Source organism: Parasediminibacterium paludis, assembly GCF_042651445.1.
In the GTDB taxonomy this organism is placed as follows: domain Bacteria; phylum Bacteroidota; class Bacteroidia; order Chitinophagales; family Chitinophagaceae; genus Parasediminibacterium; species Parasediminibacterium paludis.
Map to the genome: position 1 here is coordinate 115,343 of NZ_JBHSDC010000029.1, position 115,343 is coordinate 230,685.

91 protein-coding genes and 2 tRNA genes (2 of these 93 running past the window's edge) are annotated in these 115,343 nt (G+C 36.4%); 55 read left to right on the forward strand and 38 right to left on the reverse strand.

What is annotated here, in order from left to right:
- The 6 genes from rho to mgrA all read left to right on the forward strand — a co-directional run.
- On the forward strand, positions 1-407 hold the 3' end of the coding sequence (rho, locus tag ACFOW1_RS14400; protein WP_449302624.1) for a transcription termination factor Rho. Its footprint begins 1,324 nt before the window's first position; only the last 407 of its 1,731 coding nucleotides appear in the window; its start codon lies off the left edge, out of view; it ends in the stop codon at positions 405-407.
- 144 nt (positions 408-551) lie between these two features.
- Entirely contained in the window at positions 552-707 is a 156-nt protein-coding gene (gene rpmH / locus ACFOW1_RS14405; RefSeq protein ID WP_379015212.1) for a 50S ribosomal protein L34, read from the forward strand.
- Positions 708-820: 113 nt separating this feature from the next.
- Entirely contained in the window at positions 821-1,225 is a 405-nt protein-coding gene (locus ACFOW1_RS14410) for a ribonuclease P protein component (protein WP_379015214.1), read from the forward strand.
- The gene (yidD, locus tag ACFOW1_RS14415) at positions 1,200-1,430 is read left to right on the forward strand and encodes a membrane protein insertion efficiency factor YidD (protein ID WP_379015215.1); all 231 of its coding nucleotides are present in this window, start codon (positions 1,200-1,202) and stop codon (positions 1,428-1,430) included. The genes ACFOW1_RS14410 and yidD overlap by 26 nt, the downstream gene beginning before the upstream one ends.
- A gap of 130 nt (positions 1,431-1,560) precedes the next feature.
- Positions 1,561-2,607 carry a nucleoid-associated protein gene (locus ACFOW1_RS14420; protein WP_379015216.1) on the forward strand — a complete coding sequence of 349 codons (1,047 nt, stop codon included), beginning with the start codon at positions 1,561-1,563 and terminating at the stop codon, positions 2,605-2,607.
- An 87-nt stretch (positions 2,608-2,694) separates the two neighbouring features.
- Positions 2,695-3,687 carry an L-glyceraldehyde 3-phosphate reductase gene (mgrA, locus tag ACFOW1_RS14425; protein ID WP_379015218.1) on the forward strand — a complete coding sequence of 331 codons (993 nt, stop codon included), beginning with the start codon at positions 2,695-2,697 and terminating at the stop codon, positions 3,685-3,687.
- Positions 3,688-3,765: 78 nt separating this feature from the next.
- On the opposite strand, the gene ACFOW1_RS14430 is transcribed toward mgrA, so the two are convergent.
- The 5 genes from ACFOW1_RS14430 to tsaB all read right to left on the reverse strand — a co-directional run bounded on the left by ACFOW1_RS14430 (position 3,766) and on the right by tsaB (position 7,871).
- Positions 3,766-3,972 (reverse strand): hypothetical protein, encoded by a 207-nt coding sequence (locus ACFOW1_RS14430; protein WP_379015220.1) that lies wholly within the window; start codon positions 3,970-3,972, stop codon positions 3,766-3,768.
- A gap of 71 nt (positions 3,973-4,043) precedes the next feature.
- Positions 4,044-4,700 carry a phosphatidylserine decarboxylase family protein gene (locus ACFOW1_RS14435; RefSeq protein WP_379015222.1) on the reverse strand — a complete coding sequence of 219 codons (657 nt, stop codon included), beginning with the start codon at positions 4,698-4,700 and terminating at the stop codon, positions 4,044-4,046.
- Positions 4,701-5,173: 473 nt separating this feature from the next.
- Positions 5,174-6,613 carry an MBL fold metallo-hydrolase gene (locus ACFOW1_RS14440; protein WP_379015224.1) on the reverse strand — a complete coding sequence of 480 codons (1,440 nt, stop codon included), beginning with the start codon at positions 6,611-6,613 and terminating at the stop codon, positions 5,174-5,176.
- A 128-nt stretch (positions 6,614-6,741) separates the two neighbouring features.
- The gene (locus tag ACFOW1_RS14445; RefSeq protein WP_379015226.1) at positions 6,742-7,077 is read right to left on the reverse strand and encodes an ArsR/SmtB family transcription factor; all 336 of its coding nucleotides are present in this window, start codon (positions 7,075-7,077) and stop codon (positions 6,742-6,744) included.
- Between the two features lie 107 nt (positions 7,078-7,184).
- The gene (tsaB, locus tag ACFOW1_RS14450; RefSeq protein WP_379015227.1) at positions 7,185-7,871 is read right to left on the reverse strand and encodes a tRNA (adenosine(37)-N6)-threonylcarbamoyltransferase complex dimerization subunit type 1 TsaB; all 687 of its coding nucleotides are present in this window, start codon (positions 7,869-7,871) and stop codon (positions 7,185-7,187) included.
- Positions 7,872-7,963: 92 nt separating this feature from the next.
- Here tsaB and ACFOW1_RS14455 point away from each other — a divergent pair, with 92 nt between their 5' ends.
- Entirely contained in the window at positions 7,964-8,344 is a 381-nt protein-coding gene (locus tag ACFOW1_RS14455) for a RidA family protein (RefSeq protein ID WP_379015229.1), read from the forward strand.
- Between the two features lie 6 nt (positions 8,345-8,350).
- On the opposite strand, the gene galK is transcribed toward ACFOW1_RS14455, so the two are convergent.
- On the reverse strand, positions 8,351-9,511 hold the full coding sequence (gene galK / locus ACFOW1_RS14460; protein ID WP_379015230.1) for a galactokinase: 1,161 nt from the start codon (positions 9,509-9,511) through the stop codon (positions 8,351-8,353).
- A 2-nt stretch (positions 9,512-9,513) separates the two neighbouring features.
- Positions 9,514-10,458 carry an aldose 1-epimerase gene (locus ACFOW1_RS14465; RefSeq protein ID WP_379015232.1) on the reverse strand — a complete coding sequence of 315 codons (945 nt, stop codon included), beginning with the start codon at positions 10,456-10,458 and terminating at the stop codon, positions 9,514-9,516.
- Between the two features lie 101 nt (positions 10,459-10,559).
- Between ACFOW1_RS14465 and ACFOW1_RS14470 the strand changes: the two genes are divergently transcribed.
- Positions 10,560-13,907, forward strand: coding sequence for a methylmalonyl-CoA mutase family protein (locus ACFOW1_RS14470; protein WP_379015234.1), 3,348 nt, complete (start codon positions 10,560-10,562; stop codon positions 13,905-13,907).
- A gap of 122 nt (positions 13,908-14,029) precedes the next feature.
- On the opposite strand, the gene ACFOW1_RS14475 is transcribed toward ACFOW1_RS14470, so the two are convergent.
- Positions 14,030-14,662: a carbonic anhydrase gene (locus tag ACFOW1_RS14475; protein WP_379015235.1), complete on the reverse strand. Its 633-nt coding sequence runs from the start codon at positions 14,660-14,662 to the stop codon at positions 14,030-14,032.
- 62 nt (positions 14,663-14,724) lie between these two features.
- Entirely contained in the window at positions 14,725-15,906 is a 1,182-nt protein-coding gene (locus tag ACFOW1_RS14480; RefSeq protein ID WP_379015237.1) for an acyltransferase family protein, read from the reverse strand.
- A gap of 287 nt (positions 15,907-16,193) precedes the next feature.
- On the opposite strand from ACFOW1_RS14480, the gene ACFOW1_RS14485 reads away from it, so the two are divergent.
- The 16 genes from ACFOW1_RS14485 (at position 16,194) to ACFOW1_RS14560 (ending at position 33,679) form a co-directional block, all read left to right on the forward strand.
- Positions 16,194-18,644: an SLBB domain-containing protein gene (locus ACFOW1_RS14485; protein ID WP_379015239.1), complete on the forward strand. Its 2,451-nt coding sequence runs from the start codon at positions 16,194-16,196 to the stop codon at positions 18,642-18,644.
- A 66-nt stretch (positions 18,645-18,710) separates the two neighbouring features.
- Positions 18,711-20,051, forward strand: a complete 1,341-nt coding sequence (locus ACFOW1_RS14490; RefSeq protein WP_379015241.1) for a hypothetical protein — start codon at positions 18,711-18,713, stop codon at positions 20,049-20,051.
- Between the two features lie 61 nt (positions 20,052-20,112).
- A complete protein-coding gene (locus tag ACFOW1_RS14495; protein WP_379015242.1) occupies positions 20,113-20,856 on the forward strand; it encodes a class I SAM-dependent methyltransferase in 744 nt (247 codons plus the stop codon).
- A gap of 2 nt (positions 20,857-20,858) precedes the next feature.
- Complete coding sequence (locus ACFOW1_RS14500) at positions 20,859-21,965, forward strand: glycosyltransferase family 4 protein (RefSeq protein ID WP_379015243.1); 1,107 nt, start codon at positions 20,859-20,861, stop codon at positions 21,963-21,965.
- A 3-nt stretch (positions 21,966-21,968) separates the two neighbouring features.
- Positions 21,969-22,928 carry a GDP-mannose 4,6-dehydratase gene (locus tag ACFOW1_RS14505; RefSeq protein WP_379015245.1) on the forward strand — a complete coding sequence of 320 codons (960 nt, stop codon included), beginning with the start codon at positions 21,969-21,971 and terminating at the stop codon, positions 22,926-22,928.
- 168 nt (positions 22,929-23,096) lie between these two features.
- Positions 23,097-24,155 (forward strand): Wzz/FepE/Etk N-terminal domain-containing protein, encoded by a 1,059-nt coding sequence (locus tag ACFOW1_RS14510; protein ID WP_379015246.1) that lies wholly within the window; start codon positions 23,097-23,099, stop codon positions 24,153-24,155.
- Positions 24,156-24,322: 167 nt separating this feature from the next.
- Positions 24,323-25,033, forward strand: a complete 711-nt coding sequence (locus ACFOW1_RS14515; RefSeq protein WP_379015247.1) for a glycosyltransferase family 2 protein — start codon at positions 24,323-24,325, stop codon at positions 25,031-25,033.
- A 3-nt stretch (positions 25,034-25,036) separates the two neighbouring features.
- Positions 25,037-25,864, forward strand: a complete 828-nt coding sequence (locus ACFOW1_RS14520; RefSeq protein WP_379015248.1) for a hypothetical protein — start codon at positions 25,037-25,039, stop codon at positions 25,862-25,864.
- Positions 25,854-27,149 carry an O-antigen polymerase gene (locus tag ACFOW1_RS14525; protein ID WP_379015249.1) on the forward strand — a complete coding sequence of 432 codons (1,296 nt, stop codon included), beginning with the start codon at positions 25,854-25,856 and terminating at the stop codon, positions 27,147-27,149. The genes ACFOW1_RS14520 and ACFOW1_RS14525 overlap by 11 nt, the downstream gene beginning before the upstream one ends.
- Before the next feature lie 82 nt (positions 27,150-27,231).
- Positions 27,232-27,846 (forward strand): DapH/DapD/GlmU-related protein, encoded by a 615-nt coding sequence (locus tag ACFOW1_RS14530; protein WP_379015250.1) that lies wholly within the window; start codon positions 27,232-27,234, stop codon positions 27,844-27,846.
- Positions 27,831-28,934 carry a glycosyltransferase gene (locus ACFOW1_RS14535; protein ID WP_379015252.1) on the forward strand — a complete coding sequence of 368 codons (1,104 nt, stop codon included), beginning with the start codon at positions 27,831-27,833 and terminating at the stop codon, positions 28,932-28,934. Before ACFOW1_RS14530 ends, ACFOW1_RS14535 begins: the two co-directional genes overlap by 16 nt.
- Positions 28,935-28,944: 10 nt before the next feature.
- Positions 28,945-29,772 (forward strand): glycosyltransferase family 2 protein, encoded by an 828-nt coding sequence (locus tag ACFOW1_RS14540; protein ID WP_379015254.1) that lies wholly within the window; start codon positions 28,945-28,947, stop codon positions 29,770-29,772.
- Positions 29,773-29,778: 6 nt separating this feature from the next.
- Complete coding sequence (locus tag ACFOW1_RS14545) at positions 29,779-30,741, forward strand: NAD-dependent epimerase/dehydratase family protein (protein WP_379015255.1); 963 nt, start codon at positions 29,779-29,781, stop codon at positions 30,739-30,741.
- Entirely contained in the window at positions 30,741-31,451 is a 711-nt protein-coding gene (locus ACFOW1_RS14550) for a nucleotidyltransferase family protein (RefSeq protein ID WP_379015257.1), read from the forward strand. The genes ACFOW1_RS14545 and ACFOW1_RS14550 overlap by 1 nt, the downstream gene beginning before the upstream one ends.
- Positions 31,452-31,558: 107 nt before the next feature.
- Positions 31,559-32,671, forward strand: a complete 1,113-nt coding sequence (gene gmd, locus ACFOW1_RS14555) for a GDP-mannose 4,6-dehydratase (protein WP_379015259.1) — start codon at positions 31,559-31,561, stop codon at positions 32,669-32,671.
- Between the two features lie 75 nt (positions 32,672-32,746).
- Complete coding sequence (locus ACFOW1_RS14560) at positions 32,747-33,679, forward strand: GDP-L-fucose synthase family protein (protein WP_379015260.1); 933 nt, start codon at positions 32,747-32,749, stop codon at positions 33,677-33,679.
- Here the strand turns inward: ACFOW1_RS14560 and ACFOW1_RS14565 are convergent.
- Together ACFOW1_RS14565 and ACFOW1_RS14570 are read right to left on the reverse strand one after the other, a co-directional pair.
- On the reverse strand, positions 33,676-34,956 hold the full coding sequence (locus ACFOW1_RS14565; protein ID WP_379015262.1) for a hypothetical protein: 1,281 nt from the start codon (positions 34,954-34,956) through the stop codon (positions 33,676-33,678). The two genes, ACFOW1_RS14560 and ACFOW1_RS14565, sit on opposite strands and share 4 nt — an antisense overlap.
- Before the next feature lie 3 nt (positions 34,957-34,959).
- Positions 34,960-36,078 (reverse strand): glycosyltransferase, encoded by a 1,119-nt coding sequence (locus tag ACFOW1_RS14570; RefSeq protein ID WP_379015263.1) that lies wholly within the window; start codon positions 36,076-36,078, stop codon positions 34,960-34,962.
- A gap of 333 nt (positions 36,079-36,411) precedes the next feature.
- On the opposite strand from ACFOW1_RS14570, the gene rfbB reads away from it, so the two are divergent.
- The 3 genes from rfbB to rfbA all read left to right on the forward strand — a co-directional run bounded on the left by rfbB (position 36,412) and on the right by rfbA (position 38,972).
- The gene (rfbB, locus tag ACFOW1_RS14575; RefSeq protein ID WP_379015265.1) at positions 36,412-37,464 is read left to right on the forward strand and encodes a dTDP-glucose 4,6-dehydratase; all 1,053 of its coding nucleotides are present in this window, start codon (positions 36,412-36,414) and stop codon (positions 37,462-37,464) included.
- Positions 37,465-37,467: 3 nt separating this feature from the next.
- Positions 37,468-38,025: a dTDP-4-dehydrorhamnose 3,5-epimerase gene (rfbC, locus tag ACFOW1_RS14580; protein WP_379015266.1), complete on the forward strand. Its 558-nt coding sequence runs from the start codon at positions 37,468-37,470 to the stop codon at positions 38,023-38,025.
- 89 nt (positions 38,026-38,114) lie between these two features.
- Entirely contained in the window at positions 38,115-38,972 is an 858-nt protein-coding gene (gene rfbA, locus ACFOW1_RS14585) for a glucose-1-phosphate thymidylyltransferase RfbA (protein WP_379015267.1), read from the forward strand.
- A gap of 83 nt (positions 38,973-39,055) precedes the next feature.
- Here rfbA and ACFOW1_RS14590 read toward each other — a convergent pair whose 3' ends face one another.
- The 12 genes from ACFOW1_RS14590 to ACFOW1_RS14645 all read right to left on the reverse strand — a co-directional run bounded on the left by ACFOW1_RS14590 (position 39,056) and on the right by ACFOW1_RS14645 (position 54,916).
- The gene (locus tag ACFOW1_RS14590) at positions 39,056-40,516 is read right to left on the reverse strand and encodes an RtcB family protein (protein WP_379015268.1); all 1,461 of its coding nucleotides are present in this window, start codon (positions 40,514-40,516) and stop codon (positions 39,056-39,058) included.
- Between the two features lie 371 nt (positions 40,517-40,887).
- The gene (locus ACFOW1_RS14595) at positions 40,888-42,084 is read right to left on the reverse strand and encodes an acetate/propionate family kinase (protein WP_379015270.1); all 1,197 of its coding nucleotides are present in this window, start codon (positions 42,082-42,084) and stop codon (positions 40,888-40,890) included.
- Between the two features lie 17 nt (positions 42,085-42,101).
- A complete protein-coding gene (pta, locus tag ACFOW1_RS14600; RefSeq protein WP_379015271.1) occupies positions 42,102-44,189 on the reverse strand; it encodes a phosphate acetyltransferase in 2,088 nt (695 codons plus the stop codon).
- Positions 44,190-44,650: 461 nt separating this feature from the next.
- Positions 44,651-45,133 carry a ribonuclease H-like YkuK family protein gene (locus ACFOW1_RS14605; protein ID WP_379015273.1) on the reverse strand — a complete coding sequence of 161 codons (483 nt, stop codon included), beginning with the start codon at positions 45,131-45,133 and terminating at the stop codon, positions 44,651-44,653.
- Positions 45,134-45,175: 42 nt separating this feature from the next.
- Positions 45,176-46,342, reverse strand: a complete 1,167-nt coding sequence (locus ACFOW1_RS14610; RefSeq protein WP_379015275.1) for an AAA family ATPase — start codon at positions 46,340-46,342, stop codon at positions 45,176-45,178.
- A 113-nt stretch (positions 46,343-46,455) separates the two neighbouring features.
- A tRNA-Phe gene (locus ACFOW1_RS14615) sits at positions 46,456-46,527 on the reverse strand.
- 302 nt (positions 46,528-46,829) lie between these two features.
- Positions 46,830-47,009 carry a hypothetical protein gene (locus ACFOW1_RS14620; protein ID WP_379015276.1) on the reverse strand — a complete coding sequence of 60 codons (180 nt, stop codon included), beginning with the start codon at positions 47,007-47,009 and terminating at the stop codon, positions 46,830-46,832.
- Between the two features lie 368 nt (positions 47,010-47,377).
- A complete protein-coding gene (locus tag ACFOW1_RS14625) occupies positions 47,378-48,517 on the reverse strand; it encodes a vWA domain-containing protein (RefSeq protein WP_379015278.1) in 1,140 nt (379 codons plus the stop codon).
- A gap of 156 nt (positions 48,518-48,673) precedes the next feature.
- Positions 48,674-50,926: a DUF5682 family protein gene (locus ACFOW1_RS14630; protein ID WP_379015279.1), complete on the reverse strand. Its 2,253-nt coding sequence runs from the start codon at positions 50,924-50,926 to the stop codon at positions 48,674-48,676.
- Between the two features lie 104 nt (positions 50,927-51,030).
- Complete coding sequence (locus ACFOW1_RS14635) at positions 51,031-52,107, reverse strand: ATP-binding protein (protein WP_379015281.1); 1,077 nt, start codon at positions 52,105-52,107, stop codon at positions 51,031-51,033.
- Positions 52,108-52,122: 15 nt separating this feature from the next.
- Positions 52,123-53,604: a DUF5691 domain-containing protein gene (locus ACFOW1_RS14640; RefSeq protein WP_379015283.1), complete on the reverse strand. Its 1,482-nt coding sequence runs from the start codon at positions 53,602-53,604 to the stop codon at positions 52,123-52,125.
- Between the two features lie 10 nt (positions 53,605-53,614).
- Complete coding sequence (locus ACFOW1_RS14645; RefSeq protein ID WP_379015285.1) at positions 53,615-54,916, reverse strand: SWIM zinc finger family protein; 1,302 nt, start codon at positions 54,914-54,916, stop codon at positions 53,615-53,617.
- Between the two features lie 170 nt (positions 54,917-55,086).
- On the opposite strand from ACFOW1_RS14645, the gene ACFOW1_RS14650 reads away from it, so the two are divergent.
- Complete coding sequence (locus ACFOW1_RS14650; protein ID WP_379015287.1) at positions 55,087-55,803, forward strand: 3-ketoacyl-ACP reductase; 717 nt, start codon at positions 55,087-55,089, stop codon at positions 55,801-55,803.
- Positions 55,804-55,877: 74 nt separating this feature from the next.
- On the opposite strand, the gene ACFOW1_RS14655 is transcribed toward ACFOW1_RS14650, so the two are convergent.
- The 3 genes from ACFOW1_RS14655 to ACFOW1_RS14665 all read right to left on the reverse strand — a co-directional run bounded on the left by ACFOW1_RS14655 (position 55,878) and on the right by ACFOW1_RS14665 (position 60,580).
- Positions 55,878-56,594, reverse strand: a complete 717-nt coding sequence (locus ACFOW1_RS14655; protein ID WP_379015289.1) for a hypothetical protein — start codon at positions 56,592-56,594, stop codon at positions 55,878-55,880.
- A 186-nt stretch (positions 56,595-56,780) separates the two neighbouring features.
- A complete protein-coding gene (locus tag ACFOW1_RS14660) occupies positions 56,781-59,111 on the reverse strand; it encodes a DUF2309 domain-containing protein (protein ID WP_379015291.1) in 2,331 nt (776 codons plus the stop codon).
- Complete coding sequence (locus ACFOW1_RS14665; protein ID WP_379015293.1) at positions 59,108-60,580, reverse strand: proton-conducting transporter transmembrane domain-containing protein; 1,473 nt, start codon at positions 60,578-60,580, stop codon at positions 59,108-59,110. The genes ACFOW1_RS14660 and ACFOW1_RS14665 overlap by 4 nt, the downstream gene beginning before the upstream one ends.
- 448 nt (positions 60,581-61,028) lie before the next feature.
- Between ACFOW1_RS14665 and ACFOW1_RS14670 the strand changes: the two genes are divergently transcribed.
- Positions 61,029-63,500 (forward strand): TonB-dependent receptor, encoded by a 2,472-nt coding sequence (locus ACFOW1_RS14670; RefSeq protein WP_379015295.1) that lies wholly within the window; start codon positions 61,029-61,031, stop codon positions 63,498-63,500.
- 3 nt (positions 63,501-63,503) lie between these two features.
- Here the strand turns inward: ACFOW1_RS14670 and ACFOW1_RS14675 are convergent, their stop codons facing one another.
- Genes ACFOW1_RS14675 through ACFOW1_RS14685 form a run of 3 tightly spaced genes read right to left on the reverse strand, consistent with a single transcriptional unit; the run spans position 63,504 to position 70,321 of the window.
- Positions 63,504-64,100, reverse strand: coding sequence for a ferric reductase-like transmembrane domain-containing protein (locus tag ACFOW1_RS14675; RefSeq protein WP_379015297.1), 597 nt, complete (start codon positions 64,098-64,100; stop codon positions 63,504-63,506).
- An 8-nt stretch (positions 64,101-64,108) separates the two neighbouring features.
- Positions 64,109-67,255 carry a VPS10 domain-containing protein gene (locus tag ACFOW1_RS14680; protein WP_379015299.1) on the reverse strand — a complete coding sequence of 1,049 codons (3,147 nt, stop codon included), beginning with the start codon at positions 67,253-67,255 and terminating at the stop codon, positions 64,109-64,111.
- 48 nt (positions 67,256-67,303) lie between these two features.
- Positions 67,304-70,321, reverse strand: a complete 3,018-nt coding sequence (locus ACFOW1_RS14685) for a VPS10 domain-containing protein (RefSeq protein WP_379015301.1) — start codon at positions 70,319-70,321, stop codon at positions 67,304-67,306.
- 215 nt (positions 70,322-70,536) lie between these two features.
- On the opposite strand from ACFOW1_RS14685, the gene ACFOW1_RS14690 reads away from it, so the two are divergent.
- From ACFOW1_RS14690 to ACFOW1_RS14700, 3 genes are all read left to right on the forward strand, one after another.
- Positions 70,537-73,728, forward strand: a complete 3,192-nt coding sequence (locus ACFOW1_RS14690; protein WP_379015302.1) for a WD40/YVTN/BNR-like repeat-containing protein — start codon at positions 70,537-70,539, stop codon at positions 73,726-73,728.
- Between the two features lie 254 nt (positions 73,729-73,982).
- On the forward strand, positions 73,983-74,288 hold the full coding sequence (locus ACFOW1_RS14695) for a hypothetical protein (RefSeq protein WP_379015304.1): 306 nt from the start codon (positions 73,983-73,985) through the stop codon (positions 74,286-74,288).
- 274 nt (positions 74,289-74,562) lie between these two features.
- Positions 74,563-74,919, forward strand: coding sequence for a SnoaL-like domain-containing protein (locus tag ACFOW1_RS14700; protein WP_379015306.1), 357 nt, complete (start codon positions 74,563-74,565; stop codon positions 74,917-74,919).
- Between the two features lie 501 nt (positions 74,920-75,420).
- On the opposite strand, the gene ACFOW1_RS14705 is transcribed toward ACFOW1_RS14700, so the two are convergent.
- The 7 genes from ACFOW1_RS14705 to ACFOW1_RS14735 all read right to left on the reverse strand — a co-directional run bounded on the left by ACFOW1_RS14705 (position 75,421) and on the right by ACFOW1_RS14735 (position 82,604).
- A tRNA-Phe gene (locus tag ACFOW1_RS14705) sits at positions 75,421-75,493 on the reverse strand.
- A gap of 89 nt (positions 75,494-75,582) precedes the next feature.
- Positions 75,583-76,371: a DUF3050 domain-containing protein gene (locus ACFOW1_RS14710; RefSeq protein ID WP_379015308.1), complete on the reverse strand. Its 789-nt coding sequence runs from the start codon at positions 76,369-76,371 to the stop codon at positions 75,583-75,585.
- Positions 76,372-76,539: 168 nt separating this feature from the next.
- On the reverse strand, positions 76,540-77,991 hold the full coding sequence (gene asnS, locus ACFOW1_RS14715; RefSeq protein WP_379015310.1) for an asparagine--tRNA ligase: 1,452 nt from the start codon (positions 77,989-77,991) through the stop codon (positions 76,540-76,542).
- Positions 77,992-78,220: 229 nt separating this feature from the next.
- Positions 78,221-79,225: a tetratricopeptide repeat protein gene (locus tag ACFOW1_RS14720; protein ID WP_379015311.1), complete on the reverse strand. Its 1,005-nt coding sequence runs from the start codon at positions 79,223-79,225 to the stop codon at positions 78,221-78,223.
- A gap of 57 nt (positions 79,226-79,282) precedes the next feature.
- The gene (locus ACFOW1_RS14725) at positions 79,283-80,515 is read right to left on the reverse strand and encodes a DUF1015 domain-containing protein (RefSeq protein ID WP_379015313.1); all 1,233 of its coding nucleotides are present in this window, start codon (positions 80,513-80,515) and stop codon (positions 79,283-79,285) included.
- Between the two features lie 305 nt (positions 80,516-80,820).
- Positions 80,821-81,891 carry a 3-phosphoserine/phosphohydroxythreonine transaminase gene (gene serC, locus ACFOW1_RS14730; protein ID WP_379015314.1) on the reverse strand — a complete coding sequence of 357 codons (1,071 nt, stop codon included), beginning with the start codon at positions 81,889-81,891 and terminating at the stop codon, positions 80,821-80,823.
- 68 nt (positions 81,892-81,959) lie between these two features.
- A complete protein-coding gene (locus tag ACFOW1_RS14735; protein ID WP_379015315.1) occupies positions 81,960-82,604 on the reverse strand; it encodes a DUF502 domain-containing protein in 645 nt (214 codons plus the stop codon).
- A gap of 200 nt (positions 82,605-82,804) precedes the next feature.
- On the opposite strand from ACFOW1_RS14735, the gene ACFOW1_RS14740 reads away from it, so the two are divergent.
- The 5 genes from ACFOW1_RS14740 (at position 82,805) to ACFOW1_RS14760 (ending at position 90,201) form a co-directional block, all read left to right on the forward strand.
- On the forward strand, positions 82,805-83,413 hold the full coding sequence (locus ACFOW1_RS14740; protein WP_379015317.1) for a TetR/AcrR family transcriptional regulator: 609 nt from the start codon (positions 82,805-82,807) through the stop codon (positions 83,411-83,413).
- A 7-nt stretch (positions 83,414-83,420) separates the two neighbouring features.
- Entirely contained in the window at positions 83,421-84,836 is a 1,416-nt protein-coding gene (locus ACFOW1_RS14745) for a TolC family protein (protein WP_379015319.1), read from the forward strand.
- A gap of 30 nt (positions 84,837-84,866) precedes the next feature.
- Positions 84,867-86,051 (forward strand): efflux RND transporter periplasmic adaptor subunit, encoded by a 1,185-nt coding sequence (locus ACFOW1_RS14750; RefSeq protein ID WP_379015320.1) that lies wholly within the window; start codon positions 84,867-84,869, stop codon positions 86,049-86,051.
- A 37-nt stretch (positions 86,052-86,088) separates the two neighbouring features.
- The gene (locus ACFOW1_RS14755; protein ID WP_379015322.1) at positions 86,089-86,496 is read left to right on the forward strand and encodes a GxxExxY protein; all 408 of its coding nucleotides are present in this window, start codon (positions 86,089-86,091) and stop codon (positions 86,494-86,496) included.
- A gap of 63 nt (positions 86,497-86,559) precedes the next feature.
- Positions 86,560-90,201 carry an efflux RND transporter permease subunit gene (locus ACFOW1_RS14760; RefSeq protein ID WP_379015324.1) on the forward strand — a complete coding sequence of 1,214 codons (3,642 nt, stop codon included), beginning with the start codon at positions 86,560-86,562 and terminating at the stop codon, positions 90,199-90,201.
- A gap of 2,212 nt (positions 90,202-92,413) precedes the next feature.
- Here the strand turns inward: ACFOW1_RS14760 and ACFOW1_RS14765 are convergent.
- Both ACFOW1_RS14765 and ACFOW1_RS14770 read right to left on the reverse strand, forming a co-directional pair.
- Positions 92,414-92,707, reverse strand: a complete 294-nt coding sequence (locus tag ACFOW1_RS14765; RefSeq protein ID WP_379015326.1) for a helix-turn-helix domain-containing protein — start codon at positions 92,705-92,707, stop codon at positions 92,414-92,416.
- A gap of 1,119 nt (positions 92,708-93,826) precedes the next feature.
- Positions 93,827-95,521, reverse strand: coding sequence for a hypothetical protein (locus ACFOW1_RS14770; RefSeq protein WP_379015328.1), 1,695 nt, complete (start codon positions 95,519-95,521; stop codon positions 93,827-93,829).
- Between the two features lie 496 nt (positions 95,522-96,017).
- Here ACFOW1_RS14770 and ACFOW1_RS14775 point away from each other — a divergent pair, with 496 nt between their 5' ends.
- From ACFOW1_RS14775 to ACFOW1_RS14860, 18 genes are all read left to right on the forward strand, one after another.
- Positions 96,018-96,572 carry a hypothetical protein gene (locus ACFOW1_RS14775; RefSeq protein WP_379015329.1) on the forward strand — a complete coding sequence of 185 codons (555 nt, stop codon included), beginning with the start codon at positions 96,018-96,020 and terminating at the stop codon, positions 96,570-96,572.
- A gap of 888 nt (positions 96,573-97,460) precedes the next feature.
- On the forward strand, positions 97,461-98,177 hold the full coding sequence (locus tag ACFOW1_RS14780; protein WP_379015331.1) for a polysaccharide biosynthesis/export family protein: 717 nt from the start codon (positions 97,461-97,463) through the stop codon (positions 98,175-98,177).
- Between the two features lie 13 nt (positions 98,178-98,190).
- On the forward strand, positions 98,191-100,587 hold the full coding sequence (locus ACFOW1_RS14785) for an exopolysaccharide transport family protein (RefSeq protein WP_379015332.1): 2,397 nt from the start codon (positions 98,191-98,193) through the stop codon (positions 100,585-100,587).
- A gap of 125 nt (positions 100,588-100,712) precedes the next feature.
- A complete protein-coding gene (locus ACFOW1_RS14790; RefSeq protein WP_379015334.1) occupies positions 100,713-101,744 on the forward strand; it encodes a ferredoxin--NADP reductase in 1,032 nt (343 codons plus the stop codon).
- A 25-nt stretch (positions 101,745-101,769) separates the two neighbouring features.
- Positions 101,770-102,549, forward strand: coding sequence for a glucose-1-phosphate cytidylyltransferase (rfbF, locus tag ACFOW1_RS14795; RefSeq protein WP_379015336.1), 780 nt, complete (start codon positions 101,770-101,772; stop codon positions 102,547-102,549).
- Positions 102,550-102,583: 34 nt separating this feature from the next.
- Entirely contained in the window at positions 102,584-103,696 is a 1,113-nt protein-coding gene (gene rfbG, locus ACFOW1_RS14800; RefSeq protein WP_379015337.1) for a CDP-glucose 4,6-dehydratase, read from the forward strand.
- An 8-nt stretch (positions 103,697-103,704) separates the two neighbouring features.
- Positions 103,705-104,979, forward strand: coding sequence for a lipopolysaccharide biosynthesis protein RfbH (gene rfbH / locus ACFOW1_RS14805; protein ID WP_379015339.1), 1,275 nt, complete (start codon positions 103,705-103,707; stop codon positions 104,977-104,979).
- Between the two features lie 4 nt (positions 104,980-104,983).
- Positions 104,984-105,523: a dTDP-4-dehydrorhamnose 3,5-epimerase family protein gene (locus tag ACFOW1_RS14810; RefSeq protein WP_379015341.1), complete on the forward strand. Its 540-nt coding sequence runs from the start codon at positions 104,984-104,986 to the stop codon at positions 105,521-105,523.
- Positions 105,523-106,410, forward strand: coding sequence for an NAD-dependent epimerase/dehydratase family protein (locus ACFOW1_RS14815; protein WP_379015343.1), 888 nt, complete (start codon positions 105,523-105,525; stop codon positions 106,408-106,410). The genes ACFOW1_RS14810 and ACFOW1_RS14815 overlap by 1 nt, the downstream gene beginning before the upstream one ends.
- Before the next feature lies 1 nt (position 106,411).
- Positions 106,412-107,032 carry an acyltransferase gene (locus ACFOW1_RS14820; RefSeq protein ID WP_379015345.1) on the forward strand — a complete coding sequence of 207 codons (621 nt, stop codon included), beginning with the start codon at positions 106,412-106,414 and terminating at the stop codon, positions 107,030-107,032.
- Positions 107,033-107,041: 9 nt separating this feature from the next.
- Entirely contained in the window at positions 107,042-108,016 is a 975-nt protein-coding gene (locus tag ACFOW1_RS14825) for a glycosyltransferase family 2 protein (protein ID WP_379015346.1), read from the forward strand.
- A 10-nt stretch (positions 108,017-108,026) separates the two neighbouring features.
- The gene (locus ACFOW1_RS14830; protein WP_379015347.1) at positions 108,027-109,295 is read left to right on the forward strand and encodes a hypothetical protein; all 1,269 of its coding nucleotides are present in this window, start codon (positions 108,027-108,029) and stop codon (positions 109,293-109,295) included.
- Positions 109,285-110,169, forward strand: coding sequence for a glycosyltransferase family 2 protein (locus ACFOW1_RS14835; RefSeq protein ID WP_379015348.1), 885 nt, complete (start codon positions 109,285-109,287; stop codon positions 110,167-110,169). Before ACFOW1_RS14830 ends, ACFOW1_RS14835 begins: the two co-directional genes overlap by 11 nt.
- Before the next feature lie 2 nt (positions 110,170-110,171).
- On the forward strand, positions 110,172-111,329 hold the full coding sequence (locus ACFOW1_RS14840; protein WP_379015350.1) for a glycosyltransferase family 4 protein: 1,158 nt from the start codon (positions 110,172-110,174) through the stop codon (positions 111,327-111,329).
- Positions 111,274-112,491, forward strand: a complete 1,218-nt coding sequence (locus ACFOW1_RS14845) for an acyltransferase family protein (RefSeq protein WP_379015352.1) — start codon at positions 111,274-111,276, stop codon at positions 112,489-112,491. The genes ACFOW1_RS14840 and ACFOW1_RS14845 overlap by 56 nt, the downstream gene beginning before the upstream one ends.
- A complete protein-coding gene (locus tag ACFOW1_RS14850) occupies positions 112,488-113,621 on the forward strand; it encodes a glycosyltransferase (RefSeq protein ID WP_379015353.1) in 1,134 nt (377 codons plus the stop codon). The genes ACFOW1_RS14845 and ACFOW1_RS14850 overlap by 4 nt, the downstream gene beginning before the upstream one ends.
- A 9-nt stretch (positions 113,622-113,630) precedes the next feature.
- On the forward strand, positions 113,631-114,656 hold the full coding sequence (locus tag ACFOW1_RS14855; RefSeq protein WP_379015354.1) for a glycosyltransferase family protein: 1,026 nt from the start codon (positions 113,631-113,633) through the stop codon (positions 114,654-114,656).
- 6 nt (positions 114,657-114,662) lie between these two features.
- Positions 114,663-115,343, forward strand: the start of a protein-coding gene (locus ACFOW1_RS14860) for a hypothetical protein (protein ID WP_379015356.1). Its footprint extends 873 nt past the window's final position; 681 of the gene's 1,554 nt are visible here — the first part of the coding sequence; its start codon is at positions 114,663-114,665; its stop codon lies beyond the right edge, outside the window.

Below are 115,343 nucleotides of genomic sequence, written 5' to 3' on the forward strand. Positions count from 1 at the left end.
TGTTAAGTGGTGGTGTTGAGGCCAATGCCATGCAAAAGCCAAAACAATTTTTTGGTGCGGCACGCAAAATAGAGAATGGCGGTTCATTAACCATTTTAGCTACAGCCTTAATAGAAACAGGTAGCAAAATGGATGAGGTGATTTTTGAAGAATTTAAGGGTACTGGTAATATGGAATTATTGCTAGATAGAAGATTGGCTAATCGTAGAATTTTCCCGGCTATTGATTTGGTTGGTTCTAGTACCAGACGTGACGACTTATTGCTAGATAAAGATGTATTGTCTCGTATTAATATATTACGCTTGTTTTTAAATGATATGAATACAGAAGAAGCTATGAATGAATTGCTAAAACGTATGCGTGGCACAAAGAGCAATGAAGAGTTTTTAGCGAGTATGAATAGATAAGTTAAATGGGTAAGAAAAAAAATCTTATCCACAGTTTATTATTTAACCGTAAAACCCTACTTTTGCCGTCCTTTCACAAAATAGTGGTAATGGTCGCTACTATATCGTTGAAACAATATTGATGGTTTAGTAAAATTTAAAAGCATGAAACAAACATTTCAACCACATAAAAAACGCCGTAAAACTGTACATGGTTTTCGTAAGCGTATGCAATCTGCAAATGGTCGTAAAGTACTAGCTAGCCGCAGAGCAAAAGGCCGTAAGAAACTTACAGTTTCTAGCGAGAAAGGATTAAAGTAAACAATTACTGCTGCCAAAGAGGTTATTAAATAGATATTTAAGACGGTTACAAGCAATTGTAATCGTCTTTTTTATTGTTACAGTGTTCATCTTATTTTTATGATTTAATTGTTATGGCCACGTTTACTTTTAACAAACACGAAAAACTAAAAAGCAGAAAGCTTACCAAGCAATTATTTGCTGAGGGAAAGTCGTTTTTAGTGTTTCCAATAAAAGTGGTGTACCTGCCAGTAAGTGAGCCATTAGATTTTCCTATAAAAATTGGTGTTAGCGCTAGTAGCCGAACATTTAAACATGCAGTAGATAGAAATCGCATAAAACGTGTGATGCGAGAACAATATCGTTTAAATAAGTTGCCTTTACACGAATATGTTACAGCCAATAATCAGCAAGTTGCTGTTTTTTTCCTTTACATCAATAAAACATTACCCGAAACAGGATTGGTTGAAAAGAAAATGCCCATTATTGTACAAAAATTAATAGCTGCCTTACATGAAACTACTGCTACAACTGCTTAGTTTGCCATTAATAGGGCTTATTAAGTTTTACCAATACATCATTTCGCCAGTGCTAGGGCCAAAATGCCGCTACACACCTACCTGCTCACATTATGGGCTTGCGGCTATAAAAAAATACGGCCCATTTAAAGGTGGTTGGCTAGCTATTAAACGTATTGCTTCTTGCCATCCTTGGGGCGGCCATGGTTATGATCCTCTGCCGTAAATGTTTTCACGCAACGAAACAACGAAGGCAGAGGGCGCAACGAGTAATTTTAAGTGGCTAGCTAAAATTATCTCAGAAATATCATTGTCATCATTTCAATCATTAAAATCAGTGGTCTATCTTCGTTTTTATGACAGGTATAGACAGTGTAGAAATTAGCCAAGCTATTGTTCACAAAGTGGGCAATCCTTCACGTGGCGAAGATTTAAAATTATCAGCCAATACATTATCCTTGAATGATGGCATAGTACGAGGCATTTTGGCTAAGTATTTTTTAGCACCTTTTAATGTAAATGAGCAATACCATTTTACTCATATCAGCGATATTGGCCTTAATGAAGTGTATAGCTATGTGGGGCAAATATTTGACAACCCTAAAAAGTTTGCTTCACAATCGGCTTTACTAGCCACTTTTCTTTACAATAAAAGCACACATGTAAAAGTAAAAGAAGGCGAAATGTATGTGGTGCATTTTAAAAATGTACCCTTTGATACCGAATATGTAGAAGCAATTGGCATATTTAAGAGCGAATCGAAAGAAACCTTTTTAAAAGTATTTCCGCATGGGCAAGGCTGGGAAGTAGCAGCAGAAGATGGCATTAACATTAATAAACTAGATAAGGGTTGTTTAATTTTTAAGGTAAATAAATCAGAAGGTTATGTGGTGTGTGTAGTAGATGCCACCAACAAGCAAAACGACGCACAGTATTGGGTAAACGAATTTCTGCATGTAACACCTTATGCCGATAGCTACCACAGTACTAATAATGTTTTAAGCATGGCTAAGCTATTTATAAGTACTGAAATAGCTGAGCAATTTGACGTTAATAAAAGCGACCAAATAGACATGCTAAACCGTAGTATGGAATATTTTAAAACAAAGGAGAATTTTCAGTTTGAAGAATTTGCCGAAGAAGTGATTCATCACCCTGAAGTAATGGAAGCGTTTTCCAATTATAAGCAGGTGTACGAGCAAGCCAAGCAAGTAGCCATTGATGATGAATTTGCCATTCACGTATCAGCAGTAAAAAAGCAAGAGAAACTGTTTAAAAGCATTTTAAAATTAGATAAAAACTTCCACGTATATATTCATGGGCGCAAAGACCTAATAGAACGTGGTTACGATGAGGTAAAAAGCAAAAACTTTTACACGTTGTATTTTGATGAAGAGTCATAGAACTAGACTATAAACGAAATAAACCGATAGAATAGGATACTTCGTTTCTTGCAAGCATTTATATTTATACACTAAATACGTTTTGCCATGAATTATCAACCAGATAGCAATCGCTATCAAAAAAAAATGCAGTATCGCAAATGCGGTAATAGCGGTATTAAATTGTCTGCTTTGTCACTAGGTCTTTGGCATAATTTCGGGGATGTAGATGTAGTAGACAATTGCAAAGCCATTTTAAAAACAGCCTTCGATAACGGTATTACCCACTTTGACCTAGCCAATAATTATGGCCCGCCTCCTGGTAGTGCTGAAACTAATTTTGGTAAAATTTTAAAAGAAGAATTTAGTGGCTATAGAGATGAAATGATTATTTCATCTAAAGCAGGTTACTATATGTGGCCAGGTCCTTATGGTGAGTGGGGCAGCAAAAAATATTTAGTATCTAGTTTAGATCAAAGTTTAAAACGCATGCAGCTAGACTATGTTGATATTTTTTATCATCATAGGCCAGACCCAGATACACCGCTAGAAGAAACAATGGCAGCTCTAGACTTGTTTGTACGTCAAGGAAAAGCTTTGTATGTTGGCGTGTCTAATTATCCTGCAGACCAAGCTGCTAAAGCTTTTGAAATATTACAACAACTTGGTACGCCTTGTTTAATTCATCAACCAAAGTATTCAATGTTTGACCGCTGGGTGGAAGATGGCTTACTAGATGTATTAGCGCAATATGGCGTGGGCTGTATACCATTTTCGCCATTAGCGCAAGGCTTATTGACCAATAAGTATTTGCATGGCATACCAGAGGGCTCTAGGGCTACAAAAGGTGTGTTTTTAAAGCCCGAACAAATTACCAGTGATATATTAAGCACTATTAAACAACTAAACGAATTAGCTGTTTCCCGCAACCAAACGTTGGCGCAAATGGCATTGGCGTGGTTACTAAAAGATAAGCGAGTAACAAGTGTATTAATTGGCGCTAGTAAACCGGAGCAATTGATAGATTCAATGCAGTGTCTAGACAATTTAGATTTCAGCACAGAAGAGTTGGCCAAAATCGAAACTATTTTAAAGGGCTAATCAAGTATTCGAAAACACAAATAAAAGCGGGCTCAAAACGTACGTTTAGAGCCCGCTTTTATTATCAATTAGCAAAGCTTAGGCTTTTTTAACTGTTGGTTTTGTAGCATTAGCATCCGCAGTTTTACCGTCTTTTTTGTCCATTTTTTTACCACACTCTTTGCCATCCATTTTCTTGCAGCATTCTTTGTCTTTGCTACATTTTTTCTCTTTTTTTCCACCTTCATGTGCCCATACACTTCCCATTACTAAAGTAGCAGCCGCTAGTACAAATAGTTTTTTCATATCGCTTTATTTTTTTTGAATAACTAAAGTAAGCTTCTTTAGGCAATACTGGCAATACACTTTGTTAAAAATTACCAAGTAGCCAAAACTGTAACACCACCTTTTACTACCTCGTTTAGCTGCACATTTATTTTAGTGCCTACTGGCAATAAAATATCTACACGACTACCAAATTTTATAAAACCATATTCCTCTGTTTGTTTTACTTGCTGACCTACAGTGGTGTAATTACAAATTCTTTTAGCCAAAGCACCCGCAATTTGCTTGTACAAAATGGTGCCGTAATTGTTTTTTACCGCAACACTCCAGCGCTCATTTTCTGTAGAGCTTTTAGGGTGCCAAGCCACCAGATATTTGCCCTTATGGTATTGATTATAAATAACTTCACCACTCATCGGGTTGCGGTTTACGTGCACATTGGCTGGGCTCATAAACACACTTACTTGTATGCGTTTATCTTTAAAATATTCTTCATCTACAATTTCTTCAATCACCACTACTTTACCGTCGGCTGGGCAAATAATTTGGTTATCGGCAATGGTTAATGGCCTATTTGGTATTCTAAAAAACGATACCAAAAACAGAAACAAACCAAGTGTAAGCACAAAAATAATAAGTGTAATTGCGGGCCAAGTGCCACTTAAAAATGTAAAGGATAATACATTTAAGATGCCGAATATTAGCGCACCAATACCAATAGATTGGTAACCTTCTCTGTGAATTGTCATGCTGCAAATATGCGAGATTTTTTGCTAAACCGCAGTTATAAGCCGCTTTACAGCATCTTTTATTAGTGTAATTACAATAAAATTATTTTGGCTACCAGCTTTTGCAGTACTATTTAAAGTCCGTGAAGCCTGTGCTGAAATTGACGACGCATCTACACTTGTATACGTTCATCTCGCTCTGTAATCCTGCCAATAGCAAAAGCACACATTATATTAATAGAAGTATTTATGCAAATAGCAAAAGCCAACTGATATACGTATTTGGCAAAAGTCAACTTTACATTAGTATTTGTCTATAAGTAACTATCTAAAGTCTACAATACATTTGTATTTGGTAATATGCAAAAGACATCAGGTGACAATACATAAATTTCAGCTAATATGCGATAGGTAAAGCTTCTAAATATAGTCCTCCAACAAAAAAGCCCACGCAATAGTTACGTGGGCTTTCTAGATAGTATTTAAGCTAGTTTTTAATTTAGTACGGCTTCTGTTTTTTCTATGGTAAATTTATCTTTTAGTTCAAGAATATTCTTCCAGCCGCCGACTATATTTCTAATATTGTGTATGCCTTGGCGTTTTAACAGCGATGATGCAATAACGCTTCTATAACCACCAGCACAATGCACATAAATATTTTGATCATCCTCAAGATTTACCATGCTTGCAGGATCCATCATATCATCTAAAGGAATATTAATAGATTGTTTTAAATGACCATCACCATATTCGGCTTCTTTACGCACATCTACCACCAATAGTTTCTCATCAAAAGGAATGTCCATTGCTAGCTCATCTACTTCGACATCTATTAGCATGTCTATTTTTTCGCCAGCGGCTTGCCAAGCATCAAAACTACCATTAAGATAGCCCACCATTTTCTCAAAACCTACGCGTGCCAGTCTGGTAATGGTTTCCTTTTCTTTGCCTATTTCTGTTATTAAAACAATGCTTTTATCAAACGGTAATAAACTACCAGCCCATTCTGCAAAGCGCCCTTCAAGCCCTATAAATATTGAACCTGGTACAAAACCATTTGTGAAAACATCTGCACGTCTAGTATCTAAAATAATCGCATCATCACTTGCTGAAATAGCCTTAAAAGCCTCTATTGACAGTGGTTTCAGCGCTTTTTCAAATATGCTTGTAAGACTATCATAGCCTTCTTTATTTATTTTTGCGTTAATAGGAAAATATTGAGGTGGTGCAGTTAAGCCTTCTGTTACAGATTTCACAAATTCTTCTACAGTTTGTGGTTGCAAGGCATAGTTAGTGGCTTTTTGCTCGCCAATAGTACTATAGGTTTCAGGACCTAAATTTTTGCCACAACTACTGCCTGCCCCATGCGCTGGATACATAATAATGTCGTCGGCCAAAGGTATAATTTTTTCTTGCAAGCTTTTATAAAGCATTGCTGCTAGGTCTTGTGTAGTTAAAATTTCGCCTTTTTGTGCAAGGTCTGGGCGGCCTACATCACCTACAAACAAGGTATCACCTGTAAAAATAGCATGCGGCTTTTCGTGTGTATCGTATACTAAAAAGCAGCTACTTTCTAATGTATGACCTGGCGTATGCAATACTTTTACTGTAATATCGCCAAGTTTAAATCTTTCGCCATCTTTTGCAACATGTACAGGAAAACTAGTACGTGTATCTGGCCCATAAACAATGGTAGCGCCTGTGGCAGCGGCAAGGTCTAAGTGGCCGCTTACAAAATCGGCATGAAAATGCGTTTCAAAAATATATTTGATAGTTGCTTTGCGCTCGGTGGCAAGTTGTAAGTAATCGTCAATGTCTCTTAATGGATCTATTACAGCGGCTTCGCCATTGCTTTCTATGTAATAAGCTGCTTCGCTAATACAGCCAGTATATAATTGTTGTATAAACATAATTGTACCTGAATATTTCTGCAAAAATAAGCACCTGTTACCTGCAAATTGTCGTTACCAGTTCGTAATTGCTTATTATTGGTAGAATTAAATGGCAAAAAAATAGCTGCTTAATTAGTTAAGCAGCTATAATCTTTTCTGAATGACAAATTTTACTTTAAGAATTCATCCATAAATGCACCAAGCTCAACAATGCGAGCATAGTTTACAGAGTAAAATATAAATTTACCTTCACGTTTAGTCAATACAATATTTGCACGACGAAGGATAGCCAAATGTTGAGAAGCAACAGATTGTTCGATACGTAGTTTTACGTAGATTTCAGTTACAGTCATTTTTTGGTTTTCGTTCAACAATGATAAAATTGTTTGACGAAGTTTGTGATTTACAGCTCTTAAAATAGCTGCAGTTTTCTTAGTTTGTACTAGATCAATTTTAGCAAAAGTTTCGCCATTGCTAAGCACTAGAACTTGTGGTGTTGATGTCATTTTACTTTGATATTAGGGGGTTATGAAATGCAATAACAATTAAAAGTATATTTCATTGCGCACGTAACACAAAATTAAAGCATCTTTTTTTGAAATTTAAGCTTTTTTTAAGCTTTCTTGCCATCAAAGAAGGCTTTTATATAGAAAGGTTCTATATAAGTAAGGTTTGCAGTGGTATTTTGTTTAATACTTTCTAATGCTAATGATACCATGTTTTTAGCATTATGTTGTATATTATAATAATAGGCATTTGGATGTTGCAACATTGTTTGTAGTTTATGATGACCACTACCCGTAAAAACGATTTTATTGGTAACTAATACCTCTTGAAAACTTGTTTCATTAATAATACTTGCCATTGGTTGCAATACAATAGTTAATTGTGCATCGTAAATAGCAGTAAAGACCTCCATACGTCTCGCATCTATTAAAGGGCAGAACAAATAATTTGTATCAAATGCTGTTGCTTGCATATGTGTAACCGAAGCTTCTGCCATTATTTGTAATGTATTTAAGGTAATAAGTGGTTTGTTAAGCGCAAAGCAAAGGCCTTTTGCAGAAGCTAAGCCTACACGCAAGCCTGTATAACTACCTGGTCCGTTAGAAACACTAATCGCATCAATATCTGATAATTGATATGCCGTATTTTGAAATAGTTGTTGAATAGCTGGTTGCAAAAAGGAGCCGTGGTTTTTGGGGTCGGCATTTTCTGCATAGCTAATAATTTGACGATTGTTTGATAAACAAACACTAGCATGTTCGGTAGCGGTATCAATATGCAATAAAAGCGCCATTATAAGGTTTTAAGTACAAGAATAAAAGTCAAATTTACGTTGGTTGATTAATAGAAATTGCCTTACTTGCTGGCTCATTAAATACACAAAATATGCGTAAGCAAATTATTAATACACCTAACGCACCTGCACCCATTGGCCCTTACAACCAAGCTGTACAAGCTGGTAATTGGTTATTTATTAGTGGCCAAGTAGCTTTGGTACCTGCTACTGGCGAGCTTGTAACAACAGGCATTAAAGACGAAGCAAAGCAAGTGATGGAAAATTTAAAAGCCATATTAACCGAAGCCAATATCACTTTTGATAATATTGTTAAGACTACCATTTTTTTGAGCGACATGTCTTTTTTTGGTGATGTAAATGAAGTATATGGCAGCTATTTTACAAGCGATTTTCCAGCACGTGAAACTGTTGCTGTGAAAGGTTTACCAAGAAATGTAAATGTTGAAATTAGCATGATTGCAATCGTTTAATATTATTTATTGCAGATTTAGAAGTTCATGTACACCATCGCTGCTTTCTACCACATACACTTCTGGTATAATGCCAAATTTGTTTTGGTAGGAAGTAGTGATATCTGTTAAAACAGCCTCTCTACTTTCTTTTTCTATTAAATTGATGGTACAACCACCAAAACCACCGCCCATCAATCTTGCACCAATTACTGCCTGATGAAATTTGGCTTGCGTAACTAAGTAATCTAATTCTGGGCAGCTTACTTCGTAGAGATTACTTAGGCCATCATGCGTTTGAAACATTAATTTCCCAAACGCAACTAGGTTACCCTCTTCTAAATGTTTGCCTGCAGCCTGAACACGTTCTATTTCTTGTGTAATGTATAAACTGCGTTTAAATTCTTCCTCGTTGAGGGCATATTTAAATTGTGTTACTACAGATGGTAAAATGTTGCGATAAGAGGTGATTTTTTGGTTGATACTTTGAAACAAACTTAAAGCATCCAATGCCACTTCTCGGCGTTTGTTATAAGCACCATCGTTTAAGCTATGCTTTACTTTAGAGTTTATAAGTACCCAGTCGTATTGCTCCAAAACTATTGGAAAATAATTAAATGTAAGGCTTCTACAATCGAGTAAAATACAGTGGTCTTTTTTGCCGTGCAAGCTGGCAAACATATCCATAATACCGCATTTGGTGCCGGGATACACATGCTCTGCTTTTTGCGCTAAAAGCGCCATATCTAAATGTGAAATATGTAATTGAAATAATTCGTTAAGACAATACAATAAACCTGCTTCTAAGGCTGCTGACGAGGATAAGCCAGCACCTTGTGGTACATTGCCACCAAACACACAATTAAAGCCGTTTAAAGCAAAACCTTCTTTTTGTAAAATATGCAATACACCAAGAACATAGCTTTGCCAGCCTTCAATATTTTTAACTTCTGTTAAGCTTATAGATAATGTTTCGTTAATGTCTACTGCAACAAAATTGGCAGTATGGGTATTATTTGGCGCAATGGCAAACCATATGCCTTTATTAATGGCTGCTGGCAATACAAAGCCGTCATTATAATCAATATGTTCACCTATTAAATTTATACGACCAGGTGCAAAAAATATGCGACAATCGCCTGAAAAATGCTTTTTAAAACTATTAATTGCTTCAGAAGCTGACTGCATAATTAGAGGTTGGTTGCTGATACAAAATATGAAGTTGTAAATATACTAGATGTGTTTGGTTCAATTAATTTTAAGCCAATACCATTGTTAAAGCAATCAGGTGCACCACTTAAATTTTCTAATGCAATACTTTGGCGATGATCTGGTGTATACACTTGAAAATATGGGTAGCTACTATCTGGAACAATTGTCACACTAAGACCATTGTGACTTAATACACATTTTGGTGGGTTAATATGAGCATCTAATTCGAAGCAATTATCTAAAATGACGCCATTTAATGAAGCGTCCATTGCATAATCATTATTAACTATATTTTTGCCTGTTGGCAATAGACTACTATCAAATTCAAGCATGGTATGGCTATCAAGTTGTAGTGTATAATTATCTACATTGCCACCTAGGGTAAAGTATGGATGCCAACCTTGTGCATAAGGTATAGCCGTATTGTTGGTGTGGCGAACGGTAGTAGTAACACACAATTCGTTGTTTGGTTTTAATGCCCATATATGCTGAACAGTAAATGTAAATGGATAGCCTTTATCGGTTCCCCAATAGGTATGTTCTAAGGTTACAGATGCCTCGTTTTGATGACTATTGGTGTCAATAATATCATACACAGCATCAAACAATACGCCATGGATGGCATGTGGTTGTAAGAAAAATTTTTCAATTTTATAACCTGTGTTCGCATGTTTAAATGCACCATTATTCATTCTACAAGTAAAAGGACTTAAAAAGCTACTTTTAAAACCATTTGTTATATTGGTAATGGCGTCTTCAACACTATTAAAACCGTCAATAATGTTGTGCAAACCATTTCTTGTTGCAACAGTAAAAGCATTTACCAATCCGCCAAACGCATAGATCTCTGCGCTGGTACTTTTATTTTTCAATGTAATAATCGGATGTTGTTGCTGATTGTTAATAGTTACTTCGAAATGCATATTGCTCATTTTAGACTATAAAGAAACGCAAAACAAAAGCTAACATTTGTTAGTTTTTGTGGTTAGTTTTGCTTTTAATTGAAGAAAGAATAATGACAAGTATGAGTGGAAAAATAAGAATTGTTACAGCTGCGAGTTTATTTGATGGCCACGATGCCGCAATAAATATCATGCGTCGTATTATGCAAAGTATGGGTGCAGAAATTATTCATTTGGGGCATAATAGAAGTGTGTATGAAATAGTTGAAGCGGCTATTGAAGAAGATGCGCAAGGTATTGCTATTACTTCCTACCAAGGGGGTCATGTTGAGTTTTTCAAGTATATGAAAGACTTGCTAGAAGATAATAAAAGTGGGCATATCAAAATATTTGGCGGCGGTGGCGGTACTATTTTACCAAGCGAAATTGCTGAACTTGAAAGTTATGGCATTACAAAAATCTATAGTCCTGATGATGGCAGAACAATGGGTTTAGAGGGTATGATTAAGGATGTGATTGAGAAATCGACCCCAATGCCTACTACAGGGGAAATTTTACAGAATCCCAATATTGAAGCCGGAAATATTTTAGGTAAAGTGAAAGATATAAAAAAGATTGCAAAAGCAATAACGGCTGCAGAAAATGGTGAACCGTTTATATTTCCAAAACATACATCTTTCTCTAATGACACCTTTTTTGGGGGCAAAGTGGCAGTACTTGGTATAACAGGTACTGGTGGTGCAGGCAAAAGTTCTGTTACAGATGAGATAGTGAGGCGTTTTCTCAATAATTTCCAAGATAAAACGATAGCGGTTATCAGTGTTGATCCATCAAAGAAGAAAACAGGTGGTGCTTTGCTTGGCGATAGAATACGAATGAATGCTATTTCTAGTAAGCGTAGCTATATGCGTTCTCTCGCTACAAGAGATAGCGATGTTGCTTTAAGTGCTTTTGTAAAAGATGCCATAGCTATTTGCAAAGCAGAAGCATTTGATTTGATTATTGTAGAAACCGCAGGTGTTGGGCAAAGTGATGCGTCGATACTAGATTTTGTGGATGCTAGTTTGTATGTTATGACACCTGAATATGGCGCTGCTTCTCAGCTTGAGAAGATTAATATGCTTGATTATGCGGATGTAATTGCTATCAATAAATTTGATAAGGCTGGTGCATTAGACGCGTTAAACGATGTTTGTAAACAGTACAAACGCAACCATCAATTATTTACAACAAAAAACGAAGACTTACCTATAGTTGGTACCATTGCAGCGCAATTTAATGATGCTGGTATCAACCAATTATTTGCTTTATTAATGCAGGTTGTGGCACAAAAAACAGGTATTGTTTTTGGCAACATTACCAACTCTTTAGCTACTTATCAGTTACAAAGTCATATCATTCCGTCGGCAAGAACACGCTACTTATCTGAAATAGTAGCTAACAATAAGAGTTATGATAATTGGGTCAATGAACAAGCCGCTCTTGCTACGCAATTATATCAAATAAATGGGGTTGAAGCCTTTGTAAAAAATACAGAACTAACTGCTATTAAAGAAACTGTAGAAGCAAAGTTAGATGCAGATAACAAGCGTTTAATTGCGCAGTGGCCATCAGTTGTAACTAAGTACCATGCTGACTTTTTTGAGTATGAAGTCCGTGGTAAAATTATTAAGCAATCTCTTACAAGTGAAACGCTTAGTGGTACAAAAGTACCCAAAGTAGTATTGCCCAAATACAAAGATTGGGGCGATATTTTAAAATGGCAATTACAAGAAAATTTGCCCGGCGAATTTCCTTACACAGCAGGTGTGTTTGAACTTAAACGTCAAGGTGAGGATCCTACAAGAATGTTTGCTGGTGAAGGTGGTCCAGAAAGAACCAATAAACGCTTTCATTATTTAGCAGCTAATCAGCCTGCAACCCGCCTCAGTACTGCATTTGATAGTGTCACACTTTATGGTGAAGACCCTGCAATAAGGCCTGATATTTATGGTAAAATAGGTAATGCTGGTGTAAGTATTGCAACGGTAGATGATGCTAAAAAACTATATAGTGGTTTTGATTTGTGCGATCCCAAAACAAGTGTCAGCATGACTATTAATGGTCCTGCACCAATTTTGCTGGCTTTCTTCTTAAATGCTGCCATAGACCAACAGTGCGAAAAATGGATAGAAGCAAATGGTAAATGGGATGAAGTTGCAAAATTTGCTAACTCCAAATTTCAGGTAACAGGTCGTCCGATTTATAATAAAGATTTAGGAGTAGCTACTGATGAGGCATTGGGTCTTAATTTACTTGGCTTAAGTGGTGATGAAATAATACCGCAGCATATTTACCAACAAATAAAGCAACAAGCTCTTTCGCAGGTGCGCGGTACGGTACAAGCTGATATTTTAAAAGAAGATCAAGCACAAAATACTTGCATTTTCTCTACTGAATTTGCGCTGAAGTTAATGGGTGATGTACAGGAATATTTTATTAATAACAGCGTTAAAAATTTTTATAGCGTTAGTATTAGTGGTTATCATATTGCAGAGGCAGGTGCAAATCCAATTACTCAATTAGCATTTACATTGGCCAATGGTTTTACTTATGTAGAATACTATTTAAGTCGTGGTATGCATATAGATGATTTTGCACCCAATTTATCCTTCTTTTTTAGTAATGGCATGGATGCAGAATATAGTGTTATTGGCCGCGTGGCCAGGCGTATTTGGGCAAAAGCCATGAAGTATAAATACAAAGCAAATGATCGATCACAAAAACTAAAATATCATATTCAAACAAGCGGCAGAAGCTTGCATGCACAAGAAATAGATTTTAACGATATACGTACTACCTTACAAGCATTGTATGCTATTTATGATAACTGTAATAGCCTACATACAAACGCCTACGATGAAGCAATAACAACACCTACAGAAGAAAGTGTAAGACGGGCAATGGCCATACAATTAATTATTAATAGAGAACTTGGTAGTGCTAAAACAGAAAATTTTATGCAAGGTAGTTTTGCCATCGAAGCGCTTACCGATTTAGTAGAAGAAGCTGTTTTGAAAGAGTTTGAACGCATCTCTGAACGTGGTGGCGTTTTGGGTGCTATGGAACGCATGTACCAGCGCAATAAAATTCAAGAAGAAAGTATGCACTACGAAATGCAAAAGCATACGGGCGAATTGCCAATAGTAGGCGTAAATACTTTTTTAAACAAGCAAGGTAGTCCTACTATTTTGCCATCAGAAGTAATCCGTAGCACAGATGAAGAAAAACAATGGCAGATAAAAAATTTAGAAGCTTTTCATAAACGAAACGAAGCAAATGCCAACGCTATGCTAAAGCAATTGCAATCTGTAGCGATAGCAAATGGCAATTTATTTGAAGAACTTATGGAAACAGTAAAGTATTGTAGCCTTGGACAAATAACGAATGCATTGTATGCAGTAGGTGGCCAATACAGAAGAAATATGTAAGCCAGATTATTATTAAGCCAAAATTTCGGTTTCATTAAAAGTTAATAAACTTTGATTAAGCACGCCCCTTTTATTTGGATAGAGCGTGCTTTTTTTACACTCTTAAAAACAAAACTGCCTTCTTATAAATCGTATGTATAAAATGGATCAATTAGTGCATTAGCTTCAAGCTCAAATACCGGTTTGATAATGCCATCTTTTAAACCATATACCCAACCATGCAGTTGCGGTCTATTATCACTTTTCCAGGCTTTTTGTATAATAGATGTCTTTGCCAAATGCATTACTTGTTCTACCACGTTTAACTCTACCAGTCTATCAAATCGTTGCTCTTCGTTTTCTATGGCGTTTAACTCAGTTTTGTGCAAGTGGTACACATCTTTAATATTACGCAACCACATGTTTAGAACATAGTTAAAATCATGGTTGGTCATTGCTGCTTTTACGCCCCCGCAGCCGTAGTGGCCACATACAATGATGTGTTTTACCCTTAAATGGGTAACAGCATAGTCTACTACGCTAAGCAGATTAACATCGGTATTAATAACAAGGTTAGCAATATTACGATGTACAAATATTTCACCAGGTTGCGTACCTGTAATTTTATCGGCAGGTACTCGGCTATCGCTACAACCTATCCATAAAAATTCAGGCGTTTGAATATGAGCCAAACGCGAAAAAAATTCAGGGTCTACTTCTACTTGTTCTTTCGCCCAAGCTTTATTTTCTAACAGCAATTTGTTATAGATAGTCATTATTGTTGTAATTCAATTTGTTAGAACATCCTTTCTGTTTACAAATTTTGGGTATTTTACATTTAAACCCTTACATAAATCTTTTTCTTATCTAACATATATACAATCAGCCAGTAAAAAGCAATCATACAGAGCGCATATAATAAAGAACCGTAACGTAAATCAGCAGAAACAATATTCTTACAAATGTGATTGTAAAACCAAGGAAAAGGTGTTGTGTAAACTTTTTTGCCGTCTGGGCCAATGTTTTCAACCCATCTTACCAAGCCAAGCGCTCTCGGTAAAAACCCACTAATTACAAAAATAAACAAGGGATTTTTACCAAAAACATCAAAGAATTTGCTCCACTTACCAGCTGCATTTTTAAATTCAATACAAAAAATTAAAATAGCAATCGTGATAATAGCAAGCCCTGAGGTATAAAGTGTATAACTGCTGGTCCATATTTTTTTATTGATAGGAAAAACCATATCCCACCAATAACCGACTAATATTACAATAGCACCAGCGACAAACAAGTTAGCTAGCATTTCGTATGATTTGCCCTTTTTTTGTATATAGCTACCAACATAATAGCCAATAATTACTTCAACAATGGCCGCACATGTACTTGCCAAACCCTCTGGGTCAAACGGTACGCCTTCGCCTTTGTATACATGGGGGGTACCAAATAAATGAAGGTCTAGTGCTGTGCCAAAAAAGCCAGACAAACTATATGGATCGGCTTTACTTCCCAAGCCCAAGCATAACAACCAATAGCCAACCAATATTGTAATTGAAATTACCTTAGACCATACATTCTTACTGAAAAAAACAATAAACGCAGCGAGGCAGTAACATAGAGCAATACGCTGTAATACGCCCATGATTCTTATACCCGAAATGCCATTGTCATTGTTTAGCCAGGTCCAAGTTTTGGCTACCAATTGACCATTTTTATACATCACAAAAGGACTCCAATTTAAAAATAGCCCAATTAAAAAGATAAGCAATGTTCGTTTCAACACCTTTTTTAGAAAATACGCGGTACCTTCTTTTTGAAATTTTGGCATTATAAAAGACATGGCATTACCTACAGCGAAAAGAAAAAATGGAAACACCAAATCTGTAGGCGTGCAGCCGTGCCACTCAGCATGGTCAAGTGGTGCAAAAATATGTTCCCAACTACCTGGGTTATTTACCAATATCATTAAGGCAACTGTTGCACCCCTGAAAACATCTAGTGAGTAGTAGCGCTGGTTCATAGCAAATTTGTTTAGATGGATAAATATAGGCTTTGTAGCAATATTTCAAAAAGACGAGTCAGAATCATAGCTGTATTTTGGTATTTTACAATTTGTTAACAATAATATTTTGTAGAAACAAAGCATTACGTTGCTATATATTTGTAAGCCATAATTTTGAGTACGTTAATTGATTTGTTGATGCCTTTTTAATGATGCGTTTACTGTGATTGACGTTGCGAAGCTGTGTTTATATCAAAAATTTTGGTTTTGTTAAAGCCCTTTTTCTTTCAATAAAATTGTAAATAGTGGTAAATATTTTTCGATTAGATATTGTAAAAATTGTATTTCTTGTATGTGTGCTAATAGGCGGAGTACATACTGTAAAAGCACAGGATATCTTAAAATCAAAAGATTTAACGACTTTAAAAGTTGATGCGCTTAGCGATGATGACATTGCAAAAATAAAACAGCAATTGGCACAAAGCGGTCTTACAGAGACGCAAGCAGAAGAATTGGCGATACAAAAAGGGTTGCCGCCAATAGAAGCACAAAAGTTAAAAGCAAGGTTGTCGGCTGTTACTAATTCAGTATCAAGCGGCAAAACTATCGCTCCAAATAGTGCAAAAAATATCAGTAGAACGGTAGACACTTCAGCATTACGCTATGGTGGTGGTGAACCGTTTAAAAGCAATGTATTTGGTAGCGAATTATTTACTAATAATAGACTCATTTTTGAGCCAGACTTGCGCATTGCTACGCCAAAAAACTATGCCATTGGTCCGGATGATGAATTGGTAATAGATGTTTTTGGGTATCAAGAAGCCAATTATCGATTACAAGTATCTGCCGAAGGCACTATCAATATTCCATTAATTGGTGTCATTTCTGTCAATGGCTTAACGGTAGAACAGGCATCTAAACGAATTAAAGATAAAATGCAGCAAAATGGCTATGCCAATATTGCAACTGGAAAAACCCAAGTTCAAATAAGCATTGGTAAAATACGCACCATCAATGTTACGGTTATTGGGGAAGCAAGAAAGCCTGGCACTTACAGTATTTCATCATTGTCCACCGTATTTAATGCTTTGTATTTGGCAGCTGGCCCTACAGATAAAGGTTCGTTTAGGGAAATAGAAGTGGTGCGTAATAGTAAAGTATTGGTAAAACTTGATGCATATGATTTTTTACTAAAAGGCGACCAAAGTAAAAATGTGCGTTTAATGGATCAAGATGTAATACGCATACCTGTGGCCAAAGTGCAAGTAAGCTTGAGTGGTGAGGTAAAACGTGAAGGCGTATTTGAAGTATTGCCATCAAATAATTTACAGCAGTTAATAGATTTTGCTGGTGGTTTTACGAGTGAAGCATATACTGCCTCTATACAAATAAAACAAGTAACGGATAAAGAAAGACGCGTAAAAGATTTGCCGAAGGCAGAGTTTGCAAGTTACATACCAGAAAAAGGCGATTCAATATTTATAGGTAAAATATTAGATAGGTATACCAATAGTGTCAATATTAAAGGCGCTATTTATAGGCCAGGTACCTACGAGTTAAGTAGTGGATTGACGGTAACTAAACTGATAGCAAAAGCGGACGGATTAAAAGATGAGGCTTTTAGAAACAGAGGTTTAATTATTCGCACCAGTGAATTGGATTTAACAAAAAAAGTCATTCCATTTAGCGTTCAAAATATTATTAATAAAGCAGATGTAGATATTGCGTTGCAAAAAGATGACGAAGTAATCATTGGTGCTGCTGATGCATATAAGCAAAATTATACTTTAACCTTACAAGGCGAGGTGAAAAAACCTGGAACATTTAATTATGTAGAAGGGATTACTTTGAAAGACTTGTTATTTCTAGCCGAAGGCTTTACAGATGCTTCAGCAGTTGATAAAATTGAAATAGCTAGACGCTATGCAGGTGATTCTGCTACCAATGCCAACAATATCGCTATTATTGTAGATGCTGCCACAGAAAAAGATTTAGCAACAATTGGTGCAGATGTGCCACTAAATCCATGGGATATTGTAGTAGTAAGAAAGAAGCCAAATTATCAAGAGCAAATAACTGTTAAAATAGTAGGGGAAGTGAAATATCCAGGTAGCTACACGCTAACTACCAAAAGCGAGCGAGTAAGTAGTGTTATTGCTAGGTCTGGTGGATTAACCAGTTTTGCATTTACCGAAGCAGCTAGCCTTACAAGAATTAATAAGGTTGAAAATCGGAGCTTGAACGAGGAAAAGTTGAAAAAGTTACAAAGGGCAGTAGATGATTCAAGCGGAACACTCGCAACAGAGATATCTAAACCAACTATTAAAGTAGGTCTTGATTTAAAAGAAATATTGAACCATCCTGGCGGTATTGACGATGTTGTATTACAAGACGGTGATATTTTAAATATACCAATCCAACAACGCGAAGTAAAGGTTAACGGCGAAGTGATGGTGCCGTCAGACGTGGTGTTTAAACAGGGTGAAGGTTTAAATTATTATATTGATAAAGCTGGTGGATTTACTGATAATGCTAGAGAAAGAAAAGTATATGTTGTTTACCCTAATGGGAGTGCGGCAAGGATAAAGAAGTTTTTATTCTTTAAGTCAAACCCAAAAGTAACAGCCGGATCTGAAATATTAGTACCACAAATACCAGAGCGCAAGAAAGCTGGCTTAACTACCACAGAAATAATAGCATTGACAAGTGGTATAGCTAGCTTGGCTGGGGTAGTAATTGCGATATTGAAATTATAGAGTTATTTAAGCTGAGAAGATTCAAAATTTATATATTAGTAGGGATTCATTTTGAAATAAATTTTTGTGCATATTATAAGGTTGTGGTTTAATAAATATACTTCAAGTGTAGGTTTAAATATTCTTTTACCGCTTTTATTTAAAGCTGGTGCGGTATTGATAAATTTCTACATTTTTAGAATGAGCCTATTGATATTGGGAAATACTAACATGGGAGTTTGGCTCACGATCAGTTCTGTTGCGTCATGGATTAGTTTTTTTGATTTAGGAATTGCTAATGGACTTAAAAATAAGATTAGTGAAAATATACATACACAAAACTTTGTTGGAGTACGGAAATTAATTAGTTCTGGTTATTTTGTTATTTTAATAATAGCAATCGTATTGGCATTATTATTCCTAATTTCTAGTTTGTATCTTCCATGGAACGCCATTTTAAACACAAACTCTGTTAGTAAAAATAACCTAATAACTATAGTTATTATAACATTCGTTTCTTTTGCCCTAAGGTTATTTTCAGATATCATATTGACAATTTTGATATCTTTTCAGAAATCTTATTTAGCAGCATTTATTTTATTTACAGGAAATTTATTGACCTTATTATTGCTAATATTCTTTCAAAATTATTATAATGGTTTAATTATTTTCATTAGTATACTGGTTATTTGTCCCCTTCTTTGCAACTTATTAGCGACCGTTTTTTTCTTTACGACCAAATATAGAAATATAAGTCCTTCTTATAAATTAATTTCATTCCGATACGCACAGTCTTTTTTGAAATTAGGTAGTAGTTTTTTTATAATTCAGTTGATGTATTTACTAATTTTTACCACAGACAACTTAATTATAGCACAATTCTTTTTGCCCAATGAAGTTACAATATACAATACCGCATACAAATATTTCAGCATAATACCTTTTATTTATGCAATAGTATTGACTCCTTTTTGGCCAATAATTACCGAAGCGCATGTGACGAATAATATTGATAAAATAAAAAAAATAATCAGTACACTTATAAAATACTTGATAATTACCATGTTGATAATAATACTAATGTGTATATCAGCTAATTATGTGTACTCTATTTGGACAAAAGGTAAAGTAATTGTTCCATTGAGACTAACATTAGCTATGGGCATTTATGTTATTGTATCTGTTTGGAACAGTATTTATGCTACCTATTTAAATGCAGTGAGTAAAATAAGGCTTCAATTATATAGTAGTATTATTACAGGTCTTCTTAATATACCAATTTGCTATTTAATGATAAAGTATTTCCACATGAAGAGCGAGGGAGTAATGTTTGCAACGATTGTATGTCTGCTTGTAGGCTCTATTTGGGCACCTATTCAATATTATAAATTAATTAATCATAAAGCCAAAGGGATTTGGAATAGATAGTTGTATGAATCATTGTAAAATATGTAATTCACCCACAATTCATTTATTTAATACACGTGTATTGAATAAATATGATGTAAAATATTACCAATGTACTGAGTGTGACTTTATTCAAACGGAAAAAGTATTTTGGTTGAATGAGGCTTATAGTAATGCAATTACGTTTTTGGATATCGGTCTAATTTATAGAAATGAAGTTGTTAAGCCTATTATTAAGAGTTTAGCTTACTTTCTTTTTAAAAATAAAGGAAAGTATATTGATTATGGCGGTGGCTATGGTATGCTTGTGAGGATGATGAGAGATAGTGGTCTTGATTATTATAGACAAGATCTTTATTGTGAGAATTTATTTGCTAAATATTTTGATGTTAGTGCAATACAAGAAGATGAAAAACACCAGTTTAATATGCTAACTGCATTTGAAGTGTTTGAACATCTCGACAATCCTATTTTTGAAATTGAACAAATGTTTAAATACAGCGACACGCTCTTTTTTTCTACATTAATAATCCCCAAAATTCAAAAAATAGAGAAGCCTTCGGATTGGTGGTATTTTATACCAGAAACTGGCCAACACATTGCTTTATATTCAATTAAAAGTCTTGAGTATATTGCAAAGAAGTATGACTATAGTTTTTATACAAATGGTATTAACTACCACATGTTCACAAAAAAGCCAATGTCTAGAATTATTTTTAAAATGCTAACTAACTACAAAGTATCCAGAATATATAATACCTTCTTTCGAAAAAAAAGTAGTTTACTGATGAATGATTTCAACTTCATAAATAATTTAAATAAATAAATATGAAGGTCTTATACGACTACCAAATTTTTGGTATGCAAGATTATGGCGGAATATCTAGAATCTATACTGAATTGTTAAAAGCAAAATTACCTGAGAATAATTTCATACCAGAATTACCGCTTAGGTTTTCTAATAATTACTACTTAAATGAATTAAAAAATGTTCAATATTATCCCTTTTTTCCAAAGATGGCTTTGTTCAAAAAAGTTCAAATAATGAATAAATTCAATAAAAATTATAGCATCAATAAAATTAAGCTTTCTAAATTTGATATATTTCACCCAACATATTATGATCCTTATTTTTTACCCTACCTTGACAAAAAGCCCTTTGTAATAACATTTTTTGACATGATTCACGAAAAGTTCGGCAGTCAATACAAAGAATTCGCACAAGATAAAACAATATATGAAGGCAAACAGCAATTAGTTAAACATGCTGCTCGCATTATAAGTATTTCAGAATCTACAAGAAAAGATTTAATTGAATATTTTAATGTACCTGCAGAAAAAATTGATGTTATTCATCTAGCAACGTCACTTGGAAAGTCTAATAATGAGCCAATAATCAAAGGTGATTATCTTTTATTCGTAGGACGAAGAGAAAGATATAAAAATTTTAATATGTTGATTGTTTCTTTGCAACCATTGTTCCAAAATAATAAGAACTTGAAATTAATATGTGCTGGTGGTGGTATATTTTCTGACGATGAAGTTGCATTGATTAATAATCTTGGTATACAAGATCAAGTATTACAACTGCCATTTAATAAGGATAATATTTTGTCAAATCTTTATACTCATGCGCTAGCTTTTTTGTTTCCAAGTTTATACGAAGGTTTCGGCATACCCGTTTTAGAGGCTTTTGCTTGCGGTTGTCCTTTAATTCTAAGTAATACTAGTAGCTTGCCTGAAGTTGCAGGTGACGCAGCTGCTTATTTTAATCCTTATGAAGCTAATAGTATATTAAACAGCGTAAATAGTGTGTTGCACAATAATGCTTACAGACAACAGCTTAAAGAAAAGGGCATATTGAGGGCTAATAATTTCTCTTGGAAAAAAACTTTAATGGAAACAGAGAATACCTATAAAAAAATAGCCATTTGATTTATGATGAAAACAGCATTTATAACAGGCATTACAGGGCAAGATGGGGCTTACTTAAGTAAATTATTGTTGGAAAATGGCTATACTGTCATAGGAATTGTTAGAAATATTCAAAGTAAAAATATCAAAGGATGTAGGTACTTGGATGTAGCTGAAAATATTATATTCGAAGAAGCAGACTTGCTAGATCTCTCTAGAATTGTAAAATTGATACACCAATATCAACCTTCTGAGATTTATCATCTTGCAGCGCAAAGTTCTGTTGGCACGTCATTTAAGGAACCCAGAAGTACACTTTATTTTAATATAAACTCTACAATTAATTTTTTGGAAGCAATACGTTCGCAAAAACCTGATTGTCGGTTTTATAATGCATCTAGCAGCGAAATGTTTGGAAAAGTTGACGAATTACCGATTAAAATTAATACACCAATGCATCCTTTAAGTCCATATGCAGTAGCAAAAGCTTCTACTCATTGGAGTGTTGTTAATTATCGGGAAGCATATAAATTATTTGTCGTAAATGGTATTTTATTTAATCATGAATCTTACCTACGTCACGAGAATTTTTTTGTGAAAAAAGTAATAATGCAAGCTGTAATTAATAAAGATAACCCCAATTGGATACTAAAAGTAGGTAATATAGATGTTAAAAGGGATTTTGGATATTCACCAGAATATGTGAACGCTATGTGGCTCATGTTGCAACAATCTGTACCTAAAGATTATATGATTTGCACTGGAAAAAGTATAACGTTGAGATCCATTATTGAATACGTATTCAAAAAACTTCAAATTGATCTTTCTAAACTTCAAATTGAAGAAAGTTTATTTAGACCATCCGATATTATAGATATATACGGCGATAATAGTAATGCTGTTAAGGATTTGAAATGGAAATATACAGCCAATTTTTTTGAAGTCATAGATCAACTAATTGATGAAGAAATCGCTAATCTATGATGATAATGAGTTTTCTAGTTTATTTTAAAGAGCAAATAAAATGTTTGTAATTTTTCGCACTTAATGATAAAAGAATAAACTTTAATATTTTTTATCATAATAAAAAATAAATCAGTAGTGAGATTTCAAATATTTTTAAGTATAAAAATATAATATAAAGTTTACAAAATGAGTTCTAATCAATATTCGTTTAATGATTTTTTAAAGTCCTTAAAGTTTTGGTATAGTATTATACAAATAAAGAAACTATATATATATTCAGCTGTAATAATTGGATTTATAATAGGATTTTTTTATGCCTTTATGGCCAAACCTGAATATAAGGCAGAATTATTATTTGCGAATGAAACATCATCAGAAAATATTAGTAACTATTCTAGTATAGCAGCACAGTTTGGTTTAAGCTTAGGCGGTGGCGGCAACGCCTTTGAAGGTGATAACTTAATAGAGTTGTTCAAAAGTAGATTTTTAATAGAAAAAACGTTGCTTACTAAAACATCTTTTGATAATGGGAGAACTTCGGTTTTGTTTATTGATTATTATCTTCTCACTAAGGGTATGTATGAAAAATGGCGAAAGAGTAATATTTTGATGAGAAGTATTTTTCAAAACGGATGGGAAACTCCAAATCGAAATAGAGATAGTGTTCTAAAAATGATATCAGCTTCTTTTCTAAAAAATGGGTTGACCGTTGAGAAAATAAGTAAAAATTCTAGTATGATATCGGCTTCCTTTGTCGATGATAATGAGTTGTTTGCAAAAATGTTTTTAGAAACTTTAACACAAAATGCTGTAAATTATTATACCAATTATAAAGTTTCCAAAGCTCAGCAAAATTTATCCGTGTTAAAAAAACAAACAGATTCTTTGAAAATAATCCTTTCTGGTAATATTGAAAACCTTGCTGAACAAACAGATTTGAATTTGAACCTAACTAGGCAATTACCTAAGATAAACTCGCAAAGGAGGCAAATAGATTTGCAAGCTTCAAGTGCTATGTATATTGAAATATTAAAAAATATGGAATTGGCTGAAATTAATTTGAGAAAAGCAACGCCATTTATACAAATAATTGATACACCAAAATTCCCTCTTGAAAATAAAAAATTGGGTAAAATCAAAACAACTCTTCTTGGGGGTTTATTAGCCTTTCTTTTAGTTACATCATTTTTTATTGGTAAAGAGATAGTTAATAGATTATTTATTCAAGAACTTGATGAGAAGTAAATGTTTTCTATCATTTTTATTGATGAATTATAAACTTACCTACTAAGTTTAAATCAATGTAAACAAAGTCTATTTTTCTTAATGTTTATATAAAATTGATGTATTATAACTATTACATTAGCTTATATTAATAATTATAATTCATATACAAAATAAAAAGATAAAACATGAGCCAAAATATTAATAAGCTCATATCTATTATTACAGTAGTTTATAATGGCGAAAATGAAATTGAGAAAACTATACAGAGTGTTATAAAAAATACTAGCAGCGAGGTAGAATATATAATTATTGATGGATTATCAACTGATAACACTTGTAAAATTATTAGTTCATATAGTCATAAAATAGATTTTTTTATATCTGAAAGAGATAATGGAATTTATGATGCTATGAATAAGGGAATTGCTCACGCTAATGGGAAATGGGTTTTGTTTTTAAATGCAGGTGATATTTTATATCAAATTCCCTTTAAAGAGATTATTCATAAACAACATGCTGACTTAATCTGCTTCCCAGTACTAATTGACAATAAGTTCAAGAAAAAGCCTATGTTCAATTGGTTGATAAGATTAAATAATACCCTGCCACATCAGGGTTGTTTTTATAAGAAATGTCAATTTTTAACTTATAATCTTAAATATAAAATATTTAGTGATTATCATTTAAATATTCAGTTCTATAAACAAAATAAAAATGTTATCTGTTTCTTTGATCCAGTAGTCGCAATACATTTCACCAACGGGGTATCAAATAATAAAATAAATAAGAAGGAACTTCGCTTGTTGGTACTAAACGAGTTTGGTTTAATATACAGCCTGCTGTCAAGAATTTTTTTCAAAATGAGAGCCGTATATTATTTAACATCAAAAAAATAATATATGTTATTGGTAACAATAGTGCTTTATAAAAAGAAAATAGTGAATTCGAGTACACTTTTGGGTTTAATAGAGAGTAAATCTGTATTTAATGCAAATGGTTGCAAACTTTTACTTGTTGATAATAGTCCAGAAACCTTGAATGAAATTGATTTAAAGACTCTTCATACTACTTTTATAAATTTTGAATATAAACATTTTCCAGAAAATAAAAGCCTAGCGAGTATTTACAATGAATTTATAAAAGGATATTCAAATGCCACGTCATTTGAATATTTAGTTTTATTAGATGACGATTCGAAAGTTTCAGTTGATTTTATAAATACTATTATCTCAACTATTGAAACTAATTATGATGTGCCTTTACTTCTGCCCATTGTTTACAACAACAAGATAATAGTTAGTCCCGCGTTAGACTATGTTGCCTTCACTCGGCGGTTTAAACAAGTAAAACCAGGACGAATTAGTAGTAAATTTATTACTGCAATCAACAGTGGTATGGTTATATCTTTAAAGTATATAAAAAAAATAAAATTTCATTATGATGAATCATTAACTAACTATGGTACAGATGATTATTTCATGAAACACTATAGATATAATAATAAATCAGTTATTGTAATGCCGTATAAATTTACCCATAGCTTATCCTTTTTTGATAATGATGAGTTAGATGTTAAAATAAAAGTTTTTAAAGCATGCAGAAATAGTAAAATTATATTATATAAAGATAATTTTTTTCATTATTCCTTAGCACTTTTTTATGCAATCTGCAGTTCTCTAAAGCAAAGCGTAAAATATAGAACTATAAAATTTTTATATGTTAATTAGAGATTTTAGAGAACTATGGATAATAATTGGACAAAGTTTTTTATTATTTTTATTATTTTTCTTGTTGTATAAGAAATTCATTTTTTCAATTTTTGATCCTCTTTTTTTCTTTTTAATTACGCAAGCTTTTTCAGTTGAATTATCTATTCTTACCTTAAATTCACTTTATTTTCTCCATATCATTTTTTGCGAGCTATTTTTTTTCTTAGGATTTATCGTTTTAGCACCGTCAAAGAGAAAGTTTAAACATATAGAAATAGGGCACCTACTTAAAGTAACATCTAGTAGTCTTGAATATCTTAATGTTTTTTTGAATATTTCTCTAATTATAATTATAATATCAAATATCTACCTTTTTTCGCAGAGTGGTATTATCTTATTGGCTAAAGATCCATCAGAAAGTAAGGTGACAACATTTTCTGAAGGAGGAGGTTTAGGAGTCGTCCGTAGAATTAACTGGGGGGTTCTTTATTTTAGTGGTTTAATTTCTGTTTTTTTATATTTAAAAACTAATAAGACTAGTTATTTAATCAAATTTCTTATAATAATATTTGTAAGTTCTCTAAGCGGTTCAAAGGGTGCCTTACTATTTTATATACAAGCACTGCCTTTTTTTGCAATATTATATAAGGGGAAAAGCGTTTTCAATAAAATAAAAAAATTAATATATGTACTAATTCCAGTTTCTTGCGCTCTAGTATTGTATATACTTTTTACAATATCTAAAGATGTAGATGCTACTTTTTTTGCACTAGGATATCGGTTTTTATATTTTGGAGATGCTATTTTATTTTACTATGATCAATATTCGTTAAAGCATTTCACAAGTTACTCTATGCTCAATTTTTTGTGGGATGAACTAAGTTCACCCCTTGCTTTATTTAGACTCACCAATTATGAAATACCGCTAGGGTACAAACTTGTAATGTTTAGGGAGAATATTAATACAATTCCAGTTTTTGGTCCGAATGTTCCTTTTTATGTTAAAGGACATATTTACTTTGGATATTTTGGTGCTTTATTGTACTCGTTTTCTCTTGGAATAATAGTTGGATATTTAAGAAGATATTTCTATTTATTACTGATGAGGCTTAAGGAATCTGTAACTTCTATTTTTGCTTTTGTTTTTATAATATTCATAAATTTATTGTTATTCGGAATAGCACAAGACTCTACACTTTTTTTTGGCACTCTTTTCGACACGATTATCTTTTCTATACCTATTTTGGTACTAACGTATATTTTTCTTTATCCAAAAAGACTTTTAAGCGAATATTCGCACTAATTGCAAATTTTCTATAATTTGCTGACTGCCAAAATAAATTGTTAGGGTTTAATCTAAAATATTTGAGCCATTTGTATTAATAATGAATAAATTGATTATCCAAAGTTTAGAAAAGTATACTTTTTTTGGTATTGTAAAGCTTCTTTATAGTTTTATAAGAACAAAGTTATTATTTAAAAACGCAAGATTAATTAGATTTCCGATTGATTTGCGTGGGAAAAAATATATCACAATTAATGATGGTCTTACTACAGGTAATTATTGCCGTATTGAAGTTATAAAATTTAATACGGATATATTGCCATCTTTAAAAATAGGTAAAAACCTGCAAATAAATAATTCAGTACATATTGCATGTACACATCGAGTATTGATAGGTGATGATGTTTTAATCGCAAGTAATGTATTTATTACAGACCATAACCATGGTAATTATTCAGGAAATGAAGAACATGATAATCCGTTTTCTAAGCCTATTGAGAGAAAAATTAATGCTTCACCAGTAACCATAGGAAATCGAGTTTGGCTTGGTGAACATGTTTGTGTTTTACCAGGAGTTACTATAGGTGATGGTTCTATCATTGGCGCTTCGTCCGTAGTGAATAAGAATATTCCCCCGAATTGTATAGCTGCTGGTAACCCCGCTAAAATAATCAAGCAATTTAACTTCAATACACAAAAATGGGAGATTGTATAAAACCTAGGATTGTAATATCAGCTGTTAATTTGCACGAAGCAGGACCCTTAACTATTTTGAAAGATTGCTTGAGAGAATTATCTGATCATTTTACTGTTAATTATGATATAATAGCGTTAGTTGGTAATGTATCAATTTTGGGTGAAGAAAAATATAATATTAAATTTATTGAGCATATAAATGTAAGAAGTTCTTGGATAAATAGAATTTGGTTTGAATATTTTACCTGCAAGAAAATATCAAAAAAGTTAAACCCATATCTGTGGTTCTCCTTGCATGACATAACACCAAATGTGATAACACAAAGGCGAGCTGTATATTGTCATAACCCCTCTCCATTGTATAAGGCAAGTTTAAACGAGGTGAGTTTAGATTTCAAGTTTTATCTTTTTACTATTTTGTATAAATATTTATACCAAATAAACATAAAAAAAAATGACTTTGTTGTGGTGCAGCAAGAAACAATGCGAACATATTTTCAAAAAGGTTTCGGTTTAAAAAATATCGTAGTTGCATACCCTAAAATTTTAGCGCCAAATGTTCCGTTGAAAGCTATAAATAGTTCTGAAAGGTTTATATTTTTTTTTCCATCACAAGCACGTGTATTTAAAAATTTTGAAGTAATACTGCAGGCTGTAGAAATATTGAATAATAAGAGAAACGATTTTGAAGTACGGCTAACTATTGATGGAAATGAGAATCAATACTCGAAATATTTATTTAGAAAGTATAGTAAATTAAAAAATGTTTCGTGGGAGGGACGTAAAACACGTGATGAGGTATTTAATATTTATCAATCTTGTAATGCTGTAATTTTCCCGTCAAAACTAGAAACATGGGGTTTGCCAATAACAGAAGCTAAGTTTTTTAAAAAACAACTTATTGTGGCTGATTTGCCATATGCTCATGAAACAGTTGGTGAATATGATAGAGCTATTTTCTTCAATCCAGATAATGCATATGAATTATGTAAAAAAATGAGTGATCTAATCGATAATAAAGTGGAAAATCAACCTCACCTTTACACAAAGCCATTTATGCCATTTTGTGAAAATTGGAATGAGCTTTTTAATATTCTCTTATCTTAATTATATTATTTTGAAAAAAATAACAATATCTTGTTCTATTGTATTATATAAAAATGACAAAAGTATTCAGGCAACAATAAAATGTGTTTTATCTTCAAATATACCTGTATTTCTTTATTTAATTGATAATTCATCGAAAGACAATCTTAGAATTGATCTTGGGCAATTTATTAACTTACCTAATGTAAAATATATTTTTAATGGTAAGAATATAGGTTTTGGGGCTGCGCATAATATTGCCCTGAAAGAAGTAGTAAAATTCTCGGACTATCATATTGTTCTAAACCCCGATGTTTTATTTGATGAGAATGTATTTAAAGACATCTTTGAATATGCTAAAACTGATAGAAACATTGGCTTGATAATGCCAAAAGTATTAAACCCCGATAGAACAATTCAGTATTTATGTAAGCTATTACCCACACCTAGTGATTTATTGATACGTAGAATTCCTTTTTTTTCTAAATTTTTTAGACAAGACAATTTTGAACTTAGATTCACTTGTTACAATAAAATAATGGAAGTACCATTTTTATCTGGTTGTTTTATGTTTTTACAAACAGAATGTCTTCAAAAAGTCGGTTATTTTGACGAGAATTTTTTTATGTATGCTGAGGATATCGATTTCTGTAGAAGGATTCATAAAAAATATAAAACGATTTTTTATCCTGAAATATCTGTTGTACATGGTTATGCCAAAGGTTCGTATAAAAATATTAAATTATTTATAATACATTTTATAAGTATAATTAAATATTTTAATAAATGGGGTTGGTTTGTAGACAAAGAACGAGAAACTATTAATGCACGAACCCTTCAAAAATTATTAAATAACTAATAAATTATGAATATTTGCATAATCGGTGGTTCTGGCTTCATTGGTACCTATTTGATGGAACTTTTATCAAAAAATAATATTGTTTATAATTTAGATAAAGCAGCTGATAGTAATAATATCAACCATATAAAGGTTGATGTTACAAACCATGCAGCATTAGTTGCAGCTTTTCCTGAAGCAATCGATATCGTTATTTTATTGGCAGCAGAACATAAAGACAATGTATCTCCAAATTCATTATACTATGATGTTAATGTTGAAGGAACTAGAAATGTTCTTAGAGTAATGGATGAAAAGAGGGTATCTAAAATATTGTTTACTAGTAGTGTTGCAGTATATGGATTAAATAAAGTGAACCCAAACGAGGAATCTCCAACAAACCCATTTAATGATTATGGTAAAAGTAAGTTGATGGCTGAAGAAGTGCTGCGAAGTTGGTACAAAAGTGACGCCAATAATACCTTAATCATTATAAGACCTACGGTTGTTTTTGGACCTGGCAATAAAGGAAATGTTTATAATTTACTGACGCAAATTGTCCGTGGAAAATTTATAATGATTGGTAATGGAAATAATATAAAGTCAATGGCTTATGTTGAAAATATTGTCAGCTTTATTATTACATGCATATCGAGTTTAAATAATGGTTATTACTTGTTTAACTATGCTGATAAACCAGATATTTCTACTCGTCAGTTGGTTCAAAAAGTAGAAGAGTTAATGGATAAACAGATAATACCTATTAAAGTACCTTACTGGATAGGCTATGCAGGGGGGGTATTTTTAGATATTATTGGAAAGATTTCAGGTAAAAAATTTTCGATTAGTGCTGTTAGAATAAAAAAATTTTGTGCAACTACCCAGTTTTCATCAATCACTGCAAATACATTGAATTTTAATCCGAGTTTTACTCTGTTTGATGGACTTAGTAAAACCGTTAGTAGTATACAATCTGAATTAAACAACTAATGCAAGCAATTATCCTCGCAGGCGGTTTAGGAACAAGGCTAAGAACTGCTATCAACGAACAACCAAAAGCGCTAGCCCCTGTAGCTGGAAAGCCATTTTTGTACTGGTTAATCTCGTATTTACAAAAACAAGGGGTTACTAATTTTGTATTTTCATTAGGTTACTTGCACGAGCAAGTAGCACATTTTTTGAAGAATCAATTTTCTTACCTCAACTACCAAACTGTTGTAGAAAATGAACCATTGGGTACAGGCGGTGCTATCAAACTATGTTTAAATTTTTGTAGCGATAATGACATCTTACTTGTTAATGGCGATACCTTTTTTGATTTGGATATAGAGGCATTTTACAGAAATTTTATTGAAACAGCTGCTGATTGTTCAATTGCACTTACACCCATGCAACATTTTGATAGATATGGCTCGGTAACAATTACAAGTGATAATATTATTACTGAATTTAATGAAAAACAATACTGCGAAACTGGCTTAATTAATACTGGCTTAGTAGTATTTAAGAAGTCCGTATTTGAATTAGCTACGCATTCACTTGGTGAAAAATTTTCTTTTGAAAAAAACTTTATAGAACCTAACATAACATCTTTGAAAGTTACAGGCTATATTGCGAATGGTTATTTTATAGACATTGGCATACCAGAAGACTATCAAAAGGCTCAAACGGAGATACCACTGTTCTTTTCAAAGCAATAATTGATAATAGGTTGTCGAGGTTTACTATTTCAAATAACAGCACTAACGATTATTGTCCGTTTGAAAGCAGGTACCTTTTTTGAAATTAAATAATAAATCTTATATACATGAAAGTAGCATTAATAACAGGTATTACTGGTCAGGATGGCGCATATTTAGCAGAACTATTGCTAAAAAAGGGCTACCAAGTACACGGCATTAAACGTAGAAGTTCTTTGTTTAATACTGGCAGAATTGACCATTTTTACCAAGATCCACATATTCCAGACCGTAATTTAATATTACACCACGGAGATTTAACCGATAGTACCAATTTAATACGTATTATTCAAGAAGTGCAACCAGACGAAATTTACAATTTGGCTGCTATGAGCCATGTGCATGTAAGTTTTGAAGAGCCCGAATACACGGCCAATGCTGATGGCATTGGTACTTTGCGTATTTTAGAGGCAGTGCGTTTATTGGGGATGATTAAAAAGACCAAGATTTATCAAGCGTCTACTTCAGAATTATATGGCTTAGTACAAGCAGTTCCTCAAAGCGAAACTACACCTTTTTATCCGCGTTCGCCTTATGCTGTCGCTAAACTTTATGCTTATTGGATTACAGTAAACTATCGCGAAGCCTACGGTATGTATGCATGCAACGGTATTTTATTTAACCACGAAAGCCCATTGCGTGGTGAAACGTTCGTAACAAGAAAAATTACCCGTGCCACTGCTAAAATAGCTTTAGGCTTACAAGATACCGTATACTTAGGTAACCTGTCTGCGCGCAGAGACTGGGGGCATGCGAAAGATTATGTAGAAGGCATGTACTTGATTTTGCAACAAGAAACTCCAGAAGATTTTGTATTGGCAACTGGTGTTACGACTGAAATTAGAAACTTCGTTAAAATGTCTTTTGAACAAGTAGGTATACACATTGACTTTAGAGGCGAAGCTGAAAACGAAGAAGGTTTTGTAGAGGCTTGTAACGGTGACTACCAATTACCAATTGGTAAAGTAGTGGTAAAAGTAGATCCACGTTATTATCGACCAACCGAAGTTGAATTACTAATAGGCGACCCTACAAAGGCCAATGAAAAACTTGGCTGGAAACCTAAATACGATCTACAAGCATTGGTTACCGAAATGGTAGCAAGCGATGTAGACATTTTTAAAAAGGAAAAACACTTGCGTGAAAACGGTTTTGCACACAAGAACGAATTCGAAAATTAAACTCATAGCATATCAAAAGCAGCAGGAAACATTATCCTGCTGTTTTTGATTTAATCAACATCCAAATAATACAATATGGATAAGCAAGCGGCAATATATATAGCTGGCCACAGAGGAATGGTTGGTAGTGCCATTGAAAGACGATTAATAAAAGACGGTTATACTAATATCATTACTAAAACATCCTCGGAACTAGACTTGCGTAATCAAGAAGCGGTCAATACTTTTTTTGAAACTGAGCAACCACAATATGTGTTTTTAGCAGCAGCTAAAGTGGGCGGTATTGTGGCCAATAATACGTACAGAGCAGATTTTATTTACGAGAACTTAATGATTGAGGCAAATATCATTCATGCCGCTTATGTGAATAAAGTTGAGAAATTAATGTTTTTAGGTTCTTCTTGTATTTACCCTAAGATGGCGCCACAGCCTTTAAAAGAAGACTATTTATTAAGCGGTTATTTAGAACCCACCAACCAACCATATGCTGTTGCAAAAATTGCAGGTATTGAGCTGTGTGATGGTTATAGAGCGCAATATGGTTGTAATTTTATTTCTGCAATGCCTACCAATTTGTATGGGCCAAATGATAACTACGATTTACAAAAATCACACGTTTTGCCAGCCATGTTGCGTAAATTTATTACTGCAAAACGTAATAATTTTCCTAGCGTAGAATTGTGGGGAACAGGTAGCCCAATGAGAGAGTTTTTGTATGTTGATGAAGTTGCAGATGCTTGTTTGTTTTTGATGGCTAGCTATAACGATCAAGGATTGGTTAACATTGGCTGTGGTTACGATGTGTCAATTAAAGAATTGGCATTACTCATTAAAGCCATTGTGGGCTACGAAGGCGAGATTATTTTTGATACTACAAAGCCCGACGGCACGCCAAGGAAGTTGATGGATGTAAGCAAAATCAATCATCTAGGCTGGAAATCGAAGATTACACTTGAACAAGGTATAAAAATGGTCTATGAAGATATAAAGGAGACAGTTTGGGACTAATACGAGTATAAATGAAGTCGTTTGTTCAACCAATTTTCTAATGTATTATGGCTATCGCAAATAATAAACATTGGTAGCAATAACATCACTTCAAAAAATATACGGTACCGTACAATAGCACCAGCAAATGGCACGGTATATCCAATCATTAAATAATTAATAAGGGCTAAAAACAATAGGAGCATCAATAGAGGATGTTTTGTTATTGTTTTTAGCTTTTTTATTTGTACCAAAGCGGCTATAATAACAATTAATATAAATGCAGTTTCTACTGCTGCAAATAGTAATAATGGGCTTTTTCCTTCAGTGATATAAGGGCGAAAAAAAGTATGATTGATAGCGTAAGGTAATACATTTGTGTAGCTAGAAAATGTGCCTACCAGTTGCGGTACAAACATATAAGAGCCGCCTTCTAAATGTTGAAAGGCCTCTTGTCTTTCGGCCATTTTTTGCGGCAGATTAAACGCATTTGGACCTAAACTCGACAGGAAAAAAAGTGCGGCAAAACTTAAGGTATAAATGCTAAAAATGTATAAGGCTTGGGCTTTGAAATATTTGCAACTCCAAAAAGCAAGTAATACAGGTATTAAAGACAATGCCACAAAATTTCTTACCAGAACTAATAATGCAAAGTATAGTGCAGCTTTTACTAAGTGATCAATCCTTTTATGTTCACTGTATTCAACAAAATAGAATAAACAACCTGAAAGCCCAATAAAAGCAAGACCGTCTTTTCTGATGCCACTTTCCCAAAAGATAAACGGTAGAAAAAGAAAAATAATAACAAATGCGGTGGCTCTTTTTTGTGGGAAATAATTGATAAATAATTTGTAGAAAAAATAGTGCCCCCAAAAAGTCAACAAATTAAAAAATAGTACGTTGATATAGTAATTACCGCTGCTTAAAATATTAAAAACAGCCAGTAATTTTATTAAAATATTGTATTGCAAATCTTTCCAATAGTTATTGGTAGTATCGAAAAATGTAATTGCCTGGCTTTTATCATAGGAGTGACTAAATAAGGCTTTTATAAATTGCCAAGGATGATGCGATAAGGTTTGATATTCTTGCAAAGACTGTCGGTGGTATAGCCAAGTATCATCACCGTTATAAAACTTCAAAAATAAATAGCCATAAATACAGCCAAGTATCAACTTAATAGTAAATATTGCGGCGGCATGTTTAAAGCTAAGGTCTATTATTTTATTTTTTGTAAGAAAGTAGAATAGTGATAGTACAAGCAAAAAGTATACTGGCAGTAATAGTATCGATGTCATACCTTAATGTCTAAAAATTGAATTGGCAAGTGCCTGTTCAAGCACCTTATTCATAGTTATGCTTATCTTTTCATAACTATAACGCGTTTGGTAAAGATGACCACTATTTTGTCCGAAAGCAATTATTTTATTTTGTTGGTAATAGCTTATAATAAACTTGGCCAGCGCAATGGCATCACCTACTGCAATAGTGTTGCCATTTTTACCTTCTTCAATAATTTCTGCAATACCCCCCACCTTAGTACCTATAATAGGCTTATGTTTTTGTATCGCTTCAATTAATGCAATTGGTAAACCTTCGTAAAAAGTTGGTAAAATGACGAGATCACAATGATTATAGCAATGATTAATATCACTTACTTCACCAAGCAAACTGATATAGGGTGCTAACTGATATTGTTGAATTAATTGTTCAATATAGCTTCTCTGTGGACCATCACCCGCAAAAGTAAAATGAATATTGGATAAGCTTTTTTGATCGATAATATATTTAAGCGCTTTAATAGCCGTGCGATGGTCTTTCTGTTTTCTAAAACAAGCTACCATTAATACATTGTTAAACAATTTCACTTGTTCTTCATTGCCATTTGCAGCTTTATGCATATTGGGGCATACAAATACCTGCTTATCATCTAATCTCAGTACCTGTTTACCGAAGTTAGCCGTGTGGTGAGAAACACAAAAATAACTATCACTAAATGGCTTTAAACATCGTTCAATAAAGCGACCAAATATTTGTTGGTACCAAGGGGTTCCTTTTTCAAAAGACCAGCCATGAACGGTAAAAATATTCGGCACTTTGATAATATGACAAACGATTCTTGTAATAATACCTGCCTTACTTGAATGTGAAATAACTATATCTGGTTGATAGTTTTTTATAATTTGTTGTAGGCTTGTAGCTGCCAAAATATCACTAAAAATATTATATGTGTTTTTAAGTGTAGGTAAATGACGAACCTGTACCTTCATGGCTTCTATTTCGGCAGACGCAATGCCAACTTCGCCACTTACCACTAAGCATTCGTGTTGGCGAACTAAATGGTCTCTTACACTTTCTACAACATGACGCTGTGCACCATACATTTTATCAAGTTGAGTAATTACATGTAAAATCCGCATTCGCTATATAGAATTATTCTAGTCTATTTTGTATCGAAATTAAAGGGAAATGCTAATTAAATAGTTTTTGTCAAATAAAATAAACAATAGAGGAGGCGCTTATCAATTAATTATAGTAATCACTTTAACAATGGTCTTAGAAATTAGGTAGGCTGCCATTTTAATTCATTAGATATCTTCACACAAAGTCTACTATTTTTACACAAGTATAAGTGTATTTTAGGCCCCTGATTTATGGTATTTGTAATAAGATATTTTACATAAAATCTATAAATCGCTTATTTTGCGCGTAGATCCTTGATTGAAACACTACAAACCACATACACAAATAACATGAAAAACATTCTCATTACAGGCGGTGCGGGCTTTATTGGCAGCCATGTGGTGCGTTTATTTGTTACCAAATATCCCCACTATCATATTATCAATTTAGATGCGCTAACCTATGCGGGTAATTTAGAAAATCTAAAAGATATCGATCAATCGGCTAATTATTCGTTTGAGAAAGTAAACCTGTTAGATGTTGATGGTTTGGTAAAGGTATTTGACAAACATCAAATTTCAGATATTATTCATTTAGCTGCAGAAAGCCACGTAGATAGAAGTATTGAGAGTCCGCTTGACTTTGTGTATACCAATATTATTGGTACCGTAAACTTGCTAAATGTTGCTAAAGCCAAATGGGCGGCAGATTTTAGCAAGCATTTATTTTACCATATTTCTACCGATGAAGTATATGGTGCTTTAGGTGCTGAAGGCTTTTTTACCGAAACCACACCTTACCATCCTAATTCTCCCTACTCTGCAAGTAAAGCAGCATCAGACCATTTTGTGCGTGCTTATGCAGAAACCTATGATATTCAGACAGTGATTTCAAACTGTTCAAATAACTATGGGCCTTACCATTTTCCAGAAAAATTAATACCATTATTCATTAATAATATTATCCATAAAAAGCCTTTACCAGTGTATGGCGATGGCTTATACACACGTGATTGGCTGTTTGTAAAAGACCATGCTACGGCGATTGATACTATTTTTCACAATGGCAAGGTAAATGACACCTACAATATTGGTGGCTTCAATGAGTGGAAGAATATTGACTTGGTGAAATTGCTTTGCGCTTTAATGGACAAGAAACTGGGTAGAGCAGCAGGCGAAAGCGAGCAACTAATTACTTACGTAAAAGACCGCCCAGGCCACGATAGACGCTATGCAATAGATGCCACTAAACTCAATAAAGAACTAGGCTGGAAACCTTCGGTAACTTTTGAAGAAGGGCTAGCGCAAACCATCGATTGGTACTTAGAAAACACCGAATGGTTGAACAATGTTACTAGTGGTAACTATGCAAGGTATTACGAATCAATGTACGCAAATAGATAAGTAATGAAGGTTCAGGAAACAACATTGAAAGACTGTTTTATTATTTACGATACCGTTTTTAAAGACGATAGAGGCTACTTTTTTGAGAGCTTTAACTTGCAGCGCTTTGCAAGCTTAATAGGTATTACACCCAATTTTGTGCAAGACAATCAGTCAAAGTCTAGCCGAGGTGTGCTGCGCGGTATTCACTTTCAGCAAGGTGAACATGTACAGGCAAAACTAGTGCGTGTATTAGAAGGCAAAGTGCTAGATGTGGCGGTAGATTTACGTAAAAACTCGCCCACATTTGGTGAGCATGTTGCGGTGGAACTATCAGAAGATAACCACACACAATTGTTTGTACCAAGAGGTTTTGGTCATGCGTTTGTAGTACTTAGCCCTACGGCTACTTTCTTCTACAAATGCGATAATCTGTACAACAAAGCGAGCGAAGGCGGTATTATCTATAACGATCCAGCCATAGGTATTGACTGGCAAATAGATACGGCCGACTTATTATTATCAGAAAAAGACGCCGCATTACCAACCTTAAACGAGATCAAAGACAGTTTATATTTTTAGTGAGTTGTTAATAGTAAATAGTCAAATAAACGTTTTAACTATTAGCTTTTTACCATCCACTTTTCACCATTCACTAACTATTAATCATCATGAAAGGCATCATATTAGCAGGCGGTAGCGGTACAAGATTGTATCCTATTACAAAAGGTATAAGTAAACAATTAATGCCCATTTACGATAAGCCCATGATTTACTACCCATTATCGGTATTAATGTTGGCAGGTATTAAAGACGTATTAATTATTACCACACCAGAAGATGCCCCCCAGTTTAAGAAACTCTTGGGTGATGGTAAAGACCTAGGCTGTAGGTTTGAATATGCGGTGCAAGAAAAGCCGAATGGATTAGCGCAGGCATTTGTAATAGGTGATGATTTTGTGGGTAAAGATAAAGTGGCGTTGGTTTTGGGAGATAATATCTTTTACGGCGCTGGCTTTAGTAAATTGCTTCAATCTTTTAATGATGTAGATGGTGCTGCCATATTTGCGTACGAGGTAAACGACCCAGAGCGCTATGGTGTGGTAGATTTTGATGACAATTTTAAAGCCTTATCAATCGAGGAAAAGCCAGTGACGCCTAAGTCTAATTATGCCGTACCAGGCTTGTACTTTTACGATAACCAAGTGGTAGAAATAGCGAAAAATATACCACTATCGCCAAGGGGCGAATACGAAATCACGGATGTCAACCGCGTCTATCTTGAGCAGCAACAGCTACATGTGGGTGTTATGAACAGAGGTACAGCATGGCTAGATACTGGTACATTCGATTCATTGGCGGATGCTTGTGAGTTTGTACGTGTGATAGAAAAGCGCCAAAGCCAAAAGATAGGTTGTATAGAGGAAGTTGCCTACCGTATGGGCTTTATTACCAAAGACCAACTGCTAGTACTAGCCGATAAATATGCCAAAAGTGGCTATGGTGAATACCTTAGAAGATTGAAATAATTACCAATACTCTTGGCGGAGCCAAACGAAAAAGGGGGTCAATCTTGAAAAATCAAGATTGACCCCCTTTAATTTTTACACTGTTATTCGCCTGCAACAAACGCGTTTTCACCTTTCTTCGGCTTGCGCCATTGGTTGGTTTCTGCACCGCACATTTTTACAATTTTGGGTGTAAACTTTCCTACTACATCTACCAAACTGGTTTGGCTTTGCATAACCGCTTGTATGTCTTTATAGGCAAATGGTGCTTCATCTAATCCGCCACCTAACAACTTAACGCCATGCTTTTTTAACGCTTCTTGCAAAGCATGGTGCGTAATGCTACTGAGGGCTTGTGTACGGCTCATTTTGCGCCCCGCACCGTGGCTGGCAGAATTGATGCTGGCAGTTTCGCCTTTACCTTTTACAATAAAGCCATCGGCTGTCATGCTGCCTGGTATAATACCTAATACATCTTTACCTGCTGGTGTAGCGCCTTTACGGTGTACAATTACTTCACGGCCTTCCCATATTTCTTTCCAAGCAAAATTGTGGTGGTTTTCTACCATTTTTATAGGTTGTCGACCTAATTGCTTGGCAATTTTAGCATGGATGATATGGTGACAGGCACTTGCGTAATCGCCAGCCAAGTTCATGGCAATCCAATATTCTTGACCTTCTTGCTCGTTCATGTTTAACCAAGCAAGGTTTTTAGCTTCTTGCGGTAAGCGCCTTTTGCTAATGGCGAGTTTTGTATAATGTTGTGCGATATTTGCCCCCAAGGCTCTAGAACCCGAGTGACTTAATAGTCCAACATAATTACCTGGCGCTACACCTAAAGTAGCATCTTGCTCGGTAATGGTTACAGCGCCAAACTCAACAAAGTGATTACCACTACCAGAGCTACCTAATTGTCGCCAAGCCCTACCTTGTAAGGCTTTTAGTATTGGTAACTGATAAAAGGCTTCGTGCTCCATTATTTCGTGATTGGCGGGTTTTACAAACTGTGCACCGCTGCCAAATAAGGTAGCTTCGCCAATTTCTCTGGCAAAAAAGGCTTCACGCTGTGTCAATTCTTTGGCATCAACATCAAAAATGCTTAAGCACATTCTGCACCCAATATCTACACCTACACCATAAGGTATTACTGCATTATTGGTAGCTAATACACCGCCAATTGGTAGGCCATACCCATGGTGCGCATCGGGCATTAAAGCGCCTGCTATAGCTACTGGGATTTTTACGGCTGTATACATTTGGTGAAAAGCGCCTTGCTCAATATGCTCGGCGCCAAAAGTGTTGAAAGGCGCACCTGTGGTATTTAGTGAAATCTCTGGTTCACCTATTTCTGTTTTAGGTAAAAGTTTATCGGCTATTGCGCCTAAAACGGCATCTTTTGTATAGTTTGCAGGAGATGCCAATACTGCTTGTAAAGTTTTCATGACATCCTCCTTTTTATTGTGTTTAAAATGTTTCTCTGCAACGCTCATGGCTACAGGAATGACAGGGCTTTCGGGAAACCCTATGGCTCTCAGCTCTTTGGCTGTTATGTTTAACTTACTCATTTGTTATGTTTTTTGTCAACCACAGCGGCACATCGATTGTATACGATGCACAGCGTGGAATTTTAGATTTTGGTCAATTGTCCATAGAAGACAGACGATAGTAAGCGCGAAGGTCTAACCGCAAAGGATACAAAGGTTTATCGCTGATGGTTCATTGGTGATAGTATGTGCGACTAGAAAAACACCCCTAGCTCCTCTAGAAGAGGGGATGTTTTAGACGCAAAAGATTATGCTGATTTGTTGAAGGAAATTCTACAGATGCAGTGTGCGACGCCTATGCAGTAACATAGTAGTACTGGCGATGGTGATATAAAAACTACACGCTAATAATCGTAATTATAGCTTGTAGTAACCAAGTACATAGGATTAGATTATTGGCACAAAGTATAGCATTGTGTGGCTATTTCTTTTTCTTCGTTGGTAGGCACTACGACAATTTTTATGGTTGCGTTATCCGCTTGAATTTCTCTAATACTGCTGGTTCTTATGCTGTTTTTAGCTGCATCCAAATATATGTTGAGGCCTTCTAGGTTTTCGCAGATTTTGGCTCTAGTATACGCATCATTTTCACCAATACCACCTGTAAACAGCAATACATCTACCCCATTTAGCGCTGCGATATAGCTGCCAATAAATTTCTTTGCCTTATACACAAATATTTGATGGGCTAATATAGCATCAGCATCGCCTTTTTGGATAAGCGCCTGTAAGTCTCGCATATCGCTCACGCCGGCAAGACCCAACAAACCACTTTTTTTATTAAGAATATCGTTCACTTGTTGTAAGGTATAACCAAGTTCATTTACCATGTAGAAAATTACTGTTTGGTCAATATCGCCCACTCTTGTACCCATTACCAAACCATTCATAGGGCCTAAACCCATTGAGGTATCTCTACATTTGCCATTGGCAATAGCAGTGATACTGCAACCATTACCAAGGTGTAACGAAATGATTTTTAGGTTAGGATTGTTGTAATGCTTAGTTACCTGCTCGCTTACATATTTGTGACTAGTACCGTGAAAGCCATAATTGCGAATTTTGTCTTTCTCGTATAACGCTTTTGGTACTGCCATACGGTAAGCTATTGGCGGCATGGTTTGGTGAAAAGCGGTATCGAACACCGCCACTTGTTTTGCGCTTGCAAATACCTCCTCAGCAACATTTATACCTAATAAATGAGCAGGATTGTGTAAAGGACTTAATGCAAAGAGGTAACGAATTTTATCTTTAACGGCTTGTGTAATCAAAGCTGTGCTTACAAAATTGGCGCCACCATGTACTACTCTATGGCCGACTACATCTATTTCTGAAGGACTCGTAATAACGCCTTTGTTAACATCGGTTAATAAATTGGCAACTGCTTTTAAACCCTCTGTATGATTAGGAATATCACCGGTAAACTGGTATTCTTCAAAAGTATTGCCACGTAAATATTTGTAGGTTAATACAGCATTTTTTAAGCCAATACGCTCAACCAAACCTGTACAGATAACGGTAGCTTGTGGCATAACAAACAGTTGGTATTTAATAGAGCTGCTGCCTGAGTTGATAACTAGAACCTTCATACGCTAGATAGTTTTGTTTATTGTGCCTGAATTGCGGTAATAACCACTGTGTTGAAAATATCATCCACCGTACAACCTCTACTTAAATCGTTTACTGGTTTGTTAAGACCTTGTAACATTGGACCGATAGCAATAGCGCCTGTTTCTCGCTGTACAGCTTTGTAAGTATTGTTGCCTGTATTTAAGTCTGGGAAAATTAACACACTTGCTTGGCCAGCTACAACTGAGTTGGGTAGCTTTTGCTTACCAACAACCGGATCTACCGCAGCATCGTATTGTATAGGGCCTTCAATAGCTAAATCTGGCCTTTGTAGTTTTACAATTTCGGTTGCAGCACGTACTTTTTCTACTTCTTCGCCTTGGCCACTACTGCCTGATGAATAAGATAGCATGGCTATTTTTGGTTCTATACCAAACATTTTACTGCTTTCGGCAGAGGTAATTGCTATCTCTGCAAGCTGCGCAGCGGTAGGATTAGGGTTTACGGCGCAATCGCCAAAAACACTCACCCTATCTGGTAAACACATAAAGAAAACAGAAGATACGGTAGAGACACCGGGCTTGGTTTTTACAAATTGTAAGGCTGGTCTAATGGTATGCTGTGTGGTATGATTCGCACCTGATACCATGCCATCTGCCTCGCCTAAGTACACCATCATGGTACCGAAATAAGACACATCGGTCATTAAATCTCGCGCCATATCTAAGGTTACATTTTTGCTTTTGCGTAGCTCGTACAAGGTTTGTACATAATCTTCAAAACGTGTACTGTTTTTAGGATATACAATAGCAACCTTGCTTAAATCTAAATTAAGATTCAGCCTTTTAACGGCTGATTGAATATCTGTAGTATTGCCTAGCAAAGTAAGGTTTACAATGCCTTGGTTGATTAACCGAGAAGCGGCAATGATAATTCTATCATCATTACCTTCTGGCAATACAATATGCTTTTTGTTAGATAAAGCGCGTTTTACCAATTGGTACTGAAACATGTGTGGTGTAATACCTTCTGGCACAAAAGCTTCGATACGTGCCTCTATGCTCGATACATCTACATGCTTTTCAAACTCGGTAATGGCGGTTTCTATCTTGTTTTTGTTATCAGCATAAATGTGAGATTTGGTAGCGCTTACTTTGGCCACTGTATCAAACGTACCCGTAGTAACCCATACAATAGGAAACACATTTTCAAGCCCTTCTATTAGTTTAATAATAGGCTCTTCTGGCAATAGGCCACCGGTTAAAATCATACCTGCAACACGCGGATAATTTTTGGATAAATTGGCTTGCAAGGCTGCTAAAATAATATCGCCTCTATCGCCCGGTGTAACGATTAAGGTATTGTCTTCTAAGCGTGGTAACAAGTTGCGTAACTGCATCGCACCCACAATATATTTGCTTACGAGGTTATCGCTAAAGTCTTTACCAAATAAAAAGTTGCCACTAACCGATTCTGTAATCTCTTTCATGGTAGGGCTGCTAAGACCTTTATGGTAAGGGATGCAAGACAGCAGAATTTCTTTTGGAAGGCGTACTTTACATATTTGCTTAATAGCTTCAATGTCTTTTTCGTTGGCTTTGTTGATAATAGAGGCTAATACTTGCACCTCGCTCATCGCAAAACTATTAACCGATGTCAACATATAATCTACTGCTTCGTCAATGGTTCTATTATCGCCATTAATAACCAAAATGGTTGGTATGCCTAGATTTTTGGCTATTTCTACATTGATCTTTAACTCAAAAGTGTTGCCTTCTGTTTCAAAATCGGTACCTTCTACAATTACAAAGTCGTGTGTGTCTTCTAGCTTTTTGTATTTAGCAATAATGGTATCAATAATTTTCGATTCGTTGCCCTCACTACGTAAGCGCATCACTTCATCTCTTGTAAAGGCAAACATATCAGACTTCTTTTCTTCTAAACTGAAGTAAGAAGTAATGGTATCTATGTGGCTATTAACAGATTGGTTAGGATAATGCTTTACAATAGGCTTGAAGTACGCTACATTTTTGTAGTGTCCACGAAGCTTATTCATTAGCCCAATGGCTATGAGCGACTTACCGCTAGCGGCGTCGGTAGTAGCAATAAAAACGCCTCTTGTCATATATCAATTATTTGCTTGTGATAAATAAGTACTAATTAAAGTGCAAAACTTAGCTTTAGTGAGCAGTATAAAAATGACGCAAGTCATTTTTATTACCTTTTTACTCATCAAACCTGCGCTTAAAAGTATCCATTTCCGTCAAAAGATAGGTCTTTATCGTGTGTATAGAAGCTTTTGTATAGAAACTTGGCTTAAAATTCGCATCGCATTACAGCGCATACATTTCTATATGCCCCTTAGCCATTTTTATATGACTCTCGACCATTTTTAAGTGACTCTTAGTGATTTCTTAGTGCCTCTTAGGCATTTCTTAGTGACGCGCACGCATTTTTCTATGGTAAGAAGCCATTTTTCAGTGCTTCTCAACCATTTTATTACACAAACCAATTGTTTAGTTGTAACTTCTTATTTTATTTCTATATTTCAAAGAGCTTGGTATTAACTGTTATAATACCCATATTTTAATGCACCATTCTATCGGCACAATCTGAACTTGCAAATGCATGTGGCTTGGCCTTAAAAGCAAAACCCATACCCATGATATAACCCATAGCTTCTTTTAAAGCGGTATTACTTTTAAAGTTGGGATTGGTGTTAATATCGGCGTGAACCTCTAAGTGTACATTAAAAGCGATAAATAATTGGCAAAGGCTATAAGCCACGTCAATACTGCATGCTACCTCTTTTAACATCCTTTCTTTCACTGGCATTTTACGCTTGGTACCTTGGTTACAGATATACATAAATGCACCCTTGCCTTGCCGTACAAATACGATAACGGTGGCAAATGCTGTTTCCCTACTTTTTACCTGGCTATCGGTGCCAATGCATACTTTAATGGTATTGCCGGCTGCTTTTTCTTTTAGTAAAGCCTGCCTTACTGCTTCTTCAATAGGTTGCTTGATAGGCGTGCCATTGAAGTATTGCCATTGTTGCTGTTGCATGATGGTGTTGGTTTTTAGAACCACCATGCAACAGCATGGTGGTTAGTTTTCTAATACTGGTTCTAGGCGTCTAAAACCAATGACATTCACTTGTTTGGTTTCATGATGCGTTTCCTCAGGATTGGTTATTTCAGCTAAAGTCATTGGTTTGTTTACCTGAATAGGCTTTTGTAAATGCTTTGCTAATGCTTGTGCTTTTACTGTTGCTAGTTTGCTAAATTCATATCTAGCTATCAAGCGGCCTTTGCGTAGCAAGGCATTGTCTACCAAGTGTAACTCACTGTTGAACGTGCAAATGATTTGTACATTTAAACAATCGCTTAGTAAGCCATCGCTAATATTTAGTAAATTACTCACACTGCTTTGGCTACTGTAACGCCTATCCATAATAATGTTTTCAGCATCTTCAATGACTAGAATTGAGTTAGGATTATCTAGTAATAAATCCATGAATTCTGGGTTCATTAAGTTGCCAGCGACACTAGGCGATACGAACATGACCTTCTTTTTTAAGTTACCGATTAAGTAACGCAAGTAGGTTGTTTTACCCGTACCTGGTAAACCATGTAGCAACACAATGCCTTTATCATTTTCTTTTGATAAGCGTTCATTGATGGTATTGTGTACCGCTAAAAAATCGTCGTTGTAGTACAAGTTGATATCTAGTTTTGTAGGCTTAATAGCCAATGTTTTTAAATCTAGACTGCCACCGCTTAGCGAGATAATATTGATTTCGTAATCATCTTCTTTCTGTGGCGCCTTCATGGTTTTAAAGGTGTGTAGCATCTTGTTAGCTCTGTCATAATCGTTATTGCTAAACAATATTTCTAGCCAGTCGTCACCTAGTTTTACCATCATTTTGCCTTGTAGTTTAAACAATGTTTTACTAAACTCAATTTGCTCTTGCTGCCAGTTAAAATAGTTGCGCTGGTAGGTAGCGGTTACTTTACCAAATTGCCCAGATTGAATTACACTGAAAATAGCACTTGTATTTACATTGCCTATGTAAGCAATACAAGGCATAGTGTTAAACTCTTTCAAGTAAAAGTTTTTAGCCTCAATAAAGTATTCATCAAAAAGCCCTGTTGGTTTTTGCTTTTTCAATGTGTTAATTATTTTATGCCATCCATTTATGATGCTCGTTCTTAGTAAGGGCATTAGTAGCATTACTACGCGTATCATAAAAATGGCGATGATAATGATTGCCATGATTGTTAGTTTTATGTGTTAGTTGTTAATAGATTGAACATCCCGTTCTCGCTATTTCATTACAAAGGCACGCATAGTGGTACAGTTTAGTTGGTTACTAATTTATTTTTAAGTGGACGAAATAGGACTCGAACCTATGCTGCTGGCGCTTCAAACCAGTGCTCTACCAACTGAGCTATTCATCCATATTTGTCTGAACCAAGATTTAATGGATTACCAAATCATAGTTCAGACAATTGTTTCATGCCAGCTTTAACTGCGATTGATATTTCCTCGCTTTTCGTTTCACCTTACGTTTTTGTAGCTGATTGAGCATGTTGATGGTTTTGGTTTCGCCGAAACATTGTACCAATGTTTTCACTAAAAATCTGTTGTTCATTGTTTGTTCCTCCTTAAAAATTGTTTTGTACCCTTTTGGCTAGTGCATAAAAAAACCCGGTTAGCTGTTACACTTAACCGGGTTGTTACCTCCTTTGCTGACACATTATCAGCGAAGCTTGTAATTACACGGCGGTGTAAAAAAATATATTTGTTTTTGCTTACTAAACCCAATACTAGCAGGTATATCCTGCTGCATCTTATTGGCACAAGTAGTGGTACTTGTACATGCATTGCGCCATCTGAAAGCAGTAAGGGTGTTTAGCGGTAAATGTGATACTTGTAGCATGAGCTTTTAATTCGTTTACAAATGGTTATTGCTGTTTGTTTTACTGAAAGTTGCCACGCTTGCAGTTGTCTAAAAAGCAATAAAAAAGCCCCACTTTTCAGCAGGGCTTTTGGTATAATGCATTAGGAATTTTTATTTCTAACGTTCAATAGTACCTGCCCTGCAAACTGTAAAATCCATAATTGGATTATACCAGTTTTGTAGTTCGATATGTAATATTGTACGTTTCACTTTTGTTTGTTTTTGTTGGTGCAAATGTCAATTCATTTTTTTGATACTTCCAAATATTTTTTTAAAAAGTTTATCTGTTTGCGTTTTTACATATTGCTGTAATACTTTGTAGCAAAGGGTTTCAGAGGATTGAAAAATTATTTTTTCATCACTAAATTTTCCTTGGCTGCCCATACCGTGATGTCTTGCTTGCTAAGCGCTTGCGCCATGAGGTCGGGAAATTTATCTGGTGAGCAGGCAAAAACAGGGATGCCTAATGTGGCCAAAAATTGTGCATTACCATGGTCGTAAGCTGGGGCGCCATCATCGTTAAGGGCTAATAATACAATCACTTGTACTCCTGCTGCTGTTAGCTCTACGGCTCGTTTGCGCATCTCATTTTCATTGCCACCCTCAAACAAATCTGTGATAAGCACAAGTACGGTATCTAACGGTCTGGTAATAATTTGCTTGCAGTAAGTAAGGGCTGCATTAATATCGGTGCCACCGCCAAGTTGCACACCAAATAATAAATCTACAGGGTCGTCTAATTCTTCTGTAAGGTCTACTACTGCTGTATCAAATACTACCATTTTTGTTTTGATAGCAGGTATAGAAGCCATGACAGAACCAAAGATGCCTGAGTAAACCACCGATGTACCCATAGAGCCACTCTGGTCTAAACACAGCACCACATCTTTAAGCGACGAACGCTTGCGACCATAACCAATTTTTACTTCTGGAATAATGGTTTTATAGTCTGGTTGATAATGTTTAAGATTTTTAAGTATGGTGCTGTGCCAGTTTATTTCGTTATGCCTTGGTCTACGATTTCTGTTGCTTCTATTTAAGCTGCCAATAACAGCTTGCTGCATGGGCTGAGCTAGCTTGCGCAACAACGCATCTACCACTTTACGAACGACTTGCTTTGCCGTATCTTTTGTTTTATCTGGTATAACACGGCTCAGGGTCATTAACGTGGCTACTAAGTGTACATCTGGCGTTATATTTTCTAGCATCTCTTTTTCAAACAACATTTGTGTAAGATGTAATCTTTCCAATGCATCACGCTGCATTACTTGCACGACTGTATTGGGAAAAAATGAACGTATATCTCCTAGCCAACGATTGATGTTTGGTGACGAAGCCCCAAGCCCACCTTGCTTATCGCTATCGTACAAGGCAGCAAGTGTATTATCCATTTGTTGGTCTTGTAAATTAAGTTGGTAGCCTGTGCCATCGTTTTGCTCTGACCCAAGTAGTAAGCGCCAGCGGCGAATATTTTCTTCTTTGTTCATAAAATGATGATTGAAATGATTTGAATGATTGCTCTGATAGGTTTGTTTCTTTCAATGCTATCAAAACAAATAATTCAGATCTTTTACGCTACGATAAAAGCTACATAGCAAACCGAACGTACAAGTGAGTGACACAACAAAAGCATCATAGTAGCACTATCGTTGGTAACCCAATAAATCCATAATCACAGGTATACTTTTAATGGCTCTATCTTTATTGAAATTGGATGCTAATTGTGGTAATAGCAATGCATTTTTACCACCATTCTTTGCTTTTTCACCTAGCTTCTTTCTTTCTGCTTGTGTGAAATTACTGAAGGTTCGGCGCATAAGTGGTAAAGCTTGTATAAAGCTGTCTTCGTCTAGTTGTTGTATCCAATCGTTTACAATCATCCATAAGTTTTCATCTATCAATAACAACGTGCCGCCACCTTTTAAAAATCCTTCTAGCCATGCGGCAGTATCCGAAACTGGTAAAGCTTTACTTAAACTACTATAAAATAATTGGTGCAGGGGTTCATCTATTAAAGCTTTAGTATCCATGAGTTGCCTTGCAGCAAAGCCGCGCATCATGGGGGCTGCATGGTGTAAGTAGGCTACTTTCATTAAGCATTGGTGCCACTCATCTAGATATTCTTTTTCTTGTAAAATTTGGATGCTATGGTTAATGCTTGAGCAATCTTCGGTTAACTTGTTAGCCGTAGCTTCATCGATACCACAGCAGGCATTAGGTAAGCCAATGCATACTCTCGTAATCATACTTTCAACAATATGACGTACTAGGTCAGCATCCGTTTTGCGTACATTGCCATAACGCATTACCCCTGCTAAACCTGGTAAAACCGCCACGAGTTGAATGATATCGTTGGTGGCAGCAGCAATATCTTGAATACGCTGCGCAATGGCTTGCGCTGCATTCGACAAATCGGCTGGAATAACCTGTTCTAATAGGGTCGCAATTTGTCCTAAAGCCGTTTCTTCATGGCATTGATGAACGAGCCAAGCATTACTTGCTTCTTCTAGTGTGTTGCCCCAAACCCCTTTTTCGATAATGTTGATGACGAAAGAAGGATCCCACTGCAAGCGCCACTGTTCTTTAAACGTACCCTTGCCACTTACATGGCTTTTAGTACCCCAGTTGATACCTAACAATTGTAAACGATGCAAGAAAATACTACGCGCTAAATCATTGTCTTTACGCAAGTCTAGCATATAATCTTTATAGTCGGCTGTAGCTGGTAAGCGCAGGCTTTTTTGTATTTTTTCAATGTTTACCTGTAGCGGTGGTTTTGGAATTTCTTCAGGTACTTGGCCTATACGATTGCCAACAATAAGCGCTTTGTTAACCAGTTGCATCATGAAAGGTTCGCCATTACAAATAACACTTAAGGCGGCTTCGTTTAGCTCTTGCAAACCTGCTTTAGACAAGTTGCGAAGTGCTGCAAGGGACTCCGATAAACGGACTGCCTCTATCACATGTGCGACAGAAGTATCCATACCGTTTTTACGAAACAGCGCCGCTACATGTGCCATCCACAAAGTGCCATCATCAGTAGGGTGTTGCCATACATGATGGTACCAACCAGGCGATTCAATACCTGCGCCATAGCCACTATGAAGGCTTAATCTATCGTAGGTCCAAGGTATCCAAGTACAGTCTATTTTGGTTTTTGGTAAGCCTTTCAACAGGTCGTTATCTTCTTTGGCTTTGGGCATATTGCTAAGTGCTGGAGCATGCCAAGCACCGCATATTACCGCAATCTTTTGAAACATGTCTTTCTCTGCCTGACGAATCATTTTACGCATCCAAGCTTCTCGCAATTCCTCTTCTCTATCATGTTGTTTAGGGAAGCTCTCTCTTAGTGCTTGCATGGCTTCGTTTATGGCTATAAATATGTCTTCGTTGTTCAAGCGATGCTCAAACATAGTTTCCCACCAGCTTTCCTCATCAATAAAACCGTCCGCTTCTGCTAAGTATTGAAACGGGCTTTTAGTAAAACCTACAGTTGCTGTTTCCTCAAAAAATGCATCTTGTTGTATTGTTGAATTATCTTCTTTCTGCGTTCTACTTCTCTCTGCCTCTTCCTCTTTGATAGCAAGCCAATGTGTTAATGGTAAATCCATAAAACGTAGGTGAATATTGGCTTTACGCGCATATTGAATAGCTTGCCATTCAGGTGAAAATTCTGCAAAGGGATAGTAAACAGATTGTTGAATATTATCTGTTTGGTAAGCTAAAATAGCCACAGGTGGTACTAGCTCTTTGTGCGTTGCATATTGCAGCAAAGGATCTGCTTCTGGTGGACCTTCCACCAAAACAATATCTGGTTGTAGGGTTTCTAAAAATGATTTCACATTTCTAGCAGAACCTGGGCCGTGGTGACGAATTCCTAAAATAGTTACTGGCATACCCTTAACCCCTTTAAAGTGAGTTTTATGTGTTTTGCTTTCGGTACAAGAGCAAAGCAATTGTTTGAAAAATATTTTGTAATTAGTTTCCCTTTAGGCGCTTACTACAAATCCCTACAAGCCCTATATACATCTTTCCAGTCATCTCTTGTTTTGATAACTGTTTCTAAATACTCTTGCCATACAATATTATCTTGAACAGGATCCTTAATTACAGCACCAATGATACCTGCAGCTAAGTCAGCCGCTTTAAGCTGCCCATCACCAAAATAACCAGCCATCGCTAAGCCATTGTTTACAACAGAAATCGCTTCAGCAGTACTAAGCGTGCCGCTAGGTGATTTAATTTTTGTTTTGCCATCTTGCGTAACACCATTGCGCAGCTCTCTAAACATCGTCACAATTCTACGTATCTCTTGCAGAGCGGGCTTTTCAACTGGTAGTTCCATTGTTTTCTCATAACTCGCTACACGGCGCTGCACAATGTCTATTTCTTCTTCTATGCTATCTGGTACAGGTAATATTACGGTATTAAAACGACGCTTTAAGGCGCTGGATAATTCGTTCACACCTTTGTCTCTATTATTAGCCGTAGCGATAATATTAAAGCCTCTAATCGCTTGTATTTCGGTATTCAATTCAGGTACTGGCAACGATTTTTCGGATAGAATGGTAATCAAACTGTCTTGGACATCCGCACCCATACGTGTTAACTCTTCTATGCGAACAATCTTGCCATCTTTCATGCCACGAATCACAGGTGTTTCTACCAATGCACTTTCACTGGGGCCTTCTGATAAAAGTTTGGCATAATTCCAACCATAGCGAATAGATTCTTCACTGGTGCCAGCCGTGCCTTGAATAATTAAAGTACTATTACCACTAATCGCAGCGGCTAAATGCTCACTAACCCAGCTTTTAGCAGTGCCAGGCAATCCATATAGTAATAAAGCCCTATCAGTAGTTAAGGTAGCGACAGCTATTTCCATCAATCGCCTATTGCCAATGTATTTGGGTGTAATGTCAAAACCATTTTTAAGCTTACCGCCAATTAAATAGGTAACAACCGATTGTGGTGTTAATTGCCAATTAGCAGGTCGCTTACCGGATTCTGTTTTTTGTAATTCTGTTAGTTCCTCGGCAAATAGTTCTTCTGCATGTTGACGTAATAGGGTAGGCATATTGTTACAGTGATTTTATTGAAATGATTGAATGGTTTGTTGTTTTAGTGTCAGTAGCTTTTCGATATATGGTTGAATATTACGCCAGTAATTACTAGCATAGCCCTCTGTTGGCGTACAACTATCTAAGATAGTAATAGCCTGTGTAGGTATTAAATGAATATGCAGATTATAAAAGCTTTTGTTGTAGTTATAAGGGTTGGCGGCTGTATACTGCAATATCAAGTGCGTTAATTCAGGTGACCATTCTACTGCGCTATTGGCGGCATATTGTATGATGCTTTGTTCGTGTCCTTTAAAGAATTGCTTGCTATAAAATTCCTGTTGTTGTAGAGGAATTAACGGTAAAATATCGAGGTAAAAAACTGTACTAAATTGCATCAATGCTATAGCCCATGCTTTGCTTGAAAATCCAACTGTTGCTGTAACCACGGCTGCTATGAATTGCTTGGTAACTTCTTCTTTTTGTAATAATTGAATAATATTTTGCGGCTGTAATTGTAAGTGTTGTTCCAGTTCACTTGGTGGTATATGTTCTATTAGTTGAAATACCATCCATTCATCATCGGTAAATCTTTTTTGATGACTTAAATTTTCAAGCCCAAGTTCTACCATTTGTAGAGCTATTTCGCTTGGTACAGCAATTTCTAATACCTGCTTGGAGGATAAGCCAAACATGGTTTTCTCTTTTTTAAGCAATAGTGATTGCTGTAAAAAACGCGTGTATTGTTGTACAATAGTTGAACCTGGTATTTGCTGTAATAACTTTAATACTGCCGCTTTTACTTTGCTACTTTTTTCATTGATAAGACTTTCGAGCCATGGCACATCTGACTCTGAAAGGTGGGTAGCAAAAGCTTCTAATAAAATCAGTTTAGAAGCTGCATTTTCTTGCGGCCAAGTTTCTTGTAACCATGCTCTAGCTTGTGTTGCATTGGTTGTACGTAATGATTGTAAAACGCTTTTGCGCTCATTAGCACACCCCCTTTGCCACAGTTCTTCAACACTTGTATCCGTTGCAAATTGCCAGGCACTATTAAATTGACTTAACCATGCACCTCGTTTGCCTAAACAACTAATATATGGTCGAAGATGTTTTTCTTGCACTAATTTTTCAAGGACATCTGGTAGCAATACTGGTACTATAATTTGCTGCTTGCTAGCACACAATTGCAGCCACATAGTGAGCAAGCTATTACTAGCTTCATATAATATCTCTTTTAAAACATTGGTCGCATTATTACTGCAATACGCTTGTGTTTCTGCTTCGCAAATAGGTAGACTACTATCTGTTCTCACAATAGGCTCAGTACCACAAAATGTGTATTGTTCTACAACCGTTGCTATTTGTAAAAATTGTTCTTCCTTATCAATATCTGTGTTACTAGTGATGGCGTGAATAGCAGGCAATAAATTTTCATCCATGTCATTGGTAGACATAGGTTGCTTATCAGTGCCTATTAAAGCAGTTTGTATTATCTGCTGCCACGCGTCCATATGCTATGTTTTATAAACTTGTGTAACTGTCATTTATCCATACACCTAACGGTAAAAAACGATACCGGTAGGCTAATAGAGCCATTTGTAAGGCTTTCCCACCACTTAAAGCAAGTAATTTCCATATCACACTATCAGCTTGATGAATTGGCATAATGGCTTGTGAAATATCTTGCAAAAACCATTCACCATTGATGAATACAGGTGTTAGTTCTTGTACAATTACGGGGCTAATAATTGTGAATGGTAATACTGTTTTTTGCGAAGCCAAATGTGCTGTTATGTTTTGCCAATTTACAAAACCAGTAGGTAATACCATATAATTACTGGCAATCTGGTTTTTTATGATGGCCCTAAGCGGTACTGCCGATGCAAAATATACCAATTCAGCTTGTATCCATTGGCAAGGGGTTAATGTAAATGTAGCGCTTTGACCCCGAACACTAAATTGTAGTACCAAAGCATATTGCCTGCTATTAGCACCATACAGCCAATTACGCTCAGTGGTTACATTATCGTCTTCTGTGGTTTGTTTGCCTAATACCAGCCAATGGTCTTCTATGCCTTTTTGCGCTTTTAAGGCTTCTTGGTTTTGTGTAAATCCTATTTGTGTTCTAACTTCAGCGTCATACAGTCGTTTAGGTTCATTTCTATTTTTAAAAGCTGCTATGGCTAAATAAATCTGTGTCAATTGTTGTAAAAATTGACTTTCCCAGCCATCTTTATAAAAATGGATGCTACCCAGCAATGTTACCATAGATGCAACACCCGGTGCCTTTGCATCTATCAGTCGCTTCGCCATAGTATCAAACCCTGCGCTACCATTTTGAGGCAGGTGAATAATCCCTTTGCGTACCATGTCCTTCAGCCAAATTAATAGCTCATGAATACCTGCTTCTACCAATTGTTCTCTTGCTAGCAAGCGTTTGGTTTGGGCTGCTTCATCTACAGGTTTAGCAACTTGTTCCGTTTTTTTATCTACTTTGTCAATTCGTTTTGCTAACCATTCAGTTACCCATTCTGGCGGAGCATTATCTGTAAAAATTGTCGGCTCTTGCGTGTAAAGTAAGAGGAGACCAATACCATGCTTACATGGAAATTTTCTACTTGGGCAAGAGCATTTAAACGCTACTGATGCGATGTCTACCTGTGTTTGGTAGGGTTTATTACCACTGCCTTGGCATTCGCCCCAAATGGTCTGGTCATTTGCGCCTTTGCTTACCCACTTGTTTGGTATACATAAATCTTTCCCTGCTTTTTTGGAGGCTTCGTCTGGTGCAAGTGCTAGTATTTGATCGGTTGTAAACTGCAAAAAAAATCTTTGCTATGAAGATATAGGGCAAAGGACACATCAACAAAAAATATCTTTTCTGTTGGTTACAATAATTTACGATGTGCGGGCATGTTGTGATATAATTGCTGATCTCGCAAGTGTTTGGCTCGGTCTATGCAATAGTTTTGCTTTTGAAAAATAGAACAATTATGGAAACATTACAAGGTAAAACCGCATTAGTAACTGGGGCAGGAAAAGGGATTGGTAAAGCCATCGCATTAGCATTAGCTAGTGAGGGTGTGCACGTTGGACTATTAGCTCGTACCGAAAAAGATTTGACAGCTTTGTCTAATGAGATACAAGCCTTGGGTGTTAACGCTGCTATCGCTACGGCAGATATAAGTGATATCAACCAAGTAAATAACGCTGTAGAAAGTATATTAGCGCAGCTAGGTAGCGTCGATATTTTAATCAACAATGCTGGTATAGGCACGTTTGGTAAGTTTTTAGAATTAGAGCCAGCTGTATGGGAGCAAATGATTAAAGTAAATCTACTCGATACTTATTACGTTACACGTGCTGTATTACCACAAATGATAGCTAAAAAGCAAGGCGATATTGTAAACATATCATCTACTGCGGGTCTCAATGGCAGCCCGCTTACCAGTGCTTATAGTGCATCTAAATTTGGTGTGATGGGCCTTACAGATGCTTTAATGCGCGAAGTACGTAAAGACAATATTCGGGTTACAGCCATGGCGCCAAGTACTGTAGTAACCGATTTAGCAATCGCATCTAATCTTATTAATAACAACGAAGAACGCTTAATGCATCCAGAGGATTTTGCTGAGTTGATTATTGCACAGTTAAAGCTTAACCGCAGAGTATTTGTGAAAGAATCATCTATATGGTCTACTAATCCATAGTAGGAAGAGCAGATAATCTCTAGTATTGCCCTATTTTGTGATAAACTTTCCCCCTTTGGGGGAACAAGGTGTTACTATACCAAATAATTCATATAGTAATCATGCAAATGCGTTTTATCCATAAATCTATACGGCACCCACTTTTTTTCTACTGGCAAATAAACTTCTACAGATGCGATATCGGGGAAGGTTTTATAATCAAAGCGCGTGCTTGCCGTGCTGATATAGCCCGTATAATACCAGGCAATACCATTAGCCCTAGCAAAATCTATTTTTTGTAGCATAAGGTATTTACCCAAACTAAAGCTTTGATAGTTTGGGTGATACATATTCATGATACCAGCTATGGTTCTACTGCCTTTATCAAAAAAACCTGCAGCTATTAGTAAAGCCCCATCTCGTACCTGTACCATGTACGACTCAAATGGATTATCTAGATAAGGTTGGTGTAAATACGATGTGCAGGTATCACTGGTATTAAAAGGCACGTGATGGCGGTACAAGTGATACAAGGCTTCTACCTCGTCAGTAACTACTGCAGGTACAATGTTTACAGTAAATTGGGCACACTTTTTACGAATACTACGTGCTTGTTTGTGTTCATTGATAGTAGCTACATTGGTACGTAGCCAAAATACTGGTATCACGTAGCTATTTTCATCTGCTTGTGTTTGAATACAGGTAAACATAAGATGTTGGGTACGATAATAACCCAATTTCAGCATAACATCTAGTATCTGACCTTTAAATCCTTCCTCATCTGCGCGTACACAATGTGTGTCTATTTCCATAATGCCTTAGTAATTGATCATTGCAGATGCGCAAGTTAAGTTGTAATCAATAATAGAGTGATACAGTTTTATATCATAGAATGTATTTATTTGCTGTGAATGATATTATTCAATCACCAATGATTTCTTGCCCAAATAATGCTTTGATAGCAGACCTATAATTGAAATGATAACACATGCGCGTTGCTATTTTTCATGACTAACCAACAACCAAGCGCCATTTTTGTCGTATTGCCTAATCTCATTGTTAGACAATGGATCCATAACCATCAGATAAATCCATTCATTATCGATGAGTTGTTGTAACTGATTATTTTTTAAAAGTATGTTTTTAATTCGCTGCAATGGCGACTGGATAATGACTGATAATCTCAAGGGCTGGTGAAATATACTTTTGTCTGAACGATTTACAGACTGTAAAGGCAGACCAGTTTTTAGGTCTCCGCCATTTCCCTGAACCACGCCAAATTTACCAGTAACATTATGGGTTATTTTCGATCCTCCACCAAATTTCTCGTTATTAACGGTAGAAAAATAATAATGATTATTAATCCATTGGGTCACTACCATTGGTCCCTGCATAATCATTTCCAATGATAGACCCTCTTCATCCATTTGCCAATCGTAGGAATGTAAAAAACACCTACCGCCGAGATTCATATCCTTGGTAATACTTCGTGGTGCAACAATAAAGCCTGCGTTACCAGCTAGTCCCCATTCTGGTCTTGTTTCAGCCCAGTTTTCAGATTTTTTGAGTGCTATTTTTGCACCGTTTTTATGTCCCAATCTTTCACTTATCGCAGAATGACTCATTTCAGATAAATCTGCTTTTAATCGTTTTGTAAGTTGGCGATGAGATTCGGGTACTTCGGCATCGAAAAGTACAATATCATCAGTAGCGGTATTATGCTCAGCACCTATAAAAAATGTTGTCATTGGAATGTCAATTCCAAATTGCTCACGCAATGCATTTCTTACCTCTGGCATATTGGCGAGGCTGGCCAACATCCGAGCATTGTGGCGCCCCGGACTTGCGGCGCAAGCGCCACAATCTAGACTAGATCCAAAAGGATTATTGGCCGAGTGGCTGCCATGGCCAGTAAATACTACCAAAGGCGCAAATTTCTGCCAACCTAGCAATACAAAAGCTGAACGTACAATGGCCACTTTCTCATCCAATGTAATATTGTTCTTATTTTCTTCAGATGAGTTTGAATGCAGGTCAGGTCTACAAATAGCTTCTTGTGCATCGGCACTCATACTTTTAAAGCCTTTAAAAAACCTAGTAAAGACGGTCCGCCACAACAGGGAACAGCCATAAAATAAGCCTGCACCTTCTACATAACCAAATGCAGAAGGCAACATGTTTTTCATACGCGTTGTAAGAAAATCTGCAAATTTTTGATGCCCTTTTTGTCGTTGAAAATTTGTAACTTCTGCTATTTTTCCAGGTATTGGTGTTTCGTAAATAGTATAAGCAGAAGATAAGATGGGTGGACAAGATTTACGTATCAAGCCGCTTGTTTGGTCTTGATAATCTGTAGCAATCCCGAAAAAGCCTGCGTAACCAAAAGTTTCATAGTCGCCCTTTGCCTCTATGTGCCGCCTAATCAGCTCCGATCTCGTATCAATACAAAATACCATCTGAACTGCAGGTGTTCTTTCAATTTTGGGCGCCGTTTCTAATTCTGTTAAGTTTTTAGTCAGGCGGGCTGTCATTTGGTGCTGCCAGCTTTTTTCCCAAGCTTTTAGCCAGATATAATGTAATTTAAACGATTCAGATGGTAGTTGTACCGCCGTTGGTGCCGCAATAGCTTCAGCACACAAATGCTTCGCTATCCATAACCGAACAGCCAAATAATCTTTTAAGGTTACCGGACATTTTTGCTGCCATAGTGAGCCCTCTGTCACCCGATATTTAATATAGCCTGTCCAGCCCGGCAATGCTGCTATGTGGTATTTACATAAATCAATGCGCTCCTCGTAAGAATAGCCGTCTAATACGATGGTTAAGGCTTCCTCGGCAGTTTCGGGTATTTTAGTCATTGCAGAAAAGCCTAGTTCTTGGTCATAAATAGCTAATCTTCGCCATGACGCAAAAAACCCCTTAGATCTGCCTGGCATTTCCCACTCCGCCATCCCCTCATCCATAAAAGCGCAAAGCCACTTAGTCACTATTCTATCTAATAGTTGGGTACTATTGTAAATTGGCTTTGCTTCGGCCGACTCTAACACCTTTAAATAATGTTCCTGATCCTGAAAAAAATCAGCTTCTACTAGTATTTCTTGAAGTATATCTACATCAAATTCGCCGTTCTCCCATGCCTCTCGGAACATGGTGCCAGTAGGTAAAGCCGCACCGCCAATATATTTAGTCGCTTCCTGAATAGCATGTTGGAAGTCTAATGCTTCATAGCCAGATAAAGGATTGGAAGTAACAAAGCCATATAGTGGCCAAGTTTTTCCAATGATTGAGGAAGCTTGCTCGATACAATCATGTAAACTTTGGTTGCTCATATGGACTTATTTTTAGACATTAAAACAGTTTTTTGATAAGGTTGTGATATATTCAATAATGCAACATAAATCCAAGGCACTTTTTTGTAGATACCGAGTTTCATGATAAAGAATCCCGCTAAGAACACGACACCAAACAGAATCTGTATTATAGAAATGGAAGAAGGCACTTCAGTAGCGGGCATATCATTCAGTAAGGTCGTGATGCTGTTATAAATGAATGCATAACAAGCTATCGCAAATGGAAATATCTGGATTGGTAAACCTATTTTTTGTAGATAAGATAGCGAGCTTTGCTTTACGATATTATAAGTCGCTTGACCCACTGTAATGGCTACAATCAGGGTGAGAAAAATACTGCTATTCAAAGCCGTTCCTTTTCCTGTTAGGGTGGCAAATATGAAGGCGCCTAGTATGCCTGCAATGATAACAGCAACTGCCTGAAGCGGTTTAATTTGGATAGCTAATGGCTTTTGGGGTGTAGATGCCTGTATATTTTCCCCAGATGAGAGAAAAAGATAAGCCTTATAAAACCCATGCAAAATGAGGTGCACCACTGCCGCATTAAAAAAGCCAAGTCCGCATTGCATAATCATAAAGCCCATTTGTGCAATGGTTGAACAGGCCAGCTTTTGCTTGATACTAGTCTGTAATAACTTGGTGAATTGCGCCACGATTGCGGTAATACCGCCGACAATAAATAATAGCATAAGCGTTTGAGTAGTTAGTAGCAAACTTGCAAATAGGGTAAGCAATATGCCCGAGCCGTTAACAAATCCAGCGTGCATAAGCGCAGATGCAGGAGTTGGTGCTGTCATAGCCGATAGCAACCACCGGTGAAAAGGAAAGATAGCGGATTGAATAAGTGCCGCTATAATGATAAAAATAGCAGATAGGAGGATAATAGGTTTAGGTAAAACGCCTAATTGCGCTGTAATAGCACTTATTCTAACATCACCAGAATTTATGGCCAATAATACGATGCCCGATGTCAATGATAGTCCAGACGCTAGAAAGTATTTTTGCGCAAATTTTGAAGCTTCCTGCGCCTCCACCCAATCAGCATCCACGCCAATAAGTCGAGACATAAAGAATCCCATTAAGAACCATGACATTAATAAAAGTGCTATATGATCGCTTGCCACCAAAAGCATAACGGCTAGTGTAAACCCACAACTAAGACTGGTAAAACGCGCATGATATTTAAAACCTTTCAGATAGGTGACACTGTAGGTACTTATTACTGCACTGAAAAAACTTACCACCGTCCATATTAGAAGCGTGAACCCATTGATACGCAATACGCCTCCAAAATGCCATTGCTGGTGGTGGAATTTAAAAAGTAGAAAACTGATATTGCAAATAAATAAAATAAAAAAGACGATTGTCGTTAACCTATTGAAGAAATCAGGAAAACCATTTTCGTACCTTGGTTTATGAGTTAGGGGTGCTTGCTGTTGGAATTTCATGAAATCAATTGTCAGTTTGCGAATAATTTGAAAATGCAAAACTCAACTAAACCGAGTATAAAGTTTTATTTATAAATTAAATGATGTTCATTAAGTAAATTTATGATTAAGAAATAGTAAATCCATGATTATGAAACCAATGGTTCTAATCTCCGCTAGAGCTAGTAGGTCGTCATTTTCATAAGCGTTGTAACGAAACCCGGGCTATTATTAGATTTAATAGCCAACCTAATGGCTGACGATTGCGCCATTTACGGTAAAATTGTAGCGCTAAGAGTAATTATTACAAATATAAAAATATTTATACTATAAGGATGCAATTCACATGTATTTGCCTCTTACAACCATTGAGCTACAAAAATTACCCCTAAAACTCGAAATAATATTGCGATAGCTTATATTAGCCAAAATAAATTATTATATGCTGAGAAAGCTACTAACCCTTTGTATGTCTCTATGTTTTCTTTGTGTAGCAACACTTGGTCAAACTGGTTTAACAGGCAAGTTAAAAGACGCCAAAACCGAACTCCCAATTAAAGGTGCTATTATTTATATACCTGACTTAAATAGAGGGGTTTTAACGGATAGTAACGGTAATTACGCGTTACAAAAAATACCAAGTGGCCATTATTTTCTAGAAATTACGATGTTGGGATATGAAAAAATCATTGAGTCAGTTGATATTAAGGGTGTTACACAACAAAATTTCGCACTGCAGCCTTCTTTTTTCAACTTAAAAAATATTATTGTTACAGGTGTTGTCGCCTCAACCAATAAGCGGACAACACCAATGTCTATTGCCATTAGAAACGAGCGTGAATTGTTGGAAAATACTGCTACCAATGTCATTGATGCCATAGCTACTCTGCCAGGTGTTAGCGCTATTACCGATGGCCAAAGTATTTCTAAACCAGTGATTCGAGGTTTGGGTTATAACCGTGTGCTTACGATCGTAGATGGGGTAGCGCAAATAGACCAATCTTGGTTCGACGAATTTGGCATAGAAGCAGACCCTAATGCCGTTAATAAATATGAAGTACTAAAAGGCCCAGCCTCATTGGCTTATGGCTCTGATGCCATTGCTGGAGTGGTAAACTTGATACCTGAAAGTGCTTTGCCCGAAGGGCAAATGCATGACAACGTCTTACTCAATTACCAAACCAATAATGGATTAATTGCTAATATGTTTCAACTCAGCGGCACAAAAAAGGGTATTGCTTTTAGTGCTAGAATAGATCATACCATGGCACATGCTTATCAAAATAAAGCGGATGGTTATGTACTCAATTCGCAGTTTAGTAATTTTAATACAGATGCTACAATTGCATTGCAAAGACAATGGGGCTATTCGCAAATACGTGCCAGTTATTTTAATATGGCCACGGGCATTGTAGATGGCACAAGAGATTCTGCTACTGGTGGATTGATGCATGCTATTTATAATCCCAACTTAAATGGCGGTGCGGTAACTTATGTGCTGCCCACACAGCAGGAAAAAATAGCTTACACCCCACTAGTTATTAATCAACGTATACAACATACCAAACTGGTTTGGGACAATAGTATGGCTGTAGGCGAGGGTAGAATCAAGGCCATTTTTTCTTATCAAAAAAACCAGCGGCAAGAAAATAATGATCCTACTATTCCAGATATTTCTACTATTTATTATGCCTCTAACGGTGCTACTTATGATGTTAAATATGTATCACCCCAATTCAAAGGCTTTAGTTTTTCAACAGGTACAAATGGCGTTTATCAATCGTCTAAAAGCTTGGGTACTTTATTGCTAATTCCTGATTATCATTTTTTTCAAATAGGTGCTTTTGTTACAGCCAACCAGAAAATTGGCAAATGGAATATGAGTGGTGGACTTCGTTTTGATACAAGAAGCTTCTCAGGGCAAGATCATTGGGTAGACTCTACCAATCAAGCGCCTGCTGCGCCAAATGCACAAGATGCTATTCATGAGTTTCAAGGCTTTACATCCAAATTCAGCGGCTTATCGTATAGTTTTGGTACAGCCTATGATATTAGTAAAAATGTGTACATAAAAGCGAATATTGCTGGTGGATGGCGCGCACCAAATGTGGCTGAATGTGCAGCAAACGGCGTACACGACGGCACGGTGGTATACGAAATAGGCGACCCGCATTTGCAACCAGAAACAAGTATTGAATCGGATATTGCTTTTGGTATCACTACTAAAGATATTGCATTTGAAATAAATTTGTTTAATAATGCTATACAGCAATTTATTTACGCCAAGGGATTAACCAGTGTATTGGGCGGCGATTCTATCAACAATTCTTTAAGTGCGGTGGGTTTTGGCGCAGCGCCTGTTTATAAATATACCCAAGGCAAAGCCAATTTATATGGTGGAGAACTGACGATTAATCTACATCCCACCGCTATCAAGGGTCTTGAAATAAATACCGCCCTAAGTATAGTTAACGGTGGGTTGAAACAGGTAGCTGATTCTATGAAATATTTGCCTTTTGTACCACCTGCAAGAATTACCGCTGATATTAAATACCATCTCGCATCCGCAGAAGGTAGCATTTTTAAAAATGCCTATATTAAGTTTGGGGTATTAAATTGCTTTGCGCAAAACAATATCTATCGCCAATATGCCATTTATAGCGGACTTAATACAGCACTTACGCCTTATGAATATGCTGCTAGTAACACAGGTACCAAAGGGTATACATTATGCAGTGCTGGTGCGGGCAGCGATATTGTTGCTAAAGGCAAAACCGTTTTCAGTATTTACCTTAATTGTACCAATCTTTTTGATATAAATTATATAGATTACATGAGCAGATTTAAATACTTCCCTGTAAACTACACAACAGGTAGGGTTGGCGTATTTAATATGGGTAGAAATTTTAGTGTTAAGCTATTAGTGCCGCTTAATTTTTAGTCATTAACCCAAACGTTTCTTTTGCTTATTAACATAATATTTATACCGTAAAATGGTAGCCATTGCCAATACCAAACCACAGATTTCTGCTACTAGTTTTTCACCGTCTAAAAAGTCTACAGGCTTGTCTTTTAATTCAGGATCCATGAATATGCCATGGATGATAAACAAAAGCGCCGTGCCATAAGATATAAGATGAATCGTTTTCCATGTTCTAAAACCCATTCTCTTTTTCACTACGTTTTGCGTGGTGATCATAACCACAATCAACGCATAAAAAGCAATGGTACCTAAAGCAACTTCTAGTTTTTGATGCGGTGCATGGATGGGGAATAGAACATCTACCCAAGTAAATTTGCTGGCTTTATCTAGCAATAATAAAGTTGGATGCAAGCCTACCAATAGTAAAGCAATATAGGCTGTCCAATTGTGTAAATCCAATAATGATAAGCGTTTTAGCCAAGTGGGTAATTGTTTCCACAATGGTATTTGTTTATAAGCACAGCTTAATAGCATGCCAAATAAGATATTAAAGGTTAATGCAACGGCAGCCATCAAACCGATGACTGCCGTTGCATCTAACAAATTGATAGACTCCATAGTACTTTTTAATCTTTAATGCTTATAACTGGCACTTGTTGATTGTGAATCAGGGTGTTTAAGGCTGGCAGCGCTTCACCCATTATTTTTTTCAATTTGGTTAATTGCACATCTGCTTGGGCAGATAAATCGGCAAATGCTTCTTTTACTTGCTTAGAGGGTGGATTATAACCGCTAGCTGCAACATCATACAAGCCACTGATTTTATCGTTTAGGCGTATTGGAAAATTCAATACATCCTGCCCACTTTTCGATTTGGTTTGGTACAAAGCTTCCTCGATAGTTGTAATTTGTTTGCTAATGCTATCTGCCATTAGCTTGACAGCTTTGTTGGCAACGGTATCCATCTTGGCTGTGAAATCAGTTATCTGACTACGTACCGCTCTAATCGTTTTAATGGCTTTCTGTACCTCACTGAATTTATCACGTATTTGTAATAGCATGCCTGTTTGTGCATCATAATCTGCCTCTGTCATGGCATAGTTAGGATCGCCTTTAATGGTAAATGGAACTTTTACTGAATCGCCATCATAATAGACGCTAGCAGTATATGTTCCTGGCGCTACTTTTGGTCCTTCTACATTGCCATTCCATAATATTAATCCGTCTAGTTTTTCGGCAGGCGGATACAGCATATCCCACACAAATTGGTTCATCCCTGCGGTAAATTCTAATTTATTATACTCCTCTTTGGCGTCTTTACTAAATGTTTTAATGCGCATGCCCTTTTTATCATAGATAGAGATACTCACTTTAGACGTGTCAGTAGCATCTTTCAACCAATAATTGAATACCACACCATTAGGTGGATTCATACCCGCATTGTGAGGTAATGCAACGCCACGTCTGCGGCTGCTTCCGCCGCCTTCCATTCTGTAGCTGTCATTAACGGTAAATACATGCAGCTTTCGATTGGTAACGGTATTATCTTTTTGTTGGAGTAGGCTTAAGTCATCAATCATCCAAAATGCACGACCTTGTGTGGCTACAATTAAATCATTTTCTTTAATGGTTAAATCGGTAATTGGCACAATCGGTAGATTTAACTGGAATTTTTTCCAATTAGCACCGTCGTCATAACTGATATACATGCCAAATTCAGTACCTGCATATAACAAACCTGGTCTTTTTTTATCGGCGCGAAGCACTCTTGTAAAATGCATTGGGTCGATGCCTGCGGTGATAAGCTTCCAGCTTTGACCATAATCTTCTGTTTTGTAGATATAGGGTGTGTAATCATCCAACTTATATCTGGTGCCTACAATATACGCAGCGCCTTTTTTAAATGGGTCAGTTTCGATAGTATTCCACATCATCCATTTTGGACAGTTTTTTGGGGTCACATTATCCCAATGCTTACCGCCATCTTTACTCACACTTAGAATGCCATCATCACTACCAGTGTACAACAAATCTTTTTCCAAAGGCGATTCAGTTGCAGTGAAAATGGTACAATAATATTCTACCGATGTATTGTCTTTCGTAATAGGACCACCACTAGATACTTGTTTAGTTTTATCGTTGGTAGTTAAATCTGGACTTATCATTTCCCAGCTTTGCCCTTCGTTTTCTGTAACAAACAAATGATCACCACAGGCATACAACCTTTTTGGATTATGTGGCGAAAAGAAAATAGGGAAATTCCATTGGAAACGATATTTCTGTACGTCGGCGCCAGCGCCCATAGGATTATCAGGCCATACATTAATAGCTCTATTTTCGCCTGTTTTATGGTCTAAACGCGATAAGAAACCACCATAATTGCCCCCATAAACGATGTCTGGATTTAAAGGGTCTGCCACCACATAACCACTTTCTGCACCAGCCGTTGGCTGCCAATCGTCTTGTGTAATAGCATTGCCATAAGTTCGGCTTTTAATGCGTACAGTAGAATTATCTTGCTGTGCACCCAATATTCTATAAGGGAAAGCATTATCGGTGGTTACCCGATAAAACTGGGCAGTAGGCTGGTTGTAATAATTACTGAAATTAGCAGCGCCATCAAAACTTACTTGTGCGCCCCCATCATCTGCTACAATCATGCGGTTACCATCTTCTGGGTCTATCCATAGATCATGATGGTCGCCATGTGGTGTTGAATTAACGGCCTGAAATGTTTTGCCCCCATCTTTACTACGCATAAAATTCACATTGGGACAATACACGATATGCTCATTTTTAGGATCCACAAATACACGAGAATAATACCAAGCACGCTGGCGAATATTGTTGTCATTGGATTGCAAGGTCCAAGTTTCGCCCCCATCTTCACTTGCAAATAAACCACCCTTGGCGTTTTCTATTACCGTATAAATTTTATCAGTATTGCTAGCTGCCACAGCCACCGTTACAATGCCCCATACCCCTTTTGATAAACCCTTTTTGTTAGAGAGATTAATCCAAGTGTCGCCACCATCTGTACTTTTCCATAAACCACTTCCATCGCCCCCGCTTTCCATGCTATATGGTGTTCTAATCACATGCCATAAACCTGCATATAATATAGATGGGTTGTTGGGTTCCATGGTAATATCCGAACAACCTGTTTGACTATTCACATATAACACTTTTTTCCAAGTTTTGCCGCCATCAGTTGTTTTATAAACTCCACGATCTTCATTTGGGCCAAACATATGCCCCATCACAGCTACCCAAACGGTATTTGGGTCTTTTGGATGAATCACTATTTTTACAATATGTCTGGTATCCTTTAAACCAATATTTTTCCAACTTCTACCGCCATCATCGCTTCGCCACATGCCGCCAAGGCCTTCGCTCACATTACCACGTAAGGTACTTTCGCCTTCGCCCACATACAAAACGGTTTCATCGCTCGGTGCAACCGCCACCGAACCAATACTGCCGCCAAAATATTTATCAGAAATATTTTTCCAATTATTACCGCCATCAGTTGTTTTCCACACACCGCCACCCGTAGCACCGAAGTAGAATGTGTTTTTATTTTTATAACTGCCAGCTACTGCACCACTTCTTCCACCTCTAAATGGGCCTACCTCTCGGTATTTTATTTTCGAAAAAAATACCGAGTCTGCAGCGCTTTCTTTAACAGGGCTTTCTTGTTTGGTATTCTTTTTCTGTGCAATTGCAAACAATGTTGCTAAGCAAATGGATGAAGTTAATAATAATTTTCTCATATGCGTTTTTGATGGTGTGTTGTAAAAAATTTCGGTTTGCAGATATAATTATTTTTTTTCGAAGGCTAACCATTTTTGTGATAGTGCTTCAAAATCAGCGCTCAATTGTTTTACGGCTGCTACGGCTTGTGTTGTTGGGGCAAGGTCCGCTTCTTGCAAAGAATGCAAGACGGCATCAAAACCACTGATCAATGAACCAAAACTGATGTCTTTATTGCTGCTGCCCCTTCTTCTAGTAGCTGTTCCCACAAAAGCAATAAGCTGTTGCGCGGTTTCTTTAGACATCTCTGGATGCGATTGTTTATAGGCAGTAATGGCATCAATATATTGTGACGCTTTTATTCGATTTTGATAGCAGATTTCTGAATAATCTCGCTGCGCTTGTAAAGCTGCTATTGGAGTTGTTACCCTTGGGTCCATTTTAACCGTAAAAGATTGCTTAACCAATTGTCCATCAACTGTTAGTTCCACAGTATATACCCCTGGCATCACCCAAGGCGAGGTAGGCTCTGGTACCGTATTGCCATAAACAGCCGCTATTGGATAAGAAGGTGCCACATTTAGTGGCGCATCGTGTAAATCCCACAAAAAACGGTGTGCACCCATCGTAGATGATAATAATTGTTGTGGTCGTATCCAATACAAAGGAATATTAACGGGGGGAATCGCATAAGGCTGATCGTCACTTCTAAAACTGCGTATGGTTTTGCCTTTGCTGTCTTTGATAGTAAGGGTTACTACCGTAGTTGCATCTGATTTTAAATAATAGTCAATGATAGCGCCGTCTGGCGGATTTTGTCCTGCTGGTTCTTCTTGTGGCAAAGGGGTATCGGGATTGGTATTCCATCTTACACGGATGGCAGTTTGTGGTTTAAATAATACCAAGCCAGTGGGCGCTTTGGTTAATTGGCGCAAAGGGGTGATATTATCTAAAATCCAAAAAGAACGCCCATGGGTACCTACTACCAAATCATCATCCTTGATAACTAAATCTCTAATAGAAGTGGCTGGCATATTTTGTTGTAAGGGCTGCCAATGTTCGCCATCATCAAACGACACATAGACGGCTCTTTCTGAACCAGCAAATAATAAACCTTTGGTATAGGGGTCTTCTTTGATGGTATTGATGGGGTCGTTTGGTAAGCCGTTGACAATTTCTTTCCAAGTTTTACCCCCATCAGTGGTTTTGTAAATGTGCGGCTGCATGTCATCGCACCGAATCCGGTTAACGGCCGCATAGGCCGTGCTGTTATCAAAATGGCTGGCATCCATCATAGAAATTTTACTCCACGCGCTAATAGATGGCGGTGTGGTATTTGTCCAGTTTTTACCTCCATCTTTTGTCAATTGAATATAGCCATCGTCTGTACCGCACCAAATGATACCACTGTCTCTTGGCGATGGTGCAACAGTATAAATGACGCCCCTTCTAGGCATTTTTTTCAATTCTTCGGTGGCATAAATACCTACACTAGCAGGAATATCCCAAGATGCACGTGTAAGGTCGGGACTAATAACCTGCCAAGAATGACCACCCGTATTGGTTTTAAACAACACATTGCCTGCAAAAAATAGGGTTTTGGGATTCACGGGTGAAAACAACACGGGCGCTGTTCTTACAAATCTGTATTTCCCAGAGCTGACCGCTTCGGGCGCAATATTCTGAACCTGCCCAGTACGTTTATCATAACGGGTAATTTTACCACCATAAATAATATTGGGATCTAATGGGTCGGCTGCCACATAGCCATATTCTTCTACCCCTACAGGATGCCATTCTCTAAACGTAATTTGACCATCATTACCCCTAGAAGCAATACCAACTGACCCACTTTCCTGCTGTCCGCCATACACATTATAAGGAAACGCATTATCTGTACTCACATGGTAAAATTGGGCAGTAGGTTGGTTGTACCAAGAAGAAAAGGTTTCGCCACCATTCACGGTAATAATGGCACCTTGATCGGCTGCAATCAGCATGATATTGGAATTATCTGGATTAATCCAAATCCGGTGATAATCATCACCGCCCGGCGCCCCACGAAAATCTTTCCAAGTACTGCCACCGTTCGTCGATTTCCAAACTACCACATTAGCGGTATAAACAATATTTTCATTTTTTGGATCTACTTTTACTTCTGCAAAATCACTGCCTCTTCCCCAATATCGTCCATCATTACTGATACTCTTCCAGTGTTGGCCGCCATCATCACTTCTGTACATGCCACCATTATCTCCTGCATCAACCGTTGCGTACAGTCTATTTGGATTGCTCGGCGCAATACAAAACCCAATTCTGCCCAAGCCTTGGGCCACAGTTGGTAAACCATTGGTCAATTGCTGCCAAGTATTACCACCATCGGTAGATTTGAATAAACCGCTTCCTGGGCCGTTCCAAGCACCGTTTTCCCAAGGGCCTTGTCTACCTGCCCACATATCAGCATAAATAACGTTGGGGTTTTTAGGATCGATGGCTACTTGCACCGCACCTGTGTTGTCATCTTTGTACAACACCTTTTCCCAACTACTACCACCATCTGTGCTGCGATAAACGCCGCGTTCTGAATTGGGGCCATAAGGATGACCAAGTACCGCCACAAATAGCCTATTTTCATTGGTAGGATCTACGGCAATACCACCTATTTGCTGACCATCTTTTAATCCTAGGTGTTGCCAAGTTTTGCCCGCATCAACAGATTTATACATGCCGTTGCCAACAGATAAATCGGGTCTTTGCAAACCTTCTCCACTACCAACATAGAGCACATTAGGATTGGAGGGCGCTACAGCTACATCGCCAATTGAACCAGTAGATTGGCCATCAAAAATGGGTAGCCATGTTCTGCCATAATCGGTGGTTTTCCAAACACCACCATTATTAACACCAATATAAAAAACATTCGGCTGTTGAGGAACACCTACCGCACCCACAGTGCGGCCGCCTCTATGTGGGCCAATCATTCGCCATTTCAAAGCGGCAAAATAGCTACTATCTACTTGCGCCTGAATGGTAGATTGAGAGAAAGCGCATAACAATAAAAAAGGAAGGGTAATTGAGATTCTCATGTAGTGGTATTGAGGGATTAAGGTAAAGCATTCTCTTGAAAAATGTTAAACAAATCCAGCGAACGGTAAATCTGCACGTTGAGGATGCCAATAATCAGACAAAGCACAGATATCGTTACATATTAATATAGTTTAAACTAATCAAGTTTGGATGGTATTTTTTAACAATTCCTGTATATTTAAACCTAATTTATTCGCCGCTTAACTACTGTATTATGATGAAATCTCTTTCTTGTTGCTTGTGTATAACCTTATCTGTGGCTGCTTTTTCTCAGAAAAAAACACCACTACCCAAAGACAGTCATGCTGTGAAAATAACAGATGCTAACGACTATTATAAACCTCTACTTTGGCGAAATATTGGGCCAATGCGTGGTGGAAGATCGGTGACTTCTACAGGAGTCGTTGGCAATCCTTTGGTGTATTATATGGGCACCACAGGCGGTGGCGTTTGGAAAACAGAAGATGCAGGTCTTACTTGGAATAATATATCGGACGGGTATTTTAAAACCGGGTCTGTGGGTGCAGTGGCTGTTGCCGAATCAGACCCTAATACAGTCTATGTGGGTATGGGTGAGCATGCCATGAGAGGTGTTATGTCATCTTATGGCGATGGCGTTTATAAATCTACCGATGCTGGTAAAACATGGAAGCACTTGGGATTAGACGCCACAAGACAGATTGCTAATGTACGCATCCATCCACAAAATGCTAATATCGCTTATGTTGCAGCGCAGGGTGCTGTACATGGTGCTACCCCAGATAGAGGCGTTTATAGAACCACTGATGGGGGCAAAACTTGGGATAAAGTTTTGTTTGTAGACGATAACACAGGATGCGTTGATTTATCAATGGATATGAATAATCCTAACATATTATATGCAGCTATGTGGGACCACCGCCGCTTACCTTGGGAGGTGAGAAGTGGTGGTAAAGGCAGCGGTTTGTATAAAAGCACCGACGGTGGCGATACTTGGGAAAAAATTCAAAATGGCTTGCCAAAAGAATTAGGTAAAATGAGCATATCACTTACAAAAGCCAATTCAGAGAAACTGTATTTGGTGGTAGAAAGTGATTCGCAGAAAGAACTAGGCGGCTTATTTGTTTCAAATGATGCAGGCGGGCATTGGGAGCGGGTAAGTAAAGACCATCGTTTGGTGCAACGCGCCTGGTATTATATTGAATCTGTTGCCGACCCACTCAATGAAAATATTGTATATGTGTTAAATTCTCCAGCGGTTAAGTCTATTGATGGTGGCAAAACTTGGCAATCTTTTAGAGCGCCACATGGCGATTACCATCAATTATGGATTAATCCTACGAATAGTAAAAACATGATTGTTTCTAATGATGGTGGTGCTGCTATTACTTTCAATGGTGGAGTGACATGGTCTAGCCAAGACAACCAACCCACCGCCCAATTCTATCGCGTCAATGCAGATAATCTCTATCCTTATCATTTGTATGGTGGTCAGCAGGACAATACCTCTGTAAAAATTGCCAGCCAAGGTGATGGATATGGTGGTATTACTATTCGAGATTGGTCTTTTAGTGCTGGCGGAGAATCTGCTTTCCTAGCTTTTGACCCCAACAATCCGAGATATGTTATGGGTGGTAGTTATCAAGGCACGATAGGGTTATTGGATACTAAAACCAATCACCAAGTAGAAGTAATGGAATATCCTGCCGAATACCAAGCCTTAGAACCTAAAAATATGAAATACCGGTTCAACTGGAATGCACCAATTATTTATTCAGTCCACGAACCTGGTACTTTTTATCATGCTGGTAATGTGTTGTTTAAAACAACAGATTTTGGTAAATCATGGAAAGTGATATCGCCTGATTTAACAACACATGATACGAGTAAAATGGGCGTTAGTGGTACGCCTTACACCAATGAAGGAGCTGGTGGCGAAAATTATTGTACCATCACTTATGTAATGGAATCACCCTTAGAAAAAGGGGTTATTTATACAGGCAGCGATGATGGCTTGGTGTACCTAACCAAAGATGGTGGCGTAAACTGGACCAATATTACACCTCCAAATATGAAAGGTTGTTTGGTCAATGCTATTGAAGTATCTCCTTTCGATAAGGCAACTGCCTATATCGCTGTAAATAAGTACAAGTTGAACGATTTTACACCGATTATTTACAAAACAACCGACTATGGTAACACTTGGGAAAAATTAACAGAAGGTATTCCTTATGGGGCTTGTGTAAGGGTGGTAAGAGAAGACAATCAAGTAAAAGATATATTGTACGCTGGAACGGAAACAGGGTTGTACCTATCTTATAACGGAGGCAAACAATGGCAACCATTACAGCTCAATTTACCAGTTACACCCATCACTGATTTAAAACTCCACCAAGACCATCTTTTGGCATCTACACAAGGGCGTGCTTTTTGGGTATTAGATGATTTAACGCCACTCAGACAAAATAGTGTTGCTACTAATACAGCAGTTGATCTTTTGCCAGTAAAAGATGCGGTACGAGCCAGTAGTTATAGCCCCTTAAATCAATCTTTTCCCGATGACATGCCCGTTACAAAAATCAAAACAACAATGGTAAACCCTGCCTCAGGTGCAGTGATTTATTTTCATTTACAGAATAAAGATTCCATAAAAAATGTGACCATCGATATTTTAGATGCATCAAAAAATACCATAAGAACTTTTTATAAAGAGAAACCAAAGCTGAACACCAGCAATAACCAATTGGATGCGGATGAGAAAATTACTTTGCGTAATGGCCTTAATAAGTTTGTTTGGGATCTGCAATATGCCAATTTACCAACCATTGACAATGTGTATGTGGAAGGTGATTTTAAAGGTAGAATGGCGATTCCGGGTAATTATACAGTAAAGCTGACCATTGATGGAAAAAGCTATGAGCGTGATTTTAAGCTTTTACCAGATCCAACGGTCACGGCTTCGGCCGCAGAATATGCAGCGCAAGATCAATTACTGAAAGCGATTGCTGATGATATCACCGATTTGAATGTATCTGTAGTGCATATGCGCAAAATTAAAAATCAGCTAGAACAATTTAGTGCCAGAGTTGAAGGTAATACCAGTTACGACAGCCTTTCTAGCCAATCGAAAACATTGGTTACAGCCATCAAAACATGGGAAGAACAATTGATTCAGCCCAAATCGCAAAGCAATGACGATGTAATCAATTTTGAAAATAAACTCTGCTCAGGTTTTATATTTCTAAAAGGCAACGTCGATAATGCAATACCTTATATCACTGCAACCGAGCAGTCGCGTTATGCAGAACTGCATACCCAATGGATGGGTTTAGCGGAACAGAAAAAGCGATGCTTGGCAGCCATTAGCCTATTTAATGAGCAATGTAACAAAGCGGGTATCCGTTTGATAGGGCTAGAAGGCGAATAATTTGCTGGCCTTGGAACCAAGGTTTTACAGCTTCGGTGTAGATAATAGTGCCTACGCCGAAGCTGTTTTTTTAGGGGATACCCAGCATAAGATCTACGTTCATACAGAATAAATAGGCTTCTGTATATGATCATCCCTTGCGGATAATTGTAAAGTCGACTACCTATTACATGACTTCTTTTTGGGTAAGAATATTTTTAAGCTACGCTTAATATATAATTAATCTGTATTTTTAAATCTTTAAAATAGGCAGTATGGCAATAGCAAAAGGGATTCTAAGTAAAAGCCTTAGAGGACAGGTTGGTAAAAAATATGTGTATAAGCAATATGGTAATAAGACGGTGGTAACTGCTTATCCCAATATGAAAAACATCCAGCCAAGTGCTGCGCAATTAAAAGGACGCAGGTTGTTTGCAAAAGCATCTGCATTTGGTCGTTGTGTAATGAAGGATCCGGTAAAGTGTGCGCAATTTGCTGCAATGGCTCAGCCTCGCCAAACGCCCTATCATTGTGCGGTAAGTCTGTTTATGAGGGGGCTGATTGCGGATAATCAAATGTAGCTCGCATAAAAGCAATGTCAATGATCGCCCATATCGAAAGGCATAGCGTAAGCAAGCGTAGGGTGTCAACCATCTAAAATTGAGATAGACGGGCTACAGTTTTATATATTTAAATAGTAGCGCTGGGTAAATAATAACACTTGTTTTAATACAAAAATCTGTTTTTGCAATGTTGTTATGCATTCAATGTTGGTAATAGAATAATAATGTTTTGGAACTTTAAAATTGTGGAAATAAGTGTAGCTTCCCTTTTTAAACCTAAAAAATAAAAACTATGACAACAATTGAAGTAGCAAACAAATTGGTAGAACTTTGTCGTCAAGGAAATATTGACGAAGTACAAGCAACCCTATACGCCGAAGATGCGCAAAGCATTGAAGCAAATGAGATGATGGGTGCTAGAGTGGTAATTGGCTTAGACGCCATAAAAGGAAAAGCAGCGGCTTTTCAAGCGGGTGTAGAAGCCTTTCACAGTGCAACCATTTCTGAACCTATTGTTGCAGGGAACAGTTTTGCAATTACTTGGATCATGGACGCCACCTTCATTGGACGTGGTAGAATGACAATTGAAGAAGTATGTGTGTACCAAGTTAAAGATGGTAAAATTGTGCTTGAGCAATTCTTTTATTAATCTCTAATGACGATTAGCAAGACAAGTCCAAGAATGGATAATCCTTATTCTTGGACTTTTGGTCTTTTGATAAAAAACCTGCTATTTATTGCCTCAATCCTGATTCTGTACGTTCTAGTATTAGCCTAACATTTAGCTGACCATTTCGTCCTGCATACCTAATTGCTACCCTTACGAACATAATCACTACTTAATGCTGTAATGTCTAAAGCTGATAATGGATCGACTTTATTTTAGTAAGGAGATATCTCGGCTGTCTACTATTTATAGAACAGTTTTTACAATACCAGTTCACAAAAAAACATGACAAGTGTATCGCAAATGTTAAATCATTTCAATGCCAAATGCGTCAGTAAATGCATCAGTTGAGTTGAAAATTAACTTATTTCGTAAAAATCACCCAATTAATAAACCAGCATAATATCTGCCTAAAAGTTTGATAACTCATTAATTATCATCAATAAAAAACCCACAATAACTGTGGGTTTGCATTTTGGGATGTGGTGTGAGCCGGGATCGAACCGGCGACACAAGGATTTTCAGTCCTTTGCTCTACCGACTGAGCTACCGCACCATCCGTAAAGGGCTGCAAATATAATAGCTAGTTTGTAATTTCAGAAATAATCTGACTGTTTTTTTGTGAAAACCTAAAAATAATTTTTCCTAGACCAAAGATGCGGCATCCTCTAGCTTTTGGCTAATGGCATTCCACAGTAAATGACGCTTTTGTAAAGCTAAAATAGCGGCTTCAGTGGCAGCTTGCCATTTACTAGCATCAGCTCCGCATAATTGGGCTACCATTTCCATAGCTAAGTGGCTGTGATGGTCGCCATCTACTTCAATATGGCGTTCTAAATAGTATTTTAACGTACTTATTTGTTCAGGATGGCTAACTGATAAATCTTTTACCAAACCTAAAAACATAGCTGGTATTAAATCTTCTCTGCCAAATGTAAATACCGCCGCTTGTACGTGTGCAGGGTGGTTCTGAACAATATCAAAGGTAAAACTGACAAATGCTTTGATGGCTTCAGGCATTTGCAATTGATCCATAGCGGTCATGACATCTACACCATTATTAATATAAGTAAGTAATTGTTCAATGGTAGTTGTATCTGCCCCCAGTTGTTGCATGGCTTTTAGATACAATTCAAAGTGGCTGGTACGGTTACCTTGTTCATCCACATCGCTTTCTTCGCCCAATACTATCTCGTTAATCAGATACCTTGTATTAGCACTGCCTATCGGTACCCAAGGTGTGGTGGTGCAAGTAAGCTGTTGTTGTAGCGATTTTAACAGGCTCATAAAATCCCATACCGCAAATACATGATACGTTGTAAATAGCTGTATTTGTGAGATATTTTGTAGCTGACTGTACAATGGATGTTCTACCAATACTGCCCTATAGGGTGCAATAGCTGCCTGCAATTGCTGAATGTGTTGATTACTCATGCTGATAAATACGTTTGAAATAAAAACTTAGATGTTGTAGTAACAAAAAGAAACCTGCTAAAGTTGAGTTAGCAGGCTTCGTTGAATCATATTTCTCTAAAATAATGACACAATAATTTCGTGTAATTCGTACAATTGCTTCTAATCCCGATAGCCATCGGGACGTGTTTAGAATTCACAGTTTTTTGGTGTTCTGGCAAATGGAATGACGTCTCTAATGTTCGTCATACCGGTTACAAATAATACCATACGCTCAAAACCAAGGCCAAAGCCAGCATGTGGTACACTGCCAAATCTACGTGTATCTAAGTACCAGCTCATTTCTTCTGCAGGTATGTGCATGTCTGCCATACGCGCCTCTAGCTTTTCTAAACGCTCTTCTCTTTGGCTACCGCCTACAATTTCACCAATGCCTGGTGCTAAAATATCCATCGCCGCTACGGTTTGTTTACCTGCTTCGCAACCATCATTTAAGCGCATATAAAATGCTTTAATGGCAGCAGGATAATTGGTAACAATTACTGGCTTTTTAAAGTGCTTTTCTACCAAGTAGCGCTCATGTTCACTTTGCATATCAATACCCCAAGACACATCATATTTAAACTTTTTCTTTTTGTAATGCGGTGAATCTAACAATATTTGAATGGCTTCGGTATACGTAATGCGTTCAAATTTATTATCAGTCACAAAACGCAATTTCTCTAGCAAACCAAATTCCTGACGTTCTGCTTGTGGCTTTTGTTTTTCTTCTTCCGCTAAGCGTTGGTCTAAAAACTCAAGGTCTTCTAGATTATTGTCCATGACATATTTAATCAAATATTGGATAAAGTCTTCTGCCAAATCCATATTGTCTTCAAGGTCGTTAAAGGCCACTTCTGGCTCAATCATCCAAAACTCTGCAAGGTGACGTGCCGTATTACTATTTTCTGCTCTAAACGTAGGGCCAAATGTGTAAATATCGCTAAAAGCCATCGCACCCAACTCGCCTTCAAGCTGGCCACTTACCGTAAGGTTGGTGCTTTTACCAAAGAAATCTTCGCCATAGTTAATGCTACCATCGTCATTTTTAGGTGCGCTACCATCCATTGGTAAGGTGGTTACTCTAAACATTTCACCTGCACCTTCCGCATCGCTAGCGGTAATAATAGGCGTATGTAAGTACACAAAACCACGGCTATTAAAAAACTGATGCACTGCAAATGCCAAAGCATGGCGCACACGGAAAATAGCACCAAACGTATTGGTTCTAAAACGCAAATGTGCTTTTTCACGCAAAAACTCTAGGCTATGTTTCTTAGGCTGTAAAGGATATTTATCAGCATCGCTATCGCCTAAAATTTCTAAAGTTGTGGCTTGTACTTCTACCGATTGCCCCTTACCTAAGCTAGGCACTACCGTACCTGCCACTTTAATAGAAGTGCCTGTGGTTAAACGTTTTAGCGTATCGTCATTTACCAAGCCTAGTGCGATTACTACTTGTAAATTATGATTGGTGCTACCATCGTTTAAGGCTATAAATTGGTTGTTTCTAAACGTACGAACCCAACCCATTACAATCACTTCCTGACCTGTTTCTGCACTGGCGAGTAGTGCTTTAATTTTTGTTCTGTTGTTAAACATGGCTTTTTGTTTTGGTTACCGACAGTAGTAATACATATGTACTTCATTCCACTTTAAGCGGACTACCACATCGGCTAGATACATTATTGGGCTTTTACCCACATTAAAAAGGAAAGCAAAGATAAGTTTTGACAAATAGCGATTGGCATGATTTAAGGCAATATCAAAATCATCCAATAAAATCTTTCAAATCATAATAAATCATGACACTCATTTTAATCAGTGGTAACTATTTAGACAATTTAAACACCTTATTCTGTTGATATTGCTTAAAAGCGGCCGCTTCTTTATCGTGTGTATTTAACCATATTTGATAAGCAGACGGACTGGCAGCGGCGCCAAATAGCCACTGATTATAGGCATCAAATAAGCCCTCACGTATTAAAAATTGGTGATGGTTAAATAATGGATACGGTTGTCTTTCATCCATTTTGTTATAAAACCAGTCTAATACAAAGCGTGTTCTAATGGCTGTAATATTTTCTGGTGTAACACCTGTGCTTGTAATAGCTTTTGTTTTGGCTAGGTTTTCGTAAATACTGCGCTCAAAAAATGTAAGTTTTAAATCGGTGCTTAAGGCTTCTACATCGTAGTCGGTGTATAGTTTTTTATAACCATCTAGTAATAAACTTTTAATTTCTGCGGTACGCTGTGTATTGCTTTCAAGGTTAATAAATATTTCGCCATACAGTAGTTGCCATAGTAAGTTTTTATCAAATCTTCCAAAATACATGACAGCATTGTAGTAATTATTGGCATAATTTGGGTCTTTAGCAATGCCAGTTTCCCAAGCTTGAATGGCAATAGGCAAGTTATTATCAAGTGCTAATAATTCACCATATTCATTGTATAAAATACCACTGTTAGGATACTTTGCTAAAGCAATTTGGTACAGTTTAGAGCAGCTTGCATAGTCTTTGCTGCCTTTATAGGCTATACCAAGTACTTGGTAAGCTTGTACATCTGCATCGGGCTTTTCGGTTAAGTATTTACCAATACTGATGGCTTTTGGATAGTCTCTTTTAAGACAATTGAGGTACGCAAAATCTTTCAGTATAGCTGCATTATCTGGCTCTTGTTTCAATACATTATTAAAAACCAATGTCGCATTGTCATAATCGCCTTGCTGCATAAAATTTTTAGCTGTTTGATATAGGTCTTTTGTTGTGGGCTGTTGTGCCACAGCATGAGACAAGCTACCAATAACCAATGCAATAATGACAAAATACTTCATAACGATGTTTTATTAGACTTTCCAAGTTTTAAAAACTTGGAAAGTCTTTAATAATAATTAGTAAATCAAATGCGTTAACAGACCATCTCTTAACTTAGGTTCAAACCAAGTGCTTTTTGGTGGCATGACGTTGCCACTGTCTGCAATATCAAATAATTGCTCGATAGTTACGGCATATAAGCTAAAAGCCACGGCCATATCGCCATTGTCTACACGTCTTTCAAGCTCTTGTAAGCCACGAATACCGCCTACAAAATCAATGCGTGTATCGGTGCGAGGATCGTTGATATTTAATATATTACTTAGTAAATTGTTTTGCAAAATGGTAACATCTAGTATGCCAATTGGGTCGGTAGAGTAAGTACCTTCTTTCGCTACCAATTGGTACCAAGTACCGCCAAGATACATACCAAACTCGTGCAAAGCTGCTGGTTTAAAAGCGTCTTTAGCTAGCTTAGTGACTGTAAAACTTTGTTCTACGGCAGCTATAAATTCAGATTCAGAAAGACCATTTAAATCTTTAGCCAAGCGGTTGTAATCCATAATATATAACTGATTGGAAGGAAACAACGTCGTTAAAAAATAATCACTTTCTGGTGTAGCAGCTTCGCCCAATGCTTTGCGCACTTTGGCCGCAGACGCTGCTCGGTGGTGGCCGTCAGCAATATAAGTACATGGCACTTGCGCTGCAAACAAATCGGTAATGGTTTGGCAAGCTTCACTATCGCTTACAATCCAAATGGTGTGTTGAATATCATCATCAGCTACAAAATCGTACTGCGGGCTTTTGGTAGCTTTCCAGTTATCTATCAAGGCATCTATAGCTGCATTATTTCTATAGGCTAAAAACACATTACCCGTTTGTGCACCTGTGGTTTTAATATGATTGATACGGTCTTGCTCTTTTTCTGGTCTTGTAAATTCGTGTTTTTTAATAATATCTCTTTCATAATCATCCACACTGCTTACGCATACCAATCCTGTTTGGCTGCGCCCATTCATGATAAGCTGATAGATATAATAGCAAGGTTTATCTTCTCTAAACAAGGTTTCACGTTGAATAAAGGCAGTTAAATTTTCTTTGGCCTTATCGTACACTTGTTGGCTATGACTATCAATGCCATCTGGTAGGCTGATTTCACTTTTGGTAATGTTTAAAAAACTGTAGGGATTGCCTTGCACTTCTACTTTGGCTTCGGCACTATTTAATACATCGTAAGGGCGGCTAGCAACTTGCTTGGCAAACTGTGGTTGCGGGCGCAAGGCTTTAAAAGGTCTAATGTCTGACATGCCGCAAATATCTGTATTTATTCATTAAATCTACCCTGTGCTAGCTTACTGGATGATAAAATATTTAAATAACATTGTTACACAACCAATTTTGCTGCCTGCAATAGCTTTAAGGATAGTTTTAATACGACTCATTAAATCATTCTCTCCTTCTTTGCCATTGGCAACATTATTGCCTTTCTTTCAATGTAAAGCTTACTCGGTTTCCCTAACCTGCTACCTCAATTTATACGAATAAACACAAGTTTAAATAGGCAATCACCAACAAATAATCCCTCAAAAACATTTGCTAGAAGTACAAAAGATTAGCTAACCGAAGCGGCAAATTCATGCATTAAATCGCAGAAGATTTGAACACTTTCCAATGCCAACGCATTGTACATGCTTACCCTTATCCCACCTACCGTACGATAACCTTTTACGCCCACCATGCCCCTTTCTTTACAAAGTTCTAAAAATGGCGCTTCGTGTGCAGGATTGGTTAATACAAATACCGCATTCATTTGGCTTCTATCTTCCTTAGCCACGGTGGGAGTGAATATTGGTAAACTATCAAGTGTTTGGTAGAGTAAATTTGATTTTTCTAAATTCCGTTTGCCCATTTCTTCTAAGCCGCCTTCCGCTTTTATCCAACGCAGGGTAAGTAATGCCACATACACCGCAAATACAGGTGGTGTGTTCATCAACGAATCTGCCGCAATATGCTTGGCATAATCCATAATGCTGGGTATAGGGCGTGTGATTTTGCCCAATATATCTTTTTTAACCACCACCAAGTTAACGCCTGCCGCACCCATATTTTTTTGCGCACCAGCATAAATCAATGCGAATTTTTTATAATCAAGCGGGCGGCTAAAAATATCGCTACTCATATCTGCCACAATAGGCACATTAGTATCTGGAATATGGTGCCATTGTGTGCCTTCCACGGTATTATTGGTAGTAATGTGTAGATATTTTGCATCCGCAGGAATGTCAAAACCTTTGTTGATATAGGTATGGTTTTTATCTTTTGAGCTTGCTACGACATTTACATTGCCAAATAAACTCGCTTCTTTTAACGCCTTATTGCCCCAAATGCCATTATCGCAATATGCGGCTGTTTCGTTGGTATCTAGCAAGTTCATGGGTACTTGCATAAACTGTGTGGTAGCGCCCCCATGTAAAAACAATACCTCATAACTATCATCTAAATCCATCAATTCCCTCACCAAAGCCCTTGCCTCTGCCAACGCCTCCATAAAATAGGTAGTACGGTGCCCAATTTCTAATAAAGACAAACCCGTATTATTAAATTCCATTATAGCTTGAGCCGCTTGTTCTAAAACGGTTTGTGGTAAAATAGAGGGACCAGAATTGAAGTTGTGTTTTTTCATACTACATACTTTGAAGGCTGCAAGGTACGATTATGCGCTAAGATCTTGGGTAGCTGACAAAAATTTGCTTACACCTCCGTAACACCGCCACTTATCGCAAATTTCATCGCATCTGCACCACTAATATTAGACAGCAATTTCACTTTGCTTTGTGGAACAAAATAGGTAACACCACTGATGGCGTAGGAATAGGGAATATAGACTGCCACATGATTGTCTAATCCAAATTGTGTCAAAGACGACTGCGTAATAAATCCCATTCGCCAAGTATCATCACCATTGACATTCACCAACACGGGTTTGTCAAATTTCTTTTTATTGCCTGCAAATGCTTCAAAAAAATCTTTAACAGAAGTGTATATAAATTTAATGCCAGGGGTACGCTCTAAAATAGTATCTAAAAGGTCTACCAATTTTCCTACTACAAACGAAGAAGATAACCAACCAATGGTTATCACCATCCCAATAACCACTACAAAGCCGAGACCTGGTAGCTTTTGTAAATTACCGTCAGCATCTTTTTCAATCAATTTTGGCAAAATACTGTGTAATAAATTCGGCAACAAATTGTCTACAGTGTTAAACAAACTTAATACCACCCAAATGGTAATACCAATCGGTGCTATAACGATTAAGCCTTGTAAAAAAAATTGTAACAATCTAGCAACCACACTTTTGGTAGCTGCTTTTCGGCGCTCTTTATCAAACATCATAACCAATAATTTATCCGGTAAAGTAAATCACAAAAAAGGGAGAACGATTTTTTAAGTTTTCACACATGCAAGTAATTGATAAGTATTGGCATTAGGCATACAAAAACGGTGCGTAACAATTTTATAATGAAAAAACTTTGCTTGGAAACTTTGACAACGAAAAAAGTTTCCTTAGTTTTGCCTCGTAATTACTTCATAAAATGGAAATAAAGGACAGAATATTAGAAAAAGCCCATGAGCTATACATGCGTTACGGCATTAAAAGCATTACGATGGATGAAATAGCTGGCCATCTTGGGATATCTAAAAAAACAATCTACCAATCGTATAAGGATAAAGATGAATTGGTGTCGGCTGTGTTTAACCGAATGATTAATGCCAATAAAACAGCATGTGAGGGTAGCAGAGACCGGTCGGAGAATGCGGTACACGAGCAGTTTTTATGTAGCGATGTTGTACAAGAAATGTTTAACAAAATGAACCCTTCTATTTTGCACGACATCAACCGCTACCACCCAAAAGTATATGGCGAGCTAGAAAAGCACAAAAAAGAATTTGTGTTTGAAATGATCAAAAACAGCTTGCAGCGGGGCATCAACGAAGGGCTTTTTCGGGCAGATATGAAAATAGATATCGTTGCCAGATTGCAGCTAGAAGTAATATCTATTCTACACGATACAGAATTTGTTCATAAGTATGGGCTTTCTACCATCGAAAAAGAACTCAACGATTTTTTTCTACACGGCGCTATCACACCCCAAGGCAAGGAACTACTTACAAAATATAAACAAGAACGCGAAAACAAATAAACAAACAATGAAACAACAATTCCTAAAAAAAAGCATGTTTTGTATGGTATTGTTGGTATTTTTTGGCGCCACTGCCCAAACAACACCAACGGTAAACAAGTATGCATTTTCTGTGCAGCAAGCGGTAGACTACGCTTCCAAAAACAATGTACAGGTAAAAAATGCGCTGCTTAACTTAAAAAACCAAGAGCAAGTCAACAAAGAGATTACCGCAGCGGCTTTGCCTACTGTAAGTGGTAATATTAGCAGTGTGTACAATCCCAACATTGCCGTACAAAACATACCAGACTTTATTTCGCCAGCCACCTACGGTGTTTTGGTAAATGAAGGCGTCAGAAATGGCAATACGGGCCAACCAATCATGATGCCTGCTAGCTTTGGTAGCATTGCAGCACAATTTGGTACCAAGTACAATACCACAGCGGCCGTATCGTTGCAGCAACTTTTATTCGATGGGCAAGTATTTATTGGTTTGCAAGCTCGTAAAACTTCTATCGACTTTCAAACTAAAAATGTGGAAGTAACCGAAGAAGCCATTAAAACCAATATCTACAAAATTTACTACCAGTTAGTAGTGGGTAAAACACAATTACGCATCGTGGATGCCAATATCACCCGCCTCGAAAAATTATTGGTGGATACCAAAGCCATGTTTCAAAGCGGCTTTGCTGAAAAGCTTGACATCAATAAGATTAATGTACAGCTAGCCAACTTAAAAACCCAAAAAGCCAGTACCGAGAACGCCATTGCCGTGGGCTACCTAGGTTTAAAAGTATTAATGGGTATGCCTGTACAAGATTCGCTAGTGTTAACAGATGATATTACGGAAGACCAAATTAAAGCAGGTGTACTAGTAGACGCTTACCAATACAGCGACCGTAAAGACTATCAATATGCCGAACTAGGTAAAAAACTCAGCGAATACAATGTGCGCAGATACAAGCTTAGTTACCTACCTACCGTGGCTTTAAGTGGCAACTATGCCAAAAATGCACAACGCAACAAGTTCGACTTTTTTGGTAATGGCGATTGGTTTACCGTGTCCTCTGTGGGTTTAAATATTTCAGTACCCATTTTTAGTGGCTTTGCCAAAGATGCCCGCGTTAAACAAGCACAAATCAGCTTGGCACAAACCAACAACACGCTTGCCAACTTCAAAAACCAAATTGATTATGAAGTATCGCAAGCGAGCATGAACCTTAAAGTGGCTTTGGCTGCTATCGACGACCAAAGACAGAACAAAGAATTGGCTGAAACGGTGTACGACCAAACCATTAAGAAGTTTCAAGCAGGGGTGGGCAGCAATACAGAAATTACAGCAGCACAAACCGATAAAACAACAGCAGAAAGCAATTATATCAATGCTTTGTACAATGCCATTATCGCTAAAATTGATTATCAAAAAGCCATTGGTAAATTATAATTCATCATTCTAAAACATAAAAACATCCATATGCAACACATAAACAAAATCATGCTATTTACAGCACTAGTAGCCATCGCTGCTTGTGGCGGTAGCGACGTCGCTAAGAAAAAAGCCGACCTTGAAAAGCTAAAAAAACAACAATCAGACCTAACTACAAGTATTGCCTCATTGGAAGCCGAAATTGCAAAGCTAGACCCTGCTTCTGTAAAAGCGGCCCAAACCAAACTCGTAGCTATTGCGCCCGTCGCTACTGAAAACTTTACGCACTATATCGACCTACAAGGTAAAATAGAAGCGGTAAATATTTCTTATGTAACACCAAGAAATGGTGGCGGTCAGGTAAAAGCCGTATTGGTAAAAAAAGGGGATATTGTAAAAAAAGGACAGCTTTTACTACAATTAGACAATGCCATTGCAAAACAAAGTGTGGTAGCTGCCGAACAAGGCTTGCAAACACAAAAAACACAGTTAAGCTTTGCAAAAACCATCTACCAAAAGCAAAAAACCTTGTGGGACCAAGGCATTGGTACAGAAGTTCAGTTAATTACGGCTAAGAACAATGTTGAAAGCCTAGAATCGCAGGTAAAAACAACCGAAGAGCAAATTAAAATCAACCAGGAACAGCTAGGTTTCTCAAATGTCTATGCCGATGTAAGCGGTGTGGCAGATGAGGTAAACATCAGAGTGGGTGAATTTTTTACAGGTGTGGCTGGCTTAGTACCACAAATTAAAATCGTAAATACCGATAACCTAAAAGTAACGGTGCAAATACCAGAAAACTACTTGAACAAAGTAGGTGTAGGTAGTAAGCTCAATGTGACATTACCAGATATTCACAAAACCATTACCGCCACCATCAATGTTGCTAGTAAATTGATAGATGCGGGCAACAGAAGTTTTTATGTAGAAGCTAAAATACCTGCCGATAAAGACTTCCACCCCAATCAGTTGGCATTAATCAATATCCAAGATTATAGCAATCCTAACGCCGTGGTAGTGCCATTAAACACCTTGCAAAACGATGAAAAAGGCAAGTATGTAATGGTAGCCGTAAAAGAAGGTGCCAAACTAATAGCCAAGAAAAAAGTAGTGAAAGCCGGCGAATTGTATGGCGACAAAGTAGAAATATTGTCTGGCCTAGCAATAGGCGATGCAGTAATAACAGAAGGCTTTCAAGGTTTGTATGATGGGCAGTTGCTAACAACTAAGTAGAAGGTTTAACCACATAGACACATAGGCACAGTAGGATATGGTAACGAAAAAAGATATAGACGATTTAACTTACTTAATAATGGGTTGTGCGATAGAAGTGCATAAAGAGCTTGGGCCTGGATTATTAGAGAGCGTATATCATACTTGCTTTGTTGAAGAATTGGCAAGTAAGCAATTACGTTACCAATCAGAACTTGAAGTGCCTATTGTTTATAAAGGAAAACAGTTGAGTGCTAACTTACGGTTAGATGTGCTTGTAGAGGATTTGATGGTTGTTGAACTGAAGGCGGTTGAAAAAATAATGCCTGTTCACCAAGCACAACTGCTTACCTATTTAAAGTTGCTAGAAAAGCCAAAAGGCATACTTATCAACTTTAACTGTACCAATATTTTTAAAGAAGGGCAAAAAACAATGGTGAACGATTTGTACACCTTATTGCCTTAATTTAATAACTAAAACTTTCACCCCACTATGTGCCTATGTGCCTATGTGGTAAAACAAAACAAAATGAGTGTACTCGAAAACATAAAGGAAAAATTCAAAGAATTTGGTCCTACCACGTGGAGTATCAAAAACAAAACTTCCATCTACCTCCTAATGGTCTTTGTATCCATTATTGGTATTATAAAGTTTGTAACGCTACCCAAAGAGCAGTTTCCTGAAATTGTGATCCCTACCATTTATGTGCAAACCATCTATGTAGGTAACTCACCTAAGGATATTGAAAACCTTGTAACACGCCCTATCGAAAAACAAATCAAGAGCATTACAGGGGCAAAAATTAAAAAGTTTACCAGCACCTCACAGCAAGATTATAGTGCCATCACGGTAGAGTTTGATACCGATGTTAAAACCGATGTTGCGCTGCAAAAAGTTAAAGATGCCATCGATAAGGCCAAGCAAGATTTGCCAACAGATTTAACGCAAGAGCCTACTGCACTTGAGGTAAACCTATCAGATCAGCCCATTATGTACGTGAACCTAAGTGGTGATTACGACCTCGTAAAGCTGAAAAAATATGCCGATGATTTGAAAGACAAATTAGAAGATTTGCCGCAAATTAACCGCGTAGACATTGTAGGCGCACCTGAACGTGAGTTCCAAATTAATGTAGACAACTACCGCATGCAAAGCGCAGGCGTTACATTTGACGATATTACCAATGCGGTACAACGTGAAAACCTAGACGTATCGGGCGGCTTGCTAGAAGTTGGTACCATGCGTCGTAATATCCAGTTGAAAGGCCAGTTAAAAACGGCTGCCGACATCCAAAAAATTGTCTTGCGCAATACTAGCGGTGCGCCTATCTACCTTAAAGATATCGCCACCATCATCGATACCACCAAAGAGCGGGAGAGTTATGCGCGTTTAGATGGTAAAAATGTGGTGACTTTAAACATCATTAAGCGTAGTGGTGAGAACCTCATTGAAACAAGTGATGGCGTTAAAAAAGTGGTGAGCGAAGGCAAGGGCATTTTATTCCCTAACGATTTAAATGCGGTAGTCACAGGCGATCAAAGCATTAAAACAAGAACCTCATTCACCGATTTGGTAAACTCTATCATCATTGGTTTTATCTTGGTATTAATCATCCTGATGTTCTTCATGGGGGTTACCAATGCCTTCTTTGTGGCGCTATCGGTGCCGCTGAGTATGTTTGTGGCCTTCCTGTTTTTGCCCGGTGCCGATTTAATCATAGGTACCCACGTTACCCTCAATTTCATGGTACTATTTGCCTTGCTATTTGGCCTAGGGATTATTGTAGACGATGCCATCGTGGTGATAGAAAATACCCACCGCATCTTTGTAGAAGGTAAGGGTAAAATCAGTTCCTACTTTGCGGCACGTATGGCTGCAGGGGAAGTTTTTGTGCCAGTATTGGCAGGTACCTTAACCACTTTAGCCCCCTTCTTCCCATTGTTGTTTTGGCCCGGTATTATCGGTAAGTTCATGGTGTATTTACCTACCATGCTCATCTTTACCTTGGCAGCTTCCTTAGTAGTAGCCTTTATCATGAACCCCGTATTTGCGGTAGATTTCATGAACCATGAAGAAGATGGTGGCGAAAAAAAGAAAAGCGATGTATTTAAAAAGCCCTTCTTCTTGTTTTTAGTAGCTAGTGCGTTAATCGCTTATGTAACGGTTATGTTTCCTAATAAAATGGTAATCACCGAAGGTGGTGGTACCATCAATATGTTCTTTGCCAACTTATTAATGCTATCTGCCATCCTAATGGTATTTAATAGCTATGTGTTAGATGGCGCCATCCATGCCTTCCAAAACAGGGCTTTGCCATGGATCATGAACCATTACGAAAGCCTATTGCGCTATGTATTACAAGGCTGGAGACCAGTCTATGTATTGCTAGGTGTAATTGGTTTATTCTTTGTCTCCTTATTTGTATTTGGTGCGCTCATTGGCGCTGGTAAAATACCTATTAGCTTCTTCCCTAAGGGCGATCCTAACCAAGTATTTGTGTACTTAAAACTACCCGTAGGTACCGATGTAAAATATACGGATAGTGTAACACAAGTTTTAGAAAAGCGCGTGAATACGGTATTGGGCGTAGACAATGGTAAGAAAAACCCCGTGGTAGAAAGTGTTATCAGCAACGTAGCCCTTGGCGCTAGCGACCCAAGCAGTGGCGATAGAAGTACCCGCAGCGAACTAGGTCGTATCCAAGTATCATTTGTAGAATTTGAGAAACGCCATGGTGTAAGTACCCGACCTTACTTAGATTCTATTCGGGCTCAAATGAAGGGTGTTCCAGGTGCGCAAATTACTGTAGACCAAGAGAGTGCGGGCCCGCCAACAGATCCTCCAATTAATATTGAAGTGTCTAGTGAAGATTTTGATGGCTTGCTAAAAACAGCCGTGAGCTTGAAAAACTATTTAGATTCTATTCAAGTGCCTGGCGTTGAAGAATTAAAAATGGATGTGGATTTAACCAATCCTGAAATCACCTTAACCGTCAACAGAGAAAGAGCTTTGGCCGAAGGGGTGTCTACCGCACAAATTGGTTTGGCTATTCGTACCGCCTTGTTTGGTAAAGAATTATCAAAAATTAAAGAAGGCAAAGAAGAGTATAAAATACAATTGCGCAACAACGAGGTACAACGCAAAAACCTAGTAGAGTTGTTAAACATGAAGATTTATTTCAGAGACTTCTCTACAGGGGGCTTTAAAAATATACCGATTAGTTCCTTGGTAATGGCCGAACCGACCAGCACCTTAGGTAGCGTGAAACGTAAAAACCAAAAGCGTGTCATTAGCCTAGTGTCTAATGTTCTTACCACACAAGGTTACAATGCCACCGCTGTTAACCAAGTCATCAAGGGCTATCTCGATAGCTTTAAGGGCAAAGCCGATGGTGTTACCATCAAGCAAACGGGTGAAGGTGAACAACAAGCTGAAACAGGTGCTTTCTTGCTCAATGCACTATTCGTGGCTTTAGGCTTAATATTATTGGTACTGGTATTACAGTTTAACAGCATTAGTAAGTCGGTCATCATTTTAACGGAGATTATTTTCAGTGTCATTGGGGTCTTTATTGGCTTCTCTATCAGCCGTATCGAAGTATCGGTATTAATGACCGGTTTAGGTATTGTAGGCTTGGCAGGTATAGTGGTTAAAAATGGTATCTTGGTAATCGAGTTTGCCGACGAGTTAAGAAGCCGTGGTTTAAAAACCAGAGAAGCGGTGGTACAAGCAGGTAAAACAAGGATTATCCCAGTATTGTTAACCGCTTTGGCAGCCATCTTGGCCTTTATTCCTATCGCTGTAGGCTTCAATATCAATTTCGTGGCCTTGTTTAGCGAACTTAACCCACATATCTATTTTGGGGGCGACAATGTGGTATTCTGGAAACCATTGAGCTGGACCATCATTTTTGGCTTGGCCTTCGCCTTCTTCATGACCTTGGTAGTTGTACCAGCCATGTACTTAATAGCAGAACGTTTACGCAGACCCATGCGTAATATGTATGGCGGTAAATGGATCAGTATGCTAGGTATTCCACCAGTTACTATCTTGTTTATTCCATTAATGCTCATTACCATGGTGATGCATCTTGTGAAACGCGCAAGACGTGCCAGAAAAATGAACGCCAATCAAAAAGTCAACGACGCGTTTATCGGTAGTTGGTTTTAACCTTATTGAACCTTTTTTAACAGGTAAATAGTTAGTACAAAGCCCTTGGTAGCCTCCCTGCTATCAGGGGCTTTTTTTAGTAATGGTTTTCATACACTCCCCATACACTATCCATACTTCGGGTATACCTCGGCTATACCTAGGGAATAAGGGTGATATTCACCACCTAAATGGCATCCCTAGGCTGTCAATTTTAATCATAGTCATCCTATGTGCCTATGAGGTAAAATATTTAAGCGTCACCGTCATTGCAAGGCACGAAGCCATCTTTTTGTCACCATCAGCTTTTCGGTTGAAAATTTTGATAATTCACTATGGAAGCTTTGTGAATTGCTTTAGTCTTATAAAAATGCTTTATAGGCGGGATGGTTAATTATTTTTTAAGAACCCTATTTGGTTAGCTTTTTCTTTTTGTAGCTCACGTTTCCTTTTTTGTTTTAATGGTGTTCGTGAATGCAGAGCATTTCATTGCCACAAAAAGAAAGAAAAAAGGCTAGGACAACCCGATGGCTCCGCCCGTTTGTCCGCCAGCGCGCCTTCTATTCGAGAATACTAATTAGTTTTATTTGATTTTTCTCGTATTACACTTAAGAAAAGCGGTTTATTTAAACTACTGACTTAGTGGTAAGCACTCTTAAGTTCTTGATTTTACTTAACGTCATTGCGAGGCACGAAGCAATCTGTTTGTCTCAATTAGCCTGTTAATGTTTAATTTGGGTACTTCTCTCTGTGAAACATTTATGATTCCTTTATTCTTGATTTAGTAGCATCTAGTCGGGATGGTCAATTGTTTTTTGAGAACTCTATTTGGTAAACTTTTTTCTTTTTGTAGCTCACGTTTCTTTTATTGTTTTAATGGTGTTCGTGAATGCAAAGCATTTCATTGCCACAAAAAGAAAGAAAAAGGTCTAGGCAAACACGAAGCGTCCCGCCGTTTACGAACTTTCTTTAGCTTGATTTTCGTGTTCGTGAATCTTCGATTTGGCCTTGCCAGCGCGCCTTCTATGCGAGATTTGTAATTAATAGCTAGGCTGTTCAATTCCGATTATTTTTTATGTTTAGTTATCTGATTCTATGCGATGAACATGAAATTGATACTTCGTAATTACTTTGTTTATAAATGGCACTCTTAAGTTCTCGATTTTACTTAACGTCATTGCGAGGGACGAAGCAATCTGTTTGTCTCAATTAGCTTATTAATGTTTAATGTCGGTGGTTCACCATGTGAAAGATCAATGGTGGTCATATTCTTTGGAATGAGGTATCATCATTTTAGATATGCTTGCTTTTCAACCATCTATAGACTGTCTACCATCGTCTTCAAAGAATGCATCTTTCTTAAATTCCGCTTCATCCTATGTGCCTTTGTGTCTATGTGGTAAAACATCCAAGCGAAGCGCACCGTTATAGCGAGGTAGGTCGCTATCTGTTCTTGCTTTTCTATCGTCTATGGACTGTCGACCATCGTCTTCAAAGAATGCATCTTTCTTAAATTCCGCTTCATCCTATGTGCCTTTGTGTCTATGTGGTAAAAAAATCCAAGCGAAGCGCGCCGTTATAGCGAGGCAGTTCCCCATCTGTTCTTGCTTTTCTATCGTCTATGGACTGTCTACCATCGTCTTCAAAGAATCCATCTTTCTTAAATTCCGCTTGATCCTATGTGCCTTTGTGTCTATGTGGTAAAACATCCAAGCGAAGCATCACCGTTATTGCGAGGTATGTCGCCATCTGTTCTTGCTTTTCTATCGTCGATGGACTGTCGACTATCGTCTTCAAAGAATCCATCTTTCTTAAATTCCGCTTGATCCTATGTGCCTTTGTGTCTATGTGGTAAAACATCCAAGCGAAGCGTCACCGTCATTGCGAGACACGTCGCCATCTGTTTGAGCCAATTAGCAGGTTACTGTTTATTCTTGGTAATTCTGCATGCCTAGCATCACGGATTATCTGAATATTAATCCTTCGTCTGCTTTAAATAAGCCAATTCACTTAGCTTTTTCAACTTAGGTAATGTTCCTATGATTATTTGCAAAGGCTGCTTGAATCTCGTTATGTTAGGTAAGGAATGTTACGGTGGATGCTTATTAGTTTTAATGAGTTGATAAGTATTTTTAGATAGCTTAAAAAAGTAGTGCTTGATAGTAATGATAAAGTTTTGGTATGCTTGCTTATCGGTATAGGGTATTTCGCTAAATGGGTAGTGTGAAGGGGTTTACTTGCACTTTTTAGGGTTCATTTGTTGTTTGTTTTGCTCTATCAGCGTCATGATATGCTGATAATTATACAATAACAAGCCACCTAATTTGGTATATTCTATGTCGCCCCGCTTGCGCATATTGCGTAAGGTTCCTAATGATACACCGAGCATTTCTTTTACTTCCCATGTTTTTAACCATTGGCGATGGGGCACCGCTGCCACACCAGTGGATAAGATGGTTCTAATTTCATGGAGCATCTCTACTTTTACTGCTAACAAATCATGGATCGTAATCATGATAATACTCATAATAAATTTTTTAGGTGAATAAATGTTTTGGAAATAATATCATATCTAAAATACATGCTATGGTAGTATAATGTGATGATTGTTTCTGTTTTAACAATAATTTATATATTGAATCGTTTATTTGTTTGCATTTTAAAACCTCTATTTTCTTTTTGCAAGCGAGGCATGTCTTTTGAATCCCCTGTTTCGCTATTAGGCGATAAACAAACAGTGCTATTAAGGTTTTGATGTTAGGTAACGTCATCGCAAGGCACGTCATCTTCTGTCCTTGCTTTTCTATCGTCTATGGACTTCAAAGCATACACCTTTCTAAAATTCCTCTTCATTCTATGTGCCTTTGTGTCTATGTGGTAAAATATCCAAGCGAAGCGTCACCGTTATTGCGAGGCAGGTCGCCATCAGCTTTTTAATGATTATTTTCGGTGATTCACTTTACAGATTGCTTTGGTTTTATCATTATTCCATTTATGCGGGATTGCTAATTACTTTTCGGATGGTTTTTAGCAATTTTCTTTTTTCTTTTTGTAGCTCACGTTTCTTTTATTGTTTTAATGGTGTTCGTGAATGCAAAGCATTTCATTGCCACAAAAAGAAAGAAAAAAGTCTAGGCAAACACGAAGCGTCCCGCCGTTTACGAACTTTCTTTAGCTTGATTTTCGTGTTCGTGAATCTTCGATTTGGCCTTGCCAGCGCGCCTTCTATTCGAGAATACTAATTAGTTTTATTTCATTTTTTTTCATTACACTTAAGAAAAGCGGTTTATTTAAACTACCGACTTAGTGGTAAGCACTCTTAAGTTCTCGATTTTACTTAACGTCATTGCGAGGCACGAAGCAATCTGTTTGTCATTCATATCATTTTGATAATTGTTATGAGGAATGCACTTGGCCAAACGAATGAAATTATTTGTTCATTCAAGGTTAGCTTTTCTATTGTCTGTCGTCTATTGACTTTAGCTTAATGCAGATTGATTCTTGCCTCGCAATGACGGTGGCTAGGCTGTAGACAAAGCAGATTGCTTCATTCTTCGCAATGACGGGGACAGCAGGATCGAGTTTCTTAGATCTTTTGACAATAAAAAAGGGATGCGCTACAGCATCCCTTTTTTTGATCAGTTATTTAGAAGTCAAAACTTCGCTTTTGCATATTCATTCTGATGCCTACGGTAAAGAAATTACTTCTAAACGTCGTTGGGGTGTCGGCGCGTTTAAAGGTTCTAATGCTGGCGTTGGCGTCTAAGAAAATATTTGGTAAAATTTCATAGGCGGCCGAGACATTGGCGAGCATGGTTTTGGCTAAGATACCACTACCAATATAGAAGCCATAAGCTCTTGGGGCGTTATTATAATAGTTAAATGGATTGGCGCCAAAATTGAGACCTGCACTGTCTAAACCCTGCTCATAATAAATCAGCTTGCCTTGTAAGGTTAGCTTGGGTATGGGCTGGTATTTTACAATAGCGATCAGCTCCCTTAGGTTAGCCCCTGCTGGATGCGCCAAAGGTTGGTTATAATGGGTAAAAGAACCCACCGAATCATAGTGTTGGTACACAAATGGTCGGATAATATTGATCTCGCCTTGGATATCAAGGTTTTTAATACCAAATACATCAATGCGTTTTACACCAAGCTGTAAAGCTTCTTTATTAGAGCGTGACCCTTTTGAATAATGGATAATATCGTTAAACACAAATTCATTTAAAATAAACTGCCCATAGAACTGGGTATGTTTCAATGCATTGTATTTAAAATTAAGACCAAGGGTTACTTTATCTGGGCTACCATTTTCAAGCTCTGCGGCTCGATAAAAAATGATGGGATTTAAATAACTCAAGTCAAAGCCATTGCTTCTGCCAAACATGATATCTTCAAAAAAACCAAGGTTGAATTTTTTGGACACTTGAAAATCCAAGTAATGCAAAGCCATGTATTTTTTAGGCAATAAGAAATTAGCCCCATTAAGCGTAGAACTTTCTACCAATTGGGCAAATAAGTTATAATAGTTAAACTTCCAGATGCGGGTATTGATTTTAAAGAATAAGAAGTTATTGCTAAAATCACTTAAAATCAAACTGCGCACGCCATTGCCAATAAACACTTTATCATAAGCAAATTCCCCCTGAATACCTTTTGCTATTTTAAAATTGATGCCCCCACGTGCATCGTAGTAATCATAGCCCCCATTGTTATTACCTGCGCTAAAGCCAAGGCGATAAAAACCTGCACCTGGCAGGGCACTATGGGCTTGCTCATATTGTTGCACATACAGAGGGTCACGCTCTTGGTTGGTGGTAAAATAGGTGTAATAGCCAATGTTTTTAGTGAGCTGACCACGGGTATAAAAACCCCGAGAACCATTTACAAGACTTTTAGACAGGTTATTGTCTTTTCCAACCTGTATGTTAAAAACAGGGGTGATAAACAACGAAAAATCCCCACGTTTCACACCTAGATAAGCAGGGTTGGTTTTGCCTTTGGCAGAAAAAAAGGTTTTAAAGTTTAGAGTGGTGTCTTGCAAATTGCTGCGTTGGTCGAAATTGTCGAGCAACAATAGGTTTAGATTGTATTGGTCTACTTTGGAAAGGCTAATCTTGCCTTGGTCGGCCAATTGTTGGATGTATTCTAGCCTTTGCGTAATGGTTTGGCGGTTATAGGGCTTCACAGCAGAGAAATTCAACACCGAATCGGTTTGCATCTGTATCTCAAGCCTATCTAAAATGCTATATTGCCTACTACCAAGTTGAATATTGTCTGATTGTGAAAAAAGGGGGTTGTACGCAATGGTTGCAAGAATAACTATTAGGATATACTTCATTATCTATGATTTATATTTTTATTGTAAAAGTAGAATTTAATTAATGACAAAAAAGGGAAAAATATCAAAAAGGAAGTTTTAAGACAAACTCCTAAGTAAAATGGATAGTATCATCATTTAGTGCTAGTTAAAATATCATAATAGTGATACATGTGACAAATAATAGCAATCGAGAATGTTGTTTTATATCTCCTTTATTCTGTTATTAATCATGCAGGAATATTGGAAAGTGGATCAATTGAACAAAGTATTTCTTAACCGTTATTTTTAAACAGTTAGGAAATCAGATGCTTCTGAGCAAATCTATCAAGAACTTAGAGCGAATAAATGCATCATATTGTAATTTAATTGCCTACAATTCGGGTATTTCTTTTCCCGATGTTAAAAGTCGAGTTACCCAAAAAATATCTATCGCTTAAAAAGCTTGATTCATTTTTCTGAGACAGCTTTCTGAAAAATTGTTTACTTTCATTCTCTAATTTACAAAACCCCATATATGACTTCGCCTATAGCAGACTTTAAATTATTTTGGAATGAAATTCCGACTTCTGCACGTAAATTCATACTCACAGCACTAATCATATTAGTTTTTTGGAAACTGGCTTATCAAGCTTATTTACTACCGCATCGGACTATTGACAAGCCTTTAACCATGATTACTGGATTAACTACTGCTAAAATATTGTCTATTGTTTACAATGCTAATATTTTTACTTCTACCCCTGATGGGGGATATGCTAGTATTTACATGGGAACCCGTAAAATACTAAGGATATCTGACGGCTGTAATGCGCTTGAGCCTTTTATAATCTATTGTATCTTTATTGTATCATTTCCTAATGGCTATTTACGGCGGGTAGGTTTTTTAATCATGGGCATATGCATTGTATTTATGTTAAATGTCTTACGATGTTCTATATTGGCAGATTTGAGTATATACCACAAGACGTACACGGATATTTTACATCATTATGTTTTCAGTTTGATTGTTTATGGATGTATTTTCGGATTAATGGTTTGGTACGCTTCTAAAAGAAAAGAGTATGTTTAAACAAAGATGTATAGGACAAGCATTCATTCTGTTTACAATTTTATTAGTTTCTTTTATATATATAAAGGCATTTTTTTACACATCTACCTATGTGAAATTGTCCGATAATTTAAAAAACCTTTGTGATTTAGGTTTTATAATAGTCGTTTTTTTGATCAGTAATTGGGGGATGAAGTATCTTAAATCTAATTGGGTATATAAAATGTTTTTCTATGCGTATATTACATGTATTTTATTATTAATAGTTGCATTAATCATTGATATTTTTTTTTACCACTTTTCAAATAATAATCAATATCGCTTTCTCTCAATCAAGTTCTTACTCTGGAATCCTTTTACTTTGTTAATCTTGTTTTGGCTAGATGGGTATTTTGCGCCAAATCAAGAAAGTTAAAAATCTCTTACTTATTGAATATTTTGATCAATTCATACGATAATAATTAATTTATCTTAATGTTAAGTGGTTATTAAGATTCTGGATTTATTACCTAGATCGGTTATAAAGATTTTGAAGTGACTAAAAAAAACGCTATCCTTGCAACGCTTATAATATACGATTTTGGCATAACTAATGCATATACTGTTTAGTTTTAATTATAGAACAGCTTCAGTTTAAAATCTAAATATCTATTTTCCAACCGTTGATTGTAACTGAGGCTAGCGAAGCTATAGTTGAACTTTGGCAACTATAGCTTCACACTCACAACATAGTTTTAAAATTATTTAGGTAATTGCAATGGCAACTCTAGTTATACGAATAACAATTTAAATTATTGGTAAGTTCTAGTATAAAATCGAATTAAATTGTCTCATATGGTTTTCTTTTGTATTAAAAATGGCATAAAAATTTTAATGCCTGCAGCTTTTATATTAGTTCTCAGTAGCTGCTTGAGTAATAAAAATATCACCTATTTCCCTACGCTTAAGGATACTAGTTTTGTAATTAAAAACAATGATTTTGTTCCAAAAATCCAGAAAGGCGACATTATTTCAGTGATTATAAATAGTGCTGATCCACAAAGTGCTGCTTTGTTTTCTTCAATAAATAATATGTCTGCTCCTGGTGCAGCAGCTATTCCTGGTGCTACTGCAACGCCTGGTTTATTGGTAGAAAGAGATGGTACGATCACCTTACCAAAAATCGGTGCTGTGCTGGCAGCTGGTAAAACCAAACAAGGGCTTGCGAAAGAATTAGAAACAGCGTTATTGCCCTATTTAAAGGATCCCATCGTGAATATCCGGTTTATGAACTACCGTATTACGGTATTAGGGGAAGTTGGTCATCCTGGTACATTTACAAGTACCAATGAACGGCTGACTCTCTTAGAAGCGTTGGGACAAAGTGGCGATATTGGTACTTTTGGCAATCGTACTAATATTTTGGTAATTAGAGATAGTTTAGGTACTTCCTTAGCCCATCGTATCAATATCTTAGATAATTCAGTTTTTAATTCTCCTTATTATTTTTTACAAAATAATGATGTTGTTTACGTTGAGCCGAAAAACCAAAAGGCCTACAGTAGTTCTCAGGCAGTTATTTTAATCCCAATTGTTGCTTCAGTATTATCTACTGTTATTTTAATTTATAGTATTTTCAAAAAATAAATACACTCGCGTTATGGCTGCTAGTAATGATATTGTAGGCATTGAAGAATCGAATTTTCTTAAGAAAATAGCTGAGCGTTATTTGCCATATTTGCCCATTTTTATTGTATTAACATTATTAAGTATTAGTGGCGCTTATTTATATCTTCGTTACGAAAAGCCAGTATTTCTAGTAAAAGGTAGATTATTTATTAAAGATGACAAAATGGGTTCTGATCAATCCAAAATTTTAGATGCTTTAAATGTTACTGGTGGTAGCAAAAATGTTGCTAATGAGATGGAGATTTTGAAATCATCTAATTTGATGTATAAGGTGGTAGTAAACGCACACATGTACTATCGCTATTCTGTGAAAGGTCGATTTAATGATTTACCCGTGTACCGAGAGGATGTACCTGTCACATTTGTCGCTTTACATCCAGATAGTATTATTGGAAACGGTAAACCTCAGCCAATTGATTTTATAGGAAATTCGAAAACAATAAAAATTTCTAATAAGGTTTACAGGTATGGTGATACTGTTTTAATTGGTCAAGATAGCTTTTATATAGAAAAAGGAATGACTGAAATGAAAGCTAAAAATGATGAATCCTTTTTGATACAAACATTTCCTGCTCAGGCTATTGCAAAACAAATTAGTGGTTCTTTAAATGTTGCACTTAGCAGTAAACAAACTTCTATTTTAGATTTTAGTTTAGAAACATCCAATACCAAAGAGGGAATCAGGGTATTAAATACCTTGTTCGAGATATACAAATTAAATTCATTAGAGGAAAAGAATTTAACTTCTATTAAAACTATTCATTTCATTGAAGATAGATTGCGAATCCTTAGTAAAGAGTTAGATAGTGCAGAAATTAATGTTGAGAATTTTAAACAGGCTCACCATATTATTGATATTAGTACTCAGTCAAAAGAGTTTTTAGATAACGTAAGTGCTACTGAAAAATTAAATACCCAACTTAATATCGAATTTGATGAATTAAATAAGCTGAAAGAGTATGTATTGGGAAAAAAAGATAAGCAAGGGACTGTTCCTGCATTAACAACATTTTCTAGCAACCCGATTTTGTTAAGCTTGTTGGCTAAATTACATGATTTAGAAACAGAATATAATATAAAGAAGGGAATTAATGGACCGCAAAATGATGGTGTTATTGCATTGCAAGTTCAAATCGAGAAACTACGTAGCGATCTTTTAGATAATATACAAACGAGTTACAATAATTATTACGTTGCCAAAAAAGAAAATGACTTAGCAAGGGCTAAGTATGATGCACAGTTATTAGCATTGCCACAGAATGAAAGAGAGCTTGTAAAAATTAGTAGAGTAGGTATAATTAAGAATACCGCATACACCTTTTTGTTACAAAAAAGGGAAGAAGCTACTTTATCTTATGCTTCTGCGGTTGTTGATGCTAAAATAATAGAAAATCCAAGTGGAAGTACCTTGCCCATTAAACCAGTTAAATCAAGTGTTTACATCATTGCTATATTGCTTGGCATTGGTTTGAGTTTATTGATTATAAGTTTTAGGGAACAATTGAACCGTAAAGTTTTATTTAGGCAGGAAATAACTAATGCAACTTCAGTACCTGTGATTGCTGAATTGATGCAAGGGCCAAAAAATGAAACAATTGTTATAAAAGATGGTAAACGTAGTTCGCTCGCAGAGCAAATACGTATTTTACGTACGAATTTGAGCTATTTTGGATTATCTGAAACAAACAATGTAGTCTTGTTAACCTCCTCTATTTCGGGTGAAGGTAAGAGTTTTGTGAGTATTAATTTGGCTATCAGTATATCGCTAACTGGTAAGAAAGCGATTTTGTTAGAATTAGACTTGCGAAAGCCCAAGATCAGTGAGGCTTTAGGTTTCTCTAGAAATGTGAAGGGTATTACGAATTATTTATCTGGTCAATCTTCGTTAAAAGATATTCAAAACCCTGTTGATGGCTTTAAGGATCTGTTTTATATTAGTGCAGGCCCAATACCGCCAAATCCAACAGAATTAATTGGTGGAAATAAATTTGCAGAATTGATGGAGCAATTGAAAGCTAATTATGACTATGTGATACTGGATTCTCCGCCATCGGGTTTGGTATCAGATTCCATGTTACTATCAAAATATGCACCTGTGACGCTCTATGTAGTTAGACATGATTATACCCCTAAACAGTACTTACAATTTATTGATGCTTTACATAAAGACAATAAATTTAATGGGATGTCAATCGTATTTAATGGCTTAAAACCAAGAGGCATAGGTTATGGATATGGTGGTTATGGTTATGGCTATGGTTACGGCTATGGCTACGGATATGGCTATGGTGCTGGTTACGGTTACGGCTATACAGAGGATGATAAAAAGAATAAAAGTTGGTTGAAAAGACTATTTAGACTCAAGTAAAATAAAATTATTTGTACTATAATTCTATGTATCCGAAGGATTGATTTTACAAGAAATATTTTCATTAGTTCGAACGTTTAAACTTAAAGCAATCGTCCAGTTTAATTAATATAGAACTATACTTAATGACTATTTATACTTTATCTATCATTGATAAACGCATTGAAACTAACGACACTGTAACTTTAGTATTCAAACAGCCCGGGTTAAAAAAAATTGCTTATTTACCAGGTCAATATTTGACACTTATTTTTAAAATCAATGGGAGACGCTATCTAAGACCTTATTCTTTATCGTCTACACCGGTTATCGATAAGTTTTTAGAAGTTACTGTTAAGCGTGTGCCGCATGGAATCGTATCTAATCATGTCTGTGACATAGTTTCAGTTGGGGATGTTATTGAAGTATTGCAACCGATGGGTGATTTTGTACTGCCAAATGCACCGAAATATGAAAATTATGCGATTGTACTCTGGGGGGCAGGTAGTGGCATTACACCATTATTCTCAATAGCAAAGCAGGTGTTACATAGTGGCCATTGCCAAGTTGTGCTTGTTTATGGCAATCGAACTATTGATAATGTGATATTTAAAACTCAAATAGAAATATTACAACAACAGCATCCTGATAGATTTACTGTTTGGAACTTTTATACACAACTAGATGAAGCGATTCAAAAGAAATATTGTCTGAAAGGGCGAATTTTACCTGACTTGGTACTCAATTCATTGTCGAAAAATTTTGACCTTACAGAGTCCTTACATTATATATGCGGCCCTAATGGGCTTAAATTAGCTGTAAAAAAGGCATTAAATACTTACACAATTCATTTAGAACAAATTTTTTCTGAAGATTTTGAGTTAGTGAAAAATGATGCAGACTTTGTAGACATTCGTACACAGTTTGTAACCATAAATCAAAATGGAATAGACAAAGTTGTTGAAGTAGTAAAAGGTAAAAGTATTTTAGAAGCTGGGTTAGATGCCTTAATAGAGATGCCTTATTCTTGCCAAACTGGTAACTGCTCTATTTGTAAGGGCAAATTACTCAATGGCAATGTAAAACAAGTGTTGCCTAAGCATCCAGATTTAACTGTAGATGAATATCAATTATGTTGTACATATCCCTTATCGTCAGAAATAGTTATTTCTATTTAAATATATCGTCAATAAAATATACCTTATGAAAGTCGTTATATTAGCAGGTGGGCTTGGTACACGTTTAATGGAAGAAACTGAAGCAAGACCCAAGCCAATGGTAGAAATTGGGGGTAAGCCTATCTTGTGGCATATTATGAAGATTTATGAGACCTACGGATATAACGATTTTGTATTGTGTTTAGGGTATAAAGCGCATTTAATTAAGGAGTATTTTCTAAATTATTACTTATACAATTCTGATGTAACTATCGAGTTAGAAAAAAATAAAGTAGATGTGCATTTTTCAAATACCGAATCGTTTAAAGTGACATTGGTTGATACAGGTTTGACCACCAACACTGCTGGTAGAATCAAGCGTATTCAAAAATATATCGGTGATGAAACATTTATGTTGACTTATGGTGACGGTGTATCTGATGTCAATATTGCCGAATTGGTGAATTTTCATAAAAGCCATGGTAGATTAGCTACTTTGACTTCCATACAAACTCCTGGACGATTTGGTAATATAGAGATGGATGGAAATGGCAATGTCGAATATTTTGTAGAAAAGCCTCAAGGGGATGGCATGTGGATTAATGGGGGTTTTTTTGTATTAGAACCAGGAATATTTAAATATCTTGAAGGCGATATGGATGATATACAATGGGAGAAAAGGCCATTGATTGATATCGCTAATAATGGCCAATTGGCCGCCTATAAACATCATGGCTTTTGGAAGCCAATGGATGCTCTAAGAGATAGAATTGAATTGGAGCAATTGTGGAATAGCGGCAATGCTAAATGGAAGATTTGGCAATAATACATCATCAGTAATTCATAATTAACCTTTCAAGATGTCATTCTGGAATATTTATCAGGGTAAAAAAGTTTTAGTAACTGGGCATACTGGTTTCAAAGGCTCTTGGTTATGCATATGGTTACAGCAATTAGGCGCTGAGGTATATGGCTATGCTTTACCTCCCTACACAAGTGATGATAATTTTGTAAAGTCAGATCTTGCAAGTCATATGCATCATTATGAAGGTGATATAAGAAATGGTAATAAATTGAAAGCCTATTTTAGCAAAGTGCAGCCAGATATGGCTTTTCATTTAGCTGCACAGCCATTAGTATTATTATCTTACGATGATCCTCATAGTACTTTTGAATCCAATTTAATGGGTGTTGTGAATTTTTTTGAAGCTGTGAGGCATACACCATCAGTTAAAGTAGCTATTAATGTAACAAGCGATAAGTGCTATGATAATAAAGAATGGGTGTGGGGCTACAGAGAAAATGACCCGATGGGTGGCAAAGATCCATATAGTGCTAGCAAGGGTTGTTCTGAATTGATCACTGCTTCCTATATACATTCATTTTTCAGTTTAGAAGGAACTTGTTTAGTAGCAAGTGCAAGGGCAGGGAATGTAATTGGTGGTGGCGATTGGGCTAAGGACAGAATTATCCCAGATTATTTTAGAGCTTATCGAAAGAATGAAAAATTATTTATTCGCAATCCATACGCTACAAGACCTTGGGAACATGTGTTAGAGCCTTTAAGTGGTTATTTAAACCTCGGTGCGAAATTATTGTTGGAAGGTCGTAAGTACTCTGGCGGCTGGAATTTTGGTCCAGAAGATACAGCTAATTTTTCAGTAAAAGCTTTAATAGATAAGATTTTGGAATTGGATAGTAAGGGTGGGTATACCATACCAGAAAATCTTGATAAACCACATGAGGCGACGTTATTAAAGTTGGATATTTCAAAAGCCGTTAATTTATTGCAATGGCGTCCCTCTTTAACATTTGATGAGACTGTTTTATTTACCCTAAAAGGATATAAAGAAGAATTAGATAATACTCAACACTTATACGAGAAACGTGTTAAGCAGATAAACGATTATACAAACATTGCGATTAATAAAAAGATTGCTTGGGCAATCAAAAAAAATAATATTCACATATAAAGTTTACTATGGTACAGATTAATGGTAAAACGTTAGAATTAAAAACAAGTAAGCCTGTAATTGCAGGTCAAACATATATCCCAGTTACAGGAAAAGTGATTGAAGAAGACGATTTATTGATGGGCATAGAAGCTGTTGCGGATGGATGGTTAACTGCTGGCAGGTTTTCTAATGCCCTAGAATCTGAATTTGCAGCCTATTTTGCAGCACCAAAATGTTTGATTGTTAATTCAGGGTCTTCGGCTAATTTGGTAGCTTTTTATGCCTTAACTTCTCCAAAATTGGGCGATAGAGCTATTAAAAAAGGTGATGAGGTAATTACTGTTGCGGCAGGTTTTCCCACTACGGTTAATCCTTTAATCCAATTCGGTGCCATTCCTGTATTTGTTGATGTGGATGTAGCTACGCATAATATAAAAGCAGAATTAATTGAAGCCGCTGTGTCGCCCAAAACAAAGGCGATCATGATTGCACATACGCTTGGTAATCCATTTAATTTGGATGAAGTAATGCGGGTAGCTAAAAAATATAATTTGTGGTTGGTAGAAGATGATTGTGATTCTTTTGGTGCTACCTACAGAGATAAAAAAACAGGTACTTGGGGTGATATTTCTACCTTTTCATTCTATCCTGCGCATCACTTAACCATGGGTGAAGGTGGTGCTGTTATTATAAATAATCTAGAATTGGTAAAAATTGCGGAGAGTTTTAGAGACTGGGGCCGAGATTGCTATTGCGAACCAGGGAAGGATAATACTTGTGGTTGTCGCTTTGGTCAGCAATTAGGGTCTTTACCATATGGCTATGACCATAAATACACTTATTCACATATTGGGTTTAATCTGAAAGTAACGGATATGCAAGCAGCAATTGGCTTATCTCAATTGCGAAAAGTTGATAGGTTTATACAAAAACGGCGAGAGAATTTTGATCTGTTGCACAGCAAAATGAAGCAGTTTGAAGATATTTTTATTTTACCTGAAGCTACAGCCCACAGTAATCCATCTTGGTTTGGTTTTTTATTGACTCTAAGAGAAGGGGACGCGAACGATAGGCATATGTTGGTGCAACATTTAGAAGAAAAAAAAATTGGCACTCGATTATTGTTTGCAGGTAATTTACTCCGACAGCCAGCTTATGCAGGTATAGAACATAGAGTAGTAGGTGATTTAACAAATACAGATATGATTATGAATCAATCGTTTTGGCTGGGCGTATGGCCAGGCTTAAATGAAAGTCATTATGATTATATGGTGGACGTAATAAAAAATTACATTAGCTAATATTATGCAGTTTGAAGAAACATTTATTGAAGGGCTGTATATAATACACCTTAATAAATTAAGTGATAATAGGGGCAGTTTTACAAAAATGCTGAATGAAGATTTTTTTAAAGCTAATAGATTAAGGACTGACATTAAAGAAAGCTACTTTTCTATTTCGCACAAAAATGTGATACGAGGTATGCACTTTCAAACACCACCTGCGGAACACACTAAACTAGTATTTGTTAATACTGGTTCAATTCAAGATGTTGTAGTCGATTTAAGAAAAGCCTCAAATACATTCGGTCAATATTTTTCAATATCAGTAAGCGCGAATGAGCCAAAGCTGATCTATCTACCCGAAGGTTTTGCACATGGTTTTCTTTCGTTAGAAGACAATACCATAGTGTCTTATATGCAAACTTCAGTTTATAATAAAAGTTGTGATGAAGGGATTCTTTGGAATTCTTTCGGTTTTGACTGGTTTAATGTCGAAAATCCTATTATTTCATCTAGAGATTTATTATTTAAACCTTTTAGCGAGTTCAATTCGCCATTTTAATGCGTATATTAATCACAGGAGCTACTGGATTTGTAGGCAGAAATTTAGTACCTGCTTTAGCTAGCAATCACGAACTGTATCTATTGGTAAGAGATCTCTCAAAAACCATCCAATATTTTTCTGATAAAGTTGCTTGTATCGTATTAGATGAAAATTGGAAAGCTGCTGTTAAAGCATCTAATCCTGAAATTGTCATTCATTTGGCATCTTATCTTACAAGTAGTGATGATGCATTAGTCATAGATAATTTATTAGATAGTAATATAGTTTTCGGTACGCATTTATTAAATGCTCTGAGTAGTACAAATCTTCAATATTTTATCAATACAGGAACATTTGCAGAATATTTAAGTAATAACCCTTCAGCACCTGAACCTGCTTACTTGTATGCAGCTTCTAAAACAGCATTCAGATCAATATTACAATATTATCAGGCGATTATTGGTTTTAAAACCATTAATGTCATTCCTTATACTATTTATGGTGGTAAAGACTCGCAGCGTAAATTAATGGATATCATTTACGATTCCTTGGATGCAAAGCAAACCACACAAATGTCTCCTGGAGACCAAATGTTAGATTTCATTCACGTTGACGATGTAGTAAATTTTTATATGCATCTAATTGATTGTATTTCGGTATTTAAGAATAACTATTCGGAAATACATTTGGGTACTGGTATTGGTAGTTCACCTCGTATGGTAGCAAAATTATTAGAAGATTTAACTGGTAGCGTTGCCAATATTAATTGGGGTGGTATTGCCTATAGGAAAAGAGACACTATGCATTCAGTAGTTATTGCTAATCAAGCATCCGATTATTTCGAATGGCAACCACAAATAAGTTTGAAAGCTGGCATAAAAATATATTTAGATCAGAAACAATAAGATGAAATCTCTAATTATAAGTTGTATAAGATTTTGTATTACTAGTAAACCCTTCAAAGCATTTAAGCGCTTATATCAACTAGCCTGCCTACCAAAATTTGCTGAATTTGGGAAAGGATCAATAATTGAAACTCCTTTTTATTCCGGTAATTGTGAATATATACAGATAGGGGGTAAATGTCACATTGGTCCATATTGTGATTTCGGCGTAGTTGTAGAAAAAAATATTAAGTCATTCGGTAACATTAAAATCGGCGAATCAGTTTGGATGACTTCAAGATGCCAAATTTATTCAAAAATATCAGTCATTGTAGAGGATGAAGTAATGATTGCTAGTAATGTTTTTATTTGCGATTATACTCATGGAATTAATAGAGTTGATTTAGCTTATCAATTTCAGGCATACGAACCTTATGGAAAAATACTTATAGGTAAAGGTTCGTGGATTGGGCAGAATGTTGTTGTGCTTCCTAATGTTACTATTGGCAAGCAATGTGTAATAGGCGCCAATAGTGTAGTTAACTGTTCTATACCAGATTATAGCATAGCAGTTGGTTGCCCTGCAAGAGTCATCAAACAGTGGAATAACACTTCCAATTCATGGGAAAAAGTAAATTTATAAAAAAGTAAAATGGCATCGCCTTTGTTAACTATCGCTATACCTGTTTTTGAGCGTAAAGAATATTTTGTAGAAGCACTAAATAGTGCAATTAATCAAACTGTTCCTGTTCATATTATTGTGGTTGATAATGCTTCGTCTCATACTTTTTTTAGAGATACTGTGGAAAGTTTAGGAAAATCGAATATAAAGTATTATCGAAATGAGACCAATTTAGGAATGTATGGCAACTGGAATAAGTGTGTAGAGCTGTGTGCTACTGAATTTGTAATGATTTTAGGGGATGATGATGTGTTACATCCAGATTTTGCTAAATATTTTCATGAGACAAAGCAAAAATATGTAGATCTTGATGTTTTTTATACTGAAATTGAACGATTTGGTAATATGCACTTTGGTGAGCAAAAAAAGTCTAGAATGCCTCTTGGTTATATATCGGGTATAGACATACTTACATACGCTGCTAAATATGGCCTAGGTATAACAACTGTTGCTATGGTATTTAATAAAAACGTTTACCCAAAGCACCAGTTTTTATACCCTCAATGGGCATATAGCCAAGATTGGTTATTTGCCTATTCAGCCTTTGTGGATAAAAAATGTTTTGGAGAAAGTGCTCAGCTAGTCAGATATAGGGTACATAATGCAGGTAATGCAGTAAAAATTGGAAACCGTGATACCTTGTCTCAAAGTTTAGTATTTAAAATAATTAAGGAGAATTTGGCCTTTAAAGCGCCAAAATTTGTGCGTTATGCTGAAATAAAAGAGAGATACATAATTCGAAATGCTATTATAAACGGTGAATTTGATTTAATAAGCGAATTTTCAAACGATTCGAACAATCCTTTCGGGATTTATATTAAAAGTTTATTGTGTCAAGATCTGTTAAGTAGGCTTGCACTTAAAAAAATACCTTTTATAACTTTTGTAGTCATAGTTTATTTCAGATGTATAAGAAAAATATTATTTACGTTTAGCGTGGTTTAATAATAGATATATGAAGCTTAAGAGTGGACTTTTTAAAGATTTATTTGGGGTAGCTTTTTTACAAATTCTTCAAATTTTGCTTTCGGCAGTTGTAGGTTTTCTACTTATAAGAATGTTGTCAAAAAATGATTATGCTATATTTAGTTTATTTACAAATACTATGGCAACTGTTATTGGTATTGCTGCTATGGCAATTACAGTTCTATTTATTCCTTTTGCAAATAAATTTGGTTTAGAGTCAGTTAAACTTTCCAATTCAACAATTATATATCGAATATTAAATAAACCAATGCTTTATATAGGTTTGGCAATTGGTTTAATAAGTTGTTTTATTTCTGCGATAAATAATAAATGGGTTGATATAAACTTTATAATAGCATCATTACTGATATTAATATCAATAAGAAATCAATATATCAACCGTTTTTACGAAAGTTATTTTAAACTTTCAGGGGAGCCATTAAAGCCTTTTATGGCAAATTTTATTGCTGAATTTATAAGGTTAATATTAATATCCATTTTATATTTTGTTTTTAAAGCTCATACGTCTATCACAATTGTTATTCTTTTTGTATTTCTAAGTATATCGACTTCTATTTCAAACTATTTATTAAAATGCAAAGCTGAGTTTAATATTTCTGAAAATCGAATATATACCGTTGATGAGAGAAATATATTTTGGGGAAATTTTAAGCCATTATTGTTTCCATCTTTTTTCTTTCAAATAATGCAACTTTTTAGAAATTCGCTAATTTATTTCATAACAGGTTCTGGGGTTATTGCAGAGGCAGCTGCCTTAGGAAGATTAATGATGCTATTTGCTGCGATGGATAAAGTGGTAGAAATGGTGATTATTCCTCGTCTTGGGCGCCAGAAAAAAAGGATTGTTTTTCTAAGAAATTTGCTTTTATCACTTTTAGTAATTGTTGTGGTTGGTATTTGTCTTGTTATTTCAGCCTATTATTATCCACAGCTTTGGCTATGGCTTCTAGGTGAGAAATATTCAAATATTAAGGCTGCCTTATTATGGGCAATAGGAACAGCAGTTATTGAGAGAATTTCTGGGTTAATTATGTTTGCGCAGCTTTCTAAAGGAAGAACAAGAGGTCAATGGTGGATACCGATTTTCTCCACTTCAATATATTATCTATTTTTTTATATTAATGGTGTTCGTACATCAGAAGATGCAACTAAAGGGCTAATGATAGCTGCTACAGTCAACTTATTTGCGCAATGTTTGATGTTTATTTTAATTTATAAGAAGGAAGATGAACTCTAGGAATGATATTAAAATAACATGCGCAATTCTTTGTTATAACTATGGTAGATATCTGCATCAAGCTATCGATAGTTGCCTTAATCAGAGTTTGGATACAAGTTTATATGAAGTATTGATAATTGATGACGGCTCTACCGATGAAACACCAAACATTTGTTCTAGTTATGGTAATAAAATCCGAGTTTCTAGAACCAAGAACCAAGGCTTTGCAAAAAGTATAGAACGTGCACTAGTTGAAGCAAATGGTGATTATGTTGCTTATCTAGATGCTGATGATTGGTGGCATAAAGATAAACTTGCCAAGGTATACCAAGAATTGACCGATAATATTCTAGTGGTAGCACATAATTTGAGTGATGTTAACGAAAATGGTGTAGAAATGGGAAGGATTGGGGCATGTGGTAATACTAGTTCTGTTTGCGTGCACCGTCTCGCTGGACTGACCTTGATGCCAACAACTACTGAAATTTTTTGTCAACCACTTTTGGATATAGGAAAAGGTAAAATTCTGAATGATGTTCTCGGGTATTACCGAATTCACGAAAAAGCAATGACAGATAGGACCCCTAATGGCAAGCACACTGCGTTTTTTGCAAATACCAATTATGTACTAGCTAATAATCTATATTCTTTAAAGAAAAACTTACCCTTTTGGTTAGATAATGAAAAAATTATGGATCGATTGGCAAAAAAATATTTTTCAGAAGGTGTGATTAAAGATTTTGAACGAGCGACAGAATTAAGTAATGCAAGCTTTGGTGCTTGGTTTAGGATGGTAGGATGGATTTTGTCTGCAAAGCGTCGTTTTGGGAAAAGAGAGCTACGATTAACAGTGCGTTTGTTACTTCAAAAAACTGGTCTTAAAAATAGATAGTCATGCGGATTGTACAGTCTACTTGGGTAAGATATCATCATTTTGATTTAGCGAGAGAATTGTATCAAATGGGGCATTTAGAACGGATATTTACTTGCCTACCTTGGTGGAAAGCAAATTTAGAGGCAGAACAACAACAAATACCTCGTGATTTAATTACTTGTAATTTTTTAATGCAAGGTATTAGAAGGATATGTCAAAAAGTGCCATTTTATTCAAAGGAAATGGATGGACGCCTAGCTGTAGTAGAAACGCGTTTTTATTCTAATTGGGTAGCTGATAATTTACCAGAATGTGACGTTTATATGGGTATTTCTGGTTCAGGTTTGCACGCTGGTAAATTAGCAAAAAGTAGAGGTGCGGCCTATATCATGGACAGGGGTTCAACCCATATCAGATATGCAAACAGAATCTTAAATGAAGAGTACGCCAAATGGAATATAAAACGTGCTAATGAGAACGAATGGCTAATGGCTAATGAAGAGGCAGAAATAAACGAATCAACATTGATAACTGTACCTTCAGATTTTGTAAAAGCGAGTTTTGTTGAACAAGGTGTAGATAGTAATAAAATAAAAGTGGTACCTTATGGTGTTTCATTAAGCGAATTTTATCCTACCGGACAACCGCCTGTCGATAAATTTTGCATTCTTTTCGTGGGACAGTTTTCTATTCGTAAAGGTGCTTTATATCTATTAGAAGCTTTTAAACAGTTCAAGCATCCAAAGAAAGAACTCATTATTGTAGGTCATGTTTCAGAAGACTTAAGCCTATATATTAAGCAAATAGGGGTTGCTAATGTAAAGTTTGTAGGTGCGGTACCTCGAAATGAGGTTAAAACATATATGTCCACCTCGCATGTGCTTGTTTTACCGAGCATAGAAGAAGGATTGGCTTTAGTACAAGCTCAGGCAATGGCCTGTGGTTGCCCTATTATTGCGACACCGAATACTGGTTCTGAAACACTTTTCGACCATGAAAAAGAGGGCTTAATAATAGAGGCAATGAGCACCAATTCTATTATTGAAGCGTTTGATAAACTGTCTCAGGATTCACTACTGCGCGGAAATATGGGTAATGCAGGTCTAGAAAAAGTTAAAAAACTTGGCGGTTGGCGTACTTATGCAGAAAATATGGTTAATATATTTCAAGGAATTTAATATATGGCAAGCATATTTAATAAAAAACAATAATATAATGAATTTAAAAATAAGTATTACCCCTTTAAAACGTATTGTTGGAATAGATCAATTAAGATACCTATTTGCATTTTGGGTACTAATTATGCATGGTGGCTTATTGCCATTTTTTGAAGGTAATGATGGTAATAATTCTATTAATACCATTAATAAAATATACGGTTGGAGCATAAATGGAGAAGCTGCTGTAATTGGCTTTTTTATCATTTCGGGATTATGCATACATTACCCAAACGTTGCTAGAAAAAAGCTTCAAATAATACCATTTTATGTAGCAAGAATTATAAGGTTATGTTTGCCCCTAGTGATATATTTATTTATTAGCAAAATGGCAGGTTATTCTCATAATGAGGGATTTTTGAGAGTGGTACCAATTTGGAGTCTTTATTGTGAAATAATCTACTATTTATTATATCCGCTATTTTTTTATATAACTAAAGCAGGAAGATTAAATGTATTTTTATGTATCTCGGTCTTGTTTTCAATTACACTAATGATTTGTCTTAAAGATAAAAGAGAAACGAAAATGTATTTTCATGAATTGGAAGGAAAATATGATTTTTTTGCGTGGCAAGCTGCTATTATGGCGCTGCCATGTTGGTTGCTTGGGGTATATATTGCCGAAAGAATATCCCTGAAAGATATCATAGACAAAGTTTTACTGCTCCCAAATAAGTTGTGGTTATGGCGAATTGGTGCTTTATTTATTTCTTCATCAATAATTCCTATTTACAGAATTGGTCTTTACTATCATTTTCTTAGTTCTACGTTCTTAGGCCTTATATTCACTTCCCAATTTACGACAGTATTTCTATTCGGAATTTATGCTGCATTTTGGATAGAACAAGAAGTTGTATGGCATAATTATGGTGGTGTAAGGTCCTCATCATTTTTAGATAAATTAGGGTTAGCAACATACTCAATTTACCTAATACATACTTTAGTGTTTTGGTGGCTCAAAAAATTTGAATCAATTATATTCATCGGTTATCTTGCTAACTGGATTGTAATGATTTTATGTGTACATGTATTTGCTCTATTTTTTTATCAACTTGTTGAACTTCCTTCTCAAATAATAGCACGACGTGTATTTAAATCTCTTACCCAATTTCCTGCTAAGTGAAAAAAGTAGTTATTTTTTATCCACATATTGGAGAATATGGCGGTATAGAAAGAAATATTGTAGCCTTGACCAACGAGATTTGTTTGCATGGTTATGAGGCAATTTTACTATGCTTTTATGACTATATAGATTTTAGTAAATACGTAAGCAATAATAATTTCACAGAAGTCATTTTAGGCGATAGTAAGAATGCTTTTGTAAAAAGTAGAAGGTTGTATAAATGGCTTATTAACAATTCAGAACAAATTCATGGAATACCTTTATTTTTTGGTGCTAAAGCTGGTTTTTTTGGAGCCTTAAGTGGATATAAAAATTATGTGTTGCATTACACCGATCCACCAAGTTTATTATCGAAAAATACTAATAATCATACATATTTAGTAAATCTTATTACCTCTGTAAGAGCCTTTATTTCTAATAAAGTGATGGCTAAAGGGGTTTTAAATGCTGTTTCCTGTGTTACAATGACAGTACAAAACGCAACTGAATTGCAAAGCATATATAATAGGGAATTTGCTGTGATTTATCAGGGCGGTTTGCCTGCAGGATGCGAAACAAGGAATATCGACCGCTGCAAAAATGATTCGCTTTTCCTTTTTTCAATATGTAGACTTTCGACTTCTAAAAATTTAGATTGGTTGCTAGAAGCAATGGCTTATTTGCACCAACAGCCTAAGCTAACTGTATTATATACAACTATTCAATTGGTAATTGCTGGTAAGGGTCCTGATTTAGCAAGGTTGAAAGATATTGTAAATAAATACGGATTGAAAGATTGTGTTCATTTTTGTGGGTTCTTAACTGAAAGTGGTTTGGAAGAAATGTATAATAAAACAGATGTTTTTCTTGTTCCTGCTCGACAAGGATATGGATTGCCTGTACTTGAAGCTTTATACAGACAAATTCCTGTATTGCTAAATGAAGCATCCCGAGTTTCAGAATTGCTTTATGAAAATCCTTGGGTATGCATAACAGATAATAATTCTAACTCTTTTAAGAAAAATCTTTACGAATACATTTTAACATTAAGAGAAAATATGCCACTCCCCAATACCTTCTTAGAATCATTACCAACTGAAGCTAAGTGGGCGGCTGCTCTAGGGCAATTGTGTGAATGGTGGATAAATTAAGTAAGCAAAATGAAAGCAATATTTGTAGCAGCGCTAAAAAATTCGAGTGCCTCTGGTAGGCAGCGTTTGTGGGCTTTAAAAGCATGTGGTGTTGAAGTAATTACTATTGATAAGAATAGTTTTGAAAAACCATGGCTACAATTGAAAATAGCTAATTTATTTAAGTTGAGTTTTTTGAAGCTAAACAATAAATTAAGTAAAGCAATCATTAAAGAAATAATAATTAATAAACCTGATCTTTTATGGTTAGAGTGGCCTCAAGAGTTTACGGCATCAAATATATTGGCTTTTAAAGCCGCTTGTAAAGACATGCGATTAGTTTCTTTTCAGGATGATAATCCTTGGGGTGACAGATTTAAAGATTTTTGGATGTGGAAATATTATTTAAAAATTACACCATACTTCGATGTACATTTGGTTAAGCGGGAAAGCGATATCAGCAATTTGAAAAGATATTCTAAAGCACCTTGTTATTTGTGGGAGGGTGGTATATATTCGCCGCTTTTTAGAAAACCCCCTCACAATATTATTATAAAATATCCAATTATTTTTGTAGGAACTTGCCTAGATGACAGAGCCAAACTAATTGGCTATCTTTTAGATAACGGGGTGCCAATTCATGTATTTGGTAATAAATGGCACGAAAGGACTAATTTACCAAAACTTTATCCAAATCAATTTCATGCGGCTGTAGAAGGGCAATCTTATGTGGATGTAATTTGGGAAGCGACAATGTGTTTAGGATTGGTTTCGCACACAAACAGGGATGAGTGGACAATGCGTTCTTACGAAGTACCTGGATGTGGTAAACCACTCATAGCCGAAAAGACACCATTTCACACTTCATTGTTTAAAGATAATTCCCTTTTGTTGTTTTCATCTCAAGAAGATTGCTTAGAAAAAATAAATCACTTTCTAGATAATCAATATGATGCTTGCAAATTAGGTAGCTTATTGCACCAAAGTTTTTTAAACGATAAACGCACCCTTGATCATTGTATGAAAGTTTTTTTAGAAACAAAATTATCATTTTAACTAACAATGAAATTGACAAATGAATATCTTCAGAGTTTGAAACTTGCCCGTCGATTATTTAAAAATCTTGCAATAGCTTGTTTCTTAATTCAAATTTTGCTTAACTTCTCATATGAGAATGTTATTTGTAATTTATTAACAGTTGGAATATTTATTTTAGTAACTGAATTGGTCTTCGAAAAAAAGAATAAAAATATTGCAGACGCCTTAATTGCTACAGTTATTTTTCTTACAGTAGCTTCAAATAGTATCGTTCCAACCCTAGGGACTTTGCTAGATGGCCATACATTGGTTTATTCGCTTAATAGACCTGTGGAAACTTATTTTCATCGATTTATATATGGACTATTAATTAGTTTTGCATTTTTTGTTTATAGAAATAGGACTAAGAATTCCATTAAAGAAATATTTAGTAGAATTTCTGATCGTCATAAATTGAATATCTTATTACCAAAAAATCTTGTATGGGGCCTTGGTTTAATAAGCTTGTTTTTATTTTTTTTTAAAGGAATTTTACCACTACCGCTTGAGTTATATAAATTTTTAGATGGCTTTGGAATATTACTCTATTCACCATTTATTTTAATATTGCCTATCTATAAGACAGATAATAGAAAATTAAGAAATAGAACACTTCTTATTTATTTTGCTGTAATGGTGATATTGTCATTTTTGACCAATAGTAGA

What these genes read in the sequence shown, in the direction of transcription:
- galK (WP_379015230.1), bottom strand. Translation starts at nt 9,511, where the DNA reads ATGCAGTCAGCTTCTGAAGCAATTAATAGTTTTAAAAAGCATTTTTCA.
- ACFOW1_RS14770 (WP_379015328.1), bottom strand. Translation starts at nt 95,521, where the DNA reads ATGAAGTATATCCTAATAGTTATTCTTGCAACCATTGCGTACAACCCC.
- ACFOW1_RS14505 (WP_379015245.1), top strand. Translation starts at nt 21,969, where the DNA reads ATGATGAAAACAGCATTTATAACAGGCATTACAGGGCAAGATGGGGCT.
- rfbF (WP_379015336.1), top strand. Translation starts at nt 101,770, where the DNA reads ATGAAAGTCGTTATATTAGCAGGTGGGCTTGGTACACGTTTAATGGAA.
- ACFOW1_RS14630 (WP_379015279.1), bottom strand. Translation starts at nt 50,926, where the DNA reads ATGCCAGTAACTATTTTAGGAATTCGTCACCACGGCCCAGGTTCTGCT.
- ACFOW1_RS14755 (WP_379015322.1), top strand. Translation starts at nt 86,089, where the DNA reads ATGGTAACGAAAAAAGATATAGACGATTTAACTTACTTAATAATGGGT.
- ACFOW1_RS14535 (WP_379015252.1), top strand. Translation starts at nt 27,831, where the DNA reads ATGGGAGATTGTATAAAACCTAGGATTGTAATATCAGCTGTTAATTTG.
- ACFOW1_RS14835 (WP_379015348.1), top strand. Translation starts at nt 109,285, where the DNA reads ATGAACTCTAGGAATGATATTAAAATAACATGCGCAATTCTTTGTTAT.
- rfbC (WP_379015266.1), top strand. Translation starts at nt 37,468, where the DNA reads ATGAAGGTTCAGGAAACAACATTGAAAGACTGTTTTATTATTTACGAT.
- ACFOW1_RS14785 (WP_379015332.1), top strand. Translation starts at nt 98,191, where the DNA reads ATGGCTGCTAGTAATGATATTGTAGGCATTGAAGAATCGAATTTTCTT.
- ACFOW1_RS14435 (WP_379015222.1), bottom strand. Translation starts at nt 4,700, where the DNA reads ATGACAATTCACAGAGAAGGTTACCAATCTATTGGTATTGGTGCGCTA.
- ACFOW1_RS14545 (WP_379015255.1), top strand. Translation starts at nt 29,779, where the DNA reads ATGAATATTTGCATAATCGGTGGTTCTGGCTTCATTGGTACCTATTTG.
- ACFOW1_RS14655 (WP_379015289.1), bottom strand. Translation starts at nt 56,594, where the DNA reads ATGGAAATAGACACACATTGTGTACGCGCAGATGAGGAAGGATTTAAA.
- ACFOW1_RS14605 (WP_379015273.1), bottom strand. Translation starts at nt 45,133, where the DNA reads ATGCAACAGCAACAATGGCAATACTTCAATGGCACGCCTATCAAGCAA.
- ACFOW1_RS14700 (WP_379015306.1), top strand. Translation starts at nt 74,563, where the DNA reads ATGACAACAATTGAAGTAGCAAACAAATTGGTAGAACTTTGTCGTCAA.
- ACFOW1_RS14750 (WP_379015320.1), top strand. Translation starts at nt 84,867, where the DNA reads ATGCAACACATAAACAAAATCATGCTATTTACAGCACTAGTAGCCATC.
- ACFOW1_RS14810 (WP_379015341.1), top strand. Translation starts at nt 104,984, where the DNA reads ATGCAGTTTGAAGAAACATTTATTGAAGGGCTGTATATAATACACCTT.
- rfbA (WP_379015267.1), top strand. Translation starts at nt 38,115, where the DNA reads ATGAAAGGCATCATATTAGCAGGCGGTAGCGGTACAAGATTGTATCCT.
- ACFOW1_RS14480 (WP_379015237.1), bottom strand. Translation starts at nt 15,906, where the DNA reads ATGAACCAGCGCTACTACTCACTAGATGTTTTCAGGGGTGCAACAGTT.
- ACFOW1_RS14740 (WP_379015317.1), top strand. Translation starts at nt 82,805, where the DNA reads ATGGAAATAAAGGACAGAATATTAGAAAAAGCCCATGAGCTATACATG.
- ACFOW1_RS14625 (WP_379015278.1), bottom strand. Translation starts at nt 48,517, where the DNA reads ATGAACAAAGAAGAAAATATTCGCCGCTGGCGCTTACTACTTGGGTCA.
- ACFOW1_RS14830 (WP_379015347.1), top strand. Translation starts at nt 108,027, where the DNA reads ATGAAGCTTAAGAGTGGACTTTTTAAAGATTTATTTGGGGTAGCTTTT.
- ACFOW1_RS14530 (WP_379015250.1), top strand. Translation starts at nt 27,232, where the DNA reads ATGAATAAATTGATTATCCAAAGTTTAGAAAAGTATACTTTTTTTGGT.
- ACFOW1_RS14685 (WP_379015301.1), bottom strand. Translation starts at nt 70,321, where the DNA reads ATGAGAATCTCAATTACCCTTCCTTTTTTATTGTTATGCGCTTTCTCT.
- ACFOW1_RS14815 (WP_379015343.1), top strand. Translation starts at nt 105,523, where the DNA reads ATGCGTATATTAATCACAGGAGCTACTGGATTTGTAGGCAGAAATTTA.
- ACFOW1_RS14820 (WP_379015345.1), top strand. Translation starts at nt 106,412, where the DNA reads ATGAAATCTCTAATTATAAGTTGTATAAGATTTTGTATTACTAGTAAA.
- ACFOW1_RS14430 (WP_379015220.1), bottom strand. Translation starts at nt 3,972, where the DNA reads ATGAAAAAACTATTTGTACTAGCGGCTGCTACTTTAGTAATGGGAAGT.
- ACFOW1_RS14500 (WP_379015243.1), top strand. Translation starts at nt 20,859, where the DNA reads ATGAAGGTCTTATACGACTACCAAATTTTTGGTATGCAAGATTATGGC.
- pta (WP_379015271.1), bottom strand. Translation starts at nt 44,189, where the DNA reads ATGACAAGAGGCGTTTTTATTGCTACTACCGACGCCGCTAGCGGTAAG.
- ACFOW1_RS14695 (WP_379015304.1), top strand. Translation starts at nt 73,983, where the DNA reads ATGGCAATAGCAAAAGGGATTCTAAGTAAAAGCCTTAGAGGACAGGTT.
- ACFOW1_RS14445 (WP_379015226.1), bottom strand. Translation starts at nt 7,077, where the DNA reads ATGACATCAACACCACAAGTTCTAGTGCTTAGCAATGGCGAAACTTTT.
- rfbH (WP_379015339.1), top strand. Translation starts at nt 103,705, where the DNA reads ATGGTACAGATTAATGGTAAAACGTTAGAATTAAAAACAAGTAAGCCT.
- ACFOW1_RS14720 (WP_379015311.1), bottom strand. Translation starts at nt 79,225, where the DNA reads ATGAAGTATTTTGTCATTATTGCATTGGTTATTGGTAGCTTGTCTCAT.
- ACFOW1_RS14570 (WP_379015263.1), bottom strand. Translation starts at nt 36,078, where the DNA reads ATGCGGATTTTACATGTAATTACTCAACTTGATAAAATGTATGGTGCA.
- ACFOW1_RS14665 (WP_379015293.1), bottom strand. Translation starts at nt 60,580, where the DNA reads ATGAAATTCCAACAGCAAGCACCCCTAACTCATAAACCAAGGTACGAA.
- ACFOW1_RS14725 (WP_379015313.1), bottom strand. Translation starts at nt 80,515, where the DNA reads ATGTCAGACATTAGACCTTTTAAAGCCTTGCGCCCGCAACCACAGTTT.
- ACFOW1_RS14420 (WP_379015216.1), top strand. Translation starts at nt 1,561, where the DNA reads ATGACAGGTATAGACAGTGTAGAAATTAGCCAAGCTATTGTTCACAAA.
- ACFOW1_RS14710 (WP_379015308.1), bottom strand. Translation starts at nt 76,371, where the DNA reads ATGAGTAATCAACACATTCAGCAATTGCAGGCAGCTATTGCACCCTAT.
- rpmH (WP_379015212.1), top strand. Translation starts at nt 552, where the DNA reads ATGAAACAAACATTTCAACCACATAAAAAACGCCGTAAAACTGTACAT.
- yidD (WP_379015215.1), top strand. Translation starts at nt 1,200, where the DNA reads ATGAAACTACTGCTACAACTGCTTAGTTTGCCATTAATAGGGCTTATT.
- ACFOW1_RS14635 (WP_379015281.1), bottom strand. Translation starts at nt 52,107, where the DNA reads ATGCCTACCCTATTACGTCAACATGCAGAAGAACTATTTGCCGAGGAA.
- ACFOW1_RS14610 (WP_379015275.1), bottom strand. Translation starts at nt 46,342, where the DNA reads ATGGCAATCATTATCATCGCCATTTTTATGATACGCGTAGTAATGCTA.
- ACFOW1_RS14565 (WP_379015262.1), bottom strand. Translation starts at nt 34,956, where the DNA reads ATGACATCGATACTATTACTGCCAGTATACTTTTTGCTTGTACTATCA.
- ACFOW1_RS14760 (WP_379015324.1), top strand. Translation starts at nt 86,560, where the DNA reads ATGAGTGTACTCGAAAACATAAAGGAAAAATTCAAAGAATTTGGTCCT.
- ACFOW1_RS14855 (WP_379015354.1), top strand. Translation starts at nt 113,631, where the DNA reads ATGAAAGCAATATTTGTAGCAGCGCTAAAAAATTCGAGTGCCTCTGGT.
- ACFOW1_RS14825 (WP_379015346.1), top strand. Translation starts at nt 107,042, where the DNA reads ATGGCATCGCCTTTGTTAACTATCGCTATACCTGTTTTTGAGCGTAAA.
- ACFOW1_RS14650 (WP_379015287.1), top strand. Translation starts at nt 55,087, where the DNA reads ATGGAAACATTACAAGGTAAAACCGCATTAGTAACTGGGGCAGGAAAA.
- tsaB (WP_379015227.1), bottom strand. Translation starts at nt 7,871, where the DNA reads ATGGCGCTTTTATTGCATATTGATACCGCTACCGAACATGCTAGTGTT.
- ACFOW1_RS14735 (WP_379015315.1), bottom strand. Translation starts at nt 82,604, where the DNA reads ATGATGTTTGATAAAGAGCGCCGAAAAGCAGCTACCAAAAGTGTGGTT.
- rfbB (WP_379015265.1), top strand. Translation starts at nt 36,412, where the DNA reads ATGAAAAACATTCTCATTACAGGCGGTGCGGGCTTTATTGGCAGCCAT.
- ACFOW1_RS14670 (WP_379015295.1), top strand. Translation starts at nt 61,029, where the DNA reads ATGTCTCTATGTTTTCTTTGTGTAGCAACACTTGGTCAAACTGGTTTA.
- ACFOW1_RS14410 (WP_379015214.1), top strand. Translation starts at nt 821, where the DNA reads ATGGCCACGTTTACTTTTAACAAACACGAAAAACTAAAAAGCAGAAAG.
- mgrA (WP_379015218.1), top strand. Translation starts at nt 2,695, where the DNA reads ATGAATTATCAACCAGATAGCAATCGCTATCAAAAAAAAATGCAGTAT.
- ACFOW1_RS14620 (WP_379015276.1), bottom strand. Translation starts at nt 47,009, where the DNA reads ATGCTACAAGTATCACATTTACCGCTAAACACCCTTACTGCTTTCAGA.
- ACFOW1_RS14470 (WP_379015234.1), top strand. Translation starts at nt 10,560, where the DNA reads ATGAGTGGAAAAATAAGAATTGTTACAGCTGCGAGTTTATTTGATGGC.
- ACFOW1_RS14560 (WP_379015260.1), top strand. Translation starts at nt 32,747, where the DNA reads ATGGATAAGCAAGCGGCAATATATATAGCTGGCCACAGAGGAATGGTT.
- ACFOW1_RS14660 (WP_379015291.1), bottom strand. Translation starts at nt 59,111, where the DNA reads ATGAGCAACCAAAGTTTACATGATTGTATCGAGCAAGCTTCCTCAATC.
- gmd (WP_379015259.1), top strand. Translation starts at nt 31,559, where the DNA reads ATGAAAGTAGCATTAATAACAGGTATTACTGGTCAGGATGGCGCATAT.
- ACFOW1_RS14745 (WP_379015319.1), top strand. Translation starts at nt 83,421, where the DNA reads ATGAAACAACAATTCCTAAAAAAAAGCATGTTTTGTATGGTATTGTTG.
- ACFOW1_RS14520 (WP_379015248.1), top strand. Translation starts at nt 25,037, where the DNA reads ATGTTATTGGTAACAATAGTGCTTTATAAAAAGAAAATAGTGAATTCG.
- ACFOW1_RS14690 (WP_379015302.1), top strand. Translation starts at nt 70,537, where the DNA reads ATGATGAAATCTCTTTCTTGTTGCTTGTGTATAACCTTATCTGTGGCT.
- ACFOW1_RS14515 (WP_379015247.1), top strand. Translation starts at nt 24,323, where the DNA reads ATGAGCCAAAATATTAATAAGCTCATATCTATTATTACAGTAGTTTAT.
- rfbG (WP_379015337.1), top strand. Translation starts at nt 102,584, where the DNA reads ATGTCATTCTGGAATATTTATCAGGGTAAAAAAGTTTTAGTAACTGGG.
- ACFOW1_RS14680 (WP_379015299.1), bottom strand. Translation starts at nt 67,255, where the DNA reads ATGAGAAAATTATTATTAACTTCATCCATTTGCTTAGCAACATTGTTT.
- ACFOW1_RS14590 (WP_379015268.1), bottom strand. Translation starts at nt 40,516, where the DNA reads ATGAGTAAGTTAAACATAACAGCCAAAGAGCTGAGAGCCATAGGGTTT.
- ACFOW1_RS14790 (WP_379015334.1), top strand. Translation starts at nt 100,713, where the DNA reads ATGACTATTTATACTTTATCTATCATTGATAAACGCATTGAAACTAAC.
- ACFOW1_RS14455 (WP_379015229.1), top strand. Translation starts at nt 7,964, where the DNA reads ATGCGTAAGCAAATTATTAATACACCTAACGCACCTGCACCCATTGGC.
- asnS (WP_379015310.1), bottom strand. Translation starts at nt 77,991, where the DNA reads ATGTTTAACAACAGAACAAAAATTAAAGCACTACTCGCCAGTGCAGAA.
- ACFOW1_RS14550 (WP_379015257.1), top strand. Translation starts at nt 30,741, where the DNA reads ATGCAAGCAATTATCCTCGCAGGCGGTTTAGGAACAAGGCTAAGAACT.
- ACFOW1_RS14640 (WP_379015283.1), bottom strand. Translation starts at nt 53,604, where the DNA reads ATGGACGCGTGGCAGCAGATAATACAAACTGCTTTAATAGGCACTGAT.
- ACFOW1_RS14675 (WP_379015297.1), bottom strand. Translation starts at nt 64,100, where the DNA reads ATGGAGTCTATCAATTTGTTAGATGCAACGGCAGTCATCGGTTTGATG.
- ACFOW1_RS14775 (WP_379015329.1), top strand. Translation starts at nt 96,018, where the DNA reads ATGACTTCGCCTATAGCAGACTTTAAATTATTTTGGAATGAAATTCCG.
- ACFOW1_RS14595 (WP_379015270.1), bottom strand. Translation starts at nt 42,084, where the DNA reads ATGAAGGTTCTAGTTATCAACTCAGGCAGCAGCTCTATTAAATACCAA.
- ACFOW1_RS14840 (WP_379015350.1), top strand. Translation starts at nt 110,172, where the DNA reads ATGCGGATTGTACAGTCTACTTGGGTAAGATATCATCATTTTGATTTA.
- ACFOW1_RS14765 (WP_379015326.1), bottom strand. Translation starts at nt 92,707, where the DNA reads ATGAGTATTATCATGATTACGATCCATGATTTGTTAGCAGTAAAAGTA.
- ACFOW1_RS14510 (WP_379015246.1), top strand. Translation starts at nt 23,097, where the DNA reads ATGAGTTCTAATCAATATTCGTTTAATGATTTTTTAAAGTCCTTAAAG.
- ACFOW1_RS14525 (WP_379015249.1), top strand. Translation starts at nt 25,854, where the DNA reads ATGTTAATTAGAGATTTTAGAGAACTATGGATAATAATTGGACAAAGT.
- serC (WP_379015314.1), bottom strand. Translation starts at nt 81,891, where the DNA reads ATGAAAAAACACAACTTCAATTCTGGTCCCTCTATTTTACCACAAACC.
- ACFOW1_RS14465 (WP_379015232.1), bottom strand. Translation starts at nt 10,458, where the DNA reads ATGCATTTCGAAGTAACTATTAACAATCAGCAACAACATCCGATTATT.
- ACFOW1_RS14475 (WP_379015235.1), bottom strand. Translation starts at nt 14,662, where the DNA reads ATGACTATCTATAACAAATTGCTGTTAGAAAATAAAGCTTGGGCGAAA.